This is a genomic window from Mycobacterium sp. 360MFTsu5.1, assembly GCF_000383495.1.
In the GTDB taxonomy this organism is placed as follows: domain Bacteria; phylum Actinomycetota; class Actinomycetes; order Mycobacteriales; family Mycobacteriaceae; genus Mycobacterium; species Mycobacterium mucogenicum_B.
The window spans coordinates 110,964-221,859 of record NZ_KB911462.1; the positions used below are offsets into that span (position 1 = coordinate 110,964).

117 protein-coding genes, 4 tRNA genes and 2 riboswitches (2 of these 123 only partly in view) are annotated in these 110,896 nt (G+C 67.9%); of the genes, 69 read left to right on the forward strand and 52 right to left on the reverse strand.

What is annotated here, in order from left to right:
* From mshD to pstB, 5 genes are all read left to right on the forward strand, one after another.
* Window positions 1–83: the final stretch of a mycothiol synthase gene (mshD, locus tag H289_RS0100600; RefSeq protein ID WP_020098810.1), read on the forward strand. It extends 832 nt beyond the left edge of the window; the window shows 83 of its 915 coding nt (coding positions 833–915); the start codon falls outside the window, past its left edge; it ends in the stop codon at window positions 81–83.
* Window positions 84–232: 149 nt separating this feature from the next.
* Entirely contained in the window at window positions 233–1,342 is a 1,110-nt protein-coding gene (pstS, locus tag H289_RS0100605; protein ID WP_020098811.1) for a phosphate ABC transporter substrate-binding protein PstS, read from the forward strand.
* A gap of 72 nt (window positions 1,343–1,414) precedes the next feature.
* A complete protein-coding gene (pstC, locus tag H289_RS0100610; protein ID WP_036419923.1) occupies window positions 1,415–2,446 on the forward strand; it encodes a phosphate ABC transporter permease subunit PstC in 1,032 nt (343 codons plus the stop codon).
* A gap of 8 nt (window positions 2,447–2,454) precedes the next feature.
* Entirely contained in the window at window positions 2,455–3,369 is a 915-nt protein-coding gene (gene pstA, locus H289_RS0100615; RefSeq protein ID WP_029104629.1) for a phosphate ABC transporter permease PstA, read from the forward strand.
* A gap of 15 nt (window positions 3,370–3,384) precedes the next feature.
* A complete protein-coding gene (pstB, locus tag H289_RS0100620) occupies window positions 3,385–4,161 on the forward strand; it encodes a phosphate ABC transporter ATP-binding protein PstB (RefSeq protein ID WP_020098814.1) in 777 nt (258 codons plus the stop codon).
* A 246-nt stretch (window positions 4,162–4,407) separates the two neighbouring features.
* Here the strand turns inward: pstB and H289_RS0100625 are convergent, their stop codons facing one another.
* The gene (locus H289_RS0100625) at window positions 4,408–5,382 is read right to left on the reverse strand and encodes a quinone oxidoreductase family protein (protein ID WP_020098815.1); all 975 of its coding nucleotides are present in this window, start codon (window positions 5,380–5,382) and stop codon (window positions 4,408–4,410) included.
* 76 nt (window positions 5,383–5,458) lie between these two features.
* Between H289_RS0100625 and H289_RS29405 the strand changes: the two genes are divergently transcribed.
* Entirely contained in the window at window positions 5,459–6,019 is a 561-nt protein-coding gene (locus H289_RS29405) for a MarR family winged helix-turn-helix transcriptional regulator (protein ID WP_051128368.1), read from the forward strand.
* Between the two features lie 53 nt (window positions 6,020–6,072).
* On the opposite strand, the gene phoU is transcribed toward H289_RS29405, so the two are convergent.
* From phoU to H289_RS0100655, 5 genes are all read right to left on the reverse strand, one after another.
* Entirely contained in the window at window positions 6,073–6,741 is a 669-nt protein-coding gene (phoU, locus tag H289_RS0100635; protein WP_020098817.1) for a phosphate signaling complex protein PhoU, read from the reverse strand.
* 78 nt (window positions 6,742–6,819) lie between these two features.
* Window positions 6,820–8,910: an LCP family glycopolymer transferase gene (locus H289_RS0100640; protein WP_020098818.1), complete on the reverse strand. Its 2,091-nt coding sequence runs from the start codon at window positions 8,908–8,910 to the stop codon at window positions 6,820–6,822.
* A gap of 2 nt (window positions 8,911–8,912) precedes the next feature.
* The gene (gene dusB, locus H289_RS0100645) at window positions 8,913–10,088 is read right to left on the reverse strand and encodes a tRNA dihydrouridine synthase DusB (RefSeq protein WP_196809970.1); all 1,176 of its coding nucleotides are present in this window, start codon (window positions 10,086–10,088) and stop codon (window positions 8,913–8,915) included.
* Window positions 10,076–11,077, reverse strand: a complete 1,002-nt coding sequence (locus H289_RS0100650) for an acyl-ACP desaturase (protein WP_020098820.1) — start codon at window positions 11,075–11,077, stop codon at window positions 10,076–10,078. The genes dusB and H289_RS0100650 overlap by 13 nt, the downstream gene beginning before the upstream one ends.
* Window positions 11,078–11,207: 130 nt before the next feature.
* Window positions 11,208–11,795, reverse strand: a complete 588-nt coding sequence (locus H289_RS0100655) for a TetR/AcrR family transcriptional regulator (protein WP_020098821.1) — start codon at window positions 11,793–11,795, stop codon at window positions 11,208–11,210.
* 99 nt (window positions 11,796–11,894) lie between these two features.
* Between H289_RS0100655 and H289_RS0100660 the strand changes: the two genes are divergently transcribed.
* The 3 genes from H289_RS0100660 (at window position 11,895) to H289_RS0100670 (ending at window position 14,550) form a co-directional block, all read left to right on the forward strand.
* A complete protein-coding gene (locus tag H289_RS0100660) occupies window positions 11,895–12,869 on the forward strand; it encodes an oxygenase MpaB family protein (protein WP_020098822.1) in 975 nt (324 codons plus the stop codon).
* A 111-nt stretch (window positions 12,870–12,980) separates the two neighbouring features.
* Window positions 12,981–13,346, forward strand: coding sequence for a group I truncated hemoglobin (locus H289_RS0100665; RefSeq protein ID WP_020098823.1), 366 nt, complete (start codon window positions 12,981–12,983; stop codon window positions 13,344–13,346).
* Between the two features lie 61 nt (window positions 13,347–13,407).
* On the forward strand, window positions 13,408–14,550 hold the full coding sequence (locus H289_RS0100670) for a serine/threonine-protein kinase (protein WP_020098824.1): 1,143 nt from the start codon (window positions 13,408–13,410) through the stop codon (window positions 14,548–14,550).
* A 1-nt stretch (window position 14,551) separates the two neighbouring features.
* On the opposite strand, the gene H289_RS0100675 is transcribed toward H289_RS0100670, so the two are convergent.
* Complete coding sequence (locus H289_RS0100675; RefSeq protein WP_020098825.1) at window positions 14,552–15,169, reverse strand: NADPH-dependent F420 reductase; 618 nt, start codon at window positions 15,167–15,169, stop codon at window positions 14,552–14,554.
* Between the two features lie 3 nt (window positions 15,170–15,172).
* A complete protein-coding gene (locus H289_RS0100680) occupies window positions 15,173–15,499 on the reverse strand; it encodes a putative quinol monooxygenase (RefSeq protein ID WP_020098826.1) in 327 nt (108 codons plus the stop codon).
* A gap of 82 nt (window positions 15,500–15,581) precedes the next feature.
* On the opposite strand from H289_RS0100680, the gene H289_RS31670 reads away from it, so the two are divergent.
* From H289_RS31670 to H289_RS29415, 4 genes are all read left to right on the forward strand, one after another.
* Window positions 15,582–16,424, forward strand: a complete 843-nt coding sequence (locus H289_RS31670; protein WP_020098827.1) for a PDZ domain-containing protein — start codon at window positions 15,582–15,584, stop codon at window positions 16,422–16,424.
* A 43-nt stretch (window positions 16,425–16,467) separates the two neighbouring features.
* Window positions 16,468–16,806 carry an ArsR/SmtB family transcription factor gene (locus H289_RS0100690; RefSeq protein ID WP_020098828.1) on the forward strand — a complete coding sequence of 113 codons (339 nt, stop codon included), beginning with the start codon at window positions 16,468–16,470 and terminating at the stop codon, window positions 16,804–16,806.
* Window positions 16,806–17,465 (forward strand): cation efflux transmembrane domain-containing protein, encoded by a 660-nt coding sequence (locus H289_RS0100695; protein ID WP_036419972.1) that lies wholly within the window; start codon window positions 16,806–16,808, stop codon window positions 17,463–17,465. The genes H289_RS0100690 and H289_RS0100695 overlap by 1 nt, the downstream gene beginning before the upstream one ends.
* 186 nt (window positions 17,466–17,651) lie before the next feature.
* Window positions 17,652–18,923, forward strand: a complete 1,272-nt coding sequence (locus H289_RS29415; RefSeq protein WP_081633271.1) for a PE-PPE domain-containing protein — start codon at window positions 17,652–17,654, stop codon at window positions 18,921–18,923.
* Between the two features lie 2 nt (window positions 18,924–18,925).
* On the opposite strand, the gene H289_RS0100705 is transcribed toward H289_RS29415, so the two are convergent.
* The 3 genes from H289_RS0100705 to H289_RS0100715 are packed head-to-tail and all read right to left on the reverse strand — an operon-like array spanning window position 18,926 to window position 22,410.
* Entirely contained in the window at window positions 18,926–20,575 is a 1,650-nt protein-coding gene (locus H289_RS0100705; RefSeq protein WP_231387941.1) for an AMP-binding protein, read from the reverse strand.
* A 21-nt stretch (window positions 20,576–20,596) separates the two neighbouring features.
* The gene (locus H289_RS0100710) at window positions 20,597–21,586 is read right to left on the reverse strand and encodes an SDR family NAD(P)-dependent oxidoreductase (protein WP_020098832.1); all 990 of its coding nucleotides are present in this window, start codon (window positions 21,584–21,586) and stop codon (window positions 20,597–20,599) included.
* Between the two features lie 32 nt (window positions 21,587–21,618).
* Window positions 21,619–22,410 (reverse strand): SDR family NAD(P)-dependent oxidoreductase, encoded by a 792-nt coding sequence (locus H289_RS0100715; RefSeq protein ID WP_020098833.1) that lies wholly within the window; start codon window positions 22,408–22,410, stop codon window positions 21,619–21,621.
* Window positions 22,411–22,490: 80 nt separating this feature from the next.
* Here H289_RS0100715 and H289_RS29420 point away from each other — a divergent pair, with 80 nt between their 5' ends.
* The gene (locus H289_RS29420) at window positions 22,491–23,213 is read left to right on the forward strand and encodes a MerR family transcriptional regulator (protein ID WP_020098834.1); all 723 of its coding nucleotides are present in this window, start codon (window positions 22,491–22,493) and stop codon (window positions 23,211–23,213) included.
* Between the two features lie 101 nt (window positions 23,214–23,314).
* On the opposite strand, the gene H289_RS0100725 is transcribed toward H289_RS29420, so the two are convergent.
* A tRNA-Lys gene (locus H289_RS0100725) sits at window positions 23,315–23,387 on the reverse strand.
* 164 nt (window positions 23,388–23,551) lie between these two features.
* Here H289_RS0100725 and H289_RS0100730 point away from each other — a divergent pair.
* The 3 genes from H289_RS0100730 (at window position 23,552) to H289_RS0100740 (ending at window position 23,834) form a co-directional block, all read left to right on the forward strand.
* A tRNA-Glu gene (locus tag H289_RS0100730) sits at window positions 23,552–23,624 on the forward strand.
* A 34-nt stretch (window positions 23,625–23,658) separates the two neighbouring features.
* Window positions 23,659–23,735: transfer RNA gene (locus H289_RS0100735), tRNA-Asp, on the forward strand.
* Window positions 23,736–23,760: 25 nt separating this feature from the next.
* Window positions 23,761–23,834: transfer RNA gene (locus H289_RS0100740), tRNA-Phe, on the forward strand.
* 528 nt (window positions 23,835–24,362) lie between these two features.
* On the opposite strand, the gene H289_RS0100745 is transcribed toward H289_RS0100740, so the two are convergent.
* Genes H289_RS0100745 through H289_RS33835 form a run of 3 tightly spaced genes read right to left on the reverse strand, consistent with a single transcriptional unit; the run spans window position 24,363 to window position 25,472 of the window.
* Window positions 24,363–24,749 carry a hypothetical protein gene (locus H289_RS0100745; protein WP_155943979.1) on the reverse strand — a complete coding sequence of 129 codons (387 nt, stop codon included), beginning with the start codon at window positions 24,747–24,749 and terminating at the stop codon, window positions 24,363–24,365.
* Window positions 24,746–25,288 (reverse strand): hypothetical protein, encoded by a 543-nt coding sequence (locus H289_RS0100750; RefSeq protein ID WP_020098836.1) that lies wholly within the window; start codon window positions 25,286–25,288, stop codon window positions 24,746–24,748. The genes H289_RS0100745 and H289_RS0100750 overlap by 4 nt, the downstream gene beginning before the upstream one ends.
* 55 nt (window positions 25,289–25,343) lie before the next feature.
* Entirely contained in the window at window positions 25,344–25,472 is a 129-nt protein-coding gene (locus H289_RS33835) for a hypothetical protein (protein WP_020098837.1), read from the reverse strand.
* 189 nt (window positions 25,473–25,661) lie between these two features.
* Between H289_RS33835 and H289_RS0100760 the strand changes: the two genes are divergently transcribed.
* Together H289_RS0100760 and H289_RS0100765 are read left to right on the forward strand one after the other, a co-directional pair.
* On the forward strand, window positions 25,662–25,913 hold the full coding sequence (locus H289_RS0100760) for a hypothetical protein (protein ID WP_196809964.1): 252 nt from the start codon (window positions 25,662–25,664) through the stop codon (window positions 25,911–25,913).
* Between the two features lie 62 nt (window positions 25,914–25,975).
* Window positions 25,976–27,004, forward strand: a complete 1,029-nt coding sequence (locus H289_RS0100765; protein ID WP_020098839.1) for a hypothetical protein — start codon at window positions 25,976–25,978, stop codon at window positions 27,002–27,004.
* Window positions 27,005–27,065: 61 nt separating this feature from the next.
* Here H289_RS0100765 and H289_RS0100770 read toward each other — a convergent pair whose 3' ends face one another.
* The 4 genes from H289_RS0100770 to H289_RS0100785 all read right to left on the reverse strand — a co-directional run bounded on the left by H289_RS0100770 (window position 27,066) and on the right by H289_RS0100785 (window position 30,122).
* Complete coding sequence (locus H289_RS0100770) at window positions 27,066–27,677, reverse strand: pyridoxamine 5'-phosphate oxidase family protein (protein WP_020098840.1); 612 nt, start codon at window positions 27,675–27,677, stop codon at window positions 27,066–27,068.
* A 108-nt stretch (window positions 27,678–27,785) separates the two neighbouring features.
* On the reverse strand, window positions 27,786–28,454 hold the full coding sequence (locus tag H289_RS0100775) for a hypothetical protein (protein ID WP_020098841.1): 669 nt from the start codon (window positions 28,452–28,454) through the stop codon (window positions 27,786–27,788).
* A gap of 59 nt (window positions 28,455–28,513) precedes the next feature.
* Window positions 28,514–29,185, reverse strand: a complete 672-nt coding sequence (locus H289_RS0100780; RefSeq protein WP_029104633.1) for an MspA family porin — start codon at window positions 29,183–29,185, stop codon at window positions 28,514–28,516.
* A gap of 250 nt (window positions 29,186–29,435) precedes the next feature.
* Entirely contained in the window at window positions 29,436–30,122 is a 687-nt protein-coding gene (locus H289_RS0100785) for an MspA family porin (protein ID WP_167542156.1), read from the reverse strand.
* Window positions 30,123–30,538: 416 nt separating this feature from the next.
* Here H289_RS0100785 and H289_RS0100790 point away from each other — a divergent pair, with 416 nt between their 5' ends.
* The 6 genes from H289_RS0100790 (at window position 30,539) to H289_RS0100815 (ending at window position 34,660) form a co-directional block, all read left to right on the forward strand.
* Window positions 30,539–31,066 carry an Rv2240c family protein gene (locus H289_RS0100790; RefSeq protein WP_225433575.1) on the forward strand — a complete coding sequence of 176 codons (528 nt, stop codon included), beginning with the start codon at window positions 30,539–30,541 and terminating at the stop codon, window positions 31,064–31,066.
* A 23-nt stretch (window positions 31,067–31,089) separates the two neighbouring features.
* The gene (locus H289_RS0100795) at window positions 31,090–31,788 is read left to right on the forward strand and encodes a sensor domain-containing protein (protein WP_029104635.1); all 699 of its coding nucleotides are present in this window, start codon (window positions 31,090–31,092) and stop codon (window positions 31,786–31,788) included.
* 65 nt (window positions 31,789–31,853) lie between these two features.
* A complete protein-coding gene (locus H289_RS0100800; protein ID WP_020098846.1) occupies window positions 31,854–32,294 on the forward strand; it encodes an SRPBCC family protein in 441 nt (146 codons plus the stop codon).
* 47 nt (window positions 32,295–32,341) lie between these two features.
* The gene (locus H289_RS0100805; RefSeq protein ID WP_020098847.1) at window positions 32,342–33,421 is read left to right on the forward strand and encodes a CaiB/BaiF CoA transferase family protein; all 1,080 of its coding nucleotides are present in this window, start codon (window positions 32,342–32,344) and stop codon (window positions 33,419–33,421) included.
* Window positions 33,422–33,485: 64 nt separating this feature from the next.
* Window positions 33,486–33,923: an SRPBCC family protein gene (locus H289_RS0100810; protein WP_029104636.1), complete on the forward strand. Its 438-nt coding sequence runs from the start codon at window positions 33,486–33,488 to the stop codon at window positions 33,921–33,923.
* 26 nt (window positions 33,924–33,949) lie between these two features.
* Window positions 33,950–34,660 (forward strand): GntR family transcriptional regulator, encoded by a 711-nt coding sequence (locus H289_RS0100815; RefSeq protein WP_020098849.1) that lies wholly within the window; start codon window positions 33,950–33,952, stop codon window positions 34,658–34,660.
* Window positions 34,661–34,708: 48 nt separating this feature from the next.
* Here H289_RS0100815 and H289_RS0100820 read toward each other — a convergent pair whose 3' ends face one another.
* The gene (locus H289_RS0100820) at window positions 34,709–35,869 is read right to left on the reverse strand and encodes a pyridoxal phosphate-dependent aminotransferase (RefSeq protein WP_020098850.1); all 1,161 of its coding nucleotides are present in this window, start codon (window positions 35,867–35,869) and stop codon (window positions 34,709–34,711) included.
* An 11-nt stretch (window positions 35,870–35,880) separates the two neighbouring features.
* The gene (locus H289_RS0100825; RefSeq protein WP_020098851.1) at window positions 35,881–36,381 is read right to left on the reverse strand and encodes a DUF2834 domain-containing protein; all 501 of its coding nucleotides are present in this window, start codon (window positions 36,379–36,381) and stop codon (window positions 35,881–35,883) included.
* A 70-nt stretch (window positions 36,382–36,451) separates the two neighbouring features.
* Between H289_RS0100825 and H289_RS0100830 the strand changes: the two genes are divergently transcribed.
* From H289_RS0100830 to H289_RS0100850, 5 genes are all read left to right on the forward strand, one after another.
* The gene (locus tag H289_RS0100830; RefSeq protein ID WP_020098852.1) at window positions 36,452–37,036 is read left to right on the forward strand and encodes a TetR/AcrR family transcriptional regulator; all 585 of its coding nucleotides are present in this window, start codon (window positions 36,452–36,454) and stop codon (window positions 37,034–37,036) included.
* A gap of 56 nt (window positions 37,037–37,092) precedes the next feature.
* A complete protein-coding gene (locus H289_RS0100835; protein ID WP_020098853.1) occupies window positions 37,093–38,643 on the forward strand; it encodes a phytoene desaturase family protein in 1,551 nt (516 codons plus the stop codon).
* 66 nt (window positions 38,644–38,709) lie between these two features.
* Window positions 38,710–39,411 carry a GntR family transcriptional regulator gene (locus tag H289_RS0100840; RefSeq protein ID WP_020098854.1) on the forward strand — a complete coding sequence of 234 codons (702 nt, stop codon included), beginning with the start codon at window positions 38,710–38,712 and terminating at the stop codon, window positions 39,409–39,411.
* Window positions 39,412–39,494: 83 nt separating this feature from the next.
* Window positions 39,495–41,042, forward strand: coding sequence for an NCS1 family nucleobase:cation symporter-1 (locus tag H289_RS0100845; RefSeq protein WP_020098855.1), 1,548 nt, complete (start codon window positions 39,495–39,497; stop codon window positions 41,040–41,042).
* 19 nt (window positions 41,043–41,061) lie between these two features.
* A complete protein-coding gene (locus tag H289_RS0100850) occupies window positions 41,062–41,784 on the forward strand; it encodes an aspartate/glutamate racemase family protein (RefSeq protein WP_020098856.1) in 723 nt (240 codons plus the stop codon).
* Here H289_RS0100850 and puuE read toward each other — a convergent pair.
* The 3 genes from puuE to H289_RS0100865 are packed head-to-tail and all read right to left on the reverse strand — an operon-like array spanning window position 41,781 to window position 44,853.
* The gene (puuE, locus tag H289_RS0100855) at window positions 41,781–42,683 is read right to left on the reverse strand and encodes an allantoinase PuuE (RefSeq protein ID WP_020098857.1); all 903 of its coding nucleotides are present in this window, start codon (window positions 42,681–42,683) and stop codon (window positions 41,781–41,783) included. The genes H289_RS0100850 and puuE overlap by 4 nt on opposite strands.
* Window positions 42,680–43,642: an allantoicase gene (alc, locus tag H289_RS0100860; RefSeq protein WP_020098858.1), complete on the reverse strand. Its 963-nt coding sequence runs from the start codon at window positions 43,640–43,642 to the stop codon at window positions 42,680–42,682. The genes puuE and alc overlap by 4 nt, the downstream gene beginning before the upstream one ends.
* Complete coding sequence (locus tag H289_RS0100865) at window positions 43,639–44,853, reverse strand: DUF6986 family protein (RefSeq protein ID WP_020098859.1); 1,215 nt, start codon at window positions 44,851–44,853, stop codon at window positions 43,639–43,641. Before H289_RS0100865 ends, alc begins: the two co-directional genes overlap by 4 nt.
* Before the next feature lie 104 nt (window positions 44,854–44,957).
* On the opposite strand from H289_RS0100865, the gene H289_RS0100870 reads away from it, so the two are divergent.
* The 4 genes from H289_RS0100870 (at window position 44,958) to H289_RS0100885 (ending at window position 50,784) form a co-directional block, all read left to right on the forward strand.
* A complete protein-coding gene (locus H289_RS0100870) occupies window positions 44,958–45,980 on the forward strand; it encodes an alpha/beta hydrolase (protein ID WP_020098860.1) in 1,023 nt (340 codons plus the stop codon).
* An 85-nt stretch (window positions 45,981–46,065) separates the two neighbouring features.
* Entirely contained in the window at window positions 46,066–47,202 is a 1,137-nt protein-coding gene (locus H289_RS0100875; protein WP_020098861.1) for an alkene reductase, read from the forward strand.
* Between the two features lie 207 nt (window positions 47,203–47,409).
* Window positions 47,410–48,621 carry an acetyl-CoA C-acetyltransferase gene (locus tag H289_RS0100880; protein WP_020098862.1) on the forward strand — a complete coding sequence of 404 codons (1,212 nt, stop codon included), beginning with the start codon at window positions 47,410–47,412 and terminating at the stop codon, window positions 48,619–48,621.
* Between the two features lie 15 nt (window positions 48,622–48,636).
* Window positions 48,637–50,784 carry a 3-hydroxyacyl-CoA dehydrogenase NAD-binding domain-containing protein gene (locus H289_RS0100885; protein ID WP_020098863.1) on the forward strand — a complete coding sequence of 716 codons (2,148 nt, stop codon included), beginning with the start codon at window positions 48,637–48,639 and terminating at the stop codon, window positions 50,782–50,784.
* A gap of 87 nt (window positions 50,785–50,871) precedes the next feature.
* On the opposite strand, the gene H289_RS0100890 is transcribed toward H289_RS0100885, so the two are convergent.
* From H289_RS0100890 to H289_RS0100915, 6 genes are all read right to left on the reverse strand, one after another.
* Window positions 50,872–51,471, reverse strand: a complete 600-nt coding sequence (locus tag H289_RS0100890) for a MarR family winged helix-turn-helix transcriptional regulator (protein ID WP_020098864.1) — start codon at window positions 51,469–51,471, stop codon at window positions 50,872–50,874.
* 195 nt (window positions 51,472–51,666) lie between these two features.
* Window positions 51,667–52,104, reverse strand: coding sequence for a TIGR03618 family F420-dependent PPOX class oxidoreductase (locus H289_RS0100895; RefSeq protein ID WP_020098865.1), 438 nt, complete (start codon window positions 52,102–52,104; stop codon window positions 51,667–51,669).
* A 7-nt stretch (window positions 52,105–52,111) separates the two neighbouring features.
* On the reverse strand, window positions 52,112–52,534 hold the full coding sequence (locus H289_RS0100900) for a PPOX class F420-dependent oxidoreductase (protein WP_020098866.1): 423 nt from the start codon (window positions 52,532–52,534) through the stop codon (window positions 52,112–52,114).
* 59 nt (window positions 52,535–52,593) lie between these two features.
* Complete coding sequence (locus tag H289_RS0100905) at window positions 52,594–53,205, reverse strand: class I SAM-dependent methyltransferase (protein WP_020098867.1); 612 nt, start codon at window positions 53,203–53,205, stop codon at window positions 52,594–52,596.
* Window positions 53,206–53,209: 4 nt separating this feature from the next.
* Window positions 53,210–53,635, reverse strand: coding sequence for a pyridoxamine 5'-phosphate oxidase family protein (locus H289_RS0100910; RefSeq protein ID WP_020098868.1), 426 nt, complete (start codon window positions 53,633–53,635; stop codon window positions 53,210–53,212).
* A gap of 58 nt (window positions 53,636–53,693) precedes the next feature.
* Window positions 53,694–54,881: an FAD-dependent monooxygenase gene (locus tag H289_RS0100915; RefSeq protein WP_020098869.1), complete on the reverse strand. Its 1,188-nt coding sequence runs from the start codon at window positions 54,879–54,881 to the stop codon at window positions 53,694–53,696.
* 81 nt (window positions 54,882–54,962) lie between these two features.
* Here H289_RS0100915 and H289_RS0100920 point away from each other — a divergent pair, with 81 nt between their 5' ends.
* Complete coding sequence (locus tag H289_RS0100920) at window positions 54,963–55,514, forward strand: TetR/AcrR family transcriptional regulator (protein ID WP_020098870.1); 552 nt, start codon at window positions 54,963–54,965, stop codon at window positions 55,512–55,514.
* 121 nt (window positions 55,515–55,635) lie between these two features.
* On the forward strand, window positions 55,636–56,652 hold the full coding sequence (locus H289_RS0100925) for a VWA domain-containing protein (protein WP_020098871.1): 1,017 nt from the start codon (window positions 55,636–55,638) through the stop codon (window positions 56,650–56,652).
* Here H289_RS0100925 and H289_RS0100930 read toward each other — a convergent pair whose 3' ends face one another.
* Window positions 56,653–56,958, reverse strand: coding sequence for a type VII secretion target (locus H289_RS0100930; protein ID WP_020098872.1), 306 nt, complete (start codon window positions 56,956–56,958; stop codon window positions 56,653–56,655).
* Window positions 56,959–57,050: 92 nt separating this feature from the next.
* On the opposite strand from H289_RS0100930, the gene H289_RS0100935 reads away from it, so the two are divergent.
* The 4 genes from H289_RS0100935 to H289_RS0100950 all read left to right on the forward strand — a co-directional run bounded on the left by H289_RS0100935 (window position 57,051) and on the right by H289_RS0100950 (window position 59,627).
* Entirely contained in the window at window positions 57,051–58,043 is a 993-nt protein-coding gene (locus H289_RS0100935) for an LLM class F420-dependent oxidoreductase (protein WP_020098873.1), read from the forward strand.
* Between the two features lie 5 nt (window positions 58,044–58,048).
* Window positions 58,049–58,771, forward strand: a complete 723-nt coding sequence (locus H289_RS0100940; protein ID WP_020098874.1) for a YqjF family protein — start codon at window positions 58,049–58,051, stop codon at window positions 58,769–58,771.
* A gap of 95 nt (window positions 58,772–58,866) precedes the next feature.
* On the forward strand, window positions 58,867–59,241 hold the full coding sequence (locus tag H289_RS0100945) for a hypothetical protein (RefSeq protein ID WP_155943980.1): 375 nt from the start codon (window positions 58,867–58,869) through the stop codon (window positions 59,239–59,241).
* 47 nt (window positions 59,242–59,288) lie between these two features.
* The gene (locus H289_RS0100950) at window positions 59,289–59,627 is read left to right on the forward strand and encodes a cupin domain-containing protein (protein WP_020098876.1); all 339 of its coding nucleotides are present in this window, start codon (window positions 59,289–59,291) and stop codon (window positions 59,625–59,627) included.
* Here the strand turns inward: H289_RS0100950 and H289_RS0100955 are convergent.
* From H289_RS0100955 to H289_RS0100965, 3 genes are all read right to left on the reverse strand, one after another.
* Complete coding sequence (locus H289_RS0100955) at window positions 59,608–61,203, reverse strand: GMC family oxidoreductase (RefSeq protein WP_020098877.1); 1,596 nt, start codon at window positions 61,201–61,203, stop codon at window positions 59,608–59,610. The two genes, H289_RS0100950 and H289_RS0100955, sit on opposite strands and share 20 nt — an antisense overlap.
* A gap of 79 nt (window positions 61,204–61,282) precedes the next feature.
* Complete coding sequence (locus H289_RS0100960) at window positions 61,283–62,932, reverse strand: DNA repair helicase XPB (protein WP_020098878.1); 1,650 nt, start codon at window positions 62,930–62,932, stop codon at window positions 61,283–61,285.
* 156 nt (window positions 62,933–63,088) lie between these two features.
* Window positions 63,089–65,326 (reverse strand): helicase-associated domain-containing protein, encoded by a 2,238-nt coding sequence (locus H289_RS0100965; protein ID WP_020098879.1) that lies wholly within the window; start codon window positions 65,324–65,326, stop codon window positions 63,089–63,091.
* An 84-nt stretch (window positions 65,327–65,410) separates the two neighbouring features.
* Here H289_RS0100965 and H289_RS0100970 point away from each other — a divergent pair, with 84 nt between their 5' ends.
* Genes H289_RS0100970 through H289_RS0100985 form a run of 4 tightly spaced genes read left to right on the forward strand, consistent with a single transcriptional unit; the run spans window position 65,411 to window position 66,976 of the window.
* Window positions 65,411–65,605 carry a hypothetical protein gene (locus H289_RS0100970; RefSeq protein ID WP_020098880.1) on the forward strand — a complete coding sequence of 65 codons (195 nt, stop codon included), beginning with the start codon at window positions 65,411–65,413 and terminating at the stop codon, window positions 65,603–65,605.
* Between the two features lie 41 nt (window positions 65,606–65,646).
* The gene (gene moaC / locus H289_RS0100975; RefSeq protein ID WP_051128370.1) at window positions 65,647–66,081 is read left to right on the forward strand and encodes a cyclic pyranopterin monophosphate synthase MoaC; all 435 of its coding nucleotides are present in this window, start codon (window positions 65,647–65,649) and stop codon (window positions 66,079–66,081) included.
* The gene (locus H289_RS0100980) at window positions 66,078–66,557 is read left to right on the forward strand and encodes a MogA/MoaB family molybdenum cofactor biosynthesis protein (protein ID WP_020098882.1); all 480 of its coding nucleotides are present in this window, start codon (window positions 66,078–66,080) and stop codon (window positions 66,555–66,557) included. The genes moaC and H289_RS0100980 overlap by 4 nt, the downstream gene beginning before the upstream one ends.
* Window positions 66,554–66,976 carry a molybdenum cofactor biosynthesis protein MoaE gene (locus H289_RS0100985; RefSeq protein WP_020098883.1) on the forward strand — a complete coding sequence of 141 codons (423 nt, stop codon included), beginning with the start codon at window positions 66,554–66,556 and terminating at the stop codon, window positions 66,974–66,976. The genes H289_RS0100980 and H289_RS0100985 overlap by 4 nt, the downstream gene beginning before the upstream one ends.
* A gap of 201 nt (window positions 66,977–67,177) precedes the next feature.
* Here H289_RS0100985 and H289_RS0100990 read toward each other — a convergent pair whose 3' ends face one another.
* The 4 genes from H289_RS0100990 to H289_RS0101005 all read right to left on the reverse strand — a co-directional run bounded on the left by H289_RS0100990 (window position 67,178) and on the right by H289_RS0101005 (window position 70,442).
* Window positions 67,178–68,305: a transglycosylase family protein gene (locus H289_RS0100990; protein WP_020098884.1), complete on the reverse strand. Its 1,128-nt coding sequence runs from the start codon at window positions 68,303–68,305 to the stop codon at window positions 67,178–67,180.
* Between the two features lie 7 nt (window positions 68,306–68,312).
* Window positions 68,313–68,485, reverse strand: a riboswitch (cyclic di-AMP (ydaO/yuaA leader).
* A 234-nt stretch (window positions 68,486–68,719) separates the two neighbouring features.
* Window positions 68,720–68,977 carry a MoaD/ThiS family protein gene (locus tag H289_RS0100995; protein ID WP_020098885.1) on the reverse strand — a complete coding sequence of 86 codons (258 nt, stop codon included), beginning with the start codon at window positions 68,975–68,977 and terminating at the stop codon, window positions 68,720–68,722.
* 2 nt (window positions 68,978–68,979) lie between these two features.
* Complete coding sequence (gene moaA, locus H289_RS0101000; protein WP_020098886.1) at window positions 68,980–70,041, reverse strand: GTP 3',8-cyclase MoaA; 1,062 nt, start codon at window positions 70,039–70,041, stop codon at window positions 68,980–68,982.
* Window positions 70,038–70,442: a YccF domain-containing protein gene (locus tag H289_RS0101005; RefSeq protein ID WP_020098887.1), complete on the reverse strand. Its 405-nt coding sequence runs from the start codon at window positions 70,440–70,442 to the stop codon at window positions 70,038–70,040. Before H289_RS0101005 ends, moaA begins: the two co-directional genes overlap by 4 nt.
* 149 nt (window positions 70,443–70,591) lie before the next feature.
* Between H289_RS0101005 and H289_RS0101010 the strand changes: the two genes are divergently transcribed.
* Together H289_RS0101010 and H289_RS0101015 are read left to right on the forward strand one after the other, a co-directional pair.
* Complete coding sequence (locus tag H289_RS0101010) at window positions 70,592–71,002, forward strand: cold-shock protein (protein WP_020098888.1); 411 nt, start codon at window positions 70,592–70,594, stop codon at window positions 71,000–71,002.
* Between the two features lie 83 nt (window positions 71,003–71,085).
* Entirely contained in the window at window positions 71,086–72,090 is a 1,005-nt protein-coding gene (locus tag H289_RS0101015; RefSeq protein WP_020098889.1) for a glutathione S-transferase family protein, read from the forward strand.
* Window positions 72,091–72,099: 9 nt separating this feature from the next.
* Here H289_RS0101015 and H289_RS0101020 read toward each other — a convergent pair whose 3' ends face one another.
* Both H289_RS0101020 and H289_RS0101025 read right to left on the reverse strand, forming a co-directional pair.
* Entirely contained in the window at window positions 72,100–72,582 is a 483-nt protein-coding gene (locus H289_RS0101020; protein ID WP_029104640.1) for a DUF2771 domain-containing protein, read from the reverse strand.
* Window positions 72,579–74,297 carry an MFS transporter gene (locus H289_RS0101025; protein WP_081633273.1) on the reverse strand — a complete coding sequence of 573 codons (1,719 nt, stop codon included), beginning with the start codon at window positions 74,295–74,297 and terminating at the stop codon, window positions 72,579–72,581. Before H289_RS0101025 ends, H289_RS0101020 begins: the two co-directional genes overlap by 4 nt.
* Before the next feature lie 429 nt (window positions 74,298–74,726).
* Between H289_RS0101025 and H289_RS0101030 the strand changes: the two genes are divergently transcribed.
* A complete protein-coding gene (locus tag H289_RS0101030) occupies window positions 74,727–75,425 on the forward strand; it encodes a DUF3027 domain-containing protein (protein ID WP_051634883.1) in 699 nt (232 codons plus the stop codon).
* Here the strand turns inward: H289_RS0101030 and H289_RS0101035 are convergent.
* Together H289_RS0101035 and H289_RS0101040 are read right to left on the reverse strand one after the other, a co-directional pair.
* Complete coding sequence (locus tag H289_RS0101035; protein WP_020098893.1) at window positions 75,422–75,880, reverse strand: SRPBCC family protein; 459 nt, start codon at window positions 75,878–75,880, stop codon at window positions 75,422–75,424. The genes H289_RS0101030 and H289_RS0101035 overlap by 4 nt on opposite strands.
* 28 nt (window positions 75,881–75,908) lie before the next feature.
* Window positions 75,909–76,175, reverse strand: coding sequence for a DUF2530 domain-containing protein (locus H289_RS0101040; protein ID WP_020098894.1), 267 nt, complete (start codon window positions 76,173–76,175; stop codon window positions 75,909–75,911).
* A 41-nt stretch (window positions 76,176–76,216) separates the two neighbouring features.
* Between H289_RS0101040 and H289_RS0101045 the strand changes: the two genes are divergently transcribed.
* From H289_RS0101045 to H289_RS0101055, 3 genes are read left to right on the forward strand one after another with little or no spacing between them, the layout of a single operon-like run.
* On the forward strand, window positions 76,217–76,648 hold the full coding sequence (locus H289_RS0101045) for an Rv0880 family HTH-type transcriptional regulator (RefSeq protein WP_020098895.1): 432 nt from the start codon (window positions 76,217–76,219) through the stop codon (window positions 76,646–76,648).
* 23 nt (window positions 76,649–76,671) lie between these two features.
* The gene (locus H289_RS0101050) at window positions 76,672–77,493 is read left to right on the forward strand and encodes a TrmH family RNA methyltransferase (protein ID WP_051128371.1); all 822 of its coding nucleotides are present in this window, start codon (window positions 76,672–76,674) and stop codon (window positions 77,491–77,493) included.
* 10 nt (window positions 77,494–77,503) lie between these two features.
* Complete coding sequence (locus H289_RS0101055; RefSeq protein WP_020098897.1) at window positions 77,504–77,779, forward strand: DUF2537 domain-containing protein; 276 nt, start codon at window positions 77,504–77,506, stop codon at window positions 77,777–77,779.
* A 99-nt stretch (window positions 77,780–77,878) separates the two neighbouring features.
* Here the strand turns inward: H289_RS0101055 and sepH are convergent, their stop codons facing one another.
* Window positions 77,879–78,808, reverse strand: a complete 930-nt coding sequence (gene sepH / locus H289_RS0101060; protein WP_020098898.1) for a septation protein SepH — start codon at window positions 78,806–78,808, stop codon at window positions 77,879–77,881.
* Between the two features lie 125 nt (window positions 78,809–78,933).
* The gene (gene serC / locus H289_RS0101065; protein ID WP_020098899.1) at window positions 78,934–80,040 is read right to left on the reverse strand and encodes a phosphoserine transaminase; all 1,107 of its coding nucleotides are present in this window, start codon (window positions 80,038–80,040) and stop codon (window positions 78,934–78,936) included.
* Between the two features lie 205 nt (window positions 80,041–80,245).
* Here serC and H289_RS0101070 point away from each other — a divergent pair, with 205 nt between their 5' ends.
* Together H289_RS0101070 and H289_RS0101075 are read left to right on the forward strand one after the other, a co-directional pair.
* Window positions 80,246–81,262 carry an AurF N-oxygenase family protein gene (locus H289_RS0101070; RefSeq protein ID WP_029120319.1) on the forward strand — a complete coding sequence of 339 codons (1,017 nt, stop codon included), beginning with the start codon at window positions 80,246–80,248 and terminating at the stop codon, window positions 81,260–81,262.
* A 15-nt stretch (window positions 81,263–81,277) separates the two neighbouring features.
* Entirely contained in the window at window positions 81,278–82,960 is a 1,683-nt protein-coding gene (locus H289_RS0101075; protein WP_029104643.1) for an FAD-dependent oxidoreductase, read from the forward strand.
* A 55-nt stretch (window positions 82,961–83,015) separates the two neighbouring features.
* On the opposite strand, the gene H289_RS0101080 is transcribed toward H289_RS0101075, so the two are convergent.
* The 3 genes from H289_RS0101080 to H289_RS0101090 all read right to left on the reverse strand — a co-directional run bounded on the left by H289_RS0101080 (window position 83,016) and on the right by H289_RS0101090 (window position 85,396).
* Window positions 83,016–83,468 (reverse strand): VOC family protein, encoded by a 453-nt coding sequence (locus H289_RS0101080; RefSeq protein WP_020098902.1) that lies wholly within the window; start codon window positions 83,466–83,468, stop codon window positions 83,016–83,018.
* Window positions 83,469–83,577: 109 nt separating this feature from the next.
* Window positions 83,578–84,720 carry a citrate synthase 2 gene (locus tag H289_RS0101085; RefSeq protein WP_036419926.1) on the reverse strand — a complete coding sequence of 381 codons (1,143 nt, stop codon included), beginning with the start codon at window positions 84,718–84,720 and terminating at the stop codon, window positions 83,578–83,580.
* A gap of 55 nt (window positions 84,721–84,775) precedes the next feature.
* Complete coding sequence (locus tag H289_RS0101090; RefSeq protein ID WP_029104644.1) at window positions 84,776–85,396, reverse strand: maleylpyruvate isomerase N-terminal domain-containing protein; 621 nt, start codon at window positions 85,394–85,396, stop codon at window positions 84,776–84,778.
* A gap of 40 nt (window positions 85,397–85,436) precedes the next feature.
* Between H289_RS0101090 and pdxH the strand changes: the two genes are divergently transcribed.
* The 7 genes from pdxH to arfA all read left to right on the forward strand — a co-directional run bounded on the left by pdxH (window position 85,437) and on the right by arfA (window position 92,434).
* On the forward strand, window positions 85,437–86,111 hold the full coding sequence (gene pdxH / locus H289_RS0101095) for a pyridoxamine 5'-phosphate oxidase (RefSeq protein ID WP_036419980.1): 675 nt from the start codon (window positions 85,437–85,439) through the stop codon (window positions 86,109–86,111).
* Entirely contained in the window at window positions 86,108–87,379 is a 1,272-nt protein-coding gene (locus tag H289_RS0101100) for an MFS transporter (protein WP_029104646.1), read from the forward strand. The genes pdxH and H289_RS0101100 overlap by 4 nt, the downstream gene beginning before the upstream one ends.
* 118 nt (window positions 87,380–87,497) lie before the next feature.
* Window positions 87,498–88,793: a citrate synthase gene (locus H289_RS0101105; protein ID WP_020098907.1), complete on the forward strand. Its 1,296-nt coding sequence runs from the start codon at window positions 87,498–87,500 to the stop codon at window positions 88,791–88,793.
* A 238-nt stretch (window positions 88,794–89,031) separates the two neighbouring features.
* A complete protein-coding gene (locus H289_RS0101110; protein WP_020098908.1) occupies window positions 89,032–90,486 on the forward strand; it encodes an MFS transporter in 1,455 nt (484 codons plus the stop codon).
* On the forward strand, window positions 90,476–90,895 hold the full coding sequence (locus H289_RS0101115) for a MarR family winged helix-turn-helix transcriptional regulator (protein WP_029104647.1): 420 nt from the start codon (window positions 90,476–90,478) through the stop codon (window positions 90,893–90,895). The genes H289_RS0101110 and H289_RS0101115 overlap by 11 nt, the downstream gene beginning before the upstream one ends.
* A gap of 49 nt (window positions 90,896–90,944) precedes the next feature.
* Window positions 90,945–91,310, forward strand: coding sequence for an FKBP-type peptidyl-prolyl cis-trans isomerase (locus tag H289_RS0101120; protein ID WP_036419981.1), 366 nt, complete (start codon window positions 90,945–90,947; stop codon window positions 91,308–91,310).
* A gap of 119 nt (window positions 91,311–91,429) precedes the next feature.
* A complete protein-coding gene (gene arfA, locus H289_RS0101125) occupies window positions 91,430–92,434 on the forward strand; it encodes a channel-forming protein ArfA/OmpATb (protein ID WP_020098911.1) in 1,005 nt (334 codons plus the stop codon).
* A 164-nt stretch (window positions 92,435–92,598) separates the two neighbouring features.
* Here arfA and H289_RS0101130 read toward each other — a convergent pair whose 3' ends face one another.
* Both H289_RS0101130 and H289_RS0101135 read right to left on the reverse strand, forming a co-directional pair.
* On the reverse strand, window positions 92,599–93,939 hold the full coding sequence (locus H289_RS0101130) for a sensor histidine kinase (protein ID WP_020098912.1): 1,341 nt from the start codon (window positions 93,937–93,939) through the stop codon (window positions 92,599–92,601).
* Between the two features lie 67 nt (window positions 93,940–94,006).
* The gene (locus tag H289_RS0101135; RefSeq protein WP_029104649.1) at window positions 94,007–94,717 is read right to left on the reverse strand and encodes a response regulator transcription factor; all 711 of its coding nucleotides are present in this window, start codon (window positions 94,715–94,717) and stop codon (window positions 94,007–94,009) included.
* A gap of 73 nt (window positions 94,718–94,790) precedes the next feature.
* On the opposite strand from H289_RS0101135, the gene H289_RS0101140 reads away from it, so the two are divergent.
* From H289_RS0101140 to H289_RS0101160, 5 genes are read left to right on the forward strand one after another with little or no spacing between them, the layout of a single operon-like run.
* Window positions 94,791–95,780, forward strand: coding sequence for a phospholipase D-like domain-containing protein (locus tag H289_RS0101140; protein ID WP_029104650.1), 990 nt, complete (start codon window positions 94,791–94,793; stop codon window positions 95,778–95,780).
* On the forward strand, window positions 95,773–96,372 hold the full coding sequence (locus tag H289_RS0101145; RefSeq protein ID WP_020098915.1) for a chromate transporter: 600 nt from the start codon (window positions 95,773–95,775) through the stop codon (window positions 96,370–96,372). Before H289_RS0101140 ends, H289_RS0101145 begins: the two co-directional genes overlap by 8 nt.
* Before the next feature lie 10 nt (window positions 96,373–96,382).
* Window positions 96,383–96,943, forward strand: a complete 561-nt coding sequence (locus H289_RS0101150; protein ID WP_020098916.1) for a chromate transporter — start codon at window positions 96,383–96,385, stop codon at window positions 96,941–96,943.
* 59 nt (window positions 96,944–97,002) lie between these two features.
* Window positions 97,003–98,910 carry an ABC transporter ATP-binding protein gene (locus H289_RS0101155; protein ID WP_196809965.1) on the forward strand — a complete coding sequence of 636 codons (1,908 nt, stop codon included), beginning with the start codon at window positions 97,003–97,005 and terminating at the stop codon, window positions 98,908–98,910.
* Window positions 98,907–100,724: an ABC transporter ATP-binding protein gene (locus H289_RS0101160; RefSeq protein WP_020098918.1), complete on the forward strand. Its 1,818-nt coding sequence runs from the start codon at window positions 98,907–98,909 to the stop codon at window positions 100,722–100,724. Before H289_RS0101155 ends, H289_RS0101160 begins: the two co-directional genes overlap by 4 nt.
* Before the next feature lie 4 nt (window positions 100,725–100,728).
* Here H289_RS0101160 and H289_RS0101165 read toward each other — a convergent pair whose 3' ends face one another.
* The gene (locus tag H289_RS0101165; protein WP_020098919.1) at window positions 100,729–101,568 is read right to left on the reverse strand and encodes a LuxR C-terminal-related transcriptional regulator; all 840 of its coding nucleotides are present in this window, start codon (window positions 101,566–101,568) and stop codon (window positions 100,729–100,731) included.
* Between the two features lie 76 nt (window positions 101,569–101,644).
* Between H289_RS0101165 and H289_RS0101170 the strand changes: the two genes are divergently transcribed.
* The 5 genes from H289_RS0101170 (at window position 101,645) to H289_RS0101195 (ending at window position 108,985) form a co-directional block, all read left to right on the forward strand.
* Window positions 101,645–103,345 (forward strand): AMP-binding protein, encoded by a 1,701-nt coding sequence (locus tag H289_RS0101170; RefSeq protein ID WP_029104652.1) that lies wholly within the window; start codon window positions 101,645–101,647, stop codon window positions 103,343–103,345.
* Window positions 103,345–104,994 carry an AMP-binding protein gene (locus H289_RS0101175; protein WP_020098921.1) on the forward strand — a complete coding sequence of 550 codons (1,650 nt, stop codon included), beginning with the start codon at window positions 103,345–103,347 and terminating at the stop codon, window positions 104,992–104,994. Before H289_RS0101170 ends, H289_RS0101175 begins: the two co-directional genes overlap by 1 nt.
* 216 nt (window positions 104,995–105,210) lie before the next feature.
* A riboswitch (M-box (ykoK) riboswitch) is annotated at window positions 105,211–105,383 on the forward strand.
* A 261-nt stretch (window positions 105,384–105,644) separates the two neighbouring features.
* Window positions 105,645–105,797: a hypothetical protein gene (locus tag H289_RS33275; RefSeq protein ID WP_020098922.1), complete on the forward strand. Its 153-nt coding sequence runs from the start codon at window positions 105,645–105,647 to the stop codon at window positions 105,795–105,797.
* 82 nt (window positions 105,798–105,879) lie between these two features.
* Window positions 105,880–107,640, forward strand: a complete 1,761-nt coding sequence (locus H289_RS0101185; RefSeq protein WP_020098923.1) for an NRAMP family divalent metal transporter — start codon at window positions 105,880–105,882, stop codon at window positions 107,638–107,640.
* Between the two features lie 598 nt (window positions 107,641–108,238).
* Complete coding sequence (locus H289_RS0101195; protein ID WP_020098925.1) at window positions 108,239–108,985, forward strand: SDR family oxidoreductase; 747 nt, start codon at window positions 108,239–108,241, stop codon at window positions 108,983–108,985.
* Between the two features lie 6 nt (window positions 108,986–108,991).
* On the opposite strand, the gene H289_RS0101200 is transcribed toward H289_RS0101195, so the two are convergent.
* The gene (locus tag H289_RS0101200) at window positions 108,992–109,744 is read right to left on the reverse strand and encodes an IclR family transcriptional regulator (RefSeq protein ID WP_020098926.1); all 753 of its coding nucleotides are present in this window, start codon (window positions 109,742–109,744) and stop codon (window positions 108,992–108,994) included.
* On the reverse strand, window positions 109,741–110,896 hold the 3' portion of the coding sequence (locus H289_RS0101205; RefSeq protein WP_020098927.1) for an APC family permease. 302 nt of this gene lie beyond the right edge of the window; 1,156 of the gene's 1,458 nt are visible here — the last part of the coding sequence; the start codon falls outside the window, past its right edge — the gene reads right to left on this strand; the stop codon is at window positions 109,741–109,743. The genes H289_RS0101200 and H289_RS0101205 overlap by 4 nt, the downstream gene beginning before the upstream one ends.

Here is a 110,896-nt window from a genome sequence, read left to right on the forward strand (position 1 = left end):
CGGCGGTGAAGACCTACCGACGTCTCGGGTTCGAGCTGTACAGCGCCGACGTCGCCTACGCGGGGGCCCCGACCGTTAGCTGAAACGGCGAGTTGGCTGAAAAGTCCCTGTCCGTGTTCACCCGGTGTTCATTCGGCATCAGTGATTCGTCCATTACGGCCGCATACGTTGCGCGGGAGTCGGAAGCCGACCCTTGAAAGCCGACCATCGGCCGACACCGAAAGTAGGACCCGTGAAGTTCACCAGCATCGGTAAAGCATTCGTCGTCACCGCAGCGGCCGCGTCGCTTGCCGTCGGCATGACTGCGTGTGGCAATGACAACAAGTCCGGCACCGCGTCGTCGTCGTCCGGTTCGGCCGCCGAGTGCGGCGGCAAGAACGCGCTGACCGCCGAGGGCTCGACCGCGCAGCAGAACGCCATCGCCGAGTTCAACAAGGCTTGGGGCCAGGTGTGCTCGGGCAAGAACCTGTCCTACAACGGCACCGGCTCGGGCGCCGGCCGCCAGCAGTTCATCGCCAAGCAGGTCGACTTCGCCGGTTCCGACTCGGCGCTGGCCAAGGAGCAGATCGAGAAGGCCGCCGAGCGTTGCGGTGGCAACCCGGCGTGGAACCTGCCGCTGGTCTTCGGCCCCGTCGCCCTGGCGTACCACCTCGAAGGCGTGAGCAAGCTCGTCGTCAACGCCGACGTGCTGGCCAAGATCTTCCAAGGCGAGATCAAGAAGTGGAACGACCCGGCCATCGCCGCGCTGAACGCGGGCACCACCCTGCCGGACGCCGACATCAAGCCCGTCTACCGCTCGGACTCGTCGGGCACCACCGACAACTTCCAGAAGTACCTGTCGGCCGCGGCTCCGGAGAGCTGGAAGAAGGGCGCCGGCAGCGAGTTCCAGGGCGGCGCCGGTGAGGGCGCGCAGAAGTCGGCCGGCGTCGTACAGGCCGTGCAGGCCACCCCGGGTGCCATCGGCTACGTCGAGAAGAGCCCGGCCGCCGCTGCCGGTCTGCCGTTCGCGCAGATCGACACCGGTTCGGGCGCAGTCGAACTGACCGACGACAACGCCAAGAAGGCCATCGCGTCCGCCAAGTTCGCCAAGGACGGCAACGACCTGGCCCTCGACCTGAAGTCGCTGTACTCGACCAAGGAAGCCGGCGCCTACCCGCTGGTGCTGGCCACCTACGAGATCGTCTGCTCGAAGGGCTACGACGCCGACACCGCCGCCGCGGTGAAGTCGTTCCTGAAGGTGGCCGCCAACCAGGGCCAGGCCAACCTGTCGAAGGCGGGCTACATCCCGCTGCCCGACGCCTTCAAGACGCGTCTGCTGCAGTCGGTCGACGCAATCGCTTAAGCAGTGCTGGCGCTCCGGTTCCATCGCGGTAAGGATGGAACCGGAGCCCACGACCGTTAGGTTCCTGACAGGATGACAGTGACAACACCGAATCCAGCCGACGCGGGGTCGGGGGAGGCAATCGCCGCACCCTTCCCCGAGCCGACGCCGGTGTCTCTCGACCCGCTGAAGGGCTCGAAAGTTCGCCTGGGCGACCGGATTTTCCGCCTGCTCGCCGAGGGTTCCGGCGTACTGATCGTCGCGCTGATCGCGGCCATCGGTGTGTTCCTGCTGTGGCGCGCCATCCCGGCGCTCGCCCGCAACAAAGAGAACTTCTTCACTTTCGGTGGCAACTGGGTCACCACCGACACCTCGGCGATGCACTTCGGCATCCTCGATCTGCTGCAGGTCACCGTCTTCGTGTCGGTGTTCGCGCTGCTGATCGCGATGCCGGTGGCGCTGGGTATCGCGATCTTCCAGACGCAGTACGCGCCGCGCCGACTGGCCGGGCCGCTGGCGTATGTGGTGGACCTGCTCGCGGCGGTGCCGTCGATCGTCTACGGCGTGTGGGGCCTCTACGTGCTGGCCCCCGTGCTCAAGCCGTTTGCGTTGTGGCTCAACAAGAATCTCGACTGGCTGTTCCTGTTCAAGACCGGCAACGCCTCGGTGGCCGGTGGCGGCACCATCTTCACTGCGGGCATCGTGCTCGCGGTGATGATCCTGCCGATCATCACCGCTGTCACTCGTGAGGTCTTCATCCAGACACCGCGCGGCCAGATCGAAGCCGCACTGGCGCTGGGCGCCACCCGCTGGGAGGTCGTGCGCACCACGGTGCTGCCGTTCGGCCTCTCGGGCTACATCAGCGGTGCGATGCTCGGCCTCGGCCGCGCGCTCGGCGAGACCATCGCGCTGCTGATCATCCTGCGCGGTACGCAGACCCAGTTCAGCTGGACCCTGTTCGACGGCGGCTACACGTTCGCCAGCAAGATCGCGGCCACCGCAAGCGAATTCAACGACCAGTACAAAGCGGGTGCCTACATTGCCGCCGGCCTGGTGCTGTTCATCCTGACGTTCGTGGTGAACTCCGCGGCCCGCGCGGTCGTGGCCGGAAGGACGGCGAAATGAACGCGAAGATGGCGGCGATGCTGGAGCGGCCCGTCAAGCACCAGTCGTTCGAAGGGGTGGGCCTGCGCCGCAAGGTGACCGACAAGGTCGCGACGGTGCTCGTCAGCCTGTCACTGCTCGTGGCGCTGATCCCGTTGGTGTGGGTGCTGTATTCCGTTATCACCAAGGGCTACAAGGCCCTCACCGCGTCGGAATGGTTCACCAACTCGCAGTCCGGCATGACGGCGTTCGTCGAGGGCGGCGGCGCGTACCACGCCATCGTCGGCACCGTCCTGCAGGCGCTGGTGTGCGCCGTCATCTCGATCCCGATCGGCGTGATGGTGGCGGTGTACCTCGTGGAGTACGGCGGCGGCACCAAACTGGGCAAGGTCACCACTTTCATGGTCGACATCCTCACCGGTGTCCCGTCGATCGTCGCCGCGCTGTTCGTCTACGCGCTGTGGGTCGCCACCCTGGGCTTCCAGCGCACGGGTTTCGCGGTGTCGCTGTCGCTGGTACTGCTGATGATCCCGGTCATCGTGCGGTCCACCGAGGAGATGCTGCGCATCGTCCCGATGGACCTGCGCGAGGCCAGCTACGCGCTGGGCATTCCCAAGTGGAAAACCATTGTGCGGATTGTCATTCCGACAGCGCTGTCGGGCATCGTCACGGGCGTCATGCTGTCGCTGGCCCGCGTCATGGGTGAGACGGCCCCGCTGCTGGTCCTGGTGGGCTACGCACAGGCCATGAACTTCGACATGTTCGGCGGCTTCATGGGGTCGCTGCCGGGCATGATGTACGACCAGATCGGCGCCGGTGCCGGCGCCAACGAGGTCCCCACCGACCGGATGTGGGGAGCGGCGCTGACCCTGGTGCTGCTGATCGCGCTGCTGAATGTGGCGGCGCGGTTGGGCGCCAAGTTCTTTGCCCCGAAGAAAGTTTGAGCAGGAGTACCGTCAATGGCCAAGCGTCTGGATCTCAAAGATCTCAACATCTACTACGGCTCCTTCCACGCCGTGCAGAGCGTCAGCCTGTCGGTGGAGCCGCGCAGCGTAACGGCGTTCATCGGGCCGTCGGGCTGCGGCAAGTCGACGGTGCTGCGCACCCTCAACCGCATGCACGAGGTGATCCCGGGCGCCCGCGCTACCGGTTCGGTGCTGCTCGACGGTGACGACATCTACGCCCCCGGCGTCGACCCGGTCGGCGTGCGCAAGACCATCGGCATGGTGTTCCAGCGCCCGAACCCGTTCCCCACCATGTCGATTCGCGACAACGTGGTGGCCGGGCTGAAGCTGCAGGGCGTGCGCAACAAGAAGACGCTCGACGAGGTCGCCGAGCGGTCGCTCAAGGGCGCCAACCTGTGGAACGAGGTCAAGGACCGCCTCGACAAGCCCGGTGGTGGTCTCTCGGGCGGTCAGCAGCAGCGCCTGTGCATCGCCCGCGCCATCGCCGTGCAGCCCGACGTGCTCCTGATGGACGAGCCGTGCTCGGCGCTGGACCCGATCTCGACGCTCGCCATCGAGGACCTGATCGCAGAACTGAAGCAGGACTTCACGATTGTGATCGTCACGCACAACATGCAGCAGGCGGCGCGCGTCAGCGACCAGACGGCGTTCTTCAATCTCGAAGCTACCGGCAAGCCCGGCCAGCTGATCGAGATCGACGACACCGAGAAGATTTTCTCCAACCCGTCCAAGAAGGCCACCGAGGACTACATCTCCGGCCGCTTCGGTTAGGTCGCCTTCGCCTGCGGGCTGGGGGCGCTTTGTCGGCGCGGGGGTTGCTTTGTGGGCGTGGAGTGATGGCTCGGCCTCGGAAGTACGTGTCTTCAATCACGAACACGGTGCGGCCGTCGTGATTGAAAGCAGGTACATTTTCCGGCCTCAGACTCAAGCGGTCGCTGAGTTCAATCATGACTGGCATACCGCCACTTCGACTGAACCCACGGACTTCTCGAGCCGGATCGGCACTGCACACGATCCCTAGGGCGTGATGACGACGCGGGTGCCGGAGGGTTCCTTTGCCGCCCAGACGTTTTCGATGTCGGCGAGTGGGCGCGCGACGGTGGTCAGCTGCAGTTCGCCGGCGTCGAGCATCGCGAACATCCGAGTCAGGCCTTCGGTGCGTGCGCGCTGCAGGGCCTCCGGCGGGACGCTGCCGATACCCACGCCCTGAAGCGTGATGCCCGTGCTGCGCAACGTCGCGGCGTCGACGCTGATGCTCGCCCCGGTCATCGAACCGACCTGGATGAAGCGCGTGGCGTGGAAATGGGTCGACGAGTGCGCGGCGGCCAGGGCGGCGAGGGTCTGCTGCGCGGGTTCGCCCCACAGGTAGTCGATGACGGCGTCGAACGGCCGCGCCGAGTGTTGGGCCACAACGCTTTCCGTCAGATCGTCGGTGCCGAGCGCGATGACGTCGTCAGCTCCGACGGTCCGGAGCCACTCCAGTCGTTCCGGGTTGCGGCCGGCCACCACGACGCGGCCCGCCCCGAAGACGAACTTGGCCAACTGCACTGCCAGGGATCCCGTGACGCCGGTGGCGCCGAGGACCAGCACGTGGTCGCCGGGTTTGGTCTGGGCGGCGTAGTCCAGGCTCATCCACGCCGACATGCCGGGGTTGGGCACTGCCGCCGCGGTCACCGAGTCGACATGTTCAGGTACGGGGACAGCCGCACCGGGGTTGACCAGCGTGCGTTCGGCCATCAACCCGTACGGCGCAATCGACCCGGTGTACACCCGCGAGCCGTCATCGAGGCGGGCGACGCCGTCGACCCCGGCGATGGCGGGGAGCTGAATCTCCTTGCTGCTGTAGTGCTTTCCCATGATGACCATGCGGCTGAGGTTGGTCAGTGCCGACGCCTCCACGGCGGCGACGACGGCGCCGTCGCGCGGCTGGGGCTCGGCGAAATCCAGGTACCGGGGCTGCTGACCCCACTCGTGCACGACCGCTGCCTTCATGTGTGCTCCTCGGCTCAGAATATGGTTTCTATGGAAACTATATGCCGATGGCTCATCGGATGGCAATATGGTTTCCGTGAAAACCAAATCCGCTCTGATCGCCGAGATCAGCTCGCTGGTCGGCGCGGTGGGGGACAAGTTCGACACCGACGAGGTTGATGCCGAGCGCGATTACCTCGCCGCGCACTGCCCGCCCCGGCTGGAGCGCACCGTGCGTGAGCTGCCCACCCTTGGTCTGCATCTGCTGGCTGAGCTCGCCGACGGACCGATCAGCGTGGTGGGCCTGGCCGCCCGCGCCGGGCAGCTCAAGGGCACCGTGTCCAAGCACGTCCAAAGACTGGTCGACGCCGGGCTCGTGACCCGCTCGCCGGTGCCGGGCAACCGCAAAGAACTACAGCTGACCCCCACCGCGGACGGGAAACGCCTCATCGAGGTACATCAGCGCATGCACGACGAGATGGACGCCGGCCGGCACGACTTCCTGTCGCGCTACACCGTCGCGGAACTGTCGGTGCTGGAGAAGATGCTGCAGGACCTGTTGGCGACGAGCCGGGACGGCGTGCGGTTGGTCCCCGCCGGGCTGGGGTCGCCCCCAGCTCCCGAGCGGGGGGCACCTTCCGCTCGCGAGCAGACATGAAACTGTCGATTTGCGCGTGAAAACGACAGTTTTACGTCTTCTCGCGGGAAAACTCAGCGGATGGTGGGCAGACCGTCGTCGTCGGAGTACCGGCCGGTGACCTGGAAGATCACGCGACGCGCGACCTCGACGGCGTGGTCGGCGAAGCGCTCGTAGAAGCGGCTGAGCAGCGTCACGTCGACGGCCGCGGTCACACCGTGCTTCCACTCGCGGTCCATCATCACGCTGAACAGATGACGGTGCAGGTCATCCATCGCGTCGTCTTCTTCTTGGATACGGGCGGCGCGTTCGGGGTCCTGGGTGAGGAGCACCTCTTGTGCGGTGTTGCCCAATTCGACTGCCAGACGGCCCATTTCGGCGAAGTAGCCGTTGACCTCCTCGGGCAGCGCATGCTGCGGGTGGCGGCGGCGGGCGATCTTGGCGACGTGCAGCGCCAGCGCGCCCATGCGGTCGACATCGGCGACGATCTGGATGGAGCCGACGACGGACCGCAAGTCACCGGCGACCGGGGACTGCAGGGCCAGCAGGACGAAGGCCTGTTCTTCGGCCTGTGCGCTGAGGGCCGAGATGTGCTCGTGGTCGGAGATGACCTGCTCGGCCAGCACCAGATCGGCCTGCAGCAAAGCCTGGGTCGCGCGCTCCATGGCAACACCCGCCAGTCCGCACATCTCGCCAAGGCGGTTGGTCAGGCCCTCAAGCTGCTCGTGGTACGCGGTACGCATGGGCTCCAGACTACTTTCTGGCCATGAGACGTGCCGTGATCTGGCAATGAACGGCCGGTGAATGGGACAGGTCAGATGCTATTTGCAGGTCGTGTCGGCCGCGTTGGTGATGCTCAGGTCTTCCGGCAGCTTGGTGGGCTCGCCGGACAGGCTGCCGTGGGTCACCCGCATCTGGGCCGCTGAACCGCTGGCGGCGGGGGTTCCCACCGCGGTGAAATCGGTCCCGAGCACCACTCGCACCACGTCCCCGAGGCCGGACACCCGCTCGACGTGGGCGTTGGGCAGCGTGGACGCCACGGTCGCGGCGGCCTGTTCGTGCCCTGCCGAGAAGAACACCGTCGTCGACGTCACCTGGCCCTGGTAGTCGTCCGGCGAGTTGACGGTGAAGCCGTGCTGCTCGAATTCCTTGGATGCGGTCGCGGCCAGGCCGTCCTGACCGGTCGAATTCGACACCCGGACCGTCACCTGGCTCGGGTCGGTCGTCGTGGTGTTGACCTCTTCGCCGTCCGAAGTGGCCGCGGCGCTGCTGGGCGCGGCCGGTGTGGGCGGAACCGGGGTGTTGTCGGAGTTGCGTTCCTCGGGCAGCGGGTCATCGTTGATGATCGCGTCGAACAGTGCGCGCATGTCGTCGACGCGCGGCGGCTCGTTGCCTTCGGAGTCGGTGACGCCGGTGGGCACCGTGACGAAGGTGACGCGGCCGGCGCTGACGCCCTGGATGGACTGGCCGAGTTGCACCAGGTCCTTGGTGGTGACGTTGTCGACCGAGGAGTCGTTGATGAACAGGTTGACGACGTTGTTGAGCTTGCCGATGTTGAAGAACGTGTCCTTGGAGATCATCGACCGCAGCAGCGAGGACAGGAACATCTGCTGGCGCTTGATGCGGCCGTAGTCGCCGTTGACCTCAGTGGTGACCTGGCGGGCGCGGACGTACTGCAGCGCGGTGTGACCGTCGATGACCTGGCGGCCGGAGTGCTCCAGCACAGTGCCCAGTTCGTAGTCCTCGAGCGGCGTGCTGCTGCAGACCTCGACGCCGCCGACGGCATCGACGAGTTTTGAGAAACCAGCGAAATCGACTGCCATGAACCGGTTCACCGACAGGCCCGACAGCTTCTGGATCACCTTCACCAGGCACTTCGGCCCACCGAACGAATAGGCCGAATTCAGCTTGGTCTCGGTGTAAACCTGGTCGGGCCCATAGCTTTTGGTGTCTTCGTCGTAGATGGGCCCGTAGCCGCCGGTCTTCGGATCCCACGCCTCGCACTGTGTCGACTTGATGGCCAGGTCGCGCGGGAACGACACCGCCACAACACGTTTGCGGTTCGCCGGGATGTTGACCAGCATGATCGTGTCGGAGCGGGTGCCGCCGGCGTCTTCGGTGGTCCCGGCCCCCATGTCGGCGTTCTGGCCGTAGCGGCTGTCCACGCCGACTATCAGGAAGTTCTCGTCACCGAACTGCGCGTTGGGGTCGATGATGTCGCGGGAGTTGAGGTCCAGCGCCGAGACGCGGTTCATGTTGTTGTTCTTGATGTTCTGCCACTGCCAGGCGGCGCCGGTCATCGACAGCGCGATGACGGCCGCCAGCGCCATGAGGATGCGGCCGGCCACCGCGAACCGGTGGCGCGTGTGGTGGTCGACCGGTGGGGGCGCGTCGACGTGCGCCGGCCGCTCGGGGTGGTCGATGTAGTTCCGGACGTCGGTGCGCACGACGGCCCGTGGCCGTTCGGTCAGCGCGACGGGGTCGGCCAGCGGCGCACCGAAAACCTCTGTGGCGGGCTCGGATTCGAGTCGAAGGCGGGCGGTGCGCGCCGGTTCCTCGGCCACCGGTGCGGGGGCGACGGGCTCGCGCTTCGGCGCGTTCCGTGGCGCCGGCGCGGGCCGCTGCGGTTCTGGACGCTTAGGCGGCGCGGGCGCTTCGACCGCCGGCGCCGGCGCGGCCGTACCGCCCGAGAGCCGGGCGATGAGTTCGGCTACGGTGACGCCACCGCCGCCGTGGCTCCCGGTTCCCTCGTCGTCCGCGCTCTCGTCGTCCGGCTGGCTCTGCAGGCGACCGGCCCGCTCCCACGGCGCCCGGACGGGGCCCGCGGCCCGCGTCGTACGGGTTACCCAGGGGCTGTCGCCGGCAGCATCGCCGTCACCCTCACCGGGGGTGGTCCGGTCGCGGTCGCTCACGTTTACCCGCCGGAGTTGACCAAGTCGGCGCCGAACGGCACCGTGCAGTCGTCGGGATCGTCCAGCCAGCCTTCGGGCAGCACCACGGAACCCGGCGACCCCTGCCGGCCTCGTGGGCCCTCTGCGCAGTCCGGGAACGGCACATCGGAATCCAGTTGGGTGAGCAGCTCGTCGAGCTCGGCCAGGGTGTTCACCAGCGCCAGCGCACGACGCAGATCCGCGCCGGCGGGCAGCCCGTGCAGGTACCAGGCGACGTGCTTGCGGATGTCGCGCATGCCCTTGTCCTCGCCGAAATGGTCGGCGAGCAGCTGACCGTGCCGGCGGATGATGTCCCCGATCTCGCCGAGCGTCGGCGGGGTGGGACGGGGCTGGCCGTTGAAGGCCGCCGACAGTTCGGCGAACAGCCAGGGCCGGCCCAGGCAGCCGCGGCCGATGACGACGCCGTCGCAGCCGGTCTCGGCCATCATCCGAAGTGCGTCGTCGGTGTCGAAGATGTCGCCGTTGCCGAGCACCGGGATGCCGGTGACGTGGGCTTTCAGTGCGGCGATCTGGTCCCAGTCGGCGGTGCCGGAGTAGCGCTGCGCGGCGGTGCGGGCATGCAGCGCGACGGCGGCGGCACCTTCCTCGGCGGCGATCCGGCCGGCATCGAGGTGGGTGTGGTGGGCGTCGTCGATCCCGATCCGGAACTTCACGGTGACGGGAATGTCGGTGCCTTCGGTGGCGCGCACGGCGGCCGCCACGATCTGGCCGAACAGCTTGCGTTTGTAGGGCAGGGCCGAACCGCCGCCGCGGCGGGTGACCTTGGGCACCGGGCAGCCGAAGTTCATGTCGATGTGGTCGGCCATGTTCTCGTCGACGATCATCTTGGCCGCAGCGTACGTGGTGGCGGGGTCGACGGTATAGAGCTGCAGGGAGCGGGGGGATTCCTCGGGCGCGAACGTCGTCATGTGCAGCGTCGCGGCGTTGCGCTCGACGAGGGCCCGCGCGGTGACCATCTCGCACACGTACAGCCCGCTGACGGTGCCCACACGGGCGAGCTCCTGCTCGCGGCACAGGGTGCGGAAGGCGACGTTCGTCACACCCGCCATGGGCGCGAGGACGACCGGAGAGCGCAACGAGATCGGCCCGATCCGAAGGGATCGGGCCGTCTCGCTGACAGCTTCGGTTACGACGCTGATGTCGACACCAGGAGGTTCTTCATCGCCTTCTTCTCGGCGACCTTGCGCTCGCGTTCCAGACGACGTTCCTTGGCCACCTCGAACTTCGCGCAGGTGTCCTCGAGCTCGTTGATGATCCGGCCCAGGTCGTCGCGCAGTCGCGCGCCTTCGCCGGTGAAGTCTTCGCGCTCGAAGATGCGCCACTTCTTGAGCACCGGCATGAGGACGTCGTCGAGGTGGATGCGCGGGTCGTAGACGCCACCGACGGCGATGATGACGGCCTTGCGGCGGAAGTCGGGCACGGTGTACCCGGGCATCTTGAAGTTCTCGACGATGCGGTGCAGCGAGGCCATCGCCTGGTTCGGGTTGATGTCCAGGCCGGCGGCCGAGACATCGCGGTAGAAGATCATGTGCAGGTTCTCGTCACCCGAGATGCGCTGCAGCAGCTGGTCGGCGACGGGGTCGTTGCAGGCCTTGCCGGTGTTGCGGTGCGAGACGCGGGTGGCCAGCTCCTGGAACGAGACGTACATGACCGAGTCGAACAGGCTCTCGGCGAACAGGTCGCCCTGCAGGTTCTGGCCGGGCGAGAAGCCGCGGGTGACCTGCTCGACGCGCAGTTCCTCGAGCTCGACCGGGTCGCAGTTGCGGGTGACGACGAGGTAGTCGCGCAGGGCGATGCCGTGGCGGTTCTCTTCGGCGGTCCACCGGTTCACCCAGTAGCCCCACGCGCCGTCCATGCCCATGTTCATCGCGATCTCGCGGTGGTAGGACGGCAGGTTGTCCTCGGTCAGCAGGTTCTGGACCATGGCGGTCTGGGCGACCTCGGAGAGCTTGGACTGCTCCGGGTCCCAGTCCTGGCCACCGAGGGCGTAGTAGTTCTTGCCCTCTTTCCAGGGGATGTAGTCGTGCGGGTTCCAGTCTTTCCGCATGTTCATGTGGCGGTCGACGAGCGTCTCGACGACCGGCTCCAGCTCATGCAGAAGCTGAAGGTCGGTGTAGTCGGCTGTCATGGCGCCTCCCGAATAGATATCTGTACCTGGTGGTAGCAGTCAGAGTATCTGTGTCCCGTAGTGACATCAAGTTGCTGTGACGCATGTCCGATCGGTGAATCTGAACTGTGACGTCACGGCTTCGTAGGCGTTACCGGTGCGACGGCACCCGACTCATCAGCATGTCGACGCAGTAGTCGACGAACTGCTCTCGGGTGACGGGCAGCTTCCCGCCCAGGTATCCGGTGAACAACGCGGTGAGGGCACCGATCAGGCTGGTGGCCTCGAGCGCCCGCCGCGCGGGGTCGCCGTCGGGGAACATCTTGTGCTGCAGGAGCTCGATGAAGCTCGGCATCCAGTCGGCGCCCGAGCGGGTGAGGACCGGTTCCTGCGCCGGGGCGATGAGCAGCACGCGGCCACGGGTGGGGTCGTCGACCATCATCGTGACGAACCGCTCGACGGCGTCGCGCGGGCTCTGTGATGTGGTCAGTGCCGCCATGGCCGTCGTGCACACCTCGTCGTACACGGCGCGGACGAAATCCTCACGGTCGGTGAAGCTTTCGTAGAAATAGCGTTCGGTCAGGCCGGCGGTGCGGCACACCGTCCGGACCGTCGCAGCCGGGCCGTCGGAATGGCCGAGCGCGGCAATGCCGGCTTCGATGAGCGCCTCGCGGCGCCGCGTCGGGCGGTCCGCCAGGGGGACGGCGGACCAGCGGCCCTGTCGTTGACCGGAAGGCACGTGACTCCTAAGCTGTGGCTGACAACGCGTGTAGTCAGGATACCCGCTGACATCCAGGAAAGAATGCCGGTGACTCAAAATACTTCCGACGCATGCCCCATGACCAGCGACTCTGTGCCCGTGGCGGCCGGCTGCCCGGTCACTTCCGGTGGCTATGACGCGGTGCCGCTGGGGCCCGACTCGCTGACGTGGAAGTACTTCGGCCAATGGACCGGGCTGTTCCAGGGCACCTGGGCGGGCTCGATGCAGAACATGCATCCGCAGCTCGGGGCGGCGGTCGAGGAGCACTCGATCTTCTTCATGGAGCGGATTCCGCGGCTTCTCCGGTCGATCTACCCGATCGGCGGCGTGGTGTTCGACGGTTACCGTGCACCGCAGACCGGCGCCGAGGTGCGGGACTATCACATCGGGATCAAGGGCGTCGACAAGCAGGGACGCCGCTACAGCGCGCTGAACCCCGACGTCTTCTATTGGGCCCACTCGACGTTCTTCAAATCCACCCTGCTGGCCGCCGAGAAATTCGGCGGCGGCATCTCCGAGGCCGACAAGCGTCAACTGTTCGACGAGCACGTCGCCTGGTACCGCATGTACGGCATGAGCATGCGGCCCGTGCCGAAGAGCTGGGAGGACTTCGAGGTCTACTGGGATCACATGTGCCGCAACGTGCTGGAGAACAACTATGCGGCGCGCGAGGTCATGGATTTGTCGACCATGCCCAAACATCCTTCGGTGCAATGGATTCCGGACTGGCTGTGGGCCCAGAACCTCAAGGTGATGCAGCGCTTCCTGACCTTCATGACGGTGGCGCTCTACGACCCGCCGGTGCGCGAACTGATGGGCTACACGTGGTCGCCCCGGCAACAGTGGGTGCACGACCGGCTGTGCCAGGTCATCACGCTGGTCTCGAAATACGGCCCGAAGCGCAGGCTGATGCATCCGCGCAAACGATCCGCGATCGACCGGGCGACCGGCCGGCTGCCCATCGATTCGCCGCTGGTGGAGACGCCCGCACGCAACCTGCCGCCGGTCGAGTACCGGGGTCAGCCGCAGTTCTACTGCCCAAAGGTGGACTGACTCAGGCGTTTTGCGGTACTCGCAGCATTTCGAGGGGTCTGTGAGGCCGATTTAGTCGCTGGGTCACCGTCGGGCAATGGATAGGCAACACGGCCGGTGTTGGCTCGACGCATGACGAGCATCTACGAACAGATCGGAGGAGTCGAGGCGCTCGAACAGGTGGTGGCGGACTTCTACGAGCGCGTGCTGGCCGACCCCGAACTCGCCGGCTTTTTCGCCGGCGCCGACATGCCACGACTCAAGGGCCGGCAGGTGGAGTTCTTCGCCGCGGCACTGGGTGGGCCGGAGCCCTACACGGGCGCATCCATGCGGGACATCCACCGCGGTCGGAGGATTTCCCGGCAGCACTTCAATCTGGTGGCCGCGTATCTGAGTGAAAGCCTGGCTGCGGCAGGCGTTCCGGCGCGGACCGTGCAGCGGATCATGGCAGCGATCGCGCCACTGGCCGACGATATCGTCACGGCAATGAGCGCCTGAGCGCCCACAGCACCGACTCTGCCTGGGCCCGCGGGGTGGCATCAGGACTAGCGTTGAGGCCATGCCAGTCCAGGGCGTCCTCGCCGACCGCTACCAATTGCGGGGCACGCTGGGCCACGGCGGCATGGCAGAGGTCCGCGACGCGTGGGACACCCAGCTGCAGCGGCCGGTGGCCGTCAAACTGCTCTACGCGCAGTTCAGTAATCAGCCGGATTTCCGGCACCGGTTCCAGGTCGAGGCCCGCGCCGCGGCCGGGCTGAACCACCCGCACGTCGTCGCGGTGCATGACTACGGCGAGCAGGACGGCACACCGTTCATCGTCATGGAACGGCTGCCGGGGCGGACGTTGGCCGACGTGATCGCCGCGGGTCCGCTGCCCCAACACGTGGTCCGAGCCGTCCTCGACGGCGTGCTCTCGGCGCTGGCCGCGGCCCATGCGGCGGGCATCCTGCACCGTGACATCAAGCCCGGGAACATCCTGCTGGCGGACTCGGGGGCGGCGAAGATCGCGGACTTCGGCATCGCCAAGAGCGCCGACTCGAACCACACCGTGGCCGGCCAGGTGGTCGGCACGATGGGTTATCTCAGTGCCGAGCGACTGTCGGGACGGCCTGCGACGGTGGCCGACGACCTCTACGCCGTCGGCGTCGTCGGGTACGAGGCACTCACCGGCCGACGCCCTTTTCCGCAGGACAACCTCGTCGACCTCGCGCGGGCCGTCACCGAGGGGCATCCGGTGCCGCTACGTGCGTTGCGTCCCGATGTCGACCCGGCGCTGGCGGTGGTGGTCGAACGGGCGATGGCCCGTGACCCGCGGGTGCGCTTCGGCGGTGCCGACGAGATGCGTGCGGCGCTGCACGGTGCTGTGCCGGCCGGTCGTCCCCCGACGCTGGTGCTGGGGCAGCCGCTGCCGGACCCGACGACGTCGCTGCTGCCGGTCGCCGCGCCGCGCCGCCGCTCGCGACTCCTGCTGTGGGGTGCGGCCGCCATCGTGGTGCTGGTGACGGTCATCGCGGTGATCGTCGACGCCGCATCACGGCCGTCGACGCCGACGCCGGTCGGGACGACCACACCGGAGCCGACCCCGACGTCCACGTCGGCCCCGCCGCCGACCTCGACCCCGACGCCCATCGACGACCGTCCCACACCTAACGGTCCGGGCAACGGGCACGGCAAAGGTCCGAAGAACAAGCACCGCGACTGACTCAGCTTGCCGGGCGCAGCACCCCCAGCGCCCAGCCGGTGCCGAGGCCGCGGCGCAGCGCCATGTGGATCCACAACAGCGCCAGCGGCTCGAGCAGCCGGGCGGCGGTGAGGTCGCCGGCGTCGAGGGTCTCGAATCCCAGCTCGCGAACCAGCTGTGCCGCAATAGCTTTCGCATCGGCGTCGTCGCCGCAGACGAACATGACGGGTGACGACGGCAGAGCCGGCGAGTCCATCATGGGCGCGCCGATCTGGTTCATGGCCTTGCACACCCGCGCACCGGGAGCCCAGGCGGCGACCTGTTCGGCGCCGGATGTGGTGTGGCCCAACTCGAGCGCGGTGACGTCGGGCGTCAGTGGATTGGTGCAGTCGATCAACACCTTTCCCGTCAGGTCACCGCACGCGGACACCGCCGCCTGCGTCCCTTGCCGTGGCGTGCACAGCGCGACGACGTCGGCCCCGGTTGCGGCCGTCGCGTTGTCGGTCACCGCTGCGCCGAGGCTCGCATACCTGTCATCGTCGGGATTCCTTACCCCGTAGGTGATTTCGTGGCCGAGACGCTGCCATGCCCGTCCCAAGGTGCTGCCGACATTGCCGGCGCCGATGATCGCGATCCGCATCGGTCAGCCCACCAGCGCCACGTCGTAGTGCTGCATCTCGTCGATCTGGTCGACGAACGGGGCGATGTGCGAAAAGAAGTCGCGGAAATGCGTGCTGCGGCGGAACTTTTCGAGATGATCGGCGACCGAGGTCCAGCGGATCCGCAGGATCCAGCGGTCCGCGTCCTCGACGCATCGGGTCAATTCGTAGCCCAGGCAGTGCGCGCTCTCGCGCAGTGGAACCGCGGCTGCTCGGTACGCCGCGACGAAGTCTTCGGCGCGTTCGCGCGGAATCCGGTAGCGGATGTATTCGACGACGGACGGCTCGCCGGGCGAGCTCAGAGTATTCATGGCATAACAATGCTTGAATTCAAGCAATGTTGCAACGGCTTGTGGCCGAATATCGGGGTGACCTGGCGGTATCGTCGTCCGCGTGGGTGAAGCGAGCCGGTCCTATGGCATCCCGGAACACGAGGCGACCTGGGACAGCGTCGACCACCTGCTCGCCGACTGGGCCCGGGAGCGTCCGGACCTGGATTTCAGTCCGCTCGCTGTCGTGTACCGGATGGGGCAGGTGCGTCGGTTGCTCGAGCAGCGGATGGCTGAGGTGTTCGCTCGGCACGGCCTCACCGCCGCCGACTTCCTGGTGATCGTCACGCTGCGTCGCGCCGGCGAGCCGTATCGAATGCCCCAGGCGCGGCTGATGAACGCGCTGGGGCTCACCTCCGGCACGGTGAGTCTGCGGCTCGACCGGTTGGTGAAAGCCGGCAGCGTGACACGCGAACCCGACCCGGATGACCGGCGCGGCAGCATCATTCGGCTCAGCGAGTCCGGCTTACAGCTCTTCGACGCGGTGGCGCCCGAGCATCTGGCCAACGAAGACCGGCTGCTGTCGGCACTGACGGCCGGCCAACGCACCGAACTGGCCGGGCTGCTCCGTCATCTCCTGGTCTCGCTGGAATCGCCACGAGCGAAGCCGGACGCGTACCTGGGGATGTCGCTCGAATCGGCCCATGTCGCGCGGAGCCTGCGTACCGCAGTCGGGCTGAGTGACACCGCGGGGCTGCTGGTGTCGACGGTCGAGCCGGGCAGTCCCGCCGCCGTCGCCGAGCTTCAGCGCGGCGATCTCATCACCGAGATCGGGGGAGTGCCGGTGCGCAACCACGGCACCCTGGCGACGGCGCTGGCCGAACTGGACGAGGGGCAGGCTGTGGAGCTCGTGGTGCTGCGCGGCGACGAGCCGCGCCGCATGACCGTGCGCCGGCCGGCAGGATAAGTACAGGCTTTTCTGAATACAGATATATCTGTACTGTCGTGGTGTGGCCACGGCTCAGCACACCGACGCGTTGTCTCGGTTCGGGCATGCCCTGTCGGATTCCACGCGAGCGCGAATCCTGCTGAGCCTGAACCGGACTCCCGGCTATCCGTCGGAGCTCGCCGACCAGCTCGGCGTCTCCCGGCAGATCCTCTCCAACCACCTGACGTGCCTGCGGGGCTGCGGCCTGGTGGTGGCCGTGCCGGAGGGCCGTCGGATGCGATACGAACTGGCGGACGGCCGCATCGGCCGGGCGCTGGACGACCTCATGGGGTTGGTCCTCGCGGTGGATCCCGACTGCGTGTGCGTCGGTGCCGACGGCGAGCCGTGCGGGTGCAGCTGATGACGCTCACCGAGGTCCGCCGCGGGCAGCTGGCGCGACGCATCAGGTGGCTGGTCGCCGCGACCATCTCCTACAACGTCATCGAAGCCGTCGTGGCGCTGTCGGAAGGGGCGCGGGTGTCGTCGGCGGCGTTGGTCGGCTTCGGCCTCGACTCGGTGATCGAGGTGTCCTCGGCCGCCGCCGTCGCCTGGCAATTCGCGGGCGCCGACGCGGAAGCTCGCGAGAAGACCGCACTGCGAATCATCGCGTTCTCGTTCTTCGCACTGGCCGCGTACGTCACCGTAGATGCGGTCCGTGCCCTGCTGGGCTTCGGCGAAGCCCAGCACTCGACCATCGGCATCGTGCTCGCGGTGGCGAGCCTGATCGTCATGCCGGTGCTCTCGTACGCACAACGGCGGGCCGGCCGGGAGCTCGGATCACGGTCGGCCGTGGCCGATTCCAAGCAGACGCTGCTGTGTACCTATCTGTCGGCCGTGCTGTTGATCGGCCTTCTGGTGAACAGCATCCTCGGCTGGTCCTGGGCCGACCCGATCGCGGCGTTGGTGATCGCTGCGATCGCGGTGAAGGAAGGTGTCAACGCGTGGCAGGGCGATGTCTGCTGTGCATCGGCCGTCCGCGAGTCCGCCGCGACATCCGATGGGTGCGGCTGCTGCAACTGACCATCTGGCGAATGCGAAAAAAATAGCCATCGAGTTGAAATTCGGGTGGAAAATCGCTTCTGTACGCCGTTCGGACGACAAATCTTGCCCAGTTCAAAGTTTGCCAAGCATGTCTCTGGGCAACGGAGTACGGTGCCGGATAGCCGGTGATGCATCCGGCTGAACACCGACGAACGGCTGGTTCTGATGGCTGGGAAACATCGCGAACGCAAAGCGGCACGGCGCTGGTCACGTGGTGCGAGTGCGGTGACCCTGACCGCGGCCGGCCTCGCAACGGTGTGCACCACCGGCAGCACCCGCGTCCCGGTGATCGGTGCGCCGGTGGCGCTGGCGGCATTGATCACGCCGGCGAACTCGACGGCGCAGATCTTCGCGGGCTCGGAGTACTACAACCGGGACTGGAGCCAGTACGGCCAGCCGCAGGTGATTCCGTTCCTCGCGGGGCCGCAGGGGATCGCCAATGCCGTCTCGGCCAACGCCGACGACCCGCGGGGCATCGTCGTGCTGTCGTCGGGCTGGGGCGCTGGGCAGACGGGGACGGCGCTGGGCATCCTCCAAGACCGGAACGACCCCGCGCTGGACAACGTGAAACTCGTAGTGCTCGACAACAACTCCAACCGCGCGGGTGGCGGGTTCTGGACCACGTACTGGTTCGGCGCGCCCTTCCTGTTGACGTCAGCCGCACCGACACCGAACAACACCACGGTTCCGGTGGTCGACGTGGCCTACGAATACAACGTCAACTCCGATGCGCCGACCTACCCGATCAACGTGCTGGCCGACGCCAACACGATGGCCGCGTACCTGGCGGACTACGGGGCGGAGGCCAAGGCGCCTGTGCCCGACGTCGCGCTCCAGCCCGTCGCTCCCGGCGCGCAGCACTACCACTACATCGTGGCACCAGACGGCACCATCGTTGATACCGTGCCGGTTTCGGGCAACATCACCTATGTGACGTTCACGTCGTCCGGTCTTCCGTTGCTGCGTCCGCTGCGAATCATCCCGGGCGGCAACATCATTGCCGATCCCATCGAGCCAACTCTGAAGGTGTTGGTCGATGCGGGCTACAAGGACAATTCGCCGATACCGCAGGATCCGGGGCAGACCCGGCCGGTGGGTCTGGTGCCGTCACCGACGGAGACTGCGACAGCTCTCGGTCGTCTGCCCGGCGCAGTCCAAGAGGGGGCGCAGACCCTCGCGGCCGACGCTCCCGCACCGCTGGCTGCGACTCCATCCGGTCCAAAGCCGTTGGCCGCCAATACCGATACCCCGCCGGCCAAGAACCTCGTCGACATGACGGCGGGCAACAAGGTGGTTCCGGGCACGGGGCCATCCAAGTTGCCCACCCCGGGTGGCTTCGCCAAACAGGCCACCGAGGCCGTCACATCAACGGTCAGCGGCCTGGTCAGTGGGCTGACGGGCGGCCTCGTGAAACCCAAGGCGCCCAGCAGCCCGTAGCCTCAGTCCGGGTGGGCCGCCAGATCCCGCTTGAGCACCTTGCCGGTGGGATTGCGCGGCAACTCGTCGAGGAACACCACCTCGCGCGGCACCTTGTAGCGGGCCAGGTTGTCCTTGACGAACTCCTTGACCTCCGCCTCCGACACCTCGGCCCCCTCGACGGTGACCACGAAGGCGCGCAGGCGTTTTCCGAACTCATCGTCGTCGACCCCGACGGCGGAGGCCTCCACGATGGCGGGGTGAGTGACCAGCAGTTCCTCGACCTCGACGGGGAACACGTTCTCGCCGCCGGAGACGATCATGTCGTCGTCGCGGCCGTCGATGTAGAGGCGACCCTTGTCGTCGAAGTGCCCGACGTCGCCGCTGGCCATCAAGCCGTCGATGAATTCCTTGGTGCCGCCACCGGTGTATCCCTCGAATTGCGTTGCCGCACCGACGAATATCCGGCCCGTTCCGGGGGACGGCACCTCACGGCCGTTGTCGTCGAAAATCTTGATCCGGCAGCCGAGCATCGGCTTGCCGACGGAGGTCGGAGCCTCGCGGATATCGGCGGGTGTCGCCATGGTCGCGAGCGCCACTTCCGTTGAGCCGTAGAGGTTGTAGACCACGTCACCGAGCAGTTCCTGAGCGGCGGTCGCGACAGCGGCGGGCAACTGGGAGCCGGCGCAGAAGATGGCGCGCAGGCTCGTGGTGTCGTAGCTGCGGACGGTGTCGTCGCCGAGGCCCAGCACCCGCTGCAGCATGATCGGCACGACGCACACCGTGGTCGCCTTGTGCCGCTCGATGTCCGCCAGCAGCTGTTCGGCCTCGAACTTGCGGCGCAGCACCAATTTTGAACCCAGCGCGATCGTCATGATGGCGATCAGCAGGCCGGTGCCGTGGAACAGGGGCGGCCCGATGATCGTGGCTTCACGAGCACGCATCGGCAGCCGCGCCAACAGGCCGCCCGGGAGGATGAAGCTGCGCGGCTCGGCGCGCGGTGCGCCCTTGGGCGTGCCCGTCGTCCCGCTCGTCAGCAGGATGATCCGGCCCTGCTTGGCCGGGGCCGGCGGCGCCTTCGGCGACGCGTCGGCGGCGAGGGTGTCGAGATCATCGCTGGCGCTGTCGATATCGGTGACGTACGTGCCGTGCCTGGCCTCGATATCGGCGACCAGATCGGTGAACTCGACGTCATGCACCAGTAGGTCGACGCCTTCGCGGTTCGCGACCTCTGCTGCCTGACGGGCCGAGAACGCCGTGTTGAGCCACACCGCGTTGACCCCGGCGCGGGACGCGGCGAAGGCCACGATCAGGGGTCCGCGGTGGTTGCGACAGAGGATGCCGACGGTGGCGCCGGGGGCCAGGCGAGCGCGGAATGCGTTGGCAATCCGGTCAACCGCCTCGTCGAATTCGGCGTATGTCAGTTCGCCGCGTTCGTCGGCGATCGCCGGATACGCGCCGTGCCGGATCGCGGCGATGCGCGGTGCGGCCCCGAACGGCCCGTAGGTGTTGAGTGCCACCAGGACCTGCACTAACCGGTGCGGCAGGTCGACGCCGATGGCGCCGGCCCGCACCAATGCCACGAGGGCGCGGATTTCGAGACCGGCCCGCCGAGCCGGCTCGGCAAGCAGTGAGTTCAGGTCCATCTTCTTCCCGTCGCTTCGCTCGCCCATCATGACAGTCCTCTTCTATTTCTATTCAGCCGCAACAGGTTCGGTCGACTCGGCCGGTGCTGCCTGCGCAGCGGCGGACTCGCCGAACATCGAGTAGACCTTGTTCCGCACCAGGTCGAACGGCCGCGGGCTGAGCGCATCGGTGAGCGCGGTGAGCTGGCCGGATGGCGGGCTCAGGCGGCGCGGCCGGTGCATGATCGCGTCGCACAGCGTGGCGGCGGCCTGCTCGGGCGTCAGGGTGGGGAAGCGGTCGTACATCTTGGTGGGGGCGATCATCGCGGTCCGCACCAACGGCATGTGCACCGTGGTGAACGTGATGTTCTCCGACACCGTCTCACCTTGCAACGTGTCGCACAGTCCGTCCAGTGCCGACTTGCTGGCGATGTAGGCGCCGAAGCGCGGCAGCTTGGTCTGCACACCGATCGAGGACACGTTGATGATGTGCCCGAAGCCGCGCTCGCGCATGCCCGGCGTGAACTTCAGGATCAGCTGGACGGGCGCGAAGTAATTGAGCTGCATGGTGCGCTGGTAGTCGTGCATCCGGTCGTGCGACAGCTCGAGCGAGCGGCGGATGGACCGGCCGGCGTTGTTGATGAGGATGTCGACGTGACCCAGGTCGGCCAGCACCTGGTCGGCCATGGCGCCGATCGCGTCGAGGTCGCTCAGGTCGCACGGGTACACGTGCGCGGTGCCGCCGTCGGCGCGGATGTCGTCAGCGACGCGCTCCAGGTTCTCCCGCGTGCGGGCCACCAGCACGACCTCGCCGCCGGCGGCACCGATGCGGCGCGCGGTGGTCTCACCGATGCCCGCCGAGGCGCCGGTGATCACGACGATCTTGCCCGCGACGGCGTTCTCGAGGGTGTAGCCAGTTAGGGCGTCGACCACGGTCTGCAGGTAGATCGGGCGGGTCTTGATGGGCGTGTTCATGACGCTCGCGAAGACGGCGAGCGGCTTGGCGCTGACGGCGGCGACGGGCTTGGTCGCCAGCGCGGTGATGTCAGAGAGGTTCATGGCAGGGGTCCGTTCTTGAGTGGGGTCGGTTTTCAGCCGAGGGCCCGGCGGGCCAGGCGCAGGGCGGGCAGCAGCAGGGCGTGGGGAGTGATCGAGCCGGTGATGGCCATGAGCTTCACGACGGCGCCGGGCACGATCTGGCGGGCGCCGCCCTGCATGCCGTCGACGGCCTGGGTCGCGACATCGACAGGGGAGACCTGAGCCGGTCGCAGGCTGAACTCGTGCGCCGAGGCGACCTCGGCCCATTCGGTGGGGACCGGTCCGGGACACAGCGAGGTGCAGGAGACGCCGGTGCCGCGCAGTTCTTCGTGCACGGCCTCGGAGAACGAGTTCACGAACGCCTTGGACGCGCCGTAGGTCGCCATCGACGGCATGGGCTGGAATGCGACGACGGAGGCGACGTTGAGGACGGCGCCGGCGCCGCGCTCCACCATGCCGGGCAGGACGGCGTGGGTGAGTTCTTGCAGCGCAACAACATTGACCTCGACCTGCTCGCGCTCACGGTCCATCGGCAGAGTGTGGAAGGCGCCGCTGGTGCCGAAACCGGCGGAGTTGCAGAGGCCGGCGACGGGCCGCGTGCGCAGTTCCTCGATCAGCGTCTGGCGCTGCGCGGCGTCGGCCAGGTCGCACGGCCGCACCGTCACGCCGACGCCGTGGTCGGCGCGCAGCTCGTCGGCCAGGGCGTCGAGCCGGTCCTGGCGACGGGCGACGAGGAGGAGGTCGTAGCCGCGGGCGGCGAGCACGCGGGCCAGTTCGGTTCCGATTCCGGAGGAGGCACCAGTGATGACGACCTCGGTGGTGCCATCGGGCTTCGGCAGGGTCATGTGGCTCTCATTTCCTAGTGACGTGTGACTGTGCCAGTAACACTGGCACAGTGTGAATGTTGGTGTCTATACTTCGTGGAATGACAGATGTCACAGTCGAGGAATTCACCATCGACGAACTGGCCGCCCGCACCGGCACGACGGTGCGAACCATTCGCTTCTACAACGAGAGCGGCCTGCTGCCGCCGGCCGAGCGGCGCGGCCGTCTCGCGTATTACGGTGCGCCGCACCGCATTCGGCTCGAGTTGGTGCAGCAGCTGCAGCAGCACGGGTACACGCTGGCGGCGATCACCAAGGTGCTGGCGCGGCTGCCGGAAGGCGCGACGGCCCACGACCTCGCGGTGCGTGCGGCACTTCTCACACCGTGGAGCCCGGCCGAGGACGAGACCGTCGATCTACGCGCACTCGAACAGCGCGCCGGTCTGGCGTTGGATGACCGGGCCCTCGACACGCTCGAAGCCTTGGGGGCGATCCGACGGTTGGATGACGGCCGTTTCAACGTCCGGCAGTCGGTCTTGGGTGCGGCCATGAACCTGCGCGACACCAGCGTGCCGGCCGACGACATCCGGCGCCTGGCCGGCGTCGTCGACAAGCACATCGATGCCCTCGCCAATGAGGTGACGGACGTCGTCTTCAGCCGGATTCGCGAGGCCGAGGATCCCAACGTCTACCTCGGGCGCATCGCCAAGGTGGTGCCGAACCTACGGCCGCTGGCGGCGCAGATGATGGCCGACCGCTTCACCGCGGCGATCAGTCAGGCGGTGCAGGAACGCGTGGCGGAGCTGGAGATGCCGGCGAAGTAGGCCAGCGTTGCAACGCTTTACGTCGAGCGTGTGGGTTGCCGAGATGACACGCCGGGCGGCTTCTCGAAAAGCCGCACGCTCGGCGCAGGGCGAGATATTTGTGCCCCCACCAGGGCTCGAACCTGGGACCTGCGGATTAAAAGTCCGTAGCTCTACCGACTGAGCTATAGGGGCGTGGGACACAGGATACTGCGTCCCGTGCAGCGGCCTCCGGGGGTGGGTTGTTGTGCGGCGGCCGGTGGCCTGAAGTGCCGATTTGGGCCGTGGGGCGGTCGTGCCCTAAGCTATCGAAGCTCCCAACGGAAACGTTGAGAGTGCCCCCGAAGAGATTCGGATTGGCCCCCATCGTTTAGTGGCCTAGGACGCCGCCCTTTCACGGCGGTAGCACGGGTTCGAATCCCGTTGGGGGTACGCAACGCGAAAGCGAAGCACACGCAGTATGTAAGGCCCTGTGGCGCAGTTGGTTAGCGCGCCGCCCTGTCACGGCGGAGGTCGCGGGTTCGAGTCCCGTCAGGGTCGCCAGAACGGCGAGGCAACTTGCCCTTCCGGCCAGGTAGCTCAGTTGGTACGAGCGTCCGCCTGAAAAGCGGAAGGTCGCCGGTTCGATCCCGGCCCTGGCCACTTCAAGAACCACCTGGAGACGGGTGGTTTTTCTCGTATCTGGGGCGCGTGCCGTGATCGTCAGCCGCCCCCACCACCGCAGCCGCCCCCACCACCGCAGCCGCCCCCACCGCAGCCGCTGTGCCCACCACCGCAGCCCGAGTGCGCCCCGTGGCCTCCCTCGCCGCAGCCGGACAAGTCGGCACCGGCCGCCCAACCGGCAGCTCCGGCGTCGGCAACAGGCCCGAAGCTCCCGCCGTGAGTAGTTCCGGGGCGCTGAAGCCCCCGTCGCTTGACGGTTACGAAGAGCAAAATGAGCGCCGCGTCGAACGCGATGACCACTACCGGAATCGTCCACCACATGATCGCGTCCTCCCGCATCGTGTACGCACTTACGGGACGAAGCGGACCATCATCGCAGCGCTACCGATCCCAACTTCGGTGTCGTACCCGCCGCATACCCTTCACTGCCGTGGGCATCAGCCGACGCGTCGGTCAGTTCGGCCCTGTGCGCGCCGTGGAGAACCGCGTCACCACTCGTCGCCGCCGTCAGCGGGCGGACGTGGCTCGCGCATCACCGCCCGGAGCGAGCCCGAACCATATGCGGTACTGCCAGATGTCAGGCTCACCGTGGCGATCGACGTACATGCCCCGGATCCGCTCGGCGCAGGCGTAAGCGGATAGACCCCAGTCCGGGGTCTCGGCTCCGTCGCCCGGCAGATCCCCCACGCTGACCAGACCCTCTTCCAGCAGCGCGCGAACCACATTCGTCACCAAGTCGAACCGTTCGCTGTCGTCCGCCGCGAGCTGCTGATCCGTCACGATCTGATCGACCTCGATCATGGGCACCCAGTCGTAGGCTGCGGCGTCCAGGATCTCGCTGCGCAACGTGTTCTGCGCTCCGCACGCGGGCGGTAGTTCTCCGAGTGAGGTCATTTGGCCCGGGTCGGGCGAGGCGCCCACGCCCGGCTCCACACTTCACGAATCGCGACGCCGAGCAGAACCAGCGCGAACACCACCAGCAAGCTCAACTTGAGACCACTGCCGAATCCCGTGCCGTAGTGGAGCGCACTGAGCATGATGGCGGCGCCGGTGATCGGCGCGAGAATCGTGACAATGCCCGCGGGCCATCGCGCGACGGATATCGCTTCGACCACGGCGGCAATGGTAGTGATGGCCAGCGCCACGACCGCGACGGTCGAGAGGACGTTCATGATGAACCCATCGTTCAGCGCCGGCGGATGGTCGGTCAGCGGCTCGTACGCCGTCCAGCCAAAGTCTTTGTGTCCCAACCCGACTCCGAATATCGACTCGTCGTAGTCGGCGTACCGCCGCGGCAGGCCGAAGTTCAATGGCGCTGAACTCATCTCCGTCATGAGACGAGCGACGACGAACACCCACCACGACACGGCCCCGGTGACGTGAGCGATGCGCGCCGTAATGAAGCGCCGACCGTGGAGTTCAACGCAGCTCATCCGAATACCGGCGCGCCGTTCGGGCCGATCTGTGGCGCCGGCATGAAGCAGCGAGTCATAGTTCGACGTCTTCGTCTTCAAACCGCGGGCGTGGCTTGCGCATCACGACCACTGCCCAGATCACGCCGCCGATAAGCGCCGCGACGATCGCCAAGAAGACGAGCTGTCCCGCCAGGTAGTCCATCGCATCCCCCTGCCCCCGAAATCCAAGGATAAGGGGATCACCGGCATGGTTCCCGCGGAGATTTGAGCGTCTCCCGCTGAGGTGACAGCGGGACCGAACACGCGCACTCACTCAGTCAACTCGCGGGTGTACCGCTAACCGTGGGCGTCGGACTATGTTGGCCAGTGAACGGGCGAAAGCGTGGCGATGATGGCCGGTCTCCTTCGGATGGGCACGTACCTGGCGGTATGCGGGGCGGTGGCCATCGGCCTGTCGCCGGCCGCCGCGGCGGATGCGGCTTACGACCCGACCGGCAACCGATCAGGCGGCCCGGTACCGACCGTCAACGGTGTGCCATGCGTCGGTGGCGGCCTGGGTGTTTGCGTGAGCATGCGGCAGAACCGCCCGCCCATGTCGGTGCCCCAGTCCGGCGTGGGGCACAGTCCGACGGTGCGCCGCTGAGCGGCGAGCTGCCCAAACGCACAACCCGCGGCCGATGAGTCCCGCTGGGTAAGGTGCTGGCAATGACCAATTTCCCGGAGCCGGCCGACGACCTCGAGCCGCAGCTCGAACCGGTCGCCGCCCGGCTCCTCGATGCGCAGGTGGCGTTCGCCATGCAGCAGCTGCGCGGCGAGAACTACCACAGCCTGGTACTCGACGAGATCGAGCACGCGCTGGCAGAGGCGTCGGAGATCACGCTGTCCGACGCGGTGACGCCGACGATGATCAAGAACGTCGCCGCGAAGTACGCCGTGCAGGTGCCGGTGGAGGGCGGCATCGCGGAACTGGTCAGTGAGATTGCCGTCCGGCTGTTACAGCTGACCGCGACCTCGGACACCAACTTCGGCGACGTCATCGACGGCCGCCGCTTCAGTGAGCTAAGTGCGATGGTGCTCGAGATGGGCGTCACCCAGCGAGTGCTGGAGCACATTCTGAGCAGTGAGGCGTTCACCGAATTCTGCGTGACGCTGGTGCAGCACTCGCTCGCGGAATCCGTCACGCAGGGCGGCAAGTCGTTGGCCCGAGGCCGGCTGGGCCGCGTGCTGGGCGGATTGGGCGCCCGCATGCCACAGGGCCCGGTCGAGCGGCTGGAGCTGCGCGCCGAGGACCTGGCGCGCCGCGGCGCCCGCTTTCTGCTCGCCCACACGCACGCGGACGAAGACGTGCTCGCCGAGGCACTCAACGATCTGTGGCGCAGCAACCTCAACAGCCCGCTGTCGTCGGCGATTTCGGTGATTTCGGCCGACGACGTCGAGGACGCTGTCGTGCCGATCTACGAGTTCTGGCGCACGTTCCGGGACACCGACTACTTCCGGTCGCTCCTCGATGAAGGCATCGACCACGTCTTCGAAAAGTACGGCGATGTCAGCCTTTACGATCTGCTGCTCGATCTCGGGGTGGGCCGTGAGGACATGATCGAGGAAGCGCTGCGCTTCGGCCCTCCGGTGATCGCCCTGCTCGACGAACGGGGCTACCTGGAGTCGGTGCTGCGGCGCCGCCTCATCCCGTTCTACGTCTCGGACGAGTTCCGGGAGGCGCTGGCGGGCGGCTGAGCCGTTTGGCAGGGCAACACGCGGATACCCGCGACGGAGTCGCCGAACGCAGGGCGGCGGCTCAGCGGCTCTCCAACTCCGCCACCCGCGCCTTGAGCGCGTCGATCTCGGCCTGCAGCTCGGCCTCACGCCCGTCGAACCTGGCCTGGTACGCCTCGCCCAGCTCGCGCAGGTACTCGCGGTCGAAGCGGGGAATGATGGAGCGTGAACAGTTCCAGTCGAAGGCCTCGACGGCGATCTCGATCTCGCGCTGCGGCCCGTCCTCGATGACGGTCCCGCGGCCGAAGACCTTGAGCCGGGTACGTCGCGGGTAATCGACGAAGAACATCGCCAGCCGGTCGTCGGCGGCCAGATTACCCAGGGTGACGAACTGGTTGTTGCCGGGCAGATCGATGAACCGCAGCCGGTCGGTCTCGGGCAGGTACCGGACGAATCCGGCTGGGCCACTGCGGTATTGGAGGTAAGGCCAACCGTTGGGTGTGACGGTGGCCAGGCAGAACTGGTCGGCGCGCCGGATCATCAGCAGCTCGCGGTCGTCGAGGCGCTGCGGCCCGTCGTCGGCGCGCTCGGTGTGCCGCCCGTACGCCAGGTAGCTGCCGTTGCGCTGCTGGCGATCCAGGGCATCGGGGCCGAATGCCAGGTGGTGATAGTGATTGTTCGGCTCGGCGGACACAACGGCTACGCTACGCCCGCCTTCGAGCCCCGATGACCGCGGTGGTCGGTTCTGCGGCACAACGCATTCGGGCCCGTCAACCGAAGTTGACGGGCCCGAATGCGTGATTCAGTTGGCCGGTGCCGGCGGGACCGGGGGAACCGGTGCGACCGGGGGAACCGGTGCCCCAGGCGGGGGCGGCACATCGGCGGGGTCCGGACGGAACTCCACGAGGCCCGGCGGGATGTTGGTGCCGGGAGGAGGTGCCGTGCCGGGCAGGGATTCACCGAGCTGCTCGCGCGGCATCTGCCCGAGCAGGCCGCCCTTCAGGCGACCGTCGCGGTACATGTCGATGTACCGACCCAGCCAGGTACGGCCGTTGACGTCGGCGTTCTCCTCACCGGGTGCGACGTCGAACTGCTCGCACTTACCGGGCGCCGACGGCTTGACGCACTGCTGCGGGCCGTAGGCGTTGTTGAAGGCCCGGAGATTCGGCGTCGTGACGGGCGACGGCCCGCCGGGAGCCGAGGGCACGGCGTACTGGCCGAGCACGCTGCCGCGGTCGAGGCCGGTCAGGTCCGACGGGGCACCAAGCGCTGCGCCCAGCGGATTCACCCCATCGCTCTGGGCGAGGACGTTCAGGCCCTGCGGGCCCAGGTTGGCGCCCGCGACCGGGACCGCCAGGTTCGCGCCCGGACCGTCGGCTGCGACGGGGGCGGGCGGCGGCAGCACGGGGCCGGGCGCCGGAACCGGCGTGGGCACGACCGGATCGGCGGATGCGATGTCAGTTTGCGTCATTGCCGCCGCCGCAGCGAAAACCGCTGCGGCGGTGACAATTCCGCGGGTAACCCGATGCATCAGACCGACTTGGTGATGCCGTAGTAGGCGACGATGTCGTCCGTGTCGGTGGTGGAGCTGGTCAGCACCGCGTACGACCGCAGGAACGACTGGCCGACGCAACCGTCGATCTTGATGTGGGTGTCCTTGAGGGTCACGCGGACCGGAGCCGACTTGAAGGTCTTCTTGTCGACCGGCACCTGGGTCACGGTGCCCGGCTTGGCGTGGATTTCCAGGGTGCCCGACATCGGCATGCTGACACCGGTGGGGATCAGGCCGGCCAGGGTGGAGCCGGAGGTGCTCAGACCGATCTGGCCGATCAGACGCACCTGGCCCAGCTCGATGCCGCAACCGATCTGATAGCCGGCTTCGAGCGTTCCGCCGCTCAGCTTGGTCTTGCCGTTGCCGGTGACCGTGCCGGTGAAGGTGCCGCCCACCAGGTATTCGCGCGAGCTGACCGCGGTGGTCAACGGGGCGACGGGCAGCTGGGTCTCGTTCTTGGCCACGACCTCGAGAACCCAACCGTCCGGGCTGGTGATGCGGGCCGGCTCGTCGGAGGCCACGACGCCGTTGTCCGGCGGCGGGCCGTCGAAGCCGGCGGGATCGACCGGGTCGGCCAGGGCGAGCGGCGTAACGGTCGCCGACAGCAGCACGCCCGCTGCGGCAGCCAATGTGGCAAGTCGGTTCAACATGGGGTTACGGCGCCTCTCGTGGGTTGGAATCCGAGAATGAAACGGTTTTCGATTCTCGGAGCATTCAATATTCGGATTTCGAATTGGTGAACGGCTGGCCAATTACTCGGAACTGGCTTTGTTGTGTGGATGGATCAAATTCTTTAATCAGTGACAACATTTTTCGTCGGACTGATTAAATTAACGGCCCGTGTCCGTGGCCGGTGCGGGCGGGCTCGTGTAGAGCTGTTCGCCCGCACCGGGCATCAGGTCAGACGGACTTGGTCACGCCCAGGTAGGTGATGACGTCGTCGGTGTTGTCGGTCGAGCTGGTCAAGGTGGCGTACGACCGGATGAACGACTGGCCGGCGCACTGGTCGGTCTTGATCCGGACGCCGGTGATCGTCACGCGGGCAGTGTTGCCCTTGAACGACTTCTTGTCGATCGCGACGGTGGTCACGGTGCCGGGCTTCAGATACACCTTGCCCTGCAGGCTGATGCCGGTACCCAAGCTGGGGTCGGTGCCGGCGAACGGGATCTTGATACCCGGCGTGAAGCTGATACCGGGGTTGATCTCGGCCTCGTCGGAGATGATGCCGCAACCGATCTGCTCGCCGGCTTCCAGCGTTCCACCAGCCAGTTTGGTCTTTCCGCTGCCGGTGATCTTGCCGGTGAAGGTGCCGGCGACCCAGTACTCACGCGAGGAGATCGCGGTGGTCAGGGGGGCGACGGGAAGCTGGGTCTCGTTGCTGCCGGTGACCTCGATGTGCCAGCCGTCCGGGGTGTCCAGGATGCCGGCGGGGCCCGACGGCACGGCGCCCTCGCCCGGAGGCGGCGGGGCCGGGTTGCCGGCCGGCTGCACAGCCGGATCGGCGGGCGGGTCAGCGAGTGCCAGCGGCGCGGTGCCGACCGGGAGCACCACGCAAAGGGCTGCCAACATGGCATAACGGTTCGACATGGTGATGAGCGCGCCTCTCGTATCGGGTAATCAGCGTTGCTGCGGATCGCTGTGCGTTGCTGAATTTGTGTCGCTGCGGAGCATCTACTGGCCGGGTTGCCGGACGGTTAACGGACCGCAAATACTTGCCCCTGCGTTATCAACCAGTGGGCGACACAGGAATATGCGTGTATTGCTGGAGTCATTTGTCGTGGTAGCAGAGTATTGAATGCCCAGTTCAGCGAGTGTGATCTGGGTCATTCGGCCGATAGTGCAATACAACCGACGGGGATTGGAAATCGCCGGTTTGTCTTGCGTTCACCAACTGGACATCTACACGCCTGACCGTGGGAGGGTCGAACGCCGAGCGTCCGTCATTGCCGGGTGTCCAATGCCCGGTGGACGCGGCGATCACACTGAATGACTTGGAGGAAACGGTGAAGTCTTCACGCACCTGGGTACGTCTGGTTGCCGCATCTGCTGCCGTCTTCGGCGCGGGGGCGCTGTACCTGCCCACCGCTGCGGCCGACGATGACGCTGCCCCGATCGGCCCGATCGATGCCGGCGCCGGCGTGCAGTCGACGGGTGTCACGTCGTCGAACGCGGACCCCGCCGCCGTGCAGGCATGCTCGCAGTTCGCCAACGCGCTCGACAGCGCCGCCTCCGGGTACGAGGGCTTCGCCGACAGCCTCGACGCCAACGACCCCTACGTCCACCAGAGCAATGTGGCCGGCCGGACCAGCCTGCGGCAGTCCGCCGCCGTCGCGATGGACGCCGCGAACACCCCCGGCCTGAACCCGGCTATTGCCGACCCCATGCGGTCCTGGTCATTCGGCGCGACCAAGCTGCTGGTGAAGATGGGCATCGGGATGACCGGCGGCAGCCTCGACGACACCGCAACCCAGGTCAACACCAATGCCGAGGCCGTCCAGCGCGAGTGCGCCGCGGCCGGTACCCACGCCTGAGCGCGCCGGTATATAAGGAACACGTGAAGCGACACGCCTTCGGCGTCGCCGTGCTGTGCCTGGCCTTGGCGGCTTGCGGCGGCAAGACCGGCACCCCGACACCAGCCACGCCGACGACGGTCGCCGAGTCCAGCATCGACAACCTGCTGCTGACGCCCGACGAGATGAACAAGACGATGGGCGTCACCGGCATGGTGGGCCGTCCGCCGAAAGACGGGATGGACGACCACCGCAACCTGCTGCCGAACTTGAACTGCCTCGGCGTCTGGCAGATCGACGAGTCCGTCATCTATTCGAAGGACGGCAACGACCTCAAGAGCGGCCAGGATTGGAAGGCCGTGCGGCAGCAGACGCTGCAGGTCCCGGACAGCGACCAGTGGAACTACCTGGCGGCGCAGTCGGTCGTCTACTTCCCGACATCGGATGCGGCCCGGAACTTCTTCAACCGGTCGGCCGCGCGGTGGGCCAAGTGCACCAACCACCACGTGAACATCCGGCTCAACGACAAGCCGCTGCCGAAGTGGCTGTCCGGCGACCTGGAGCGCACCGACACCAAGCTCGCGATGCCCATCATGCGCGGCACCGGGCCCGAAACACGTTGGTGCCAACACGTTGTGCAACTGGTCGCCAACCTCATCATCGATGTCGAGGCCTGCACGCCCAAGGCGCCGGTGACGGCGGCCGCCGACATCGCCGCGAAGATCCAGTCGGACATCCACTAGCGGGTCGTCCCGCTGGTTGCACCATCCCGCTCACGGCGCGTGGTTTCGTGGTCTATGGTCGCGCCATGGCAGTCAGCGCGTCGCACGAAGTGACCATCGAGGCAACCCCTGAAGAGATCATGGATGTCATCGCAGATCTTGCGCAGACGCCCGTGTGGTCGCCGCAGTACACCAAGGCCGAAGTCCTCGACACCTACGAGAACGGCCGGCCGAAGCAGGCCAAGATGACCATCAAGGCCGCCGGCATGGCCGACGATCAGATCCTCGAGTACACCTGGACCGACCTGACGGGCAGCTGGGTGCTGATCAGGTCGTCGTCGCTCAAGAAGCAGGAAGCGCGCTACACGCTGACCCCGGCCGGCGACAAGACCAAGGTGAAGTTCGAGATCACCGTCGACCCGGTGGTGCCGATCCCCGGTTTCCTGCTGAAGCGCAGCGTCAGCGGTGGCGCCGAGACCGCCACCGAGGGGCTCAAAAAGTTCATGGCCAAGAACAAGAAGGGCTGACGCACACCGGGATTCAGCCGCGTCGACCCATGGGCTAACGTCGCGGGATGACGAATGCGGGGCCACTGGCCGGAGTCAAGGTGATCGAACTCGGCGGAATCGGCCCCGGGCCGCACATCGCCATGATGCTGGCGGACCTCGGCGCCGACGTGGTGCGGGTGCGTCGTCCCGGCGGGCTGACGATGCCCGCCGAGAACGTCGACCTCCTGCACCGCGGCAAGCGGATCGTCGACCTGGACGTCAAGTCCGACCCGGCCGCGCTGCTCGCACTGGCCGCGAAAGCCGATGTGCTGCTTGACTGTTTCCGTCCGGGCACCTGCGAGCGCCTCGGCATCGGGCCGGCCGAGTGCGAGGCCGTCAACCCGCGCCTGATCTTCGCCCGGATCACCGGTTGGGGGCAGGACGGACCGCTCGCCCAGACCGCGGGCCATGACATCAACTACCTGTCGCAGACCGGTGCGCTGTCGGCCATCGGCTACCGCGACCGGCCGCCGGTGGCGCCGCTGAACCTGGTCGCCGACTTCGGCGGCGGTTCGATGCTGACGCTCATCGGCATCGTCACGGCGCTCTACGAACGCGAACAGTCGGGCCGCGGCCAGGTCGTCGACGCGGCGATGGTCGACGGTGTCAGCATGCTCGCGCAGATGATGTGGACCATGAAGTCCACCGGCGTGATGAAGGACCAGCGCGAGTCGTTCCTCCTGGACGGCGGCGCCCCGTACTACCGGGTCTACGAGACCTCCGACGGCGGCTACATGGCGGTCGGTTCGATCGAGCCGCAGTTCTTCGCTCAGCTACTTGTGGGCCTGGGCCTGGATCCCGCCGAGGTGCCGAACCAGTTCGACCTCGCGCGCTACGACGAAATGCGCGAAATCTTTGCTGCCCGGTTCGCGAGCCGGACCCGCGCCGAGTGGACCGAGACGTTCGCCGGGACCGACGCCTGCGTCACTCCCGTGCTCACTTGGACCGAGGCCGCCGCCGGTGAACACCTCCGGGCCAGGTCGACGATCGTCACCGTCGACGGTGTCGACCAGGCCGCTCCTGCGCCGCGCTTCTCGCGGACCCCGTCGGGTCCCGTCGGCGCGCCGCCGCAGCAGACCACCCCGATCGACGAGGTCGGTTGGTAACGGTTGGGAAGTTAGCTGGCGCATTCTCTACCCGTGGCCGGTGGAGAGGACTAAATTTGCCAATATGGCAGTTATGGCGTCCCGAGAGCTGGTGATCGACGCCTCGCCCGAAGCCATCATGGATGCGCTGGCCGACATGGACGAGGCGTCGCAATGGCGCAGCTTGCACCGGGAACTACAGGTACTGGATCGGTATCCCGACGGTCGTCCGCACCACGTCAAAGCGACCGTGAAGATCATGGGCATCACCGACAAGGAGCTCCTGGAGTACCACTGGGGTGACGACTGGGTGGTGTGGGACGCGGCCGACACCTTCCAGCAGCGTGGGCAGCACGCCGAGTACAAACTGACTCGCGAGGGCGACCGGACCCGGGTGCGATTCGACATCATCGTCGACCTCGTCGCCCCCATTCCCGAGTTCCTGTTGCGCCGAGCCCGCAAACTGGTGCTCGATGCTGCGGTCGACCGACTGCGGGCCCGGGTGACTCGTCTCTACGGCTAGTCCACGTCTGTCGATAGGGAGCTTGCATGGCCGACCGCCCACCTTCTCCGCTGTTGGAGAAGCTGGTGGTGGTGCGGAACGGCGGGCCGCAGCAGACCGTGGTGACCGAGCTGCGCCGGGTGATCCTGCGTGGTGACGCGCCGCCCGGAACCCCGGTGCCGCTGGCCGAGGTCGCCGAGCTGTTCGGCGTGAGCCACATCCCCGTCCGCGAGGCACTCAAGACGCTCATCAGTGAGGGCCTGGTGACGCACCGGCCCAACTCGGGCTACACCGTCGCCCGCATGACGAAGCAGGAACTGCACGAGATGTACGTCGTGCGCGCGGCGCTGGAGGGCGCCGCGCTCGCGATCGCCGCGGAGAAGGCCACCGATTACGAGCGGGCCCTCGCGATCGAGGCCAATGACCGCATGGCGCAAGCGATTCGGGACTCCGACGGTGCGGCGTTCCAGCGGGAGAGCCGTAACTTCCACATGGCGCTGGTGCGCCCGTCCGGCATGCACCGGCTGCTGCACATTCTCGAAATGTCCTGGAACATGATCGAACCCGTGCAGGCCATGATGCACGTGACGCCCGACGACCGGGCCAAGCTCAACGGCGATCACGAGGAGATGCTCGAGGCGTTCCTGGCCCGGGACGCCGACCGGCTCGGTGCGATCGCGCAGCGGCACAACGACAGCGTCGACGCCGCGATCGGGACCCTGCCCACCGACACCGGGCTCCTCACCCAGGACACCTAGGGATTTGTGCACGATTTTCCGCGGCCGGCGCGGAAAATCGTGCACAAATCACAGGGTGCGGAGGCGGCTGATGGCCTCGTCGAGGGTGTCGTCGCGCTTGCAGAAGGCGAAGCGCACCAGGTGATTCCAGCCGGCCGAGTCGGGGGAGTCCGGATCGAGGAACGCCGACATCGGGATGGCCGCGACGCCGACGCGCTCGGGGAGTCCGGCGCAGAACGCGGTGCTGTCGTCGTACCCCAGCGGCCGGGGGTCGGCGCACAGGAAGTAGGTGCCGAAGCTGTCGTGCACGTCGAAGCCGATATCGGTGAGGGCACCGGCCAAGCGGTCCCGCTTGCCGCGGTAGGACTTTCGCAGCGCCGCGACCCAGGCGTCCTCGTGGTCCAGCGCGTGCGCGACGGCCGGCTGGAACGGCGCGCCACCGACGTACGTCAGGTACTGCTTGGCGGCACGCACCCCGGCGATCAGGTCGGCGGGCCCGCACGCCCAACCGATCTTCCAGCCGGTGCAGTTGAACATCTTCGCGGCGCTGGAGATGGTGACGGTGCGCTCGGCCATGCCGGGGTAACCCGCCAGCGGCCGGTGCTGGTGACCGTCGAACGTCAGCTGCTCGTAGACCTCGTCGGTGATGACCAGGAGATCGTGCTCGATGGCGAGCGCGGCGATGGCTCTCAGCTCGTCGTCGCTGGCGACCATGCCCGTCGGGTTGTGCGGTGAGTTCAGGATCAGCGCGCGGGTCTGCGGCGTGATCGCGGCGCGGAGCCGGTCGACGTCGATGGCGAAGCTATGGCCGTTGGGTGCCAGGGGAACGACGACGCGGCGGCAGCCGGCCATGGCGATCACCGGGGAGTAGGAGTCGTAGAACGGCGCGATGATCAGGACTTCGGAGCCTGGTTCGACCAGCCCGATCACCGCTGATGCGATGGCCTCGGTACCGCCGACGGTGACCAGTACCTCGGTGTCCGGGTCGTAGGCGATGCCGTAGTGCCGCTTGCGCTGGGCGGCGATGGCCTGGCGCAGCGCGGGAATGCCCGGGCCGGGCGGGTACTGGTTGACGCCGTCCGCGATGGCCTGCTGCGCCACCGTGAGCATGGGGGCCGGGCCGTCCTCGTCGGGAAAACCCTGGCCGAGGTTGACGGCGCCGACCCGTGCGGCCAGCGCCGACATCTCGGCGAAGATCGTGGAGGCGTAGGGCCGCAGGCGGGCGGCCATCCCCGGTGGCGTCACCCCTGGATTGTCGCAGAACTCCTGACATGGTCGACGGTGCGCTCGTGCCGCTGCTGCCGCGCGATGACGGCGAAGTAGAACGCCAACGCGAAGGCGCAACTGGTGAACAGGCTGCTGACGAAGAACAGCCACGGGTGCCGGATGCCGCGCCGCAGGCCGTCGGCGATGGTGAACAACGGCAGCAGGATGACGTTGATGATGGTGTAGTCCTGGCCGGCCGACGACGCCGCCGGGTTGACGAACATCAGGCGGATGTAGTCCGCCCAGCTGCCCGGTCCGGTGATCGGATTGCCGCCTGGCGGTTGGTATTCCATGACGAACCTGGTGTTGAAGTAGTAGCCGAGCGCTATCGAGGCGATGCCGATCACGTAGTAGGCCGACTCGAGTGCCGAGAACGCGGGTCCGTCGGCGGGCTTGCGGAAGACGGCCGGATTGAGCTTGACGATGAACGCGATCGTGATCAGTCCGAGGACCGCGTGAACGATGAGCGAGACCATGTCAGCGGAGTCTGCTCGCCGCGAAATGTTTTGTCAATCATGACAAAACATTCTGCGGTACCGTACTGGGATGCCCCGGCCGCCGCAGACCGTACGTAGTGAACGCACGCGTGAGGCGCTGCAACAGGCGGCGTTGGTTCGATTTCTGGCGCAGGGTGTCGAGGGCACCACGGCCGAGGAGATCGCCGCCGACGCCGGTGTCTCGCTGCGCACGTTCTACCGGCACTTCACGTCCAAGCACGATCTGTTGTTCGCCGACTATGACGCCGGTCTGCACTGGTTTCGGACCGCGCTCGCCGGGCGGCCCGCAGACGAACCGGTGCTGGCGGCTGTTCAGGCCGCGATCTTCGCTTTTCCGTACGACTTCGGCGCGGTCACCAAGATTGCGACGCTGCGTGAACAAGAGCTCGACCCCGACCGGATCGTCAATCACATCCGCCAGGTCGAAGCGGACTTCGCCGACGCCATCGCCGAGCATCTGGCGCGGTGCGGCGGACCAGATGACCTGCTGCGCATCGCGGTGACGTCGCGGACCATCGCCGCCGCGGTGTTCGCCGCGATGGAGGTGTGGATGGGGGGTGCCGAGCGGTCGCTGGCTGATCTGGCGCGCATGTGTCACCAGGCGTTGGATCAGCTGGGGGCTGGGCCCGTCTGATATCGACAAGTTTTGTCACTATTGACAAAACTATGCACGGGTGCGACTCTGCGGAAATGGCGCAATTCGACGCGATCGTGGTGGGAGCGGGGCACAACGGGCTGGCTTCGGCGGTGCTGCTGCAGAAGGCGGGCCTGCGCACGCTGTGTCTGGAGGCCAAGCTCTACTCGGGTGGCATGGCCTCGACCGTCGAGCTCTTCGACGGCTTCAAGTTCGAGATCGCCGGCTCGGAGCAGTTCCCGACGTCGCTCAAGGTCAGCCAGGAGCTGGGCCTCGACGAGGTGCCCAGCGTCGAGCTGGAAGTCATGTCGGTGAACATGCGGGGGATCGGCGACGAGCCGTTCCTCTTCTACTCCGATCCCATGAAGCTGCTCACGCACATGAACGAGGTGCACGGCGCCGAGGCCGTCAACGGCATGGCCGGACTGATGGCGTGGAGCATGGCCCCGGCGCGCGCGCTCGGCCGGTTCGACGCGGGGCTGCCGCCCAAGACTTACGACGAGATGTATGCCTGTGCCACAAACGAATTCGAGCGGTCGGCCATCACGGACATGCTCTTCGGGTCGGTGACCGATGTGCTGGACCGCTACCTGCCCGACAAGGACAAGCACGGCGCCATCCGCGGCATGCTGTCGGTGCTGGCGTGCAACTCCACCTACCGCGGACCGGCCACCCCCGGCAGTGCCGCCGCATTGGCGTTCGGCCTCGCGGTGCCGACCGACGGCGCGTCGCTGATGCGAAAGCTCAAGGGCGGCATCGGCGCGCTGACCAAACACCTCGAGGACACGTTCGTCGCGCACGGTGGTGAGGTTCGGTTGCGCAGTGCTGTCGCCGCCGTCACCGTCGACGACGGGCGGGTCACCGGCATCCGGCTGGACGACGGTACCGAAATCACTGCGCCCGTGGTGGTCTCGTCGCTCGCGCCGTCGGTCACCGTGGACCGGCTGCTCGGCGCCGCAGTGCCCGACGACGTCCGCGCCCGGTACGCGCGCGTCGACCACCGGGGCAGCTACCTGCAGATGCACTTCGCGCTCGACGGCATCCCGGAGTTCGCCGAGCCGTACGAAATTCTGAACAACCCCGAATTGCAGGGCACCATCGGCCTTTTCAGCACTCCCGAGGAACTGCAGCAGCAATATGACGCCGCGCGCTGTGGAATAGTGCCGGCTGATCCCTCCATCGCCTGGCAGATCCCGTCGGTCCAGGACCCCGAGCTGGCGCCGCCCGGCAAGCATGCGTCGTCGGCCTACGCGCTGTGGTTCCCGGTAGAAGGCGGCGGCGATTACGGATCGATGAAACGAGAAATGGGACAACGGGTCATCGACAAGATCACCCGCGTGGCACCCAACTTCGAGAAGCTCATCCTGCGGCACACGACGTTCACGCCGCGGCACATGGACCGTATGTTCGGCGCTCCCGGCGGCGACTTCTGCCACGGCCTGATCCACCCCGAACAGATGGGGCCGAACCGGCCCGGGCCGCGCGGCTACCTCGACCAGGAGCTGCCCGTCGCGGGCCTCTACCTGGGCGGCGCCGGCTGTCACGGCGGCCCGGCCGTCAACTTCATCCCGGGCTACAACGCCGCGCACGCCGTGCTGAACAACTGACTCGGCTTACTCAGCCGAAACGTCACCGAAACGGATTCGGCAACAACGGCGACCTACTCTGCGGGGATGCGGCCCCACCGGCGTTCTGTCCTGCTCGGACAGCTGGTGGCGGATCGGGCCGCGCCGTCACAGCAGGGCGTGCTGAACGAACTACGCCGTGCGGTCCTCGACGGCGGGGTGCCGCCGGGCACACCGATCCCGTTGGCGGACGTGGCGGACGTCTTTGGCGTCAGCCAGATCCCGGTGCGGGAGGCGCTGAAAACGCTCATCGGCGAGGGGCTGGTGGAGCACCGGCTCAACTTCGGCTACACCGTGGCCCTGTTGACGCCACAGGAACTACGCGAAATGTACATCGTGCGTGAGGCTTTGGAATCGGCATCGCTGGGGGTCGCCGTGGCCAACGCAACCGATGCCGACCGTGCGGCCGCGGTCGCGGTCAATGTCGGCTTGGAGCAGGCGATCCGCGACGACGACGCGGGCGCCTATCACCGGCAGAGCCGGGAACTGCATGCCGCGCTCACCCGACCGTCGCGCATGCATCGGCTGCTGCACATGCTGGAGGCGGCGTGGAACGTCACCGAACCCGTGCAGTCGATGCTGCATGTCAGCCGTGACGACCGGGCGGCCCTGCATGCCGACCATTGCGCTATGGTCGACGCCTTCGTCGCCGGCGACGCAGAGCGCCTGATCGCCGTCGCGGAAGACCATGCCGTCCGGCTCAACGCCGTGATCGCCAAATTGCCGACGGACACCGGGCTGCTGGCGTAGCGGCGAACATATATCTTTTCCGCAATTGCCACATATCTCAGGGGAAACAGCGGGGAAACGTTGCATTTCTAGCGTTTTCGAGCATGACTGACACCCTCGTTCCCAAGGACACGACCCCACCGGGCGCGGTGATCGGCGCAGGTGACATCGTCGAGGCCGCCGGCCACCCGATCGGTGGCGGCGTCATCAAACCGGATTACGACCCGCGATTGACCAACGAGGACCTCGCTCCGCTGGGAAAGCAGAGCTGGGGTTCGTACAACATCTTCGCGTTCTGGATGTCCGACGTGCACAGCGTCGGCGGCTACGTCACCGCGGGCAGCCTGTTCGCGCTGGGCCTGGCCAGTTGGCAGGTGCTGGTGGCGCTGCTGATCGGCATCACCCTCGTGTACTTCCTGTGCAACCTGGTCGCCAAGCCGAGCCAGGCCGCCGGTGTGCCGTACCCGGTGATCTGTCGCACCGCGTTCGGCGTGCTGGGCGCCAACATCCCGGCCATCATCCGCGGGCTGATCGCGGTGGCCTGGTACGGCATCCAGACCTACCTGGCATCGGCCGCCCTGGATGTGGTGCTGCTCAAGCTGTTTCCGGGGCTCGCCCCCTATGCCGACCTCGCCACCCACGGCTTCCTCGGCTTGCCGCTGCTGGGCTGGGCCAGCTTCCTGCTGCTGTGGGTGTTGCAGGCCTGCGTCTTCTGGCGCGGTATGGAGGCGATCCGCAGGTTCATCGACTTCTGCGGCCCGGCCGTCTACGTCGTCATGTTCCTGCTGTGCGGCTACCTCATCTACAAAGCCGGCTGGGGCGCAATCGATCTCAACCTCGGCGCGGTCAAGTACACCGGCCTCGACTCGGTTCCGGTGATGCTCGGCGCCATCGCGTTGGTGGTGTCCTACTTCTCCGGTCCGATGCTCAACTTCGGTGACTTCTCCCGCTACGGCAAGTCGTTCGCCGCCGTCAAGAAGGGCAACTTCCTGGGGCTGCCGGTGAACTTCCTGGTGTTCTCGGTGCTCGTGGTGGTCACCGCGTCGCTGACGCTGCCGGTGTTCGGCGAACTGCTCACCGATCCCGTGCAGACCGTGGCCCGCATCGACAGCACCTTCGCAATCGTGTTGGGCGCCTTGACCTTCACCATCGCCACCATCGGCATCAACATCGTCGCCAACTTCATCAGCCCGGCGTTCGACTTCTCCAACGTCAGCCCGCAGCGCATCAGTTGGCGTGCGGGCGGCATGATCGCCGCGGTCGGCTCGGTGCTGATCACCCCGTGGAACCTCTACAACAACCCGGAGGTCATCCACTACACGCTGGAGATCCTGGGCGCCTTCATCGGCCCACTGTTCGGCGTGCTGCTCGCCGACTACTACCTGGTGCGCAAGCAGAAGGTGGTCGTCGACGAACTGTTCACCATGTCGGAGTCCGGCAAGTACTGGTACACCGGCGGATACAACAAGGTCGCGGTCATCGCCACCGTGGCCGGCGCGGTGCTCGCGGCGCTTCCGGTGCTGCTGGCCGGCACCGTGTACGGCATGCACACCGCTGCCCAGTACAGCTGGTTCATCGGCTGCGGTGTCGCACTCGGCATCTACCGGGTGCTGGCTGTCCGCGACCGATTCGTCGCCGAATCGGTGGCGTGACCGTGGGGGAGTCCTTGGGATGAGCCGGATTTGGGTCATCAACCCCAACACCACCACATCGATGACCGCCGGGATCGGCCGCTGCGCACAAGCAGTGGCCGATCCCGGTGTCGAGATCGTCGCCGTGACATCCGAATTCGGTCCGCCCTCCATCGAAAGCCACTACGACGAGGCGATGAGCGTGCCGGGTCTGCTCGAGGCGATCCGGCGCGGTGAGGACGCCGGGGCCGACGGCTACGTGATCGCGTGCTTCGGTGATCCGGGACTGGACGCGGCGCGGGAGCTCGCGACCGGCCCGGTCGTCGGCATCGCCGAGGCCGCAATGCAGACCGCCAGCCACCTGGGGCGCGGCTTCTCAGTGGTGACGACGCTGTCGCGCACCATGGGCCGGGCCGCCGATCTGGCGGAACGCTATGGGATGCAACGGTTCTGCCTGGACATCCACGCCTGCGACATTCCGGTGCTGGATCTGGAAACCGATCCGACGGCGCGCAAGGTCATCACCGAGGCGTGCCGGGAGGCGTTGGACGCCGACGGCTCCGATGCCATCGTGCTGGGGTGCGCCGGCATGGCCGAGATGTGTGCGGCGATCACCGCCGAGCTCGGGGTGCCGGTGGTCGACGGGGTGAGCGCCGCGACGTTGACGGTGCAGGCACTGGTGCGGATGGGGCTGCGCACCGGCAAGCGCGGCGAGTTCGCGACACCGCCGGCCAAGGAATACACCGTCCGGCGCGGGGTCTAACCGGCCGGGTGCACGGCGCGCCAATGCTCGGCGATCTCGATGCGCCGCGCCAGCCACACCCGGTCGTGGGACTGCACGTGGTCGAGGAATCGTTCCAGCGCGGCACTGCGGGCCGGTCGGCCGACCAGCCGGCAGTGCAAGCCGATCGACAGCATCTTCGGGCTGCCGCCCAGCCCCTCGGCGTAGAGCACGTCGAACGCGTCACGCAGATGAGCGAAGAACTCCTCACCGTTGGAAAAGCCTGCCGGAGAAGCGAATCGCATGTCGTTGGTGTCCAGCGTGTACGGCACCACGAGGTGGTCGGTGTCGGCCACTCGCACCCAGTACGGCAGATCATCGGCGTAGGAGTCCGAGTCGTAGACGAAGCCGCCGTGCTCGACCACCAGCTTCCGCGTGTGCGGAGAGTCCCGGCCGGTGTACCAGCCGAGCGGCGCGGCGCCGGTGAGCTCGGTCAGGATCCGCACCGCCTCGGCCATGTGCGCGCGCTCGGTGTCGCGGTCGACGAGCTGGTAAGACTTCCACCGCAGGCCATGACAGGCGATCTCGTGTCCGAGTTCGCCGAACGCGGCCAGCGCCTCCGGATTGCGCTGCAGGGCCCGCGCCACCGCGAAGATGGTCAGCGGGATGTCCCGGCGCTCGAAAATCCTTAGTATCCGCCACAATCCGGCACGCGAGCCGTACTCGTAGAGCGACTCCATGCTCATGTGCCGGTTGGGGAACGCGTCGGCCGGGGTCATCTCGGACAGGAACGTCTCCGAAGCCGGATCGCCGTCGAGCACGTTGTTCTCGCCGCCCTCTTCGTAATTGAGGACGAACTGCACAGCAATGGCCGCGCCCCCGGGCCACTGCGGGTCCGGCGGGGTGCGGCCATAGCCGACCAGGTCGCGCGGGTAGCTCACGCGAGTTCCCCGAACAGCCGCAGTCGCGCCAACCCGCCGTCCGGATAGATGTCCAGCCGTGCCTCGGACACCACGTCGTCGGAATCGATGATGAAGCGGTGCCGGGTGTCGGGCAACAGATCGGTGCGGGGCAGCAGGTCGACCCACTGTCCGTCGGCGCGCAGTGCCGTCAATGCCGCTGCCCCGGGGCTGTTTCCGACGAAGTAGGACGTGTCGATCTCGGCGAGCCGCACCCGGCCCGGTCCGGCGAGCCGGATGCGCACCCAGTCGTTGGAATCGTCACGGCGCCGGGCGGTTTCCCAGCCATCACCCATCACCTGCGCCTGTCCGGGGAAGATCAGGTTCTGCGGCGAGCTGTAGAAACGATTCGAGGCGTCGAGCACCAGACCGCCGTTCTCCAGCGCGGCCAGGTCCAACGGGCCGACACCAAGGAATCGCTTGTCGGGGCGGCCTTCTCCGTGCACCCGCAGACGCGCCACCCCGCCGTCCGGGTAGATGTTGAGGCGCACATGCGTCCAGCGCTGCTCCGAGGAGACCTCGAAGTTGTTACGGGTGTCGCCGTACACGCGCGAGCGCGCGATGAGCGGTACCCAGCCGGGGTCGACGGCCAACTGCTCGGCTGTCGGGTACCCGTCGACCTCGATGGCGTCGACGGAGACGGCCGGCGGATAGTTGCCCTTGAACCATGCGGTGTCGACCACCACGCCGCGGATGACGCCCGGCACACCGAGTCGCACGATCGCCGTGTCATGGCCTTCGTCGCGACGACGCCGCGTCTCCCAACCGTCGTACACCTGCCCCTTGTGACCGAACGAGGCCGGCCGATACACCGACGGGCCGGGGGAGATGAGGTTCTCTTTCTCGGCGAACAAGTCGTCGTTGGCCCAGATCACCGCCCCGCCGAGGCTCCGTAGCGCAAGGTCGGGCAGCCAGGTGAAGTCGGGCAGTGATTCAGTCATGACAGCTTTCGGTTCTTGAGGTTTCGTAGCACCTCGACGGTAGCGCCCGGCGCGACCGCGAGTACGTCGTCGGCGCCGAACGCGCCGCAGTCCAGTCCGCGCAGCACCACCGCCGCCAGCGCCTCGGCGGTCGCGGGTTCGTCGACGATCGGGCCGCCGGTGCGGTCCAGGTAGGCCTGCAGCCGGGGCGCCGCGGCGGACATGGCGGCCCGGAAGAAGGTGAAGGTGGCCAGCCACCGGGTCACCAGGTGGCCGGGGTGCATGTCCCAGCCCTGGTAGAAGCCGCGCTCGAGGGACCGGGTGACGAGCCGATGGTGGCGCCGGATCGCCTGCACCACTTGCTCTTCGGTACCGACGGGGGCCACCTGCGTCGAGCCATCGGCGACCCAGACGCCCGTTTGTGCGGCGGCGGTCTGCATCACCGCCTTGGCATGGTCGGCCACGGGGTGATCGAGCGCCTGATGTTGCGGTGCGATCCCACAGGCGGCGCTGTAATCGTAGGTGCCGTAATGCAATCCGCTACATCGGCCCTCGGCGAGCTGGATCGCACGGGCGACGGTCGCGGTCCCGTCGGGGCCCAGTACCGCCTGCGGGCTCTCGATCTGCAGCTCGAAGCGCAGCGTGTGATCTGGCAGACCGTGTGCGGTCTCCAACGCCTCGCACAGCCAGACCGCCGCCGTGACCTGTTCGGCCGCACGCAGTTTCGGCACGGTGAAGACGAAACCGTCGATGGCGCCGGCGTCGAGCACCAACTCGAGGGTGCGCAGGGCCCGGCGGCGCTCTGCGGTGGTCAGCCCCTTGATGCGAATCCCGCTGTGGCTCAACCCGAGTGCGGGCAGGGTCGCCGCCGCCCGCGCCGCGTCGCGATCCTCCACGTCGTCGCCGCGGTTGCCGTAGCCGTCCTCGAAATCCAGGCGCAGGTCGGCAATCGGCGCGGCGGCCAGTTGGTCGCGCACCAGCGTCACCGTGGTCGGGTCGCCGAGTTCGGTGAACACTTCCGCGTGCCGGTCCAGCAGTTCGAGCGCGGCCCGACCCCACTGTGCAGGGGTATCGGGCGTCGCGTCGGCCGCGCTGACGTAGACGGTATGTATCGGCTGGACGGCGGGTCCGGTCCCCGGAAACCGCGTCGCGAGGTCGGCGTCGACGCGGGATAACAGGGTGTCGATGCGCTGGAGCGCATCCGCCGGGATGCGATGGTGGGGGTCCGACACGTGCCTATCGTGCCGTGCCGACGCGATCTCAGCATGTCGAGCCCGAGTCGGTCTCAGGGGAGCTGATCTAGTCTCGGCAGAGCAATGTCGCACAAGGAGGCCCGATGACCAGCGCCGAACGGATCGACGATCCCGCCGAGAACCCGGTGCCGGACACCGGCACATACGCCGGCCCGGAGTGGATGGGCAAGGCCAACTGGCACTCGGTCGCCGAGTCGTACCTGCTGCGGGCCGTGAAGCCGCTGCTGTTCCTGCTGACCAAGCTCATGCTGGCCATCAACAGGCGGTTCCCGCAGGCCCTGCTGGACCGCGCGTACGACGGTTCCGAGCGGGTGACCAACTGGATGCCCGCGGTGCGTGGGTCGCGCACCGAAAAGGTCGAGCTGCCGAACTGCCCGGCCGAATGGGTCTGGAACGAGACCACCCCGCCGGTCGACGGCCGCGTCATCGTCTACTTCCACGGCTCGGCGTTCATCGCGCTCGGCATCAACAGCCACCGGCCGATGGTGAGCCACATCGCCCGCGACAGCCGCGCGCGGGCCTTGAGCGTCGGGTACCGGCTCTGCCCGCGCAACCTCGTCGAGGACGCGGTCGAGGACGGCGTCGACGCCTACCGCTACGTGCTGGCGCAGGGCGTGAAGCCCGAGAACATCGTCCTGGCCGGTGACTCGGCGGGCGGCTTCATCGCGGCCATGACGGCCGTGACGGTGCGCGACCTGGGCATGGCGCCGCCCGCCGGCTGCGTGCTCCTGTCCGCGGCCACCGACAGCGACATGACGCCGAAATACGAAGCGGCCGCCCGTGTTCCGGACGCCATGTTCCCGGTCGACTTCCTCCGGATGATCAGCGAGGTCTTCCTGCTGCGCAACGGCGGGCGCGAAGCGACCCCGTCCCCGGTCGACGCCGACCTGCGCGGCCTCGGCCCGTTCCTGCTGCAGGTGGGGTCCGAAGAGGCGTTGCGCCCCGACTCGGAGCTGATGGCCGAGCGGCTCGCCGCGGCGGGAGTGCCGGTGCGCCTGCAGGTCTTCGACCGCGCCGTCCACGTCTTCCAGGCCTTCGCCTTCTCGAACCCCGACGCCCGTCGTGCGGTCGGTGAGGTCGCCGAGTTCGTGAAGTCCGTCGCCTGATTCCGCCGAGTGTCGGCTCGTGTTCGAGGATCCGCGAAATCGTCGAACACGAGCCAACATTCGATGCGGTTGACCACAGCCGGGAATGAACCGGCGCCGTGCGGCGGTTGCCTACTCCGTGACTGCCGCACCCTTCCGTCTTTCGCCCGACGCCGCACTGCTCAAGCCAGTTCAGGTCGGAGACACGCTGGCCACCAACCGTCTGTTCATGGCGCCGCTCACCCGGTCGCGGGCCGACGCCGACGGCACCCCCTCGGACCTGGCGGCCGAGTACTACTCGCAGCGCGCCGCCGCGGGGATCATCATCTCCGAGGCCACGGCCGTCTCACGGAGCGCCAACGGCGCCTACATGAACACCCCCGGCATCTACACCGACGGGCACCAGGCGAAGTGGGCCGAGATCGCGCAGGCCGTCCACGAAGCCGGCGGCAAGATGTTCGTGCAGTTGTGGCACGTCGGGCGCATGGCGCATTCGGAGATCAGCGGTGGCCGGCCGGTCGCGCCGTCGGCCATCGCCGCCGACATGGTCACCCACACCCCTTCGGGTAAGAAGCCTCTGGAGATCCCGCGGGCGCTCGACATCGATGAGCTCCCCGGGATCGTCGCCGACTTCCGTGCCGCCGCGCGCCGCGCGGTCGACGCCGGGATGGACGGTGTGGAGATTCACGGCGCCAACGGTTACCTGTTGCACGAGTTCGCGTCCGATGTGGTCAACCAGCGCACCGACGCGTACGGCGGATCGCCGGAGAACCGGGCCCGGCTGACCGCCGAGGTCGTCGAAGCCGTCGTGGCCGAGATCGGCGCCGGCCGCGTCGGATTGCGGATATCCCCCGGAAACCCCGCCGGCGACATGCATGAGAACGACGCGTTCAGCACTTACGAGGCCCTGCTGAACCGGATCGACCCGCTCGGCATCGCCTACCTGCACGTCGTCGTCGACCCCACCGCCGACCTGTTCGGCGCCATTCGCGCGCTGTGGTCGGGCACCTTCGTGCTGAATACGGGCCGGGGCTCGGGCACCGATTTCTGCCAGCTCAACAGCTTCGTCGATCTGGGCGCCATCAGTGCCGCCGCGGTCGGGCGGTCCTTCCTGGCCAATCCCGACCTGGTCGACCGGCTGGTCCTGGGGGCCGAGCTCAACGAGCCGGACGTGGCGACGTTCTACGCGCCGGGACCCGTCGGCTACACCGACTATCCGTTCCTCACCGAGGCTGTCGCCTAACTCCAGGCGCAGCGGCCACTCGTTGGCCAAGGGCCACTTATTGCACGTCAGGATCATGCGGACGTGCGGTAGGTGGCCTTTTGCGTTGGTCTGGTCACTCTCCCAACCACCTGGTTGGGAGGGCCTGTTACGCTTCCGTGCAGGGGACCGTCTACTCACGGGTAGCCGAACCCACAACCCCATCTCAATAGGACCTGGAGCAAACACATGTCCGAAGAAGCCTTCATCTATGAGGCCATTCGCACGCCCCGTGGCAAGCAGCGCAACGGTGCACTGAACGAGGTCAAGCCGGTCAACCTGATCGTCGGCCTGATCGACGAAATGCGTCGTCGCAATCCCGATCTAGACGAGAACCTGATCAGCGACGTCATCATGGGCGTCGTCTCGCCCGTCGGTGACCAGGGCGGCGACATCGCCCGCACCGCCGCGCTCGTGGCCAAGCTGCCCGAGACCACCGGTGGTTTCCAGCTCAACCGCTTCTGCGCCTCCGGCCTGGAGGCCGTGAACCTGGCCGCCCAGAAGGTCCGTTCCGGCTGGGACGACCTGGTGTACGCCGGTGGCGTCGAGTCCATGAGCCGCGTCCCGATGGGTTCGGACGGCGGCGCGTGGGCCGGTGACCCCGAGACCAACTACCGCATCGGCTTCGTCCCGCAGGGCATCGGCGCCGACCTGATCGCCACCATCGAGGGCTTCTCGCGCGAGGACGTCGACGCCTACGCGGTGCGCTCGCAGGAGAAGGCCGCCGCAGCGTGGTCGGGCGGCTACTTCGCCAAGTCGGTCATCCCTGTCAAGGACCAGAACGGCCTGACCATCCTCGACCACGACGAGCACATGCGTCCGGGCACCACCCTGGAGAGCCTGGCCAAGCTGAACTCCGCGTTCGCGGGCCTGGGCGCCATGGGCGGCTTCGACGACGTGGCGCTGCAGAAGTACCACTACGTCGAGAAGATCGACCACGTCCACCACGGTGGCAACAGCTCGGGCATCGTCGACGGCGCCGCCCTGGTGCTGATCGGTAGCGAGGCCGCCGGCAAGTCGCAGAACCTGACCCCGCGCGCCCGCATCGTGGCCACCGCCACCAGCGGTGCCGACCCGGTCATCATGCTGACCGGCCCGACCCCGGCCACCAAGAAGGTCCTGGACCGCGCCGGCCTGACGGTCGACGACATCGACCTGTTCGAAATCAACGAGGCCTTCGCTTCGGTGGTGCTCAAGTTCCAGAAGGACCTGAACATCCCGGACGAGAAGCTGAACGTCAACGGTGGCGCCATCGCGATGGGCCACCCGCTGGGCGCCACCGGCGCCATGATCACCGGAACCATGGTCGACGAGCTCGAGCGCCGCGGCGCCAAGCGTGCCCTCATCACGCTGTGTATCGGCGGCGGCATGGGCGTGGCCACCATCATCGAGCGCGTCTAGGGAGATTGAAAGAACATGGCTGAGAAGACAATTCAGTGGGACAAGGATGCCGACGGCATCGTCACCCTGACCATGGACGACCCCACGGGTTCGGCCAACGTCATGAACGAGCACTACAAGGAGTCGATGCACTACGCGGTGCAGAGCCTGCTCGCCGAGAAGGACTCCATCACCGGTGTCGTCATCACCAGCGCGAAGAAGACCTTCTTCGCCGGCGGTGACCTCAAGGGCATGATGCAGATCGGCCCCGACGACGCCGGCGAGGCGTTCGCCATGGTCGAGGACATCAAGGCCGACCTGCGCGCCCTGGAGACCCTGGGCAAGCCCGTCGTCGCCGCCATCAACGGCGCCGCCCTCGGTGGCGGCCTGGAGATCGCGCTGGCGTGCCATCACCGCATCGCGGCGGACGTCCGCGGCAGCCAGATCGGCCTGCCCGAGGTCACCCTGGGTCTGCTGCCCGGCGGTGGCGGCGTCGCCCGCACCGTGCGCATGTTCGGCATCCAGAAGGCCTTCATGGAGGTCCTGAGCCAGGGCACCCGCTTCACCCCGGCCAAGGCGCAGGCCACCGGCCTGGTCGACGAGCTCGTCGACACCGTCGAGGAACTGATCCCGGCCGCCAAGGCATGGATCAAGGCCAACCCCGAGGGTGGCGTGCAGCCGTGGGACGTCAAGGGCTACAAGATGCCCGGTGGCACCCCGTCGAGCCCGGGCCTGGCCGGCATCCTGCCGTCGTTCCCGGCGCTACTGAAGAAGCAGCTCAAGGGTGCCCCGATGCCCGCGCCGCGCGCCATCCTCGATGCCGCCGTCGAGGGTGCGCAGGTCGACTTCGACACCGCGTCGCGCATCGAGAGCCGCTACTTCACCAGCCTGGTCACCGGCCAGACCGCGAAGAACATGATCCAGGCGTTCTTCCTGGACCTGCAGGCCATCAACGGTGGCGCCTCGCGTCCCGAGGGCATCGCCAAGCAGGACATCAAGAAGATCGGCGTGCTGGGCGCGGGCATGATGGGCGCCGGTATCGCCTACGTGTCGGCCAAGGCCGGCTACGAGGTCGTCCTCAAGGACGTCACGCAGGAAGCCGCTGACAAGGGCAAGAACTACTCCGAGAAGATCGAGGCCAAGGCGCTCGAGCGTGGCAAGACCACGCAGGAGAAGTCCGACGCGCTGCTGGCCCGCATCACCCCGACCGCGGACCCGCAGGACCTCAAGGGCGTCGACTTCGTCATCGAGGCCGTGTTCGAGAACCAGGAACTCAAGCACAAGGTGTTCCAGGAGATCGAGGACATCGTCGAGCCCAACGCGCTGCTCGGCTCGAACACCTCCACCCTGCCGATCACCGGTCTGGCGACCGGCGTGAAGCGCCAGGAGGACTTCATCGGTATCCACTTCTTCTCGCCCGTCGACAAGATGCCGCTGGTGGAGATCATCAAGGGTGAGAAGACCTCCGACGAGGCGCTGGCCCGGGTGTTCGACTACACCCTCGCCATCAAGAAGACCCCGATCGTCGTCAACGACAGCCGCGGCTTCTTCACCTCCCGCGTCATCGGCACCTTCGTCAACGAGGCGCTGGCCATGCTGGGCGAGGGCGTTGCGCCCGCGTCCATCGAGCAGGCCGGTTCGCAGGCCGGTTACCCGGCTGCGCCGCTGCAGCTTTCGGATGAGCTCAACCTGGAGCTCATGCACAAGATCGCTGTCGCCACCAAGGAAGGCGTCGAGGCTGCCGGTGGCACCCACGTGGCGCACCCGGCCGAGGCTGTCGTCGAGAAGATGATCGAGCTCGGTCGTCCGTCGCGCCTGAAGGGCGCGGGCTTCTACGAGTACGTCGACGGCAAGCGCACCCAGCTGTGGCCGGGGCTGAAGGAAGCCTTCAACTCGGGTTCGACCGAACTGCCGCTGCAGGACATGATCGACCGCATGCTGTTCGCCGAGGCGCTGGAGACCCAGAAGTGCATCGACGAGGGCGTGCTGACCTCGACCGCTGACGCGAACATCGGCTCGATCATGGGTATCGGCTTCCCGCCGTACACCGGTGGTTCGGCGCAGTTCATCGTCGGCTACCAGGGCGAGCTGGGCGTCGGCAAGGAGGCCTTCGTGGCCCGGGCCAAGGAGCTGGCCGCCAAGTACGGCGACCGCTTCCTGCCGCCGGCGTCGCTGGAGAGCTAGCCTCTAGCACCACCAAAAACCCCCAAATCCCAAGGGATTTGGGGGTTTTTGCGTTGGTGGATGACGCGGCTGCACGGTGGTGGCTGCTCAGGCGCGGGAGTCTGTCGCCTGGGGTGCCTTCACGTGAATCCACAGTTTGTCGAGGATGCGCTGCAGGTCCCGGCGCTCGCGCTCGCTCAACACATCGATGAGCTCGCCGCACGCCTGCTCGAATACCGGAAGCGCTTCGGCGACAAGCTTTTCCCCTTCGGGTGTGATGCGGACCGGTGTGCTGCGGCGGTCGGTGGCATGCCGGGTCCGTGTGACCAGCTTCCGCTTCTCCAGCCAGTCGATGAGACCGGTGGCGCTGGCCTTGGTGATGCCGAAGTACTCGGCGATCCCGCTGGGGGTCTGGCGCACCGTCCATTCGTCTTCTGGTTGGGCGAGCTGTGCCGCGAAGATCGTCAGGATATCGAGTTTGGCTTCCGAGATGTTGACGCGTTCGAGCTTCCGATTCACCGCGGCGATGACGTCGTCGGCCAACCACAGCAGGGACAACCCCAGCCGGGCCGCACTGACGTCCTTCGCCGGATCGGCACCCTTCATGAGGTTGAGCGCAGGCCGCATGGCCTCCGGCGCCGTGAGTTTGACCCGGGCGGCCGAGAGGCCGCGACGAACGGTGGCGGTGCTGATCTGTGGCCGGCCCATGCCGGCAGTTTAGAAACCTGACAGTAAGGCAACCGAACCGAGTCTTGTCGTGCCATCCCGACAGCGGGTCAGCGAAGTCTCCACCCAGGGCGGATGTCGCACGGGCACAACAAGTTTGGCTGGATACGGGAAACCTGTGCGTCTGTCGCCGGGCGGCCGTCGCCGACCGCTTCCGGTGCGCGGCGGGTTTCGAGGTCAGCGCGCGGGGTTCGAGTACACCCGCGTCGGTGAGATGAGCACCGCGGCACGGCCCTCGTCTCGCATGACGCGGTCGTAGGTGTCCCAGTCGTCATGGGTGCCGCCCGCGGCGGTAAAGATGTTGCGCAACAACACCCTCAGGGTCTCGGCGTCGGTGTCGTCAGGCCCGATGACCTCCGCCGTTCCCTCGACCGTCAGCCACTGCCACCCCGCGTGCGCGACGACCGAGGTGCGCGGATCGGCGCGCAGATTGCGCAGCTTGCGGGTGGACCCGATGGCGACGAGCGCGACGACCGGTGCCCCGGTCGTCGGATGCGGCAGCACGCCGGCATTGACCACCGAGGACTGGATGCTGCCGTCACCGCGCAGGGTGTTCAGCACCACCAGCCCGTGATCACGCGCGGACAGCTCGGCGAATGCAGTCAGGTCGGTCATGGTGTCCTCACTCCGCCACGTCAAATGCGGCAATGACTTTCGTCGGTTTGACCCGGACCACGAGTTCACCCGGGACGGCGTTGCGGCGGCCGTATTCCTCGGCGCGGTCGGCGCCCATATAGCGGCCGCCGGTACGGGTGGCGATGTCGAGAAGCTCGTCGGGCTCCTCGCTGATCGCCGCGACGCCCTGAATTTGGACGAACGCATAGGGCGGGGACGTGTCGTCGACGCACAGCACCACGCGTGGGTCGCGGGCCAGCGCCCGACCCTTGGCGGTGTCCTTGCCGGTGTTGAACACCAGCTCGCCGCCATCCACCACGAACCACACGGGTGCGGCCAGCGGCCGGCCGTCAGCCGCCACCCAGCCGAGCACCGCGGTACGTGTGCCCTCGGACAGAAACGCGATCACATCGTCGGAAAGTTCGCCCATGTGGCCACGCTACGCCCGGCGACCGACGGCCGGATGCCGGGCAGTCTGGCCGCAAAACTTCAGGTGCGCCGCCGCTGGAACAGGTAGTACCGCGCCGGGTTCTTGCCGTTGTGATCCAAGCCGGGTTCGTCACCGCTGTCGAGCAGCGTCCACCCGAGCGCGAAGCGCCGCTCCACTTCGGCCGGATCGATCCCGGGCACCCCGAACGAGGCGCCCGGCACGAACGCGACGATCAGCAGGCGCGCGTCCGCCGCCGCGACCGCCGTCACCTCGCCGACGTAGGCGTCGCGGTCGTCGGCGCTCATGCCGTGCAGGCACCCGTTGTCGACGATCAGCGCGAAGTCGGCGCCGATGCCCTGGCCCGTCAGCCGGGTGGCGTCGGCCTGGTCGAACCGCACCGCGCCCGACGCCGAGGCGTCCCGCTTCGCGGCTTTCGCGCGCGCCTTCTGGACTGCGGTCGCGACGTAGTCGATGCCGGTGACGTCCCAGCCGAGTCCGGCCAGATACAACGCGTTGTCGCCGGTGCCGCAACCGATGTCGAGTGCGGTGCCCGGCGTCAGGGCATTGTCACCCTCGACCAGCTCACGCAGGCTGTTGGCTAGTGGATGCCCGTCCCACGGGGTAAATCCGAGCCGGTAGAAGACCCGGAACAGACGCTGTCGGGACGACATGGCATCACAGCGCCCCGAGGTCGGCCGACAGCCAGTGCTTCGGGTCGACGGTGACGGTCACGCTGGGGCCGTGCTCGCGCCGGGCGATCTCGAGGTAGGCCGGGGCCTTCTCCTTACCGAGGTAGCGCTCGGCCATCTCGACCAGCTGCTCATCGGTGCCGGTCTCGATGCTGAGCACCGGGCCGTCGACCGCGACGTAGCGGACTGTCGGCTCGAGCCGCTCGGCCATCAGCGACACGTGCCCGGCCGCCTGGATCAGCTTGTGCTTGCGGGAGTCGAGACCGGTGAGCAGCCACAGCTTGCCGCCGGGGCTGTACTGGTACCAGATCGGCACCGTCAGGGGACCGCGGTCCGGGCCGGCGTTGACCGACAGCGCCCCGATGTGTGGTTCGGCCAGAAATTCTTCGCGTTCATCCTTGGAAAGGGCCATGAATCCAACGTAGCGAAAATGGGTGACACCGCAGCGGCTTCGGCCACACGCGTAGACGTCAGTCCGGCAGCGGCATGGTGTCGTACAGCCGGACGCCCTTCTCGTTGAGCCGGGCCAGCCGTTGCGTCAGGCCCCTGGGCAACACCGATATGGTCCGCGCGACGCCGAGGAGTGCCCTTGCGCCCCAAGCAGATCCCGGCACGATGGTTCTGGCGTTGACCTGCGCCATGGTGCGGCTGCCGGCCACCGGTGCGGCCATGGTCCGTTCGTAGGCGGCGAACGCGGCAGTGTGATCGCCGCGAGCCGCGGTCAAGGCATGTGCCAGGACGTACGCGCCGTACACCGCGAGGCTGGTGCTGCCGCCGACTCCCGGACCGGGGCAGTACCCGGCGTCCCCGACCAGCGTGACGCGTCCCCGCGACCAGGTACTCATCTCCAGTTGGGTGATGGCGTCGAAGTAGAACGCCGGCGTATGGTCCATCTCCCGCAGCCAGTGGTCGACTTCGGGGACCAGGCCGGCGAACGCCGCGTGCAAGTGGCGCTGCTGCGCGGCGACGTCGCGGTAGTGGTAGTCCAGCGGCGCATCGGTGCGGAACATGAACACCGCTCGGGCGTCCTCGAGATGGTCGGCGCTGTACACCATGGCGATCTTCCGCGGCGCCAGGTAGCCGCTCATCTCACCTTTGGGCGCAAGCATTTTCGGCACCGACACCACCGCCAGATAGCCGCCGAGAAACCGTTCTCTGGCCACATCACCGAAGGTCAGCTGCCGGACCCCCGAGTGCAGGCCGTCGGCGCCGATCACCAGGTCGAACCGCTCGGGAGTGCCGTGCTCGAACGTCACCTCGCCGGCGTCGGTGATGGACGTGATCTGGTCCCCGAAGCGGAACTCGGCGTCGTCACGGACGGCGTCGTAGTACGCCTGGCTGAGGTCGTCGCGCATGATCTCGACGTGCCGGTCGGACATGGCCGCGATGAGTTTGACGTAGTCGATGCTGTTCCACCGGTTCTTGGGCGGACGGTTGAGCGAGAGGATCGTGGTCCCGGTGGCGCGGGCCTCGATCCGGTCCAGAACGCCCATGCGTTCGGAGATTTCCATGGCCGGCCGGAAGAGGTCGACGGCATGACCACCGGTCTTGCGCAGGGCCGGCGCGCGTTCGACCACCGTCACGTCGAATCCGTTGCGGGACAGCCAGTAGGCCAGGACCGGTCCGGCGATGCTGGCGCCAGAGATGAGCACCTTCATGGATTCCTCCGCATTTACTTAACGGTCGGTAAGTGGATGTCGGGTCAGCTTACCGCCCGTTAAGTAAGTTAGGGTGGCCACGTGGCGAGAACCCCGTCCGAGACCCGCACGCGCATCCAGGATGTGGCGCGCGAGCTATTCAGTCAGAAGGGCGTGCAGCGCACCAGCCTGCAGGACATCGCCGATCAGCTCGGCATCAGTAAACCCGCGCTCTACTATCACTTCAGCTCGCGTGAGGACCTCGTGCGCAGCATCCTGCAGCCGCTGGTCGACGAGGGCGAGGAATTCGTGGCCGCCCAGGAACGCCTGCGCGGTTCGGCCCGGGCCACCCCGCGCGAGCTGTTGCAGGGCTACTTCGACTTCCACTACCGACACCGGGCCGACCTCATGCTCATCGTCACCGAGCTGACGACGCTCGCCGACCTGGGGCTGATCGACAGCATGCTGGCGTGGCGCGAGCGGCTGGGCAAGCTGGTCTTCGGGCGGCGACCCACCCTCGAACAGGCCACGCGGGCCGTCATCGCGTTCGGCGGTCTGCAGGACTGCTGCCTGCAGTTCCCGGACGTGCCGGCCGACCAGCTGAGGCGGGCGACGGTTGACGGCGCGATGGCCGCGCTCGGGCTGCCGGACTGAGGGCATTCGCGCCGACCACACCTGGTCAGGATGTCGCGCGCAGTGCCCCACACGGCGGCGTCGGTACGATTGCCCCATATCGGTCTGAGCGATCGACGCCGAACGCAACGGAGAGTGCCTGTTGGAGATCCCCTTTATCGGGCCACTGACGCTGTCCGGGTTCTCGAGCGGTTGGTTCTTCCTGTACCTGATTGCCGTCGTCGGCGCCGTCGCGATCTATCTGCTGCTGCGCAAGGCCCGTCGCAAGCGGGTGCTGCGGTTCGCCAACACCGAGCTCCTGGAGCAGGTCGTCGCGGCACGGCCGAAGACCCGGTCGCGGTGGCGTCACCTACCGGCGGTCCTGCTCGTGGTCTCGCTGGTCTTTCTCACCACCGCCATGGCCGGACCGACGCACGACATCCGGATTCCGCGTAACCGCGCCGTCGTCATGCTCGTCATCGACGTCTCCGAATCGATGATCGCGACCGACGTCAAGCCCAGCCGCATCGAGGCGGCCAAGAGCGCCGGTAAGACGTTCGTCAAAGGCCTGACCAACGGGATCAGCGTCGGCCTCGTCCAATTCTCGTCCAGCGCAACGATGCTGGTGGCCCCGACCAGCGACCACGACGTCGTGGCGCGGACCATCGACACCCTGGAGCCGTCCCCGCGCACCGCGACCGGCGAAGGCATCTTCACGGCGCTGCAGGCCATCGCCACCCTCGACGCCGTCATGGGCGGCGGTGACGGTCCACCGCCCGCGCACATCGTGCTCATGTCGGACGGTAAGGAAACCGTGCCTGCGGATCCGAACGATCCGCGCGGCGCACTGACGGCGGCGCGCGCGGCCAAAGACCAGGACGTCGTGATCTCGACCATCTCGTTCGGTACGCCGTCCGGTGTCATCACCTACGAGGGGCAGGAAGTGCCGGTCCCGACCGACGATCTGTCACTGCAGAAGATCGCGAAGGTGACCGGCGGTGAGTCGTACCGCGCCGAGACCCTCGATCAGCTGACCCGCGTGTACGCCAACCTGCAGCAGCAGATCGGCTACCAGACCATCCGTGGCGACGCCAGCGGCAGCTGGACGCGCGTCGGATTCTTCGTGCTGGTCCTGGCGCTGTTCGCGGGCCTGAAGATCAACAACCGCCTGCCGGGCTGATCAGCGTCCCGGCATCGTCTTGCCGATGGCGGTGCCCGCCGCGGCGTCGGTGCTCTGGTACTTCGTGGCCGCCGTGCGCAGTGAGTCGGCGAAGCTGGTGACGGCCTTGCCCAGGTTCTGGCAGTCGGTGTTCAGCAGCGGGCCGACGCGCTGGCAGGCGCCGCCGGACGCGAGCCCGGACATGCCGGCCGCGGCCGCGTTGAGCGGTTCTCCCGGCTTGACCTCGCCGACGGCGGAGCCGCACGACGCCATGGTGCTCGCCGCGGCCGTCAGAACCTGCGGATCGACGCGCAAATCGGGTGCCATGGTTGTCAGCCTATGCCCGCGACGTGGGGGTTCCCGACGCTGATTCGTGGAGCAGAGCTGCCCGGGGGCGCGTACCGCCTAAAGTCGGAACCATGCGCTTCGGACTGTTCATCCCGCAAGGTTGGCGACTCGATCTGGTGGGGATCGCCCCGCAGGACCAATGGCAGGTGATGCGCGACCTCGCCGCGTACGCCGACGCCGGACCCTGGGATTCGCTGTGGGTCTACGACCATTTCCACACCGTGCCGATGCCGACCTCGGAGGCCACGCACGAGGCGTGGACGCTGATGGCGGCATACGCCGCGACAACCTCGCGGATCAAGCTCGGCCAGATGTGTACCGCGATCAGCTACCGCAACCCGGCGTATCTGGCGAAGGTCGCGGCGACCACTGACATCATCTCCGGTGGCCGGGTGCAGATGGGCATCGGTGGCGGCTGGTACGAACACGAATGGCGCGCTTACGGTTACGGTTTCCCGTCGGCCGGTGTGCGGCTGGCCCGGCTCGATGAGGGCGTGCAGATCATGCGCACCGCCTGGCGTGACGGTGTGGTGAGCTTCGACGGCAAGCACTACCAGGTCGATGGCGCCATCGTGCAGCCCAAACCGTTGCAGGACAAAGGCATTCCGCTGTGGATCGCGGGTGGCGGTGAGAAGGTGACGCTCAAGATCGCCGCGAAGTACGCGCAGTACACCAACTTCACCTCCGAGCCCGCCGGCTTCGCGCACAAATCCGAAGTGCTGCAACAGCATTGCCGCGAGGTCGGTACCGACTACGACGGCATCGTCCGCTCGGCCAACTTCAACGTGGTGATCGGGGAGTCCGAGGCGGACGTCGCCGCGCGCATCGCGCGCATCCGGGAGCGTCAGGTCACCGTCGCGCACGAGGGTGCGGTCGACGCGATGGTCAAGAACCTGACATCACCCGATTCCGCTTGCGGCACAACCGAACAGGTCATCGAGACCTTGCGGAAGATCAAGGATCTCGGCAGCGAGTACGCCATCTTGTACTTCCCGGAGGCCGCCTACGACAGGTCGAGCATCGAGGCGTTCGAGCGGGACGTCATCCCCGCGCTCAGTGACTAGCCGCCATGGACGGGTTTCTGGTCGACGCACCGCCGCTGCGGCCGCCGGTGTGGGTCGAACAGTTCTGGGGTGACCTCACGTTCCTGCACTGGCCCGTCGACCCGGCGAGCATCGCGCACCTGTATCCGCCCGGCACCGCGCCGGACGTCTTCTCCGACGGGCTGACGTACGTCGGCCTGGTGCCATTCGTCATGCACCGCTCGGCGGTGGCCGGCCGCGTGCCGTTGCCCTATTTCGGGGCCTTCGCCGAAACCAATGTGCGGCTGTATTCGGTGGACGCCGCGGGCCGGCACGGGGTGCTGTTCCGGTCGCTGGAGACGACGCGGCTGGCCGTCGTCGGGGCGACCCGCCTCGGCATGGGGGTGCCCTATACCTGGGCCAAACTGCGCGTCACCCGCACCGGTGACCGGATCACCTACGTGGGCACGCGCCGCTGGCCCGAGCGGGGTCTGCGGACCCTGGCGGAGCTCGCGATCGGTGCGCCTGTCGACCCCACACCCTTGGAGGTGTGGCTGACGGCCCGCTGGGGTGCGCACACCCGCAAGGCCGGCCGGACGTGGTGGGTGCCCAACGAGCACCCGACCTGGCCGCTGCGACGGGCCGAGGTGGTCGAGCTGACCGACGATCTGGTGCCCGCCAGTGGAGTGGTGCCGGTGGGGCCGCCGTTGCGCGCGTTGTTCTCGCCGGGGGTGCAGGCCCGCTTCGGGCGGCCCACCGCGCTCCGTTGAGCCTTTCCTCGAAGGTGTCCGGTTCTGGTCCGGAAGATGAACGGCTGGTAGCGCAAAGGTGCAGTCTCGGTGATCATTGCGCCATGTTGCCGACGATGCGCGAAACCGGACGCCGAGCCGTCCCGGTGCCGATCCCTTCCAATGCCACGGCCACCCGGCGCACGGTGCGCCCCGGTGCCGTCGGTGGGCGGTCGCGGTTCGAGGCCGAGTCCAGGCCCGCCCACCGCGCAGACCTGGCGCAATCGCGGCTGTTCGCGGCACTGCTGCTCGACGAGATCGCCGATCTGGAAGACCAGATGACGGTGTTGGAGCGGCGAACCCGGCGCGCTCAGGCCACCGCGCAGACGGGGGCGGAGTCCCCGACGGACGCTCTGCTCGCACTGCGCCGGAGGGTCCTGGAAGTGCAGCGGATGCTCGATGCACTGCGTCGTCGCTTCCCCGGCGAGGGGGATTCGCTGCGCGTGATTTAAACCGCCAAACGGTTCCGGCGGGCATTGCTGAAGCGGATATTTGAGGCATGGAGAAAATCTCGCTGACCGCGCTGGCCCGCCAGCATCTGGACATCGCGCGCGATGGAAACGGCGGGCGCAGCGCTCACACGGTCTTCGGCGGCCACGAGCATGCATTGCGGCAGACGCTGATCGCTCTCGCCGACGGCAACGAGTTGGGCGAGCATGAGAGCCCCGGCGAGGCCACGCTTCAGGTACTGCAGGGCCGGGTGCGCCTCGTCGCCGAACAGGCCAGCTGGGACGGTATGGCCGGCGACCATCTCATCATCCCGTCCACCCGGCACAGCCTGAAGGCGCTCGCCGACTCGGTGGTGCTGCTGACCGTCGTCAAACAGCCGGCGCGTTAGCCGGAATGAACGTCATCGCGCGCTCGGCGAGCGCGGTGATCGTCAGGCTCGGATTGGCGCCCACATTGGCCGGGACGGCCGCACCGTCGGTGACCAGAAGATTCTCGTAGCCGAAGACGTGGTTGCGGCTGTCGACGACACCGGTCTCGGGGGAGGCGCCGATCACCGCGCCGCCGAGAATGTGCGCCGTCGACGGGATCGCGAAAATACCTTCTGTCACACCGGAATACGCGACGCCACCCATTCGGCGGGCGAACCATTTCGCCGCGTCGTAGGCGGCCGGTACGAAATCGGGGTTGGGGTTGTTCGGATCCTGCTCGGTCGTGAGGGCGACGTTGCCGTTGGGGAGCCGCATCTTCACCTTCAGACGCATCGCGTTGTCGATGGACTGCATGACCAGCAGGATGATCACGCGCCGCGAGGTGTCCTTGATCTTCCAGGCCGCGAGCGCCGCCTTCGGGTTTTTCGCGGCCGCGGCCAGGAAATGCAGCGGCCGGGTGCCCCGCTTGCCCGCCTCGATCATCAGGTTGAACAGCAGCGACTGGCTGTCGCCGCCCTTGCCGTAGGTGACGACCTCGATGTGCGTGGACGGGTCGGTGTAGATGCTCGAGGTGATGGCGATCGAGTGCGTGAAGTCGTCGGGGTAGTCCTTGGGTGCCATCACCGCCATGATCGACTCGCTGTTGGTGCGCACCACATAGCCGAGCCGGTCGGAGATGTTGGGCAGTGAACCGCTGAGCTTGCAGCGCTGTAGGAGGCGGTTGGTGCCGAGCGCGCCGGCCGCGACGACGACGCCACGGGCCCGCAGCTTCTCGGTGGTGCGCTTGCCCCACGCGCCGCTCTTCTGGTGTGTCACTTCGTATCCCGCGGAACCGTCGGCGTCGAGCGGCTTGATGTCAGTGACCGCGCGCTCGCTGAAAATCTGCACGCCGAGCTTCTCGGCGAACCACAGGTAGTTCTTGCGCAACGTGTTCTTGGCGCCGTGGCGACAGCCGACCATGCACGAACCGCACTTGATGCAGCCGGTCCGGTCCGGGCCGTCGCCGCCGAAGTACGGGTCCGGCACGGTCCGGCCCGGCTTGCCGAGGAACACGCCCACGCGTGTGCGTCGGTAGGTGTCGCCGACGCCGATCGATTCGCCGTACTCCTTCAACAGCAGGTCCGCCGGTCCGTCGTCGTCATATTCGGTGACGCCGAGCATCCGCTCCGCCTCGTCGTAGTGCGGCGCGAGTTCGGTTTCCCAGTCGGCCAGGCCCTTCCACTGCGGGCTCTCGTAGAAATTCGGGAATGCCCGGTAGAGCGTGTTCGCGTAACCCAGGCTGCCGCCGCCGACGCCGCAGCCCGAGCCGATGAAGATGTCCTTGAACAGCGTCAGCCGCAGGATGCCGCGCATGCCGACCTGCGGGGCCCAGTAGTAGTTCTTGGCGTCCTTGGTCTCGTCCGCGAAGTCGGCATCCTCGAATCGGCGGCCGCATTCGAGAATCGCTACGCGATAACCCTTTTCGGCCAGCCGCAGCGCCGAGACGCTACCGCCGAAACCGGATCCGATGACCAGCCAGTCGTAGTCGTACGTCATCCGTGACCTCCGCGGGTGGGGCGAACTGCGACGAGCGTAGTCCCCGGCGGTCACGGCCGCACCTGATTGCTGGGACTCGCTAGATAGCGGGTCCCAGCAGGTCGTCGGCGTCCTTGATGACGTAGCCGTAGCCCTGTTCGGCGAGGAAGCGCTGGCGGTGCGCGGCGTACTCGGCGTCGAGGCTGTCGCGCGAGACCACCGAGTAGAACACCGCGCCGCCGCCGTCGGCCTTGGGGCGCAGCAGCCGGCCCAGGCGCTGGGCCTCCTCCTGGCGTGACCCGAACGTCCCCGAAACCTGAACGGCCACAGAGGCTTCCGGCAGGTCGATGGAGAAGTTGGCGACCTTCGACACCACCAGGGTGCGAATCTCGCCCGACCGGAACTGGTCGAACAGGGCCTCGCGTTCGGCGTTCTTGGTCGAACCCTGGATCACCGGGGCGTCCAGCTCCTGGCCGAGTTCCTCCAACTGGTCCAGGTAGGCGCCGATCACCAGGGTCGGTTCGTCGGGATGCCGGGCCAGGATCGACTTCACCACCGCGATCTTGGTGTGCGCCGTCGAGCACAGCTTGTAGCGCTCCTCGGGCTCGGCCGTCGCATACGTCATGCGCTCGTTCTCGGTCATGGTGACCCGGACCTCGACGCACTCGGCGGGCGCGATCCAGCCCTGCGCCTCGATGTCCTTCCACGGCGCGTCGTACCGCTTCGGCCCGATCAGCGAGAACACGTCGCCCTCGCGGCCGTCCTCGCGAATCAGCGTGGCGGTCAAGCCGAGTCGACGGCGGGACTGCAGATCGGCCGTCATCCGGAACACCGGCGCGGGCAGCAGGTGCACCTCGTCGTAGATGATCAGGCCCCAGTCGCGGCTGTCGAACAATTCGAGGTGCTTGTACTCGCCCTTGGTGCGGCGCGTGATGACCTGGTACGTCGCGATGGTGACGGGCCGAATCTCCTTGCGCTCGCCGGAGTATTCGCCGATCTCCTCCTCGGTCAGCGACGTGCGCGCGATCAGCTCGCGCTTCCACTGCCGGCCGGCGACGGTGTTGGTGACCAGGATCAGCGTCGTCGCGCCGGCCTTGGCCATGGCCGCCGCACCGACCATCGTCTTGCCCGCGCCACACGGCAGGACCACGACGCCGGAGCCGCCCGACCAGAACGAATCCGCGGCCAGCTCCTGGTAGTCACGCAGTTTCCAGCCGTCCTGCTCCAGCGCGATCGGGTGCGCCTCGCCGTTGACGTAACCCGCCAAATCCTCTGCGGGCCAGCCGATCTTGAGCAGCATCTGCTTGACGCGGCCGCGCTCGGACGGGTGGACGATGACGGTGTCGTCGTCGATCTGGGCCCCGAGCATCGGGGTGATCTTCTTGTTGCGCAGCACTTCGGCGAGCACCGCGCGGTCCAGGCTCACCAACGTCAGTCCGTGCGCGGGATGCTTCACCAGCTGCAGGCGCCCGTAGCGGCCCATGGTGTCGACGATGTCGACCAGCAGCGGCTGCGGCACGGCGTAGCGGGAGAAGCTGACCAGCGCGTCGACGACCTGCTCGGCATCGTGGCCCGCGGCGCGCGCGTTCCACAGCGCCAGCGGCGTGATCCGGTAGGTGTGCACGTGCTCGGGCGCACGCTCCAGCTCGGCGAACGGCGCGATCGCCGCCCGCGCCGCCCCGGCCTGCTCGTGGTCGACCTCGAGCAGCACGGTCTTGTCCGACTGGACGATCAGCGGGCCGTCAGTCATCCGCGATCCACTTCGTTGCTCGCTGCCCAGTCATGCGCCATCCACTCCATTACTCGCTCGCAGGCCATCCGATCCATTATCCAGACGCGCGCGAGTTGTCCATTTTCCCGCGTGCCGGGCCTCCCACCCGCGAGGGGAACGGGACCACGGCACGCGTTATTCCGGGGCAACCACCGAGGTCACCCGATGGATCGCGAATTCGCGGACCCGCCCGGCGGCCGGGTCGTAGGCGGTCAGCTGGCCGCCACGGACGTTGACGGGCGCCACCACGCGCTGCGTGGCCACCCCGGCGGCGTCGACGTACCCGATGACCACCGACGATTGCGTCAGTGCGGCGTCGGTCAGCAGTGAGATGGCGGCCGCCGGGTCGAGCCGTTCCCCGTTGCCGCCGCGGCCGGTCTGCCGCAGGACGGCGACGATGGCGCCGAGCGTCTTCTCGTTCGGCGCCTGCGGGTGCCGGAAGGTGCGGCGGTGGATGGGCGTGGAGACGCGCGCGCCGAGCGGGCGCAGGTCGACGATGGTGCCCGACCAGTCCTCGGCGGCCGGCGCGAAGCCCGCGGTGCGCAGGCCGGCCAGCACGTCGGCGATCGGGGCCGGTGACACCGCGACGGTGGGGGCCAGGGCTCGCAGGCTCAACTGCTCGAGCGTGGGGGAGGCCAGCGCCTGCGCCAGCAGTGCCGGGTCCTCGCACCGGATGAACGACGATGCCATGCCGACCCGCAGCTGCCCGTGTCGTCGGGCCACGTCGTCGATGAGGTAGGTGAGGCCCTGCGGCACCGGCGTTTTGGAGTGCCGGGCGAACAGGGTGTGGATCTCGCTGGCGGTCCGGCCGGTGTCGAGGGCGCGGCGGATGGACTGCTCGCTGATGCGGTAAACGGTTGCCGCACCGGCAGATTCGATGTCGGCGACGGTCGCCAGCTGGTCGGCGAGGTCGCGTTCCAGCGGCCCGGGGACGACGACCGTCAGGTCGGCCTGCAGCAGGAAATGGTCGATGGGGTCGGGCAGTGCCGCCGCCATCGCGGCGACGACCTCTTCCTCGGGCGCGCCGGCCAGCAGCAGCCGGATGGGTCCGGCGATGGCGCCGCGGCCGACCATGCCCAAAGCGTGTGCCTCGGTGAGCAATTCGTCGGTGGGTTCGGGCTGCAGCCGGGCGGTCCAGCGCGGCCGGCGCCACAGCATCGCAGCCGAGGCGGTGGCGGTGTCCATGGTGCCGCCCGGCGGCAGCTCGGCGAGCACCGTCAGCAGCAGCCGGCGGTCCAGCGGCGCGGCCGACGAATACAGTGCATTGGTCAGGGCGGCATAGGGTTTGCCATCGGGCCCACGCCTGCCCACCAGGCCGGGACGGCACGGCAGGTCCAGCCAGGTGGTGGCCAGCAGGTGCCAGCGCGTCGCGGCGCTCGATTCGATGAACCGGTCCGCGGCCACGGTCGGCGCCCAGTAGGGGCCGTCGTCGTAGTCGTCGGAGTCCGGGATGCCCGATGCGATCAGCGTCGCCGCCGCGCAGAGCTCCAGGATCAATGACAGCCGGCCTTCGTCGATGCCGGTGACCTTGGTCAGCCGCTTGGCGTCGCGGACCCCGAGGCCGCCGCTGCGCAGCTCGGGAACCGGTGTCGCCGAAAGGGTTTCGAGGATCAGCTCGACTTCGCGCAGCAGGTCGATCGCCGAACCGGCCGCGGCCGCGTCGACGTCCTGCTCCGCGAGTACGGGTGTCGACGGTGCCGGTGGTGTCAGAGTCGTCGGCCCCGGTGCCTGGCCCCGCAGCACCTGGCCGACGAGTCGCGGCAGGATCACCGTCTCGTCGTCGATCGGGCGCAGCAGTCCGGCCGCGATCAGCTGCGGCACCGGACGGTCGGGTGCGGTTCCGGGAGCCGCGTCTTTCGTCCGGCCGATCGGGGATCCGTCTGCCAGCCGCTCCAGCAGCTCCCGCTGCGGCGTGTCGATGGCGGCCAGTTTCGCGGCGATGCCGTCGGCGTCGGGGTTCTCGACGGTGACCTGTCCGGGATACCAGGGCAGCACCGACGCCGCCTCCGAGACCACCCGCACCGTGTCGCCGCCCCACACCAGCCCGCGGGTGCGCAGCTCGTCGAGCGCCGACGTGACGACCTTCTTGTTGGCGCGCCCGGCCAGCAGTTTGAACAGCGCCCCGGTCGGCACCGCGATGGTCGTGGCCTGCAGCGTCAGCAGCGCATCCAGCACAGCCAGCTGCAGAAAATCGAGATCGTCGGTCGCGGCCTTGACCGACTGCCGCGACTGGGCGCGGGCCGCCAGCGCCGACAGGGTTGCCGGCGGCGGTTGGGTGAGGTCGGGCCGGACGCTGAGCAGCTGCACCAGCTGCGCGTCCGACATGTCGGCCAGCCAGGAGCCCAGCGGCACACCCGGGGATTCGTCGATCATTGCTGACCAGCGTAAAGCAGGTGACTTTGTCGTCCGCGCGTCCTCCGGCGCCCGGCCTCGCCAGCGGGCGCAGCGCCTGCCACAATGTCATCCGTGGCTGACAAGAAGAAGAACCAGTACGTCGACAATGGCTGGCCCGAGGTTTCCGGTGACGACCACGCCGTGAGCGAGCTGGCAACCGACCGTACCGGCGCACTCTCGCCTTTCGGCGACCTGGAGTTCCCGCTGCCGGCCGAGAAGCTGCCGTACATGCACCCGGTCACCGTCGTCAACAAGTAGCCGTGGAGCTCTCGCACCTGGACGAAACGGGTGCGGCCCACATGGTCGACGTGTCCGCCAAGGACGCCACCCGGCGTACCGCCGTCGCGGCGGGCGTCCTGCACACCCGCGCTGACGTCGTCGACCTCATCACCAGCGGTGGACTGCCCAAAGGTGACGCGCTCGCGACCGCCCGCGTCGCAGGCATCATGGCGGCCAAGCGCACCAGCGACCTGATCCCGCTGTGCCACCAGCTGGCGCTCACCAAGGTCGAGGTGGCGTTCGAGACGAGCGCGAGCGGCGACGCCGTCGGCATCACCGCCACCGTGCGCACCACCGACCGCACGGGCGTCGAGATGGAAGCCCTCACCGCCGTCAGCGTCGCGGCGCTGACGCTCTACGACATGATCAAGGCCGTCGACCCGGCCGCGCGCATCGACGACATCCGGGTGCTGCGCAAGGAGGGCGGCAAGACCGGCCTCTGGGAACGAGCATGAGGCGCACCGCCCGCGTCGTCATCGCCTCCACCCGCGCCGCCGCCGGCGTCTACGAGGACCGCACCGGCCCGCTCATCGTCGCCTGGCTCGCTGAGCGCGGGTTCGACGTGCCCGCGCCCGTCGTCGTCACCGACGGCGCCCCGGTGGGCGCCGAACTGCGCCGCGCGATCGCTGACGACGTAGACGTCGTCCTCACCTCCGGCGGCACGGGAATCTCCCCGACCGACGCCACCCCGCAGGCCACCGTCGAGGTCCTCGACTACCAGATCCCCGGGCTGGCCGACGCGATCCGGCAGTCCGGGCTGCCGCACGTCCCGACCTCGGTGCTGTCCCGTGGTGTGTGCGGCGTCGCCGGCCGGACGCTGATCGTGAACCTGCCGGGTTCGTCCGGGGGAGTGAAGGACGGGCTGGGCGTGCTGGCCGGGGTGCTCGACCACGCGCTCGACCAGCTCAGTGGAAAGGACCATGCCGGGTGATCGTGCTCCGCGCCGACCTCAGTGAATCGCCGATCGATGTCACGTCCCACGAGGCGCTGGTCGACCACAGCGCCGCCGGAGCCGTCGTGAGCTTCGCCGGTGTCGTACGCAACCACGACGGAGGCCGCGGGGTGACACGGCTGGAGTACTCGGCGCACCCGTCGGCCGCGGAGGTCCTGGCCGAGGTCGCCGCCGACGTCGCCGCCGCTTCCGAAGGTGTGCGGGCCATCGCGGTCAGCCACCGGATCGGGGTGCTGCAGATCGGCGACGCGGCGTTGGTGGCTGCGGTATCGGCCGACCACCGCGCCGCGGCATTCCGCACGTGTGCGCTGCTGGTCGACACCGTCAAGGAGCGGCTGCCGGTCTGGAAGCACCAGTTCTTCACCGACGGCACCGACGAATGGGTCGGCTCGGCCTGAGCGTCTCCGTCGAGCCTGCGCTGAGGGCGCAAGCTATTCGAGCTTCTGCACCGTGAATACAGAGTCAACGGCAGTGGAGGTCTGCGTTGTGTTGATCCTGCACTGAGGGCGCAAGCTACTCGAGCTGCTGCGCCCTGAATACAGAGTCAACGGAAAGAGAATCGCCCCGGTCGATGACCGGGGCGATTCTCTTTGTATGTATTACGGAGCCGGAGGGGCGTCGACGATCGGAGCCGGGCCGGGCGCCGGGGCGTTCGGCGGGGCCGGGATGCTGCCGCCGGGGGCGCCGGTGCGCGTCGAGGCAACCGCGAGCAGAGCGTCACGACCGGAGATGTCGTTGTTCTGGACCGCGTGCCACAGCTGCTTGAGGTAGCTCATGTTGGCGCTGTCGCCCGTGTCCGGTGCCTCCATGGTCGAACCCGGGGGCAGGTTGGTCGGGCTGGCGAGGTGCGGCGTGCCGTTCGGCGGGGTCTGGAGCGCGACCGGGGCGGCCGGCGCGGGAGCGGCGGCGTCGGCAACAGGGGCCGGAGCCGGGGCCGGGGCCGGGGCGTCGACGACCGGGGCCGGCTCGACCGGCAGGTCCTGCTTGGCGTGCAGGGCCCAGACGCCGGGCTCGGCGGGCGCGTCGGTGGTGTCCCAGTTGGCGGCCTGGATCACGGGCGCCGGGGCCTCGACCGGGGCTTCCGGGGCGGGCGCTTCGACGACGGGCGCCTCGGGGGCCGGGGCCGGAGCCTCGGGGGCGGGAGCGGGAGCCTCGGGCACGTCCAGGACGGGGGCCTCGGGGGCGGGGATCTCGTTCGCGACGTTGACGATCGCGGGGCCCTCGGGGGCCTCAGGGGCGGGCGCGTCCAGCGGAGCGGCGGCCTCGTGCGCCGGGGCCGGGTCGGCCGCGGCATTGAGCTCGGGGTTGTCCAGCGGGGCGGCCGGGGCCGGCGCCGGGTTGTTCTTCACGACGTTGCGCGGGGTGGAACCGGAGAGGCCCGTGCCGCAGACCGGCCACGCACCGCGGCCCTGGCTGGCCAGGACGCGCTCGGCGACGGCGATCTGCTGGTCCTTGCTGGCCATGTTCGCGGCGGGCGCGTACTCGCCACCGCCGTGGGCGCTCCAGGTGCTGGGCGAGAACTGCAGCCCGCCCTGGTAGCCGTTGCCGGTGTTGATGGCCCAGTTCCCGCCGGATTCGCAGCGGGCTACCTTGTCCCATTCGCCGTCGGTCGCGGCGGAAGCCTGCGCGGCGAGGGCGATGGTGCCGCCACCAAGAACCGCGCCGGTAAAGGCGATCTTGGCGACAGAGACGCTGGACGTGGTCGGTTTACGGTGGCGTCCACTCATGAAAAAGCAGTCCTCTCGTCAACGCCTGCGAGGTCAGCTGTCGGGTTCGGGCTGGAGAGGTTGCCCGGCCTGCAGAGCAGGCTTCACCCCAAGGAGCCGAGGCTCCTGGTCCTGATTTCCTCGGTGGACCGGTTGGGTCCCCCGCCTCCATCCACGGGTTGTCGTCGGCCGCACCTGATGGATGGAGCTAGGCGTTTCAGGTGCGGGTGCCAAAGGGTCGCTCTGGCTTGAGAGACGACGGTATCGGGTCAGGTGGGTTCCGTCACCTCGACGGATTTTGGGCGTTTCGGGCCCGAGCAAATTATGAGAGGACTTTAAAGCCGCTGGCTGATTCGGCGTTTTCGCAGGTGTTGTTGCGGGTCAGGGGCGCCACAGCCAGGTCGTTACCGATTCGTTATGTGAGGCATTTCACAATTAGCCGCCGGCGAAGGGGGGTAAGACATCGAGCGTCTCGGCCGTCGCGAGCGCGGTGTCCAGATCGCGGACGGCGACGCCGTCGCGCAGAAATGAGCAGCGTGAGAGCACTTTTGCCACATCTGCCCCACGGGTACCAATGGAGTTCACCAGATCGCGGACGGTTACACCCTCATTGAGCTGCAACGTTTCGGTCTCGATTCCGGTTGCGGCCTTCGCGGCGGCGAAATAGCGCACCGTCACCACCAGTTCAGCCACCGTCAGCCGCCGATCGCGCTCATCGGGCGGTCCGGCTGGACGAAACCCGGATCGTTTATTCCATGACCCGCCGGCTTGGCCCACATCGCGGCCCGCCAGGCGGCCTCGAGCGCATCGTCGTCGGCGCCGCCTCGCAGCAACGCCCGCAGATCCGTCTCCTGCTGAGAGAACAGGCAGCTGCGCACCTGGCCGTCGGCCGTCAGCCTGGTGCGGTCACACGTGCCGCAGAACGCGGCGGAGACGGACGCGATGACGCCGACGGTGCCCAGCACCGCGCCGTCCTCGTGGACCTGCCAGAGCTCGGCGGGTGCGGAACCCCGCGGCGCCGGGTCCGGGCGCAAGCTGAATTCGCGCCGCAGCGCCGCGAGAATCTGGTCGGCCTGCAGGACCGAACCCCGCTGCCAGTGGTGCCCGGCATCCAGCGGCATCTGCTCGATGATCCGCAACTGGTATCCGTGCTCGAGGCAGAAGCGCAACAGCGCCGGGGCGTCGTCCAGCCCAGTCGCCGGGTCGAGCACCGCATTGACTTTGACGGGACTCAGCCCTGCGGCCTTGGCGGCGGCCAGGCCGTCGAGGACGTCGGGGAGCCGCCGGCGCCGGGTGATGGCGGCGAACCGGTCCGGGTCCACGGTGTCGAGGGAGACGTTGACGCGATTGAGGCCGGCCTTCTTCAATGCGGCCGCGCGCTTGGCCAATCCGATGCCGTTGGTGGTCACGGCGATGGCCGGACGTGGTTGCAACGCGGCCGCCGCCGCGACGACGTCCTCCAGATGCGGAACCAGCAGCGGCTCGCCGCCGGTGAACCGCACGCCCGTGATGCCCAGCCGCGTCACGGCCACCCGGATCAGCCGGGTGAGCTCTTCGAGAGTGAGAAGGTCGGTGCCGGGCAGCCAGTCGAGGCCCTCGGCCGGCATGCAATAGGTACAGCGCAGATTGCAGCGGTCGGTGAGTGACACCCGCAGATCGGCGGCGACACGGCCGTACGTGTCGATCAGTGGCCCCGTCGCCGGGGCCGGACCGACAGGCCGCGCGATGGTCGGGAGGCCGAGTGGCGTGAGCGTCATTTCTGCCAGGCTGGTGCGGGGTGGGTCTGGTCAACCGGGACGATCTGCTTGCCGAGGGGCAGCAGCGACACCGGGATCAGTTTGAGGTTGGCCAGCGCCAGCGGGATACCCACGATGGTCAGCGCCTGGGCGATGGCGGTGGCGATGTGGCCGAGCACCAGCCACCAGCCGCACAGCACCAGCCAGATCACATTGCCGACCAGGGCACCCGGACGCGGGCCGGGCTTGTCGACGACCGTCTGGCCGAACGGCCACAGCGCGTACACGCCGATGCGGGCCGCGGCGACGCCGAACGGAATGGTGACGATCAGAATGAAGCAGATCAGTGCGGCGAGGAAGTAGCCGAGCGCCAGCCAGAGGCCACCGAAAACCAGCCAGATGACGTTCAGGATCAGGCGCATGTCACCTCCTATAAATAGAGGCTTCAGCCTACCGAGTAATGGGGATGCTGCGATCGGAGGTGGCCGAGTAGAATCAACGCCAACGCGTCCTGCGGAGGTGGGGCGCTTTCGTTATGTAACCGTATGTTGAGAACGAGCAGGTGAGACCAGTGCCAAGCGGCCGGGTTAAGTGGTACGACACGGAGAAGGGCTTCGGCTTCCTCTCTCAGGAAGAGGGCGAGGACGTCTACGTCCGCTCTTCGGCGCTGCCCGCCGGGGTTGAAGGTCTCAAGGCCGGTCAGCGCGTCGAGTTCGGCGTCGCTGCCGGACGCCGCGGTCCGCAGGCGCTGAGCCTCAAGCTGATCGACCCGCCGCCGAGCCTGTCGCGCACCCGTCGTGAGGCGGCTGCGCCCGAGCACAAGCACACGCCCGACGAGCTGCACGGCATGGTGTCGGACATGATCACCCTCCTCGAGGACGCCGTGCAGTCCGAGTTGCGCCGGGGCCGTTACCCCGACCGCAAGACCGCCCGCAAGGTGTCCGAGGTGGTCAAGGCCGTCGCGCGCGAACTCGACGCCTGATCTATCCGCGGAACGTTGGCTTGTGTCCGAGAGTCGGCTGATTTCTCGCACACAAGCCAACTGTTCGCGGGCAGACTGGGGACGTGTCCTACGTCAACCCAGGTTCTGAATACACCCGCGACACCAACTACATCAGCACCCGGATCACGGCCGACGGTCGTGACGGGTACCCCGTGGAACCCGGCCGGTACCGGCTGATCGTCGCCAGGGCCTGTCCCTGGGCCAACCGCGCCATCATCGTCCGCCGGCTGCTGGGCCTGGAAGATGTTCTCTCCATTGGCTTTTGCGGTCCGACGCACGATCAGCGCAGCTGGACGTTCGACCTGGACCCCGGTGGCGTCGACCCGGTGCTGAAAATCCCGCGGCTGCAGGACGCGTACTTCAAGCGCGTCCCGAACTACCCGAAGGGCATCACGGTGCCGGCGATCGTCGACGTGCCCACCGGCGCGGTCGCGACCAACGACTTCGCGCAGCTGACGCTCGACCTGTCCACCGAATGGACGGCGTATCACCGCGACGGCGCGCCGCAGTTGTACCCGGAGCACCTGCGCGACGAGATCGACACCGTCGCCAAGCGCGTCTACACCGAGGTCAACAACGGCGTCTACCGCTGCGGGTTCTCGGGGTCACAGGAGTCGTACGACGCCGCCTATGACCGGCTGTTCACCGCGCTGGACTGGCTGACCGAAAGGCTCAGCAGCCAAAGGTATTTGGTGGGGGACACCATCACCGAGGCCGACGTGCGCCTGTTCACCACGCTGGCCCGGTTCGACCCGGTCTATCACGGGCACTTCAAGTGCAACCGGTCCAAGCTCACCGAGATGCCGGTGCTGTGGGCGTACGCCCGGGACCTGTTCCAGACACCCGGCTTCGGCGACACCGTCGATTTCGTGCAGATCAAGCAGCACTATTACATCGTGCACGCCGACATCAATCCGACGCAGATCGTGCCGAAGGGTCCCGAGTTGGCCAACTGGCTGACGCCGCACGGCCGGGAAGCGTTGGGCGGCAGGCCTTTCGGTGACGGTACACCGCCTGGCCCAGTCCGCGACGGTGAGCAGGTGCCGGCCGGTCACTGGGCTGTATAGGCCTGGCGGCTACGGCCAGACGGTCCGCACGGCCCATTCGGCGTGCGGCAGCGGGAACTCGTTGCCGTCGGAATCCCTTGCCAGAGTGGGCAACTGGACGGCGAGCCCGAGCAGCTTGCCGTGATGCGGGTCGACGGTCGGGATGGTCACGGCCAGCCGCTGGTTCGGCCGGAACTCGCTGACGGTGGAACCGCCGTCCTCGTACGCGCGCAGCAGCACCCACGGTGCGCGCGCGACCGGCTGCGGCACCGACAGCTGAATGGGGTGCCGCGCCGTGACGTGCAGTTCGCCCGTCGTGGCGGGTACGTCGCACGCCTTCAGGTGCACATCGCAGTAGCGGTACGGCCCGACTCGGGTCAGCTGGCCGTCGGTGAAGGCGCTGATCTCGGGGAAGCCCGGGCCCTGGTGCCGCGTCAGCCGCCAGACCAGGACGCCCGTGGCCGTCGCCGACAGCACCGCGACCACTGCCAACAGCGCGAGAACTCGTTTCATATCCATCCTTGGCGCGCCCCGGGCATTGCCGCGGGATCGGGCCGTGGTCCTTCCTGCTCGGCTAGTACGGGCCGGTTGCCGCCGAAGCCCGGGATCAGTGAGCCACCGTTGTAGCTCACGAGGGTCTGGGCCAGCCCGGGGATCAGCAGGGCACTGACCGCGGTGAACCCGACCCAGAGGTCGGTATAGATCAGCACACCGACGGCGCCGCCGATCACCCAGGCCAACTGCAGCACCGACTCGGACCGGCCGAAGGCCGATGCCCGCGACGCCTCTGGCAGGTCGTGCTGCAGCGAGGCGTCGAGCGATGCCTTGGAGATCGCCGTGGCGGCCGAGGTGATGAGCGCGGCGGCCGCGGCCACCATCAGATTGCCGGCCACCGCGGCGGCGATCGCCGAGGCGGTGACGATGACCGTTGCGCGGACCACCACCTGCGCGGGGTGTCCCAGTTTGAGCCGGGCGCTGGCGATGTTGCCGGCGAAGTTTCCGATACCCGCGGCGGCGCCGATGAGCCCGAGGATCTTCAGCTGCTCCCACGCACCGGCGTCATGCGACTTGGCGACGAACGCGGGGTACAGGAACAGGAACCCGACGAGCACCTTGATGGTGCAGTTGCCCCACAGCGACGTGATGATGTTGCGGCCCAACGGCTGTCGCGGGGACTTGTCGTGATGCGGGTGCCTTAGTTGCTCGGTCGGCGCGTGATACGACAGCGTCGCCGGCACCTCACCCTCGGTGACCTCGACCCATTTGGGGATGCGCATCGTCAGCACGGCACCCGCGACAGCGACGACGGCGACGACGTAGAGCGCGCCCGGCAGGTGTATCAGGCCGAAGGTGTACTCGAACGCCGCGGCGAGGCCGCCGCCCAGCCCGGTGCCGCCCAGCAGTCCGAACATGGTGAGCCGGGAATTGACCCGGACGAGGTCGATCGTCGGGGGCAGCACCCGCGGCGTCACGGCGCTGCGCAGCACGCTGAACGACTTGGACAGCACCATCATGCCCAGCGCGCACGGGTACAGCACCCACGGCGGATAACTGCCCGTGGCGCCGTCGTAGTTGCCGATCAACACCAGCGCGAGCACGACACGCAGCGCGAACGACACGGCCAGCGCGACCCGCCGGCCGTGCTGCACGCGGTCCAGCGCCGGCCCGATGAGCGGGGCGATCACCGCGAACGGCGCGATGGTGATGAGCAGGTACAGGGCCACCTTGCTCTTGGACTCGCCCGAGGCCGCCGCGAAGAACAGGGTGTTGGCCAGCGCGATGCCCATCGCCGCGTCGAGCGCGTTGTTCGCGACGACGGGCCAGGTCAGCGCCGTCAGGCCGGATTTGTCGGCGCCGTCGGCGGTCGCGGCGCGGTGCACCAGCCCGTACACCTTGGTGCCCATCTCGCGGCTGCGCTGGGCGGCGGCACGGGTGACGGTGATCTTCTCGCCGCCCGCGGGGCCGCGACGCCGGTCGTCGTCACCGCGGCGCCGGTCGTCGTAGTCGTCGTCGTACCCGTGACCGTTGTGGTGATCGTCGTCGAGCGGCGGCAGCCACCGGTTGTCGCTGTGCGACGACGACCCCCGCGGCGGCGGCCGGCGGCGGGAATGACCAGGATCGCTCGGATAGTTGGCCATGCCCGGATGCTCTTCGTCACCGCGGCGCGGTGGGCGCGGCGGGTAGTAGCGGGGATCCCCCGACCTCCCGGCATCCCGCGGTCCACTCATGAGCACGATTGTTCCCCATGCAGCCGACGGCGGCGCGCAGGCAGGCGGTGTGGCCTTGTCCTGGGTGGTCAGGCAGTATTGATCACGATGGACATGCCCAATGACACCGAATCGGCAGCCGTGACGCCGGACGAGTCGACGCCGACTGAGACGCCGGTCGAGGTGCCGACGCCTGAAGCCGCCGCGGAATCCGCCGACGCGGTCGAAGCTGCTGCCGACGCACCGGACGCCGCCGAGGCGCCCGAGACCGTGGACGAGCCGCAGCCGCAGGCGGCCGACGAGTCCCCGGCTGTCGAGGCCGCCGTCGATGAGGTCCAGGTCGTGGCGACCGACGACGCGCCCGCGACCGAGGCGACCCCTGAGGAAGCCCCGGAAGCCGAGGCGGTTGTCGAAGAAGAAGCCGACCTGCCCGACCTGACCCCGATCCTGATGGGCGCGGTCGACCAGGCCCGCGCCGCGATCGTCGAGTTCAGTGGCGAGGGCGTCGTCGGCGAGTACCTGGGCGCCAGCTTCGACGACCCGGCGTCGGTGACGCATCGTTTCCTCGCTTCGATGTCCGGCTACCACGGCTGGCAGTGGGCCGTGGTGCTGGCGACCTACCCGGGCGCCGACCACACGACCGTCAGCGAAGTGGTCCTGGTGCCGGGACCCGACGCGCTGCTGGCCCCGCAGTGGGTGCCGTGGCACGAGCGCGTGCAGCCGGGTGATCTGAGCCCGGGTGATCTGCTGGCGCCGCCGCCCGACGACCCCCGGCTGGTGCCCGGTTATCTGGCCTCCGGTGATCCCGAGTGGGACGAGGTGGCTGCCGAGGTCGGGTTCGGCCGCAAGCAGGTGCTCAGCGACTGGGGCCGCACGGATGCCGCACAGCGCTGGCAGGACGGCGACTTCGGCCCGAATGCCGCCATGGCCCGCGCCACCCGCCGGACCTGTCGTGGCTGTGGCTTCTACGTGCCGCTGTCCGGGTCGCTCGGCCTGGTGTTCGGCGTGTGCGCCAACGAGTTGTCCGCCGACGGCCGTGTGGTGTCGGCAGAGTACGGCTGTGGCGCCCACTCGGACACGCCGCCGCCGGAGCCCATCGGCTCACCGGCCTTCGAGCCTTTCGACGACGGCGTACTCGACCTCGGCTAAGCGCCTTCGGCCGCGGCCTTGATCCGGCTGAGCGAGGTGTTCATGCCCTCGACCAGCTCCACCTCGAAGCTCGGCACTCCGCCCATGAAGCGGTTGATCAGCGTGCTGGAGATCGGCTTCACGGCTTCCGCGCGCCGGCTCACGGTCAGCTTGGTGCCGGTGCCTGCGGGCTCGAGGTCGTAGGTCCACTGGGTGTTGTTGGTGTTGACCCGGAACGACAGCTTCTTCTGCGGGTCGACCGCGGTGATCGTCGAGGTCGTCGGCCAGAAGAGCGCGCCACGACGGTTGAGGTTGACGGTCTTGGTGCCGACCTTGACGGCGCCGACCGACTTCATCACCCGACACTGCGGGCTCCACTTGGGCATGTTGTCGAGATCGGAGACCAACGCCCAGACCTTGGCCACCGGCGCGTTGATGGTGATGTCTGCCTGCAGCAGAGGTGTTTCTCCAGCCATCGGACTCTCCCTATCGAGATGTGAATGGTCAGCGCAGGCCGCGTTGGGCACCTCGTGCGCCGCGCCGGGCCGCGCTGCGTTGCCACAGAAATATAGAGGTGCCCAGGACACCGACTCCGAGGCCCGCGACGGTCACCGGCCGCCAGCCGTGCAGGGCCGCGACGGTGAAGGCCAGCACCACTGCCACCAGCCAGCCGACCGCTATCACCACGATCACCGGAACCGGGTCGAGGAGGCGGTCGGGGAGGGCCGGCGGAACGGGTGCCGCCGGATGTTCGTGCGCGGGCGTGGCCATCTCCTCTAACGCTAGTCGATCGATCGGTACGCTATCTGCTCGTGACGGACGCCGATGACCGCTTGGCCAATGACCTGTCGCTGGCCGTCGTGCGGCTGGCGCGGCAGTTGCGATTCCGTCGTCCCGATTCCCCGGTGTCCCTGACGCAGTTGTCGGCCCTGGCCACGCTCGCGAAGGACGGCCCGATGACGCCGGGCGCACTGGCCACCCGGGAGCGGGTGCGGCCGCCGTCGATGACGCGCGTCATCGCGTCGCTCGTCGAGCTGGGGCTGGTGGAGCGCAGTTCGCATCCGGATGACCGGCGCCAGGTGCTGGTGGTGGTGTCCAAGGCCGGCGAGGAGCTGTTCGAGGCCGAGCGCCGGGCCGGCATGGAGTGGCTGCAGGGCCGGCTCGAGAAGCTCAAGCAGGAGGACCGCGCGACCTTGCTGGCCGCGGCGGACCTGATGTTCGCGATCATCGACGAAGCCCAGTGAGTGCCGCGACGGACCTCGACGCGATGGACGACGTCATCGTCATCGACGTCACCGATCCCGCCGACCCGCGGCTCGACGATTTTCGCGATCTCAACAGCGTCGACCGTCGGCCTGACCTGCCGTCGGGCAAGGGACTGGTGATCGCCGAAGGCGTGTTGGTCGCGCAGCGGATGCTGGCCTCGCGGTTCAGTCCGCGCGCGTTCCTCGGTACCGATCGCCGGCTGCGCGAATTGTCCGACGACCTGGCCGGCTGCGGCGTGCCCTATTACCGCGCCAGCGCCGAGGTGATGGCCGAGGTCGTCGGCTTCCACCTCAACCGCGGCGTACTCGCCGCGGCGCCCCGGCCCGTCGAACTGACGGTGCCCGAGGTGCTGCGGGGCGCGCGGACCGTCGCGGTGCTCGAGGGTGTCAACGACCACGAGAACCTGGGCTCGATCTTCCGCAACGCCGCCGGCCTCGGCGTCGACGCGGTGGTGTTCGGCGCCGGGTGCGCCGATCCGCTCTACCGCCGCGCGGTCCGGGTGTCGATGGGCCACGCCCTGCTGGTGCCCTACGCCCGCGCGGAGTCCTGGCCCGGTGATCTGAAGTTGATGCAGGACAACGGCTTTCACTTAATCGCCATGACGCCGGGGGCGGGGTCTGTGCCGCTGGCCGAGGCCCTCGCGCCGCTGGCCGGCGAGAAGGTCGGGGTGCTCGTCGGAGCCGAAGGCCCGGGTCTGACCGAACACACCATGCGGGCCTGCGAGGTGCGGGCGCGCATTCCGATGTCGCGCGGCACCGATTCGCTGAACGTCGCCACGGCGGCCGCGCTGGCGTTCTACGAACGCGCCCGAACGGCGGGCTAGATTGGCTCAGATGACGACACGGTCGCAGACGCCCTGGGGCACCGGACTGACGGTGTCGGCGTTCGTCGCTGCCGTGACGGCCGCCGCCATCATCGTCCTGTCCCTCGGGCTGCTGCGCGTGCATCCGCTGCTGGCGGTCGGGTTGAACGCCGTCGCGGTCGGTGGCCTGGCCCCGACGGTGTGGGCCTGGCGGGTGCGCCCGGTGTGGCGCTGGTTCGTCTGGGGCGCCGGTGTCGGTGTGGCGCTGGGCTGGATCGCGACGCTCGCGATTGCCCTGGGCCGCTAGCCCCGCCTGCCGTTGACTCTGTAGCTATGGCTGACTCTGTAGCTATGGCGCAGAAGTGCGACTAGCGGAGACCCTCAGTGCAGGGTCAACGCAACAAGATCAGCGCTGGCCGTTGGCCCGCACGCCGAGCAGGACGTCTTCCCACGCCGGAATCTCGGGCTTCTTCTTGCGCGGACGCGGTGCGGGAGCGGCCGGCTCGGGGGTCTCGACGACTGCTGCCGGCTCCGGCACGGGGATGGGCTCGGGTGCCGGCGGGGCCACCGGCGCGGCGGGCACCGGGGGAGCGGCCGGGGCCGGCGTCATGACGACGACCGGGGCGGGCGCGGGCTGCGGAGCGGGCGCGGGTTCCGGCTGGCGGACGGGCATCGGGATCTCGGCGACCGATTCCTCGAAGTGCAGCTGCGCGAGCGGCGCGACCGACCGCAGGGCCGGGCGGGTGTAGTTGGGGTCGATCAGCTCGGTCGCGGCGTCGTCGAACGCCGTGGTGGTGCCGCCGTGGGCGCCGGGGCTGAACCGGAAGTGCGCGACGTTGTCCGAACGTCCGGCCTTCCAGCCGAACTGCACGGTCCAGCGGCTGTCCTCGTTGCGCCAGGCGTCCCACTTGGTGGCTTCGGGGTCGAGGCCGCGGGAGATCAGGGCGCCGGTCACGGTCTCGAGCAGGGTCAGCACCGAAGGGCCGTCGGGCAGGATCGGGTGCGACGCGCTGGCGAGTTCGGCGGCGCGGGAGCGCTCCAGCAGCACCGGGTGGGCGAAGCGCATGATGCGCTCCGGGGTCACGCCCGCAGCTGCGGCGAGCTGCTCGACGGAGGCGCCGGCCCGGATGCGGGACTGGATGTCACGGGGACGCAAGGAGTTCGGCACCTCGACCTCGACTTCGATCTCCGTCTGGTTGATGGCGGCCCGGTCGCCGCGGACGGCGGCCTTCAGTCGATTGTCGACGCGCACCACGAATTTTTCGGCGGTGTCGGCGGTTTCGCAGATGATGCGCTTGCCGTCGGCGTCGAGTCCGACGACCTTGAGTTCCCTCATTGGTGACCTCCTAGGACGCGGCTTAACGGCTCACCCTAGCGCGTTATCGACTCGTAACCGTGCTGACACACCGAGGCGCGCAGCCCTTCATGGACTGCGCGCCTCGGTTAGGTGTCAAGTGGCGCTCAGAGGCGTTCCACGACCCAGTCGACGCACGCCGTCAGCGCGCTGATGTCGTCGGGGTCGACGGCCGGGAACATGGCCACGCGCAGCTGGTTGCGGCCCAGCTTGCGGTACGGCTCGGTGTCGACGATCCCGTTGGCGCGCAACACCTTTGCGACCGCGGCGGCGTCGACGTCGTCGTTGAAGTCGATGGTGCCGACGACCTGCGACCGCAGCGCCGGATCGGCGACGAACGGCGTGGTGAACGGACGCGATTCGGCCCACGAGTACAGCCGCTGCGACGAGTCGGCGGTGCGCTTCACGGCCCAGTCCAGGCCGCCGTTGCCGTTGAGCCAGTCCAGTTGCTCGGCGAGCAGGATCAGCGTCGCGATCGCCGGGGTGTTGTAGGTCTGGTTCTTGAGGCTGTTCTCCACCGCGATGGGCAGCGACAGGAAGTCGGGCACCCAGCGGTCGGTGGCGGCGATCTGCTCGACGCGGGCCAGCGCGGCCGGGCTCATCACGGCGATCCAGAGGCCACCGTCGGAGGCGAAGTTCTTCTGCGGCGCGAAGTAGTAGGCGTCGGTGTCGGCGATGTTGACCGGCAGGCCGCCGGCGGCCGAGGTGGCGTCGATCGCGACGAGGGCGTCACCGGCGGGACGCTGGATCGGCACCGCGACACCCGTGGAAGTCTCGTTGTGGGCCCAGGCCACGACGTCGACGTCGGGGTCCGACTGCACGGCGGGCGCGCTGCCGGCGTCGGCCTTGATGATGATCGGGTCGCCGACGAACGGGTTCTTGGCGACGCACGACGCGAACTTGCTGCTGAACTCGCCGTAGGTGAGGTGCAGCGACCGCTTGTCGATGAGGCCGAACGCGGCGGCATCCCAGAACGCGGTCGAACCGCCGTTGCCGAGGATGACCTCGTAGCCGTCGGGAGTGGAGAACAGTTGCTTGATGCCGTCGCGCACGCGCCCGACCAGGTTCTTGACCGGGGCCTGACGGTGCGAGGTGCCGAACAGGTCGCCGGCGGCGGCCAGCGCGGTCAGCTGCTCGGGGCGAACCTTGGACGGGCCGCAGCCGAAGCGTCCGTCGGCGGGCTTGATGTCGGCGGGGATGGTGAGCTCAGCCATGGCCCTCAGCGTAGTTGCAGGTCGACGGCCGGTGACGTGGGGATCCGGCTGCTTGCCCGACGGTTCAGCACGCAGGTGTGATGACCGTCACATTAGGTGTCCAGATGTGTGACGGCGGGCACTAGTTTTTAGGTGGTACCTCCGGTACCGTTCGACACAAGACAGCCGATTGTAAAGCTGACACAACAGCCTTGGGAGGCTCGAAATGGCTCGTACCCGGATGATCCGTCGTTGGCGCCGGAACATGGACGTGCTGGATGACACTGTCTACGTGGAGAAGCTTGCCACGCTGTCCGAGGGGTCGGTGCGGCGCAACTTCAATCCATACCAGGACATCGCCTGGGACTCTCCCGAGTTTGCCGTCGTGCCCAACGACCCGCGCTGGATCCTCCCGGACACCGACCCGCTCGGTGGCCACCCGTGGTACCAGTCGCAGTCGCAGGAACGCCAGATCGAGATCGGCATGTGGCGCCAGGCCAACGTCGCCAAGGTCGGCCTGCACTTCGAGAACATCCTCATCCGCGGCCTGATGGAGTACGCGTTCTGGGTTCCCAACGGGTCGCCGGAGTTCCGCTACTGCACCCACGAGGCCATCGAAGAGGGCAACCACACCCTGATGTTCCAGGAGATGGTCAACCACATGGGTGTTGACGTCCCGGGCATGCCCAAGCTGCTCAAGTGGATTCAGCCGCTGATCCCGCTGGCCGCCGGCCCGGCGCCCATCCCGTTCTTCTTCGGCGTGCTCGCCGGCGAGGAGCCCATCGACCACACCCAGAAGAACATCCTGCGTGAGGGCACCGAGCTGCACCCGATCATGGAGCGGGTCATGGCCATCCACGTGGCCGAGGAGGCCCGGCACATCTCGTTCGCGCACGAGTACCTGCACAAGCGCGTGCCGGAGCTGACCCGCTGGAAGAAGTTCTGGCTGTCGCTGTTCGTCCCGGTCACCATGCGCATCCTGTGCTCGGCGATCGTCGTGCCGCCGCGCGCCTTCTGGAAGAAGTTCGACATCCCGAAGTCGGTCCGCAGCGAGCTGTTCTTCGACGCCCCCGAGTCGCGCATGTTCCTGCGCAACATGTTCTCCGACGTCCGCATGCTGTCGTACGACACCGGCCTGATGAACCCGCTGGCCAAGCTCATGTGGAAGATCTGCAAGATCGACGGCCCGCCGAGCCGGTACCGCAGCGAGCCGCAGCGACAGCACGTCGTGGTCGCCGCCTGAGCATTTAGATAACTCATGCCGCACGTCATCACCCAGTCGTGCTGTAGCGATGGTTCATGCGTCTTCGCATGCCCGGTGAACTGTATTCACCCGTCCCCGGACGAGCCGGGTTTCGCTACCGCCGAAATGCTGTTCATCGATCCCGCCGCCTGCGTGGACTGTGGTGCCTGCATCACGGCCTGCCCGGTCGGCGCCATCAAGCCGGACACCAAGCTGACCGAAGCTCAGCTGCCGTTCATCGAGCTCAACGCGTCCTTCTACCCGAAGTACGAGGGCAAGCTGCCGCCGACGTCCAAGCTGGCGCCGGTGCCCGACGCCCCGGCGGTCGACCAGCGGCCGCACGGCCCGCTGCGCGTCGCGATCGTCGGCTCCGGGCCGGCCGCCATGTACGCCGCTGACGAGTTGCTGACCCAGCGCGGGGTCCGGGTCAACATCTTCGAGAAGCTGCCGACGCCCTACGGGCTGGTGCGCGCCGGGGTCGCCCCCGACCACCAGAGCACCAAGGGTGTGACGCGGTTGTTCGACCAGATCACGAAGCGCCGCGGGCTCGACTTCTACCTCAACGTCGAGGTGGGGCGGGACATCACGCACGCCGAGCTGCTGGAGCACCACCACGCCGTGCTGTACGCGGTCGGTGCGCCGAACGACAAGCGCCTCGACATCGAGGGCATGGGGCTGCCCGGAACCGGAACCGCCACCGAGGTGGTGGCCTGGTACAACGGGCACCCCGAGTTCTCGCATCTGCCGGTCGACCTGAGTCACGAGCGGGCGGTGATCATCGGAAACGGCAACGTCGCGTTCGACGTCGCCCGCATCCTGACCACCGACCCGGATTCGTTGGCGCGCACCGACATTTCCGATCACGCTCTCGCCGCGCTGCGGGACTCGAAGGTGCGTGAGGTGGTCATCGTGGCCCGGCGCGGCCCCATCCACTCGGCGTTCACCCTGCCCGAGCTGATCGGCCTGACGTCGACGTGCGACGTGGTGCTCGACGCCGCCGACCACGAGCTGGTTCGCCGGGATCTGGAAGCCGAGACGGACGCACTGACGCGTCACAAGCTCGAGATCCTCACCAAGCTGCCCGAGAATTCGGAACCGGCGCGTTTGCAGAATTCGAAGCCGCGGATCCGGTTGGCCTACGAGCTGACGCCCGCCCGCGTGCTCGGCTCGGACAAGGTCACCGGCATCGAGTTCACCGTCACCGGCACCGATGAGGTCCGTCAGCTCGACGCGGGCCTGGTGCTGACGTCAATCGGTTACCACGGCAAGGCAATTCGCAGCCTGCCGTTCGACGATGCCGCCGGTGTGGTCCCCAATGACGAGGGCCGTGTCATCGATCCGGCCACCGGTGAGCCCGTTCGTGGCAGCTACGTCGCGGGCTGGATCAAGCGTGGTCCGACGGGCTTCATCGGCACCAACAAGTCGTGCGCGGCGCACACCGTCGACCGGCTGGTCGCCGACTACAACGCCAGCCGCCTCAGTGAGCCGACCGCGAAAAGTGGTGCGCTGCAACAGCTCATCCGCAACCGGCGGCCCGATGTGGTCGACATGGCCGGGTGGCGGGCCATCGACGCGGCCGAGATCGCGCGCGGCGGTGCCGACCGGCCGAGGGACAAGTTCATCGACGTGTCCGACATGGTGGCCGCGGCCGCCGGCGCGCCGAAGCCGTCGCTGCGTCAGCGGCTCTTTTCCTGGTGATTTGTGCACGATTTTCCGCGGTCACCGCGGAAAATCGTGCACAAATCGCTGATCGCTAGCCCTGCTGGGCTGCCATCGCCTCGGCGATCTCCTCCGGGCTGACCACGCGCACGGTCTGCGCCAGCGACCAGTGGTGCCCGAACGGGTCCTCCACCTGGCTGTAGCGGTCACCCCAGAACATGTCCTGCGGGGCCATCAGTTCGCGTGCGCCGGCGTCGATGGCGCGCTGGTAGGCCGCGTCGACGTCGGGCACCTGCAGGTGGATGGTGACGGGCGTGCCACCGAAGGCCGTCGGGGTCTGCGACTTGCCGCCACACATCTCCGGGAAGTCGTCGTTGAGGTAGACGTTCGACCCGTTGATGGTCAGTGCGGCGTGCATGAGCTTGCCGTCGGGCCCGGGCACCCGGCCGAGCTCGGTGGCGCCAAAAGCCTTGACGTAGAAGTCGATTGCAGCGGCGCCGTCGCCGACGACGAGGTGCGGGGCGAGGAAGGTCTGGGACTCGGTCATCGTGTTCTCCTCAGAGCGGTACTGCGCGGATTGGGGTCATTGGTTATGACCATCTCCAACGCTACTTCTCATCGGTGACAAGAAATCGAGCCCGAAATGCCTCGCGGTGTCAGCTGTGCGCGATGCTGTCCCAGCCGGCCACCGAGTCCGCGGGCCGCGGCTGTGGGCCGACGTAGATGGCCGCCGGGCGGACCAGCTTGCCGAGGCGTTTCTGCTCCAGGATGTGCGCGCACCAGCCCGCGGTGCGGCCGCAGGTGAACATGGCGGGCATCATCGCGCTGGGCACCTGGGCGAAGTCCAGGATCACCGCGGCCCAGAACTCGACGTTGGTCTCGATGGCCCGGTCGGGACGGCGCTCGCGCAGCTCGGCGAGGGCGGCCTGCTCCAGCGCGGCGGCGGCCTCGAAGCGCGGGGCGTCCAGGCGCTTGGCCGTGGCGCGCAGCACGCGGGCCCGCGGGTCCTCGGCGCGGTACACCCGGTGCCCGAAGCCCATCAGCTTTTCCTTGCGGTCCAGGATGCCCTTGACCACGGCCCGGGCATCGCCGGTGCGCTCGGTCTCCTCGATCATCGGCAGCACGCGGGCGGGGGCGCCGCCGTGCAGCGGGCCGCTCATGGCGCCGATCGCGCCGGACAATGACGCGGGCACGTCGGCGCCGGTGGACGCGATGACGCGCGCGGTGAAGGTGGACGCATTCATGCCGTGCTCGGCGGCGCTGACCCAGTAGGCGTCGATGGCCTCGATGTGCCGCGGGTCCGGCTCACCCTGCCAGCGAGTCATGAAACGCGCTGTCACAGTGGGGCATTCGTCGACGATGCGCTGCGGCACGGCGGGCCGGTAGATGCCGCGGGCCGACTGGGCGACGAACGACAGCGCCGTCACCGACGTCTGGGCCAGCTGATCGCGCGCGGTGTCGTCGTCGATGTCGAGCAGCGGCTTGAAGGCCCACAGCGGGGCGAGGGTGGGCAGTGCGGCCTGGACGTCGACGCGGACGTCGCCCGAGTGCACGTGCAGCGGGAAGGGTTCGGCGGCCGGCAGACCCCGGCCGAACTCGCCGTCCACCAGCAGGGCCCAGACGTCACCGAACGTGACGCGGTGGCTCACCAGGTCCTCGATGTCGACGCCGCGGTAGCGCAGGGCGCCGCCGTCCTTGTCCGGTTCGGCGATCTCGGTCGTGAAGGCCACCACGCCTTCCAAGCCGGCGACGAAGTTCTCGGGGATCTGCGGCGTCGACACTGACGTTGCCTCTGTCATGCCGAAATTGTTCCACTAGCGGGTGGGCCGAGGGCTACCGGCCGGTAACAAACGGTCAGACGACGGAGAAACCAGCAGGTAGACCACCGCGTCCGGTGAGCGCCGGCAGCACTTCCGCGGCCTGACCCGTCAGCGCCGCGATCTGCGCCGCCAGCACGGTGGCGTCGTGCAGCGCCGCGTCGGGCAACCCGACGTCCATTCCGGTGGCCCGCGCGATGTCGAGGCTGTGCACCGTCAGCTCGAACACCCGCGTCGGCAGGTAGTTGCTCAGCCGGATGCCCAGACCGCCGATCACGGTGATCAGGGGGTCGCCAGCCCCGTCCAGGTCGGTCCGGACCTGGCGCAGCAGGTCGGTGACCTTGGCGGCGGGGTCGGTCCCCAGGTTGCGCCCGGCCTCCCGGCCGCGTTCGACGATGTCGGGGCTGCCGGTGGCGTAGCCGCGCATCAGCGCGTAGTAGTGCGCCGGTCCGGTCACGTCCTCCCGGTCGGCGGGCGTGCGCAGGTAGGCGCTGACGGTGATCAGCGACCGCGAGGTGTGCCCCACCAACGCCCGCAGATCCCAGTCGCCCAGTCCGGGACCGTCCCAGGCCGTGGCCGGAATTCGTGCCACCAGGTCCGCGAAAGCTGTTGCCGCCGAGACGAATACTGAATGGTCCCGGGGTGCGTCTGACGCCATGTCTGCATTGTGTCACCGCATGGGCGTACCGTCGCCGATCATGGCATCCGATCACGTGGAGCAGTCGGCGGATCATCTGGCCCGGATGCGGGTCGAATACGGGTCGACAGAGAAGGACGGCAGCGTCGACCTCGACGTCGACTGGCTGGACCGGGGCTGGTTGGCGTTGTTCCGCGACTGGATGGCCGACGCCGTGCAGGCCGGGGTCTCCGAACCCAACGCGATGGTGCTGGGCACCGTCGATGCGCAGGGCCACCCCGTCACCCGGTCGGTGCTGTGCAAGTCGATCGAGGAGACGGGCATCTCCTTCTACACCAACTACGACTCCGACAAGGGCGACCAGCTGGCGGCGGTGCCCTACGCGTCGGCGACGTTCCCCTGGTACCTGCTGGGCCGTCAGATCCACATCCGTGGTCCGGTGACGAAGGTCGACGCGGCGCACACCGCCGAGTACTGGTCGAAGCGGCCGCGCGGTTCGCAGCTGGGGGCGTGGGCGTCACACCAGTCAAAATCGATTGCCTCGCGGGCGGCGCTGCTGGAACAGTTGCGTGACGTGACCGAGCGATTCGCCGACGTACCGGACGTGCCGGTGCCGCCGAACTGGGGCGGCTACCTCATCGCCCCGGAAGTGATCGAGTTCTGGCAGGGCCGAGAGAACCGGGTACACAACAGGATTCGCATCACCGGCGATCGCATCGAACGGCTCCAGCCCTGAGAGGTCTGATCGCCGACACCACACCGCTGCGCAACCCCGACTACCGCCGCCTGTGGGGGTCCAGCGTCGTCACGGTGATCGGCGCCAACCTGACGATCTTCGCGGTGCCCGTGCAGCTGTACGCGCTGACGCAGAACTCGGCGTACGTCGGGCTGGCGGGCGTGTTCAGCGTGGTGCCGCTCATCGTGTTCGGCCTGTGGGGCGGCGCCTGGGCCGACGCGATGGACCGCCGACGGCTGCTGATCATCGCGTCGTGCGGGCTGGCGGTCGCGTCGGTGCTGTTGTGGGTGCAGGCCGCTGCCGGGCTGAACAACGTCTGGCTGGTGCTGTGTCTGCTGTCGGTGCAGCAGGCGTTCTACGCCATCAACTCACCGACCCGCTCGGCTGCCATCCCACGGATGCTGCCGGCCGAGCAGTTGCCTGCCGCCAACTCGCTCAACATGACGGTGTTCCAGGCCGGCGCGATCATCGGCCCGCTGCTCGCCGGCGTTCTGCTGCGGTGGGTGGATCTGTCGACGCTGTATTTCATCGACGCCCTCACCACGATCGCGCCGATCTGGGCCACGTTCCGGCTCACCCCGATGCCACCTGAGCACTCGCCCGACGACGACACCTCACGCTGGGGTTTCGCGGCCGTGCTGGACGGTTTCCGCTACCTGTCGGGCAACCGCGTCGTCCTCATGTCTTTCGTGGTCGACCTCATCGCGATGATCCTCGGCATGCCGCGGGCGCTGTTCCCGCAGATGGCCCACGAGAACTTCGGCGGGCCGGTCGCGGGCGGGACGGCGATGGCGCTGTTGTCGGCGGCGATGGCCGTCGGCGCGGTCGCGGGCGGGGTGTTCTCGGGATGGCTGCCCCGGGTTCGCAGACAGGGTCTGGCGGTCGTGGTCTCGATTGTCGTGTGGGGCGCGGCCATGGCCGGTTTCGGGCTGGCGGTTGGCCACGCCACCGGCCGGCCCGACGGATTCCTCTGGATCGCACTGGTGCTCTTGGCTGTCGGCGGCGCCGCCGACATGGTCTCGGCGGTGTTCCGGAGCACGATCCTGCAGGAAGCCGCATCCGACGAGCTGCGGGGCCGTTTGCAGGGCGTGTTCACCGTGGTGGTCGCGGGCGGTCCGCGGATTGCTGACGCGGCGCACGGCGCGGCGGCCGCGGTGGTGGGGACCACGGTGGCCGCGACGGGCGGTGGCGTCCTGGTGGTGGTCGGCGTCGTCGTCTCGGTCCTGGTGGTACCCGCGTTCGTGCGCTATCGGGTGGCTCGCAACTGATGCTTGACAGCGGGGTTATGGCGACCCGAGCAAGCACATAGTTCTCTTAACGACTACCGTCTAGTCCCGGACGTTTCACCTGCCGACACTGCAAGTCGACACCGCAAAAGGGGTTCAAGTGGCCGACACCTCCAGCTCTGACGACGTAGCCAACCTCCGGTATCCCGGGGGCGAGGTCGATCTCAAGATCGTGCGCGCCACCGAGGGATCGGACGGCATCGAGCTCGGCTCGCTGCTGGCCAAGACTGGTTACACCACGTACGACGGTGGTTTCGTCAATACCTCGGCCACCAAGAGCGCCATCACCTACATCGACGGTGACGCCGGCATCCTGCGCTACCGCGGGTACCCGATCGAGCAGCTCGCCGAGAAGTCGAACTTCATCGAGGTCAGCTACCTGCTGATCTACGGCGAGCTGCCGACGGCCGCCGAACTCGAGGCGTTCACCACCAAGATTCAGCGGCACACCCTGCTGCACGAGGACCTCAAGCGGTTCTTCGACGGCTTCCCGCGCAACGCGCACCCGATGCCGGTGCTGTCGTCGGCGGCCAACGCGCTGAGCGCCTACTACCAGGACTCGCTCGATCCGAAGGATCCCGAGCAGGTCGAGCTGTCGACCATCCGCCTGCTGGCCAAGCTGCCCACCATCGCGGCCTACGCCTACAAGAAGTCGGTCGGTCAGCCGTTCCTGTACCCGGACAACTCGCTGAACCTCGTCGAGAACTTCCTGCGCATGACGTTCGGCCTGCCGGCCGAGCCGTACCAGGTGGACCCGGAGCTGGTCCGCGCCCTGGACATGCTGTTCATCCTGCACGCCGACCACGAGCAGAACTGCTCGACGTCGACGGTGCGTCTGGTCGGCTCGTCGCAGGCCAACCTGTTCACCTCGATCTCCGGCGGCATCAACGCGCTGTGGGGCCCGCTGCACGGCGGCGCGAACCAGGCCGTGCTGGAGATGCTGGAGAAGATCCGCACCGAGCACAGCGATGTCCGCGACTTCGTCAAGAAGGTCAAGAACCGCGAAGACGGCGTGAAGCTCATGGGCTTCGGCCACCGGGTCTACAAGAACTACGACCCGCGGGCGCGCATCGTCAAGGAGCAGGCCGACAAGATCCTCGGCAAGCTGGGCGGCGACGACGAGCTGCTCGACATCGCCAAGTCGCTGGAGGAGATCGCCCTCACCGACGACTTCTTCGTCGAGCGCAAGCTGTACCCGAACGTCGACTACTACACCGGCGTGATCTACCGGGCCATGGGCTTCCCGACCCGCATGTTCACCGTGCTGTTCGCCCTCGGCCGCCTGCCGGGCTGGATCGCGCACTGGCGCGAGATGAGCGCCGACCCGAGCACCAAGATCGGCCGACCGCGCCAGATCTACACCGGTTACACCGAGCGGGATTACCCCAACCACTGAGTTTCACCGAGACGGCCCCTTGCGCACTGTGCGTGAGGGGCTTTCTCTTTTCCCATTTCCCGCGAGCTTGCCGCGTTCTCTTTTCCCGCGAGCGGCCGTGTTTGTACGGCAACACGCCGCCTTTTGCGTGCAATTCGAGGCCGCTCGCGGGCGCCGAGCGCGCGCGTCCTGCCCGTGTCGCCAATCTCACGCCGAAACTCCGTTGCCTCAGCAACGGTTGTAGTTTCACAATTGTTGTGTGAATACAACTATCGACGCGCTCACCTCACGGCGCAAGACGATCATCCTGATCTCCTGCTGCCTGAGTCTGCTGATCGTGTCGATGGACTCCACCATCGTGAACGTCGCCATCCCGTCGATCCGCCGCGACCTCGGCGCCAGCGCCGCCCAGATGCAGTGGGTCGTCGACGTCTACACGCTGGTGCTGGCCTCGCTGCTGATGCTCTCCGGCGCCGCCGGTGACCGGTTCGGCCGGCGGCGGGTTTTCCAGATCGGCCTGACGATCTTCGCGTTCGGTTCCCTGCTGTGCAGCCTCGCGCCGACCGCGGACGCGTTGATCGCCGCCCGCCTGGTTCAGGGCATCGGTGGCTCGATGCTCAATCCTGTTGCCCTGTCGATCATTTCGCAGGTCTTCACCGACAGGGTGGAGCGGGCCCGGGCACTCGGTTTCTGGGGCGCGGTCGTCGGTATCTCGATGGCGCTGGGCCCGACCGTCGGTGGCCTGCTGATCCACGCCGTCGGCTGGCGGTCGGTGTTCTGGATCAACCTGCCGATCTGTCTGGCCGCCATCGTCCTGACGGCCGTCTTCGTCCCCGAGAGCAAGTCGGGCACCATGCGCGACGTCGACCCGATCGGTCAGGGGCTCGCGGTGGTGTTCCTCTTCAGCCTGGTCTTCACCCTCATCGAGGGGCCGGGGATGGGCTGGAGCCACCCCCGCACCGTGGCCATCGCGGTGCTGGCGGCCGTCGCCCTCGTCGGCTTCCTGCGCTACGAGCGCCGGCGCCACGACCCGTTCATCGATCTGCGCTTCTTCCGCAGCATCCCGTTCGCCGGCGCCACCGTGACGGCTGTGTTGGCACTGACCGGCTGGGGCGCGTTCCTGTTCATGATGTCGTTCTACCTGCAGAACGAGCGGCACTACTCGGCGATGCACACCGGCATCATCTATCTGCCCATCGCCATTGGTGCCCTGGTCTTTTCACCGTTGTCCGGACGGATCGTCGGCCGCTACGGTGCCCGGCCGTCACTGATGGTCGCCGGTGTCCTGATGGCCTCGGCCGCCCTCATGCTGACGACGCTGACCGCGACGACGCCCATGTGGCGAGTGGTCGTCATTTTCGCGGTGTACGGCATAGGGTTCGCGATGATGAATGCGCCAGTGACCAACGCCGCCGTGAGCGGCATGCCGGTGGAGCGCGCCGGCGCCGCGGCGGCGGTGACGTCTACCAGCCGCCAGGTGGGCGTGAGTATCGGTGTGGCACTGTGCGGTTCTATCGCCGGCTCGGCCCTGGCCGGCAGCGGCGTCGACTTCGCGACGCAGGCCCGGCCGCTGTGGTGGATGTGCGTCGCGATCGGCGTCGCGGTCGCCGTCCTCGGCTTCGCCTCGACCTCGCCGCGTGCACTGCGCTCCGCGGAGCGGCTGGCGCCACTGATCGAGGGATCGCGTGAGCCGGAGCCGGCCGGTGTCCACTGATCCGCTGGCCGACGAGGTCTGGCAGACCATGGCCGCCGTCGTGGTCGAGAACCGCGACAGCTGGAAACGTGCGGTGGTCGAGCAGACCGGATTGCCCTTCAGTCGGGCCCGGATTCTGCGCCGGCTGGATGCCAAGGCCATGACGGCCAAAGAGATCGCCGCCGCGACCGGCATGGACGCGCCGGCCACCACCGTCGCGATCAACGATCTCGAAGAACGCGGACTGGTTGTGCGCCAACCGGATCCGGAGAACCGGCGCTGCAAACTGGTGTCACTGACGGACGCCGGGGGCGCGGTGCTGCGCGGCATCGGCCAGATCGATGACCCGGCCCCGCCGGTGTTCGCCACGCTGGACGCCGACGAGCTCACCACACTCCGCGACCTGCTGAGCCGGCTGCGCCGCCACTAGGGGTGCGGTTCCCGTCCACCCGCGGCAGGTGCCCGACTACGGTGGTCCCGTGGCAAACACCAAACCTGAGATCGAATTCCCGGACGGCCCGGCACCTGAGACGTTGGTGATCGAGGACGTCATCGTCGGCGACGGTGCCGAGGCGGTGCCCGGCGGCAACGTCACGGTCCACTACGTGGGCGTCGAGTACGACACCGGTGAGGAGTTCGACAGCTCCTGGAACCGCGGCGAGACCATCGAATTCCCCCTGCGCGGCCTGATCCAGGGCTGGCAGGACGGCATCCCCGGGATGCGCGTGGGCGGCCGGCGCAAGCTGACCATCCCGCCCGCACAGGCCTACGGTCCCGCCGGTGGCGGGCACCGCCTGTCCGGCAAGACGCTGATCTTCGTCATCGACCTCGTCGGCGTCCGCTGACCTGATCGACTTTCTGTCGGGCTTAGAGCCCGGCGGTTGTGGCGTGTCATGGCGGCAACGCGCCGTCTCCACAGCTGCCGGGCTCTAGGCTCGATCTTGTTTCAGGGAGGGTTGTCGCGATGCCGGACACAGCTGACGTCATCGAGCCGTCCGGCAGCGTTCGTCGCCTCGGCACGCGCGGCAGGGTGGCGGTGCTGGCGGTCGTGGTGGCCGTCGTCGCCGCCGTCGGCTGGGTGGTGTTCGGCACCTCGGACGAACACCGGGCGCCGAGTTCCATCGCGGCCTCGGCGGTACCGACATCGGCACAGCCCGAGCTGACCTCCGCGCCGTTCGCGCTGGCCCGCGACGGCAACACCATCACACTGACGGGCAGCCTCGCCAACACCCGGTCGAAGTCCGAACTGGCCGCCGCGGTGAAGGCGCAGTGGCTGAACGCCAGCCTCGACGACAAGACCACCGTCGTCGACGGTGCCGGGACCCCGGACATGGCGGCCATCGGCAACGTCCTCTCCGCAGCCGATGCCATCACTGATTTCGGGCTGTCCATCGACGGCGCCACCATCACGCTGATGGGAACGGCGCCCAACCTCGACGTCGCCGGTGAGGTGCAGAGCGCCGCGGCCCTGTCGTTCCCCGGGGCGAAGCTGGCCAACAACATTCAGATTCCGGCGCCGGGTGGTCCGGTGGCGCCGCCTGCGCAGGCGCCCTCGTCGGCTCCCGCTCCTGCACCCGCGCCCGCTCCGTCCCCGGCCGGCGGCCGCTGTGCGAAGGTGCAGGCCGACGTCACCGAACTGCTGCGCACCCCGATCAGTTTCGTCACCGGCGGCTCGCAGATGACGGGGGAGTCCCGCCGGCTGCTGGGGCAGGTCGCCGACAAGATCCGGGCCGGCTGCCCGAACGGTGCGGTCACCGTGATCGGCTACACCGACAACCAGGGCAGCGACGCCGTCAACCTCAAGCTCAGTGACACCCGGGCCAAAGCCGTTGCCGCCGCGCTGGTTTCGAACGGTGTGCTGGCGGCGAACATGACGGCCCGCGGGGCTGGCTCCGCCAACCCCATCGCCGACAACGGCACCGAAGAAGGCCGCGCGAAGAACCGGCGGGTCGAGATCACCGTCGGCTGAGCGGGCCGGCGGTTGAGTGTGCGTCCTCGCTGAGCCCTACTCGCACATCTGCACCCAGGATGCAGGGTCAACTCGACTTCAGAGCCGAGGACTGTTGACCCTGAACTGACGGCGCACCGCACTCGAACAAATGCACCCTGGATACAGGGTCAATGTGGAAGTCCTCAGTGATGCCCGGGCAGCTGTAGCAGCAGCCGCGTCCCGCCGAGTGGACTGGTCTCCAATGTCGCGGTGCCGCCGTGTAATTCGGCCTGCTGGGCCACCAGCGCCAGGCCCAGCCCGGAGCCCGAGTGCGACGCGGTGGAACCGCGATTGAACCGTCCGAAGACCCTCAGACGCTCATCTTCGGGTACGCCGCAGCCGTCGTCGTCGACGGCGATCTCGACCCCGGCGCGCGAAGTGACCGCCGACAGCTGAACTTTCGACGCACCGCCGTGCTTGACGGCGTTGGCGATCGCGTTGTCGACCGAAAGCCGCAGTCCGGCAGGCAGTCCCACGATGATGATGGTCGGCGCCGGCACCAGCGACACCTCCAGGTCGGGGTACACGCGCATGGCATCGTGCGCGGCGCGGTCCAGGAGTTCGGTGATGTCCACGGGCACATGGTCATCGACGGTGGACAGCTCGCCCTGTGCCAGCCGCTCCAGCGCCCACAGCGTGGTCTCGATGCGCGACTGCGTGCGCACGACGTCGCTCAGCACTTCCTTGCGCTGCTCGTCGGGAAGGTCGAGCGTGCTGAGGATTTCGACGTTGGTGCGCATCGCGGTGAGCGGGGTGCGCAGCTCGTGCGCCGACACCGCCGCGAAGTCACGGGCCGACGCCAGCGCGGCCTTGGTCCGGCCCTTCTCTTCCCACACGCGGTCCACCAGACCCTTGACCGCGTCGGCGATCTCGACGGCCTCGGTGGCGCCGCGGACGTCGATGTGCGGGGCGTCGCCTTCCGGATCGATGTCGCGCGTCTGCTGCGCCAGCCGTTTGAGCGGACGTACCGCGAACGCGGCCAGCGCCCAGCCCGCGACGGCGGCCGCACCAATGGCGAACGCGCACAACGCGATCACCCGGCGATGCAAATTGTTGGTGTCGACGATCGTGGCGTCATACGTGGCGCCGACCGCCACCAGCATCGGGTCCGGCATGTGGATCTGCACCGTGCGCACCCGGTAGCGGATGCCGTTGACGTCGGTGTCGGCGTAGCCGACCGGCAGTTCGGGCAGCACGACATTCGAGTTCGAGCTGACCTGGCCGTTCCGGCGTGCCGTGATGACGACGTTCTCGTCGTGCGGTGGCCGCGGAATCTCGTCGAGCCCGCGCGGCAGGAACGGGATCGCGAAGCCGGCGGCCTCGTCGAGGCGACGGTCCAGGCGTTCCTTGCGGTCGTTGGTGATGCCGATCCACACGATGGTGCCGACGATCCCGACCACGATGGCCGCGGCGATACCGGTGGCGAACGCGACGCGCGACTGCAGCGACGGAGTGCGACGGAAGACGCGCGCCAGGATGTTCACGGGCTACTGCTGCCGGTTCTTCGCGCAGGCGCTCATCAAGGCACTCTGTTCTTCGCGCAGGCGCTCATCACTGCTGCCTGAGCACGAACCCCACACCGCGGACCGTGTGCAACAGTCGCGGCGCACCGTTGGCCTCCAGCTTGCGGCGCAGGTAGCCGATGAACACGTCGACGACGTTGGTGTCGGCGGCGAAGTCATAGCCCCACACCAGCTCCAGCAGCTGGGCGCGGGACAGCACGGCGGTCTTGTGCTCGGCCAGCACGGCCAGCAGGTCGAACTCGCGCTTGGTCAGGTCGACGTCGGCGCCGTTGACGCGGGCCCGCCGGCCCGGGATGTCGACCTCGAGCGGCCCGACCGAGATGGTCTCCGACGAGAACGTCGCCGTCGCGCCGCGGCGGCGCAGCAGCGCCTTGACGCGCGCGACCAGCTCGGCCAGCACGAACGGCTTGACCAGGTAGTCGTCGGCGCCGGCTTCCAGCCCCGCGACCCGGTCGTCGACCGAGCTGCGGGCCGAGAGCACACACACCGGTACGTCGTTGTCCATGGCGCGCAGCGCGGTGACGACGCTGACGCCGTCGAGCACCGGCATGTTGATGTCCAGAATGATGGCGTCCGGCCGGAATTCGGTGGCACTGCGCAGGGCCTCGGCGCCGTCGACGGCGGTCGACACCTCGAAGCCGGACAGCCGCAGGCCACGCTCCAATGAGGCCAGCACGTCCGGGTCGTCGTCGACTACGAGCAGGCGGGGGGAGGCGCTTCCGCTATCCATATGCCTCATCTTGCCCGATGGCCCACTGTTATTGACGGAGGCACGTCTGGCAGCCGCTATTCGGTGCTAGCATCCGGCGCTTATGGGGCCTGTGTCGCCGCGAGTCATCGTTCAACCCGATGATGGCGTGCAGCCGGTGCGGGATTTCATCGCATCGGCGCAGAAGTCGTTGCTCATCAAGCAATTCACGTTCACCGAACCGTCGCTCGTGGCGGCGGTCATCGAGCGCCACCAGGCGGGTGTCGACGTGCGCGTCATGCTGAACCCGGCCCGCTCGGGCGGCGACCGCGCCAATGACGAGACGTTCGAACAGTTCTCGGATGCCGGCGTCAACGTCCAGTGGTCCAACCCGACGTTCTACGTGACGCACGAGAAGTCGATCGTCGTCGACGGGGCGGCGGCGCTCGTGGCCACGTTCAACCTGTGCGAGAAGTACTTCACCCTCACGCGTGACTACGGCTTCATCACCACCGAGCCGGACCACGTCGCGCAGATCGTCGAGGTGTTCGACGCCGACTGGTCCCACACCGATTGGGAGCCGTCGCAGTATCACGGGCTGCTGTGGAGCAACTCGAATTCGCGGTACCACATGGCGAAATTCATCGACACCGCCGAACACCGGCTGCGCATCCAGCACCCCAAGTACGTCGACGCCGTCATCCTCGACCACATCGCGGCCGCGGTGGGCCGGGGCGTCAATGTCCATGTGCTGTGCGGTGGCAAGCACGGCATCAGCGACTGGGACATCCTCGACACGTTCGCCTCGCTGCGGACCCTGCGCCGGTTCGGCGCGAAGGTGCGCAAGCAGAAGAACCTGCGTGTGCACGCCAAGCTGGTCATCGTCGACGACCACGAAGCGCTCGTGGGTTCGATGAACATCGACCGCAGCGCCTTCGACCTGCGCCGCGAACTGGGCGTGATGGTCAAGGACCCGGACGCCGTCGCGCAGCTGTCGCGGGTGTTCGACGCCGACTGGGAGACCTCGCACCACTACGAGCCGCCGGATCCGCTGGACTCGTCGCAGCATCACGAAGACGACTTCCCGCACGACCCCGAGCTGGTCCATGAGTGAGCAGATCGACTCGACGGCCCAACGGGTTTCGTTGTTCGAGTTGGTCCTGACGTTCAACCACATCGCGCTGGCGTCGTTCGGTGGCGGGCTGTCGGCCTGGTCGCGAGAGGTGCTGGTGGTGGAGAAGGGCTGGCTTGGGGACGCCGAGTTCCTCTCGGCCACAACGATGTGCCGCATCCTGCCCGGCGCCAACCAGGTCAACATGGCGGTGTTCGCCGGCACCAAGATGCGTGGCTTCCCCGGGGCCGCCGCCGCGGTGTTCGGCCTGTGCGCCATGCCGTTGGTGATCGTGCTGGCGTTGTCGTTCGCCTACTTCAGGTTCAAGGAAGTGCCCGCCGTCAAGGGCGTGCTGCACGGTGCGTCGGCGGCCGCGGTCGCCCTGACCCTGACGATGGTGCTCAAGACGGGCCAGAAGTGCCTGACGGGCGTGGTGCCGGTCCTGCTGTTCGCAGGCGCCTTCGTGCTCAACGGCGTGCTGCGGTTCCCGCTGCTGGGGACGCTCGCGATCCTGGCGCCGCTGAGCCTGCTGTGGGCATGGCCGCGCGAGCGCGGCAACGGGCCAGGGCCGCGGGACCGCGCCGCAGCGGCATGAGCACCCCACGATGAGTACCGCGGCGCTTTCCACCTACATCCAGCTCATCGGGCTGTTCGGGATGCTGTCGCTGCTGTCCATCGGCGGCGGCAACGTCGTGCTGCCGGAAATGCACATCAACGCCGTCAACGGCAGGCACTGGCTGACCGACAACCAGTTCGCCGACCTGTTCTCCATCTCGCAGACCGCGCCGGGCCCGAGCATCCTGATCGTCTCGATGGTCGGCTACGGCGCCGGCCTGAAAGAGGGCGGGATTCCCGGCGCGATCATCGGCGGTGTCGTCTCGATGGTCGCGATGGTGGTGCCGGCCGCCGGTTTCGTCTACATCATCACGTTGATCTGGCAGAAGGCCGAACGCTCCAAACTGCGCCGCGCGGTCGAGAAGGGTTTCGCCCCGCTCACGGTCGGCCTCATCCTGGCGGCATCGCTGGTCATGAGCCGTGCCGCTGACCATGACTGGCGCGCCTACACCGTCACCGCGGTGTGCACCGTGATCTTCATGCGCACCAAACTCAATCCGCTGATCGTGGTCGCCGCCGCCGGCTTCGTCGGGTACCTGGGTTTCATCTGACCTGGTCGTGCCGCCGCGCACCGGGTTTGTCGGTGGCACGTGCGAGCATTGAAGTTGTTGTGTCTGATGTAGCCCAGCCCCTGCATTCGGCTCCGGCGATCGCTCCGGTGCCGCAGCGTCGGCGTGCGTCGGCGGACCTGCTGCGCCTGCTGCCGTATCTGCGGCCGTACCGCGGCCGCTGGGCCGCCATGCTGCTCACCGCGTTCGCCGGTCTGGGCGTGACGGTGTCCATCCCGCTGGTGACCAAGGCCGTCATCGACGGCCCGGTGCGGCACCAGGACCAGCAGGGCCTGTGGGTGCTCGGTTCGGCCGCGCTCGCGCTGGGGCTCGTCGAGGCGGTGCTGTGGTTCATCCGGCGCTGGCTCGGGGCCCGCGCGACCATGGGCGTCGAGGCTGACATCCGCAAGGAGCTCTACGCGCGGCTGCAGATCCTGCCCATGTCGTTCCACCGGCAGTGGCAGTCCGGGCAATTGCTGTCGCGGGTGATGAACGACCTTGGCACCATTCGCCAATTTCTCGGCTTCGGTCTGCTCTTCTTGGTGCTCAACACGATTCAGATCATCGTGGTGACCGGCATCCTGCTGACCATGTACTGGCCGCTGGGCGTGGTGGTGCTGGCGTCGGTGCTGCCGGTGTCCGTCACGATCTTCAGGTTCGAGCGGCAGTTCACCGTGCTGTCGCGGCAGGCGCAGGACCAATCCGGCCATGTCGCAACACATGTCGAGGAGTCGGCCCTGGGCTTGCGGGTGATCAAGTCGTTCGGCCGCGAGGACTACGTCTACCAGCGGTTCGACGAGCGGGCGACGGCCCTGTACGACGCCGAGGTCGGCAAGGTGGCGGTGTCGGCGCGCTTCTGGACGCTGCTCGAGGTCATCCCCAACCTGACGCTGATCTTCGTACTTGGGTTCGGTGCGTACGCGGCCGGCCACGGTCAGGTCACCATGGGCACGCTGGTCGCGTTCATCACCATGATGCTGTCGCTGGTCTGGCCCATCGCGTCATTGGGCTTCCTGCTGTCGATGATGCAGGAGTCCATGACGGCCGCCAATCGGGTCGCCGAGATCTTCGACGCGCCAGTGGATATCAGCGACGGACCGGTCGACACCGTGCCGCGCGGCGGGCACCTGGAGCTGCGCGACGTCGGCTTCCGCTTCCCCGACGCCGAAGCCGACGACTGGGCGCTGCGCCACGTGTCGGTGACGGTCGAGCCGGGGCAGACGCTGGCGCTCGTCGGCGCCACCGGCTCCGGCAAATCGGTTCTCGCCGCGCTGTTCTCACGGCTGTACGACGTCACCGAGGGCGCGATCCTGCTCGACGGACGAGACATCCGCGAGCTGTCGCTGCCCGCCCTGCGGACGGCCGTGGCCACCGCCTTCGAGGACCCGACACTGTTCTCGATGTCGGTCGTCGAGAACCTCACCCTCGGCCGCGGCGCCGACAACCCGGCCACCGGCGACGAGATTCGCGCGGCGATCGACATCGCCGCCGCCCAGTTCGTCTACGACCTGCCGTTCGGTCTCGACACCCGCATCGGCGAGCAGGGCATGAGCCTGTCCGGCGGTCAGCGGCAACGTCTTTCGCTGGCCCGCGCCATCCTCGCCGCGCCGTCGTTGCTGGTGCTCGACGACACGTTGTCGGCCCTGGACATGCACACCGAAGCGGAGGTCACCGTCGCGCTGCGGCGGGTGCTGACGTCGGTGACGGGCATCGTGGTGGCGCACCGCGCGTCCACCGTGCTGCTGGCCGACCGGGTGGCGCTGCTGACCGGCGGCACCATCACGCGCATCGGCACCCATGCCGAACTGCTCGAGCGGGCGCCTGAATACCGCTACCTGCTGTCCGCCGACGACGAGCTCGACGACGGCTGCGAGCGCAGCTGTGATTGGGAACAGGACGCCGAACGCGAGCGGCTCGAGCAGCTGTATCTGGAGCAGACCGATGAGTCCGAAGAGGTGCGGAGGCGATGAGCACCGAGAGCTGGCGCGGCCAGACCGTCGAGGCTGCCGAGGACCTGCCCATCGACGAGAACGTCTCGCGGCGTCGCGAGGCACGGTCTCTGTTGGGCTCGTTGTTGAAGCCGTACCGGTTCGCGGTCCTGCTGCTGGCGCTGGTCGTCGTGGTGGAAAACGGTGCGCGCCTGTCGGTTCCGCTGCTCGTGCAGCGCGGCATCGACCACGGCATCCCGCCGATCCTGCAGGGCGGGCCGGCCCGTGAACTGCTGCAGATCGTCGCGGCCCTGTGCGGCGTCGTGGTGCTGCAGGCCACCTTCCGGCTGTTCTTCCTGAACCGGTCGGGCCGCATCGGCCAGAAGGTGCTGCTGGAGCTGCGCCGCCGGGTGTACCGGCAGTTCCAGCGCCTCGACGTCGCCTTCCACGACCGCTACACCTCGGGCCGCGTGGTGAGCCGGTCCACCAACGACATCGAAGCCATTCAGACCATGCTGTCGACGGGTTTCGACAGCCTCATCACCGCGGTGCTCACCCTGGGCGGCACCGCGGTACTGCTCGTCACGCTCGACGTGCGGCTCGGGCTGATGTGCCTGGGCGCCTTCCCGCTCCTGGTGCTGCTGGTCGCCTGGTTCCGGCGCGAATCATCGAAGACGTACCGCACCGTCCGCGAACGCGCGGCCCTGGTGATCGTCCAGTTCGTCGAAACCATGACGGGCATCAAAGCGGTGCAGGCCTATCGGCGCGAGCCCCGCAACCAGGAGATCTTCGACGACGTCGTCGACGACTACCGCGTCATCAACGAACGCACCATGACCCTGCTCGCGGTGTTTATGCCCGCGGTCAAACTCATCGGCAACGTCACCACGTCGGTGGTACTGCTGTACGGCGGCTACCTGGTGCTGCACGGCCGCATGACGATCGGCACGCTGACGGCCTTCCTGCTGTACCTGCGCATGTTCTTCGAACCGATGCAGGAGATTTCGCAGTTCTTCAACACCTTCCAGTCGGCGGCGTCGGCGCTGGAGAAGTTGGCCGGGGTGCTCGGGCAGCAGCCGGGGATCATGGACCCCACCGACCCCGTCGCGCTCACGGCGGTCAAGGGCGACATCGCTTTTCGGGGTGTCAGCTTCGGCTACAGCCCGGACCGTCCGGTGCTGCCCGAACTGGATCTGACGGTGCCCGCGGGGCAGACGGTCGCCCTCGTCGGGGCCACCGGCGCGGGCAAGACGACCATCGCCAAGCTCATCGCGCGCTTCTACGATCCGGTGACCGGCACGGTCACCCTCGACGGCATCGACCTGCGGTCGATCGCCCAGGCCGAGCTGCGCCGACACGTCGTGATGGTGACGCAGGAGAACTTCATGTTCGCCGGCACCGTCGCCGACAACATCCGGTTCGGGCGCCCCGACGCCACCGACGCCGAGATCCGCGCGGCGGCGGAAGCCGTTGGCGCGGACCGGTTCATCGACAATCTGCCGGACGGTTACGACACCGACGTCGCCAATCGGGGCGGACGGCTGTCAGCGGGCCAACGCCAGTTGGTCGCGTTCGCCCGCGCGTTCCTGGCGGACCCCAAGGTGCTGATTCTCGACGAGGCGACGTCGTCGCTGGACATTCCGACCGAGCGCCTGGTGCAGCGCGCGCTGGCGACCGTGCTGGCCGGGCGGACCGCGCTCGTCATCGCGCACCGGCTCTCCACCGTGCAGTCCGCGGACCGGGTCCTGGTCCTCGACGTCGGGCGCATCGTCGAGGACGGTGCGCCCCACGATCTGGTCGCCCAGAACGGGCGGTACGCGGCGCTGCACCGCGCGTGGATCGACTCGCTGGCCTGACCGGTCAGGGAATCAGCCGCAGCTGCCGCGCCTTCGACACCGCCTCGTGCCGGCTGTGGGTGCCGAGTTTCGTCGCGGCACTGCGCAGATAGCTCTTGACGGTCTCCGGCTTCAGGGAAAGCCGTTGGGCAGCTTCGGTATTGGTGCACCCCAGTGCGATCTGCGCCAGCACGTCGAGTTCGCGCGGGCTCAGCGGACCGGCCGGTGCGGGCCCACCGGCCAGCGCCTCGGCCAGCCGGTCGGCGAGACCGCCGAGATCGTTCGGTGCGACGGGCGCGCCCCCGGCCGCCAGCCGTCGCAGTTCGGCGTGCACCTGGCGGATGTGTTCGGTGTTGACCGCCGTGTCGGCGGCCGGGGCCTGCTGCAGCCGCAGCCGGCGGTCCACTTCGTCGCGAATCGTCAGCTCGTCCGACAGGCGCTGCGCCGATGCCATGATCAGGTCGACGGCCCGGCCGCCGAACGGTGCACTGGACCGGTAGGCGCCGTAGAGCACCGCCCGGGCCCGGCCGTCGACGACGACCGGCACCGCCAGCACCGACCGGATGCCCTCGGAGAGCACCGGCATGTCATAGTCGTGCGTGATGGACGGCGCGTGCCGGTAGTCGGCCACCGCGAGCGGCTGGCCCGAGACCATGCTGGCACCGCCGAGTCCGCACGTCGAGCGCACCGTCAACCCCCGGAGACCACCGCCGCGCGTGCCGTAGAACTCCGTGATCAGCAGCGTGTCGTCGTGCACCTCGCCGCCGAACATCACCGGCACCGCGCCCTCTGAACCGAGACGCCGCAGCTCGGCGCGGACCGCGTCGGTATCGCGCGGGCGCAGCAGGGACGGGCCGGTCGTCACGGTCAGTACCCTCTTTCGGGGGTAGCGGGCGGATGGGTGTGACGTAGATCCTACGTTCATGGCGACAGAGGCTGTGATCACGACCAACACCGAGCAGTACCGAGCGGCCCGGGACCGGCTCGTGGCGTCGATCGGTGACTACTCGCAGGCCGTCGATTCGTTCAGCTGGCCGCGGCTGACCGGCACCTTCAACTGGGCCACCGACTGGTTCGACGTCATCGCCCGCAGCCCCGAGCGGGCCGGGCAGACGGCGCTCTGGATCACCGAAGAAGGTGGCGACGAGCAGCGCTACACCTTCGCGGAGATGGCCGACCGGTCCGACCTGGTCGCGACGTGGCTGCAGTCGCTGGGTGTGGGCAAGGGCGACCGCGTCATCGTCATGCTGGGCAACCAGGTCGAGTTGTGGGAGTCGATGCTGGCGGTGGCCAAGCTCGGCGCGGTGGTGATGCCGACGACCGGGGCCCTGGGCCCGGCCGATCTGGCCGACCGGATCACCCGCGGCGGGGCGGGCTTCGTGGTGACCAATGCCGCGGACGCGGACAAGTTCGCGTCCGTCGACGGGCAGTACGTCGGCATCGTCGTCGGGGATGCGGTGCCCGGCTGGCACCGGTATGCCGATGCGTATCAAGCGGTTTCGGCGGGGCCGTTCCGCGCCGTCACCGACGTCGACGACCCGCTGCTGGTCTACTTCACCTCGGGCACCACAAGCAAGCCCAAACTCGTTGAGCATTCGCAGATTTCGTATCCCGTCGGTCACCTGTCCACGATGGCCTGGATCGGGGTGACGCCCGGCGACGTCCACCTGGCGATCAGCTCACCGGGCTGGGCCAAGCACGCCTGGAGTTGTGTCTTCGCGCCGTGGATCGCCGAGGCGACGATATTCGTCTACAACTACAGCCGCTTCGACGCCGCCGCGCTCATGGGGCAACTGCGCCGCGCCGGCGTCAACACCTTCTGCGCACCACCGACGGTGTGGCGGATGCTGATCCAGGCCGACCTCGGCACCAAACCCGAAGGGCTGCGCGAGATTCTGGGCGCCGGCGAGCCGCTGAACCCCGACGTCATCGCCAAGGTGCAGGACGCCTGGGGCCTGACCATCCGGGACGGCTTCGGCCAGACCGAGACCACCCTGCTGGTGGGCAACACTCCGGGGCAGCCGGTCAAGGCCGGATCGATGGGCCGGCCGATGCCGGGTGTGCCCGTGGTGTTGGTCGATCCGCTGACCGGCGAGCCGGCCGACGAGGGCGAGATCTGCCTGGAGCTGGGCGCGCGGCCGCTCAACCTGATGACGGGTTATCTCGGTGACCCGCAACGCAATGCGGCCGTCATGGCCGGCGGTTACTACCACACCGGTGACGTGGCCTCCCGCGACAGTGACGGCTACATCACGTATATCGGCCGCACCGATGACGTGTTCAAGTCGTCGGATTACAAGGTGTCGCCGTTCGAGCTGGAGAGCGTGCTCATCGAGCATCCCGCGGTGGTGGAAGCCGCGGTGGTGCCGCAGCCCGACGACACCCGGCTCGCCGTGCCGAAGGCGTACGTCTGCCTGGCTGCCGGCTGGAGTGCCGACGCGGACACCGCGCGGTCGATCATGGAATTCGCCCGTGACCACCTGGCGCCGTACCTCAAGGTTCGGCGGGTGGAGTTCTTCGATCTGCCCAAGACGATTTCCGGCAAGATCCGGCGCGTTGACCTGCGCAAGCGCGAAGATCAAGCGCATGCGGCCGGCACCCCGATCGCATCGGAATACCGCTACGAGGATCTGGTGAACTGATGCTGAGCTACGACGCGGGCCCCACCGACACCCCGATCCTCGAAGAGACCATCGGGGCCAACTTCGAGCGCACCGTCGCGGCCCATCCGGACACTCTCGCGTTGGTCGACCGCGGGCAGGGACTGCGGTACACGTATGCCGAACTCAACGCCGAGGTCGACTTGATCGCCCGCGGCCTGATGGCCCGCGGCATCGAGAAGGGTGACCGCGTCGGCATCTGGTCGCCGAACTGTGCGCAGTGGATCGTGACGCAGCTCGCGACGGCCAAGATCGGCGCCATCCTGGTCAACGTGAATCCGGCGTATCGGGTGCACGAACTTGCCTACGCGCTCAACCAATCCGGGATGCGTCTGCTGATCTCGGCGACGTCGTTCAAGACGTCGGACTACGCGGCGATGATCGACGAGGTGCGGCCGCAGGTCCCGGGCCTGGGTGACGTCGTCTTCCTGGACGGCGCGGACTGGGATCGGTTGCGTGCCGACAGCGCGACGGTCGGTGCCGACGCCTTGGCGGCCCGGCATGCCGCGTTGTCCAACACCGACCCGATCAACATCCAATACACTTCGGGCACAACCGGATTCCCGAAAGGTGCGACGCTGTCGCACCGCAACATCCTGAACAACGGCTACTTCACGACCGAAGGTATCAACCTGCGGGCGGGGGAGCGGTTGTGTGTCCCGGTGCCGTTCTATCACTGCTTCGGCATGGTGATGGGTGTGCTCGGCTGCATGAGTCATGGTGCGGCCGTGGTGATCCCGGCCCCCGGCTTCGACCCGGCCGCAACGCTCGATGCCATCGAGGCCGAGCAGTGTGCCGGCGTCTACGGCGTGCCGACGATGTTCATCGCGATGCAGAACCATCCGTCGTTCGCCGGGCGGGACCTGTCGAGCCTGCGCACCGGCATCATGGCCGGCTCGGTATGTCCCGTCGAGGTGATGAAGCACTGCGTCTCGGACATGCACATGGCCGAGGTGGCCATCGCGTACGGCATGACGGAGACCTCGCCGGTGTCGTGCCAGACGTTGATCGATGACGACCTGGGCCGACGGACCGCGACCATCGGGCGGGCGCACCCGCACCTGGAGGTCAAGGTCGTCAACCCGGAAACCGGCGAGACGGTCGAGCGCGGCGAGCCGGGGGAGTTCTGCACCCGCGGCTACTCGGTGATGCTGGGCTACTGGAAGGGTGACGGGAAGGCCACTGCGCACGCGAGGAGCGAATACAACCGAGGGCCAATCGATTCCGAGGGCTGGATGCACACCGGCGATCTCGCGGTGATGCGGGCCGACGGCTACTGCGCCATTGTCGGACGCATCAAGGACATGGTGATCCGCGGCGGCGAGAACGTGTACCCGCGCGAGATCGAGGAGTTCTTGTACACCCACCCGGACATCGAGGACGCGCAGGTGATCGGCGTGCCCGACGCCCGCTATGGCGAGGAGATCTGCGCATGGCTGCGGATGCGGCCCGGTGCGGCGCCGCTGGACGCCGCCGCCATCCGGGAGTTCACCGCGGATCGGCTGGCGCACTTCAAGATTCCGCGCTACGTGCACATCGTCGATGAGTTCCCGATGACCATCACCGGCAAGGTCCGCAAGGTTGACATGCGCGCCGAGAGCATCCGCATCTTCGGTCTCGAGCAGCCTTAGCGCGAGGTTCTCCAGCCGCGAACGTGCAGCCAGGCCCTGTTCCCGACAATTTTCGCGATCTGGTTGCACATTCGTGGCGACGCCGCGTCGGCCCTCGCTACGAATGTGCGTACAGCTCGCGATCTTCGACGAAATCGCGATCTGTTGGCACGCTCGTGGGGAACGGCCCGACCAATCGAGTTGACGGGTCTGCGCACCCGGGTTACCTTGGCTACGTCAGCACCTCGCTAGGCGAGGCTCCTGGACGAACAGAAGCCACTGATCCGACGACGTCGAGAGACGCCCAGGGTCAGGACAGGTCTCCCCGGATTAAGGGGTTACCCAAAGTGGCTATCCACCCCGGTGGATTACGTCGTCCAGTGCCGAAGCTCTGACGAGAGGGGTGCGGCAGCGCATGGTTTTAACAGCCTTTTAATGGGTACCCGGTCGCTGCCATCTCCCTTTTGTGTTGTCATGGGATAGCTGCCCCGACGTGGGCCCGACGGCGAGGAGGTGAGGTACGACGTGAGATCTGGCGATGGCGACAGTTCCAGTTTGGGACGAAAACACCACGTAGACATCAGTATCCGAGTACTTCCGTCAATCCGCCGACTGGCGGGTTCTGCCTGACCGACAGGCCGCGGGAGTCCGATCCCGACAGGAGTTCTGTCATGACCGTATTTCGCAACCGCACCGTTCGTCGTATCGCTCGGCTGCTGCACACCCGCACGCACCTGACCCCGCAGGAACGGTACAACCTGCAGTTGTCGCACACGCCGCTCGCGGTGATCTCGGCGTCTCTCGGGGCGCACCCCAACTTCTGATCCGTTCGGCCGCACGGTCCGCCCACCGATTCCGGTGGGCGGACCCCTGCTGTGCTGCCATTTTCCCGGGAGGAATCTCGACATGGCCCTGTTCGCTCGTACCCCGCGCCCCACCGGTGAAACGTCAGTGCGGCAACGTGATTCACCACGCACCGCGGTGCTCGACACCGCGCACGTCGGCGACATCGTCGGCGCCCTCGGCACCATCCGCACCGACGAGACCACCACCGGCCGCAGCCGCTGGCAGCGCTTGAAGATGCTGCTGGTGGTGATGGGGCCCGGCCTCATCGTCATGGTCGGGGACAACGACGCCGGCGGCGTCGCGACCTACGCGCAGGCCGGCCAGAACTATGGCATGGCGCTCATGTGGACCATGGCGCTGCTGATTCCGGTGCTGTACGTCAACCAGGAGATGGTGGTCCGGCTCGGCGCCGTCGCCGGAGTGGGGCACGCCCGCCTGATTTTCGCGCGGTTCGGCAAGTTCTGGGGCGCCTTCAGCGTCGGCGACCTGTTCATCGTCAACGCGTTGACCATCGTCACCGAATTCGTCGGGGTGTCCATGGCGTTGAACTACTTCGGGCTGCCCAAGACGATCTCGGTGCCGCTGGCGGCAGTGCTGCTGTTCGCCGTGGTGGCCGGTGGTTCGTTCCGCCGTTGGGAGCGTTTCATTTTCGCGCTGATCGCGATCAACATCGTGATCTTCCCGCTGGCGTTCATCGTGCACCCGTCCGCGACCGAGACGGCGAAGGGATTGATCCCGTCGTTCCCGGGCGGCCTCAACTCGACGCTCCTGCTGCTGATCGTGGCGATCGTCGGCACCACCGTCGCGCCGTGGCAGTTGTTCTTCCAGCAGTCCAACATCGTCGACAAGCGGTTGACCCCCAAGTGGATTCGTTACGAGCGGATCGATCTGTGGATCGGCATCGTCGTCGTGATGGTGGGTGCGGTCGCGATCATGGCCGCCGCCGCGTTCGGGCTCGGTGGCAGCGCCGCGGCCGGCAATTTCACCGACGCCGGTGACGTGGCGACTCAGCTGGGTCAACACGTGTCGCCCACCGCGGGTGCGCTGTTCGCCATCCTGCTGCTGGACGCCTCGCTCATCGGCGCCAACGCCGTCGGCCTGGCCACCACCTACGCCCTCGGCGACACCATGGGCAAGCGGCACTCGCTGCACTGGAAAGTCAGCGAGGCACCGGCCTTCTATCTGGGCTACGCGGCACTGCTCGCGGTGGCGGCCGCGGTGTCGTTCAGCCCGGATCACGTGCTGGGACTCCTGACCCAGGGTGTGCAGGCGCTGGCCGGGGTGCTGCTGCCGTCGGCGACGGTGTTCCTGGTGCTGCTGTGCAACGACAAGGCGGTGCTGGGCCCGTGGGTCAACACCATGCGGCAGAACATCATGGCCGGCGTGATCGTGTGGGCCCTGGTGCTGCTGTCGCTGGCCCTGACGGCCGCGACGTTCTTCCCGAATCTGACTGCCGCACAACTCGAGTGGGGCTTCGGGGTCGGAGTCGGCGTCGGCGTGCTCGGCGGCGGCGCCATCGCCGGTGCGACGCTGCGGTCACGGCACCGGCAGCGGAAGCAGGCCGCTGTCGATGTGGCCGCCGAGCTGGGCGGTCTGGACCCGGAGCAGGTGGAGGATCTGGACGACCAACCCGACGACCGCGCCGTCCGGAAGGCGCTGCGGAAGCAGGAACGGGACAGCTTCCGCACGCCCGCGCTGGACACCCTGGACCGGCCAGCCTGGTCGCCGCTGCGCGTGGCGGGCATGGTCGCACTGCGCGGCTACCTGTTGGTGGCGGTGGTGCTGGTCGGGGTGAAGGTCGCCGAGGCGATCAGCGGCTGACGGTGGTGGGCGTGGTACCGGTGGTGCCGCGCCCACCTGCGGCTCACAGTGAATCGCGTGCGGGACAGTGCGAGGTGTCGCCGTCCTGGCAGGTACACAGGTCCGTGTGCCGGCGCTCCGAACCGCTGCCAGCAACATCGTCTGCCGCGCCGCGTGCCGCCGTGACGATCGAGGCCGTCCCTGCCGCAGCGGTCAGCAGCAACTCGACTTGATTTGCGGACTGCAGCAGAACGACCAATTGATGCACTGTAAGCAGCCGATTTACCACGCTGACCGTCCGATGCATTGCATTGCTGTGCGTATCCCGATTCGTCCTCGCCGACTGTCGCACAGTACCGACGCGTGCGTCAATACCGCAAACGCTCAGGGGCGCGCGTCCGTGGGCAGGCGATATCACGCGGGCGGCGGCACCAATTGTGTTGCGTGGTTCCTCAATACGGGAGTCGGCCGCCGTGGTGGGTGCTTCGCGCGGCGTCGAAAGCATGGGCCGCCAGGGTGTCCTCGGATGCCGGTTTCGCAACCTGCGGCACGACGTGCGACGTAGGCTGAGTAATCCGGCTCCCGAGTCGGTGTGGCGACGGCGAAAGGTGTTGGCACAGTGAAGGTGACAGTGATCGGGGCCAGTGGCCTCATCGGGACGCTCCTTGTCGATCTCCTGACGCGCGAGGGTGAGGACGTGGTCGCCGCGTCCCGGCGCTCGGGTGTCGATGTGCTCAGCGGGGCGGGCCTCGCGAAAGCCTTGACGGGCGCCGAGGCCCTCGTCGACGTCACCAACTCGCCGTCGTTCGCGGACGACGAGGTGATGGATTTCTTCGTCCGGTCGACCACCAATCTGGTGGCCGCGGCACGGGCGGCCGGGGTCGGCCACTATGTCGCACTGTCGATCGTGGGCGTCGACGAACTACCGGACAGTGGCTACATGCGGGCCAAGGTTGCGCAAGAGCGGATCATCGAGGCGTCGGGGGTGCCCTACACGATCGTGCGGGCCACGCAGTTCCGCGAGTTCGCGCAAGCGATCGTCGAGTCGATGGTTGTCGAGGCCGCCACGGATGAGGGCGACGAGCATGATGTGCGGGTGCCAGACGCGCTGATCCAGCCGATCGCGGCCGACGAAGTGGCGGCCTTCCTCGCTGAGGTCGCGATCGAGCCACCGCGTAACCACGTGGTCAACATCGGTGGGCCCGAGAAGATCCCGTTCTCCCGGCTGGCTCGCGAGGTACTGGCCATCCATCACGACGATCAGCGGGTGGTGGTCGATCCGCGGGCGAAATACTTCGGCACGACGCTGAAGAAGGACAGCCTGGTCACCGGCGACGGGGCGATGATCGCCTCGATCCCCTTCTGACCGGCCTCACGCCAGCAGCGGCGCCAATTGGGTTGCGCAGTCCTGCAACACCGGAATCTGCTTCCGCAGGAGCTGCTCCTGCTCGCCCCGTCCCGACATGGCCACCGCGGCCACCAACGTCGCGGCGGCGGACCGGACCGGCACCGCGACACACGCCGAATCGGCCCGCAGCTCCCCGGTCTGGACGGCATACCCGCGCTCCCGGACCTCGGCGAGCTGTTCGGCCAGAGCGGATTTCGAGGTGATGGTGCGGTCGGTGAGCGCCGCCGGGGTGAGGGCGAGCAGCGTCTCGGCATCGCGCTTCTCGGCGAGCAGCAGCTTGCCGACGGCGCTGGCGTGCAGGTGCCGGTTGAGCACCGATTCGTCTGCGGGCGGCGGGTATTCACCGTCGGCGTCGGCGAGACGCACCGAGGTGTTGGTGAAGTAGAACAGGTGCACCCCGAAGCGCACCGACAGCCGCAGTTCGGCCAGCGTCTCGCGGGCCTTGGTACATACGGTGGGGGAGACCGCGGCGTCGATCAGCAGGCCCATCCGCGGGCCCAGTGCGAACCCTGACAGGTCCGGCAGGCGCACGATGTAGCCGTCGGCGACAAGGAGATTCAGCAGCCGATAGGTGGTGGCCGACGGCATGGACAGGTGCTCGGCGATGTCTTTCGCGGTGACCCCCGTGCCGGCCAGCGCCACGGCCTCGAGCACCTGAAGGGCGCTCTGCACGGCTTTGGGCTGGCGACCGGACAGTGCGCCGTCGGCGGGGCTCATCGGCGCACCTCCCACGGGTTGTAGTCGGCGAACACGTCACCGGCGACGGTTTCGTCGAACACCCCGACCCGCTCGGCCAGGTCGGGGATATGCCGGCGGCGGACCAGGAACGCCGCCAGACCCAGTGCCAGCAGCGCGGAGTAGACCGCGGTGGCGATCCACACCGGTGACGCGACGGTCAGCGCGGCCCAGATGATGATGGCGATCATGGTGGCGGCGGTCGCCAGCCCCACGATCAGCGGCACGGCGGTGAGCTCGCCGATCCGGCGCAGAAATGCCGGAGTGGCCAGGCACACCAGTAGATACGCCACGATGTAGCCGTGGGCCGACACCGCCAGCAGCCCGACGAGGACGTCGCGGCTGGACTCCGCGGCGAACAGGTAGGCGACCGGAACCGCGACGATCACCGGCATCGCGACGCTGAGGGCGACGTGCGGCGTGCGATAGCGCGGGTGGGCGTGCCCCAGGGCGTCGGGCAGCAGGCCCTCGCGTCCCATCGCGAACAGCGTCCGGGACAGCGCGGTGGTGGAGCCTATGACGCACGCGATCCAGGATGCGGTGATGCCGACTTCCATGGCGACGGACAGCGCGCCGGCCAAGGTGTCGGCCGAGTCGGGGAGGGACAGCACGATGGGCGTTGACCCGGTTCGGGTCTGGATCGTGCCGGTGGTCTGCAGGACGGCGGCGAAGGTGTACAGCGCTCCCAGCGCCAGCGGCGTCCAGCGGATGGCGCGGGTGACGGTGACGAACGGGCGCTGCGCCTCGCGGGCCACGGTACTGGCGCTCTCGAAGCCCACGTATGAGGTGATGGCGAGCAGCAGGGCGAATCCCAGCGCTGAATGTGGCGCGTCCGCAATGGTTTTCGATGACGCGGCGCTACCGGTCACGGCTCCGCCGAAGGCGATCATCAACACCACCCCGGCCACGACGATCGCGAACAGCTCGACGGCCAGTGAAATGCGTGCCGACAGCCTGATGCCGCGCACCATGAGGATCAGCGCGGCGGCGCCGACCAATACGGTCAGGCCGGCGATGACGGGTTTGCCTGCCGGTACCCCGACGCGGCCCAGTAGCGTCGCCAGGTAGCTGGCCGCGCCGAGCGCGCTCGCCATCGCGGCTGCGGCGTAGCCGACGACGAGCGACCAGCCCGCC

Bases quoted from the DNA above. Each gene is read 5' to 3' on its own strand.
- pstC (WP_036419923.1), top strand. From the start codon at position 1,415: ATGACAGTGACAACACCGAATCCAGCCGACGCGGGGTCGGGGGAGGCA.
- pstA (WP_029104629.1), top strand. From the start codon at position 2,455: ATGGCGGCGATGCTGGAGCGGCCCGTCAAGCACCAGTCGTTCGAAGGG.
- pstB (WP_020098814.1), top strand. From the start codon at position 3,385: ATGGCCAAGCGTCTGGATCTCAAAGATCTCAACATCTACTACGGCTCC.
- H289_RS0100625 (WP_020098815.1), bottom strand. From the start codon at position 5,382: ATGAAGGCAGCGGTCGTGCACGAGTGGGGTCAGCAGCCCCGGTACCTG.
- phoU (WP_020098817.1), bottom strand. From the start codon at position 6,741: ATGCGTACCGCGTACCACGAGCAGCTTGAGGGCCTGACCAACCGCCTT.
- H289_RS0100650 (WP_020098820.1), bottom strand. From the start codon at position 11,077: ATGACAGCCGACTACACCGACCTTCAGCTTCTGCATGAGCTGGAGCCG.
- H289_RS0100660 (WP_020098822.1), top strand. From the start codon at position 11,895: ATGACCAGCGACTCTGTGCCCGTGGCGGCCGGCTGCCCGGTCACTTCC.
- H289_RS0100665 (WP_020098823.1), top strand. From the start codon at position 12,981: ATGACGAGCATCTACGAACAGATCGGAGGAGTCGAGGCGCTCGAACAG.
- H289_RS0100670 (WP_020098824.1), top strand. From the start codon at position 13,408: ATGCCAGTCCAGGGCGTCCTCGCCGACCGCTACCAATTGCGGGGCACG.
- H289_RS0100675 (WP_020098825.1), bottom strand. From the start codon at position 15,169: ATGCGGATCGCGATCATCGGCGCCGGCAATGTCGGCAGCACCTTGGGA.
- H289_RS0100680 (WP_020098826.1), bottom strand. From the start codon at position 15,499: ATGAATACTCTGAGCTCGCCCGGCGAGCCGTCCGTCGTCGAATACATC.
- H289_RS0100695 (WP_036419972.1), top strand. From the start codon at position 16,806: ATGACGCTCACCGAGGTCCGCCGCGGGCAGCTGGCGCGACGCATCAGG.
- H289_RS29415 (WP_081633271.1), top strand. From the start codon at position 17,652: ATGGCTGGGAAACATCGCGAACGCAAAGCGGCACGGCGCTGGTCACGT.
- H289_RS0100705 (WP_231387941.1), bottom strand. From the start codon at position 20,575: ATGGGCGAGCGAAGCGACGGGAAGAAGATGGACCTGAACTCACTGCTT.
- H289_RS0100710 (WP_020098832.1), bottom strand. From the start codon at position 21,586: ATGAACCTCTCTGACATCACCGCGCTGGCGACCAAGCCCGTCGCCGCC.
- H289_RS0100715 (WP_020098833.1), bottom strand. From the start codon at position 22,410: ATGACCCTGCCGAAGCCCGATGGCACCACCGAGGTCGTCATCACTGGT.
- H289_RS29420 (WP_020098834.1), top strand. From the start codon at position 22,491: ATGACAGATGTCACAGTCGAGGAATTCACCATCGACGAACTGGCCGCC.
- H289_RS0100745 (WP_155943979.1), bottom strand. From the start codon at position 24,749: ATGACCTCACTCGGAGAACTACCGCCCGCGTGCGGAGCGCAGAACACG.
- H289_RS0100750 (WP_020098836.1), bottom strand. From the start codon at position 25,288: ATGAGCTGCGTTGAACTCCACGGTCGGCGCTTCATTACGGCGCGCATC.
- H289_RS33835 (WP_020098837.1), bottom strand. From the start codon at position 25,472: ATGGACTACCTGGCGGGACAGCTCGTCTTCTTGGCGATCGTCGCGGCG.
- H289_RS0100760 (WP_196809964.1), top strand. From the start codon at position 25,662: ATGGCCGGTCTCCTTCGGATGGGCACGTACCTGGCGGTATGCGGGGCG.
- H289_RS0100765 (WP_020098839.1), top strand. From the start codon at position 25,976: ATGACCAATTTCCCGGAGCCGGCCGACGACCTCGAGCCGCAGCTCGAA.
- H289_RS0100775 (WP_020098841.1), bottom strand. From the start codon at position 28,454: ATGACGCAAACTGACATCGCATCCGCCGATCCGGTCGTGCCCACGCCG.
- H289_RS0100780 (WP_029104633.1), bottom strand. From the start codon at position 29,185: ATGTTGAACCGACTTGCCACATTGGCTGCCGCAGCGGGCGTGCTGCTG.
- H289_RS0100785 (WP_167542156.1), bottom strand. From the start codon at position 30,122: ATGTCGAACCGTTATGCCATGTTGGCAGCCCTTTGCGTGGTGCTCCCG.
- H289_RS0100800 (WP_020098846.1), top strand. From the start codon at position 31,854: ATGGCAGTCAGCGCGTCGCACGAAGTGACCATCGAGGCAACCCCTGAA.
- H289_RS0100805 (WP_020098847.1), top strand. From the start codon at position 32,342: ATGACGAATGCGGGGCCACTGGCCGGAGTCAAGGTGATCGAACTCGGC.
- H289_RS0100810 (WP_029104636.1), top strand. From the start codon at position 33,486: ATGGCAGTTATGGCGTCCCGAGAGCTGGTGATCGACGCCTCGCCCGAA.
- H289_RS0100815 (WP_020098849.1), top strand. From the start codon at position 33,950: ATGGCCGACCGCCCACCTTCTCCGCTGTTGGAGAAGCTGGTGGTGGTG.
- H289_RS0100820 (WP_020098850.1), bottom strand. From the start codon at position 35,869: ATGGCCGCCCGCCTGCGGCCCTACGCCTCCACGATCTTCGCCGAGATG.
- H289_RS0100825 (WP_020098851.1), bottom strand. From the start codon at position 36,381: ATGGTCTCGCTCATCGTTCACGCGGTCCTCGGACTGATCACGATCGCG.
- H289_RS0100830 (WP_020098852.1), top strand. From the start codon at position 36,452: ATGCCCCGGCCGCCGCAGACCGTACGTAGTGAACGCACGCGTGAGGCG.
- H289_RS0100835 (WP_020098853.1), top strand. From the start codon at position 37,093: ATGGCGCAATTCGACGCGATCGTGGTGGGAGCGGGGCACAACGGGCTG.
- H289_RS0100840 (WP_020098854.1), top strand. From the start codon at position 38,710: ATGCGGCCCCACCGGCGTTCTGTCCTGCTCGGACAGCTGGTGGCGGAT.
- H289_RS0100845 (WP_020098855.1), top strand. From the start codon at position 39,495: ATGACTGACACCCTCGTTCCCAAGGACACGACCCCACCGGGCGCGGTG.
- H289_RS0100850 (WP_020098856.1), top strand. From the start codon at position 41,062: ATGAGCCGGATTTGGGTCATCAACCCCAACACCACCACATCGATGACC.
- alc (WP_020098858.1), bottom strand. From the start codon at position 43,642: ATGACTGAATCACTGCCCGACTTCACCTGGCTGCCCGACCTTGCGCTA.
- H289_RS0100870 (WP_020098860.1), top strand. From the start codon at position 44,958: ATGACCAGCGCCGAACGGATCGACGATCCCGCCGAGAACCCGGTGCCG.
- H289_RS0100875 (WP_020098861.1), top strand. From the start codon at position 46,066: ATGAACCGGCGCCGTGCGGCGGTTGCCTACTCCGTGACTGCCGCACCC.
- H289_RS0100880 (WP_020098862.1), top strand. From the start codon at position 47,410: ATGTCCGAAGAAGCCTTCATCTATGAGGCCATTCGCACGCCCCGTGGC.
- H289_RS0100885 (WP_020098863.1), top strand. From the start codon at position 48,637: ATGGCTGAGAAGACAATTCAGTGGGACAAGGATGCCGACGGCATCGTC.
- H289_RS0100890 (WP_020098864.1), bottom strand. From the start codon at position 51,471: ATGGGCCGGCCACAGATCAGCACCGCCACCGTTCGTCGCGGCCTCTCG.
- H289_RS0100895 (WP_020098865.1), bottom strand. From the start codon at position 52,104: ATGACCGACCTGACTGCATTCGCCGAGCTGTCCGCGCGTGATCACGGG.
- H289_RS0100900 (WP_020098866.1), bottom strand. From the start codon at position 52,534: ATGGGCGAACTTTCCGACGATGTGATCGCGTTTCTGTCCGAGGGCACA.
- H289_RS0100905 (WP_020098867.1), bottom strand. From the start codon at position 53,205: ATGTCGTCCCGACAGCGTCTGTTCCGGGTCTTCTACCGGCTCGGATTT.
- H289_RS0100910 (WP_020098868.1), bottom strand. From the start codon at position 53,635: ATGGCCCTTTCCAAGGATGAACGCGAAGAATTTCTGGCCGAACCACAC.
- H289_RS0100915 (WP_020098869.1), bottom strand. From the start codon at position 54,881: ATGAAGGTGCTCATCTCTGGCGCCAGCATCGCCGGACCGGTCCTGGCC.
- H289_RS0100930 (WP_020098872.1), bottom strand. From the start codon at position 56,958: ATGGCACCCGATTTGCGCGTCGATCCGCAGGTTCTGACGGCCGCGGCG.
- H289_RS0100935 (WP_020098873.1), top strand. From the start codon at position 57,051: ATGCGCTTCGGACTGTTCATCCCGCAAGGTTGGCGACTCGATCTGGTG.
- H289_RS0100940 (WP_020098874.1), top strand. From the start codon at position 58,049: ATGGACGGGTTTCTGGTCGACGCACCGCCGCTGCGGCCGCCGGTGTGG.
- H289_RS0100945 (WP_155943980.1), top strand. From the start codon at position 58,867: ATGCGCGAAACCGGACGCCGAGCCGTCCCGGTGCCGATCCCTTCCAAT.
- H289_RS0100950 (WP_020098876.1), top strand. From the start codon at position 59,289: ATGGAGAAAATCTCGCTGACCGCGCTGGCCCGCCAGCATCTGGACATC.
- H289_RS0100955 (WP_020098877.1), bottom strand. From the start codon at position 61,203: ATGACGTACGACTACGACTGGCTGGTCATCGGATCCGGTTTCGGCGGT.
- H289_RS0100960 (WP_020098878.1), bottom strand. From the start codon at position 62,932: ATGACTGACGGCCCGCTGATCGTCCAGTCGGACAAGACCGTGCTGCTC.
- H289_RS0100965 (WP_020098879.1), bottom strand. From the start codon at position 65,326: ATGATCGACGAATCCCCGGGTGTGCCGCTGGGCTCCTGGCTGGCCGAC.
- H289_RS0100970 (WP_020098880.1), top strand. From the start codon at position 65,411: ATGTCATCCGTGGCTGACAAGAAGAAGAACCAGTACGTCGACAATGGC.
- moaC (WP_051128370.1), top strand. From the start codon at position 65,647: ATGGTCGACGTGTCCGCCAAGGACGCCACCCGGCGTACCGCCGTCGCG.
- H289_RS0100980 (WP_020098882.1), top strand. From the start codon at position 66,078: ATGAGGCGCACCGCCCGCGTCGTCATCGCCTCCACCCGCGCCGCCGCC.
- H289_RS0100990 (WP_020098884.1), bottom strand. From the start codon at position 68,305: ATGAGTGGACGCCACCGTAAACCGACCACGTCCAGCGTCTCTGTCGCC.
- moaA (WP_020098886.1), bottom strand. From the start codon at position 70,041: ATGACGCTCACGCCACTCGGCCTCCCGACCATCGCGCGGCCTGTCGGT.
- H289_RS0101005 (WP_020098887.1), bottom strand. From the start codon at position 70,442: ATGCGCCTGATCCTGAACGTCATCTGGCTGGTTTTCGGTGGCCTCTGG.
- H289_RS0101020 (WP_029104640.1), bottom strand. From the start codon at position 72,582: ATGAAACGAGTTCTCGCGCTGTTGGCAGTGGTCGCGGTGCTGTCGGCG.
- H289_RS0101025 (WP_081633273.1), bottom strand. From the start codon at position 74,297: ATGAGTGGACCGCGGGATGCCGGGAGGTCGGGGGATCCCCGCTACTAC.
- H289_RS0101030 (WP_051634883.1), top strand. From the start codon at position 74,727: ATGGGCGCGGTCGACCAGGCCCGCGCCGCGATCGTCGAGTTCAGTGGC.
- H289_RS0101035 (WP_020098893.1), bottom strand. From the start codon at position 75,880: ATGGCTGGAGAAACACCTCTGCTGCAGGCAGACATCACCATCAACGCG.
- H289_RS0101040 (WP_020098894.1), bottom strand. From the start codon at position 76,175: ATGGCCACGCCCGCGCACGAACATCCGGCGGCACCCGTTCCGCCGGCC.
- H289_RS0101050 (WP_051128371.1), top strand. From the start codon at position 76,672: ATGGACGACGTCATCGTCATCGACGTCACCGATCCCGCCGACCCGCGG.
- H289_RS0101055 (WP_020098897.1), top strand. From the start codon at position 77,504: ATGACGACACGGTCGCAGACGCCCTGGGGCACCGGACTGACGGTGTCG.
- sepH (WP_020098898.1), bottom strand. From the start codon at position 78,808: ATGAGGGAACTCAAGGTCGTCGGACTCGACGCCGACGGCAAGCGCATC.
- serC (WP_020098899.1), bottom strand. From the start codon at position 80,040: ATGGCTGAGCTCACCATCCCCGCCGACATCAAGCCCGCCGACGGACGC.
- H289_RS0101070 (WP_029120319.1), top strand. From the start codon at position 80,246: ATGGCTCGTACCCGGATGATCCGTCGTTGGCGCCGGAACATGGACGTG.
- H289_RS0101075 (WP_029104643.1), top strand. From the start codon at position 81,278: ATGCCGCACGTCATCACCCAGTCGTGCTGTAGCGATGGTTCATGCGTC.
- H289_RS0101080 (WP_020098902.1), bottom strand. From the start codon at position 83,468: ATGACCGAGTCCCAGACCTTCCTCGCCCCGCACCTCGTCGTCGGCGAC.
- H289_RS0101085 (WP_036419926.1), bottom strand. From the start codon at position 84,720: ATGACAGAGGCAACGTCAGTGTCGACGCCGCAGATCCCCGAGAACTTC.
- H289_RS0101090 (WP_029104644.1), bottom strand. From the start codon at position 85,396: ATGGCGTCAGACGCACCCCGGGACCATTCAGTATTCGTCTCGGCGGCA.
- pdxH (WP_036419980.1), top strand. From the start codon at position 85,437: ATGGCATCCGATCACGTGGAGCAGTCGGCGGATCATCTGGCCCGGATG.
- arfA (WP_020098911.1), top strand. From the start codon at position 91,430: ATGCCGGACACAGCTGACGTCATCGAGCCGTCCGGCAGCGTTCGTCGC.
- H289_RS0101135 (WP_029104649.1), bottom strand. From the start codon at position 94,717: ATGAGGCATATGGATAGCGGAAGCGCCTCCCCCCGCCTGCTCGTAGTC.
- H289_RS0101140 (WP_029104650.1), top strand. From the start codon at position 94,791: ATGGGGCCTGTGTCGCCGCGAGTCATCGTTCAACCCGATGATGGCGTG.
- H289_RS0101145 (WP_020098915.1), top strand. From the start codon at position 95,773: ATGAGTGAGCAGATCGACTCGACGGCCCAACGGGTTTCGTTGTTCGAG.
- H289_RS0101150 (WP_020098916.1), top strand. From the start codon at position 96,383: ATGAGTACCGCGGCGCTTTCCACCTACATCCAGCTCATCGGGCTGTTC.
- H289_RS0101160 (WP_020098918.1), top strand. From the start codon at position 98,907: ATGAGCACCGAGAGCTGGCGCGGCCAGACCGTCGAGGCTGCCGAGGAC.
- H289_RS0101175 (WP_020098921.1), top strand. From the start codon at position 103,345: ATGCTGAGCTACGACGCGGGCCCCACCGACACCCCGATCCTCGAAGAG.
- H289_RS33275 (WP_020098922.1), top strand. From the start codon at position 105,645: ATGACCGTATTTCGCAACCGCACCGTTCGTCGTATCGCTCGGCTGCTG.
- H289_RS0101185 (WP_020098923.1), top strand. From the start codon at position 105,880: ATGGCCCTGTTCGCTCGTACCCCGCGCCCCACCGGTGAAACGTCAGTG.
- H289_RS0101200 (WP_020098926.1), bottom strand. From the start codon at position 109,744: ATGAGCCCCGCCGACGGCGCACTGTCCGGTCGCCAGCCCAAAGCCGTG.